The sequence below is a fragment of the Lysinibacillus odysseyi 34hs-1 = NBRC 100172 genome (assembly GCF_001591965.1).
In the GTDB taxonomy this organism is placed as follows: Bacteria; Bacillota; Bacilli; order Bacillales_A; family Planococcaceae; genus Lysinibacillus_B; species Lysinibacillus_B odysseyi.
Map to the genome: position 1 here is coordinate 57,672 of NZ_BCVX01000014.1, position 104,898 is coordinate 162,569.

Annotated in this window: 113 protein-coding genes and 1 pseudogene (1 of these 114 cut by a window edge); 11 read left to right on the forward strand and 103 right to left on the reverse strand. The window is 42.2% G+C overall.

Features of this window, described 5'->3' with window-relative positions; all coding sequences use genetic code 11:
* Both BOD01S_RS19600 and BOD01S_RS19605 read left to right on the forward strand, forming a co-directional pair.
* A protein-coding gene (locus BOD01S_RS19600) for a glycosyltransferase family 2 protein (protein WP_036152440.1) crosses the window boundary here: on the forward strand, window positions 1-445 show its final stretch. The gene continues 506 nt to the left of window position 1, outside the view; the window shows 445 of its 951 coding nt (coding positions 507-951); its start codon lies beyond the left edge, outside the window; it ends in the stop codon at window positions 443-445.
* Between the two features lie 34 nt (window positions 446-479).
* On the forward strand, window positions 480-818 hold the full coding sequence (locus BOD01S_RS19605) for a GtrA family protein (protein WP_052124752.1): 339 nt from the start codon (window positions 480-482) through the stop codon (window positions 816-818).
* A 119-nt stretch (window positions 819-937) separates the two neighbouring features.
* Here the strand turns inward: BOD01S_RS19605 and rny are convergent, their stop codons facing one another.
* The 22 genes from rny to BOD01S_RS19715 all read right to left on the reverse strand — a co-directional run bounded on the left by rny (window position 938) and on the right by BOD01S_RS19715 (window position 25,901).
* The gene (gene rny / locus BOD01S_RS19610; protein WP_036152563.1) at window positions 938-2,491 is read right to left on the reverse strand and encodes a ribonuclease Y; all 1,554 of its coding nucleotides are present in this window, start codon (window positions 2,489-2,491) and stop codon (window positions 938-940) included.
* 327 nt (window positions 2,492-2,818) lie between these two features.
* Window positions 2,819-3,886, reverse strand: coding sequence for a recombinase RecA (recA, locus tag BOD01S_RS19615; protein WP_036152437.1), 1,068 nt, complete (start codon window positions 3,884-3,886; stop codon window positions 2,819-2,821).
* Window positions 3,887-4,103: 217 nt separating this feature from the next.
* Entirely contained in the window at window positions 4,104-5,357 is a 1,254-nt protein-coding gene (locus BOD01S_RS19620; RefSeq protein WP_036152435.1) for a competence/damage-inducible protein A, read from the reverse strand.
* 12 nt (window positions 5,358-5,369) lie between these two features.
* Complete coding sequence (gene pgsA, locus BOD01S_RS19625) at window positions 5,370-5,948, reverse strand: CDP-diacylglycerol--glycerol-3-phosphate 3-phosphatidyltransferase (protein ID WP_036152432.1); 579 nt, start codon at window positions 5,946-5,948, stop codon at window positions 5,370-5,372.
* 46 nt (window positions 5,949-5,994) lie between these two features.
* Window positions 5,995-6,885: a helix-turn-helix domain-containing protein gene (locus tag BOD01S_RS19630; protein ID WP_233153171.1), complete on the reverse strand. Its 891-nt coding sequence runs from the start codon at window positions 6,883-6,885 to the stop codon at window positions 5,995-5,997.
* Between the two features lie 11 nt (window positions 6,886-6,896).
* The gene (locus tag BOD01S_RS19635) at window positions 6,897-7,685 is read right to left on the reverse strand and encodes a DUF3388 domain-containing protein (RefSeq protein ID WP_036152428.1); all 789 of its coding nucleotides are present in this window, start codon (window positions 7,683-7,685) and stop codon (window positions 6,897-6,899) included.
* Window positions 7,686-7,894: 209 nt separating this feature from the next.
* Window positions 7,895-8,149: a DUF3243 domain-containing protein gene (locus tag BOD01S_RS19640; RefSeq protein WP_036152426.1), complete on the reverse strand. Its 255-nt coding sequence runs from the start codon at window positions 8,147-8,149 to the stop codon at window positions 7,895-7,897.
* A 42-nt stretch (window positions 8,150-8,191) separates the two neighbouring features.
* On the reverse strand, window positions 8,192-8,920 hold the full coding sequence (ymfI, locus tag BOD01S_RS19645; protein ID WP_036152423.1) for an elongation factor P 5-aminopentanone reductase: 729 nt from the start codon (window positions 8,918-8,920) through the stop codon (window positions 8,192-8,194).
* The gene (gene yfmH, locus BOD01S_RS19650; RefSeq protein ID WP_036152419.1) at window positions 8,917-10,218 is read right to left on the reverse strand and encodes an EF-P 5-aminopentanol modification-associated protein YfmH; all 1,302 of its coding nucleotides are present in this window, start codon (window positions 10,216-10,218) and stop codon (window positions 8,917-8,919) included. Before yfmH ends, ymfI begins: the two co-directional genes overlap by 4 nt.
* Before the next feature lie 2 nt (window positions 10,219-10,220).
* Window positions 10,221-11,483: an EF-P 5-aminopentanol modification-associated protein YfmF gene (yfmF, locus tag BOD01S_RS19655; protein WP_036152417.1), complete on the reverse strand. Its 1,263-nt coding sequence runs from the start codon at window positions 11,481-11,483 to the stop codon at window positions 10,221-10,223.
* 214 nt (window positions 11,484-11,697) lie between these two features.
* A complete protein-coding gene (locus BOD01S_RS19660; RefSeq protein ID WP_036152414.1) occupies window positions 11,698-12,657 on the reverse strand; it encodes an ABC transporter permease in 960 nt (319 codons plus the stop codon).
* A 1-nt stretch (window position 12,658) separates the two neighbouring features.
* On the reverse strand, window positions 12,659-13,705 hold the full coding sequence (locus BOD01S_RS19665; protein ID WP_036152411.1) for an ABC transporter permease: 1,047 nt from the start codon (window positions 13,703-13,705) through the stop codon (window positions 12,659-12,661).
* A complete protein-coding gene (locus tag BOD01S_RS19670; RefSeq protein ID WP_036152409.1) occupies window positions 13,706-15,244 on the reverse strand; it encodes an ABC transporter ATP-binding protein in 1,539 nt (512 codons plus the stop codon).
* A 232-nt stretch (window positions 15,245-15,476) separates the two neighbouring features.
* Window positions 15,477-16,565 carry a BMP family lipoprotein gene (locus BOD01S_RS19675; protein ID WP_036152406.1) on the reverse strand — a complete coding sequence of 363 codons (1,089 nt, stop codon included), beginning with the start codon at window positions 16,563-16,565 and terminating at the stop codon, window positions 15,477-15,479.
* Window positions 16,566-16,615: 50 nt separating this feature from the next.
* Window positions 16,616-17,344 carry a GntR family transcriptional regulator gene (locus BOD01S_RS19680; protein ID WP_036152404.1) on the reverse strand — a complete coding sequence of 243 codons (729 nt, stop codon included), beginning with the start codon at window positions 17,342-17,344 and terminating at the stop codon, window positions 16,616-16,618.
* 196 nt (window positions 17,345-17,540) lie between these two features.
* Window positions 17,541-19,814, reverse strand: coding sequence for an FtsK/SpoIIIE family DNA translocase (locus tag BOD01S_RS19685; protein WP_036152401.1), 2,274 nt, complete (start codon window positions 19,812-19,814; stop codon window positions 17,541-17,543).
* A 172-nt stretch (window positions 19,815-19,986) separates the two neighbouring features.
* Complete coding sequence (locus BOD01S_RS19690; protein ID WP_036152399.1) at window positions 19,987-21,654, reverse strand: ribonuclease J; 1,668 nt, start codon at window positions 21,652-21,654, stop codon at window positions 19,987-19,989.
* A gap of 591 nt (window positions 21,655-22,245) precedes the next feature.
* Complete coding sequence (gene dapA, locus BOD01S_RS19695; protein ID WP_036152396.1) at window positions 22,246-23,157, reverse strand: 4-hydroxy-tetrahydrodipicolinate synthase; 912 nt, start codon at window positions 23,155-23,157, stop codon at window positions 22,246-22,248.
* A 14-nt stretch (window positions 23,158-23,171) separates the two neighbouring features.
* Window positions 23,172-24,212, reverse strand: a complete 1,041-nt coding sequence (locus BOD01S_RS19700) for an aspartate-semialdehyde dehydrogenase (RefSeq protein WP_036152394.1) — start codon at window positions 24,210-24,212, stop codon at window positions 23,172-23,174.
* An 83-nt stretch (window positions 24,213-24,295) separates the two neighbouring features.
* The gene (locus BOD01S_RS19705; RefSeq protein WP_036152391.1) at window positions 24,296-24,886 is read right to left on the reverse strand and encodes a dipicolinate synthase subunit B; all 591 of its coding nucleotides are present in this window, start codon (window positions 24,884-24,886) and stop codon (window positions 24,296-24,298) included.
* A complete protein-coding gene (locus BOD01S_RS19710; protein WP_036152388.1) occupies window positions 24,880-25,644 on the reverse strand; it encodes a hypothetical protein in 765 nt (254 codons plus the stop codon). The genes BOD01S_RS19705 and BOD01S_RS19710 overlap by 7 nt, the downstream gene beginning before the upstream one ends.
* Window positions 25,641-25,901 carry a YlmC/YmxH family sporulation protein gene (locus BOD01S_RS19715; RefSeq protein WP_036152386.1) on the reverse strand — a complete coding sequence of 87 codons (261 nt, stop codon included), beginning with the start codon at window positions 25,899-25,901 and terminating at the stop codon, window positions 25,641-25,643. The genes BOD01S_RS19710 and BOD01S_RS19715 overlap by 4 nt, the downstream gene beginning before the upstream one ends.
* 151 nt (window positions 25,902-26,052) lie before the next feature.
* Here BOD01S_RS19715 and BOD01S_RS19720 point away from each other — a divergent pair, with 151 nt between their 5' ends.
* Genes BOD01S_RS19720 through BOD01S_RS23430 form a run of 7 tightly spaced genes read left to right on the forward strand, consistent with a single transcriptional unit; the run spans window position 26,053 to window position 30,198 of the window.
* Window positions 26,053-26,427 carry a GntR family transcriptional regulator gene (locus BOD01S_RS19720; protein WP_036152383.1) on the forward strand — a complete coding sequence of 125 codons (375 nt, stop codon included), beginning with the start codon at window positions 26,053-26,055 and terminating at the stop codon, window positions 26,425-26,427.
* 2 nt (window positions 26,428-26,429) lie between these two features.
* Complete coding sequence (locus tag BOD01S_RS19725) at window positions 26,430-27,272, forward strand: ABC transporter ATP-binding protein (protein WP_036152381.1); 843 nt, start codon at window positions 26,430-26,432, stop codon at window positions 27,270-27,272.
* Entirely contained in the window at window positions 27,272-27,907 is a 636-nt protein-coding gene (locus BOD01S_RS19730) for an ABC-2 transporter permease (protein ID WP_036152379.1), read from the forward strand. The genes BOD01S_RS19725 and BOD01S_RS19730 overlap by 1 nt, the downstream gene beginning before the upstream one ends.
* A 19-nt stretch (window positions 27,908-27,926) precedes the next feature.
* A complete protein-coding gene (locus BOD01S_RS19735) occupies window positions 27,927-28,766 on the forward strand; it encodes an ABC transporter ATP-binding protein (protein WP_081977894.1) in 840 nt (279 codons plus the stop codon).
* 3 nt (window positions 28,767-28,769) lie between these two features.
* Window positions 28,770-29,396: an ABC-2 transporter permease gene (locus BOD01S_RS19740; RefSeq protein WP_036152377.1), complete on the forward strand. Its 627-nt coding sequence runs from the start codon at window positions 28,770-28,772 to the stop codon at window positions 29,394-29,396.
* A gap of 11 nt (window positions 29,397-29,407) precedes the next feature.
* Complete coding sequence (locus tag BOD01S_RS19745; RefSeq protein WP_036152375.1) at window positions 29,408-30,031, forward strand: ABC-2 transporter permease; 624 nt, start codon at window positions 29,408-29,410, stop codon at window positions 30,029-30,031.
* Window positions 30,031-30,198 carry a hypothetical protein gene (locus BOD01S_RS23430; protein WP_169745603.1) on the forward strand — a complete coding sequence of 56 codons (168 nt, stop codon included), beginning with the start codon at window positions 30,031-30,033 and terminating at the stop codon, window positions 30,196-30,198. The genes BOD01S_RS19745 and BOD01S_RS23430 overlap by 1 nt, the downstream gene beginning before the upstream one ends.
* A gap of 26 nt (window positions 30,199-30,224) precedes the next feature.
* On the opposite strand, the gene BOD01S_RS19750 is transcribed toward BOD01S_RS23430, so the two are convergent.
* From BOD01S_RS19750 to BOD01S_RS20085, 68 genes and pseudogenes are all read right to left on the reverse strand, one after another.
* Window positions 30,225-31,445: a M16 family metallopeptidase gene (locus tag BOD01S_RS19750; protein ID WP_036152372.1), complete on the reverse strand. Its 1,221-nt coding sequence runs from the start codon at window positions 31,443-31,445 to the stop codon at window positions 30,225-30,227.
* Between the two features lie 111 nt (window positions 31,446-31,556).
* Window positions 31,557-33,668, reverse strand: a complete 2,112-nt coding sequence (pnp, locus tag BOD01S_RS19755) for a polyribonucleotide nucleotidyltransferase (RefSeq protein WP_036152370.1) — start codon at window positions 33,666-33,668, stop codon at window positions 31,557-31,559.
* Window positions 33,669-33,950: 282 nt separating this feature from the next.
* The gene (gene rpsO / locus BOD01S_RS19760; protein ID WP_036152368.1) at window positions 33,951-34,220 is read right to left on the reverse strand and encodes a 30S ribosomal protein S15; all 270 of its coding nucleotides are present in this window, start codon (window positions 34,218-34,220) and stop codon (window positions 33,951-33,953) included.
* Window positions 34,221-34,354: 134 nt separating this feature from the next.
* Entirely contained in the window at window positions 34,355-35,299 is a 945-nt protein-coding gene (ribF, locus tag BOD01S_RS19765; protein WP_036152365.1) for a riboflavin biosynthesis protein RibF, read from the reverse strand.
* 11 nt (window positions 35,300-35,310) lie between these two features.
* Window positions 35,311-36,219 carry a tRNA pseudouridine(55) synthase TruB gene (gene truB, locus BOD01S_RS19770; protein WP_036152363.1) on the reverse strand — a complete coding sequence of 303 codons (909 nt, stop codon included), beginning with the start codon at window positions 36,217-36,219 and terminating at the stop codon, window positions 35,311-35,313.
* A 121-nt stretch (window positions 36,220-36,340) separates the two neighbouring features.
* Window positions 36,341-36,685 (reverse strand): 30S ribosome-binding factor RbfA, encoded by a 345-nt coding sequence (gene rbfA, locus BOD01S_RS19775; RefSeq protein WP_036152361.1) that lies wholly within the window; start codon window positions 36,683-36,685, stop codon window positions 36,341-36,343.
* 65 nt (window positions 36,686-36,750) lie between these two features.
* A complete protein-coding gene (locus BOD01S_RS19780) occupies window positions 36,751-37,029 on the reverse strand; it encodes a DUF503 domain-containing protein (RefSeq protein ID WP_036152359.1) in 279 nt (92 codons plus the stop codon).
* A complete protein-coding gene (gene infB, locus BOD01S_RS19785; protein ID WP_036152357.1) occupies window positions 37,029-39,290 on the reverse strand; it encodes a translation initiation factor IF-2 in 2,262 nt (753 codons plus the stop codon). Before infB ends, BOD01S_RS19780 begins: the two co-directional genes overlap by 1 nt.
* A gap of 14 nt (window positions 39,291-39,304) precedes the next feature.
* Window positions 39,305-39,613: a YlxQ family RNA-binding protein gene (locus BOD01S_RS19790; protein WP_036152355.1), complete on the reverse strand. Its 309-nt coding sequence runs from the start codon at window positions 39,611-39,613 to the stop codon at window positions 39,305-39,307.
* Window positions 39,610-39,888 (reverse strand): RNase P modulator RnpM, encoded by a 279-nt coding sequence (gene rnpM, locus BOD01S_RS19795; protein WP_036152354.1) that lies wholly within the window; start codon window positions 39,886-39,888, stop codon window positions 39,610-39,612. The genes BOD01S_RS19790 and rnpM overlap by 4 nt, the downstream gene beginning before the upstream one ends.
* Before the next feature lie 140 nt (window positions 39,889-40,028).
* On the reverse strand, window positions 40,029-41,156 hold the full coding sequence (gene nusA, locus BOD01S_RS19800) for a transcription termination factor NusA (protein WP_036152351.1): 1,128 nt from the start codon (window positions 41,154-41,156) through the stop codon (window positions 40,029-40,031).
* 14 nt (window positions 41,157-41,170) lie between these two features.
* Complete coding sequence (gene rimP / locus BOD01S_RS19805) at window positions 41,171-41,656, reverse strand: ribosome maturation factor RimP (protein WP_036152348.1); 486 nt, start codon at window positions 41,654-41,656, stop codon at window positions 41,171-41,173.
* A gap of 441 nt (window positions 41,657-42,097) precedes the next feature.
* A complete protein-coding gene (locus tag BOD01S_RS19810) occupies window positions 42,098-46,420 on the reverse strand; it encodes a PolC-type DNA polymerase III (protein ID WP_036152553.1) in 4,323 nt (1,440 codons plus the stop codon).
* A 66-nt stretch (window positions 46,421-46,486) separates the two neighbouring features.
* Window positions 46,487-48,193 carry a proline--tRNA ligase gene (locus BOD01S_RS19815; RefSeq protein WP_036152346.1) on the reverse strand — a complete coding sequence of 569 codons (1,707 nt, stop codon included), beginning with the start codon at window positions 48,191-48,193 and terminating at the stop codon, window positions 46,487-46,489.
* Window positions 48,194-48,342: 149 nt separating this feature from the next.
* Window positions 48,343-49,620, reverse strand: a complete 1,278-nt coding sequence (rseP, locus tag BOD01S_RS19820) for an RIP metalloprotease RseP (RefSeq protein WP_036152343.1) — start codon at window positions 49,618-49,620, stop codon at window positions 48,343-48,345.
* Window positions 49,621-49,656: 36 nt separating this feature from the next.
* Entirely contained in the window at window positions 49,657-50,802 is a 1,146-nt protein-coding gene (gene dxr, locus BOD01S_RS19825) for a 1-deoxy-D-xylulose-5-phosphate reductoisomerase (protein WP_036152341.1), read from the reverse strand.
* 17 nt (window positions 50,803-50,819) lie between these two features.
* The gene (locus BOD01S_RS19830) at window positions 50,820-51,614 is read right to left on the reverse strand and encodes a phosphatidate cytidylyltransferase (protein ID WP_036152338.1); all 795 of its coding nucleotides are present in this window, start codon (window positions 51,612-51,614) and stop codon (window positions 50,820-50,822) included.
* On the reverse strand, window positions 51,611-52,402 hold the full coding sequence (locus BOD01S_RS19835; RefSeq protein WP_036152336.1) for an isoprenyl transferase: 792 nt from the start codon (window positions 52,400-52,402) through the stop codon (window positions 51,611-51,613). The genes BOD01S_RS19830 and BOD01S_RS19835 overlap by 4 nt, the downstream gene beginning before the upstream one ends.
* A gap of 240 nt (window positions 52,403-52,642) precedes the next feature.
* Window positions 52,643-53,200 carry a ribosome recycling factor gene (frr, locus tag BOD01S_RS19840; RefSeq protein WP_036152333.1) on the reverse strand — a complete coding sequence of 186 codons (558 nt, stop codon included), beginning with the start codon at window positions 53,198-53,200 and terminating at the stop codon, window positions 52,643-52,645.
* A complete protein-coding gene (gene pyrH, locus BOD01S_RS19845; RefSeq protein WP_036152331.1) occupies window positions 53,200-53,925 on the reverse strand; it encodes a UMP kinase in 726 nt (241 codons plus the stop codon). The genes frr and pyrH overlap by 1 nt, the downstream gene beginning before the upstream one ends.
* Before the next feature lie 137 nt (window positions 53,926-54,062).
* Window positions 54,063-54,944: a translation elongation factor Ts gene (gene tsf / locus BOD01S_RS19850; RefSeq protein ID WP_036152330.1), complete on the reverse strand. Its 882-nt coding sequence runs from the start codon at window positions 54,942-54,944 to the stop codon at window positions 54,063-54,065.
* 114 nt (window positions 54,945-55,058) lie between these two features.
* Window positions 55,059-55,784, reverse strand: coding sequence for a 30S ribosomal protein S2 (rpsB, locus tag BOD01S_RS19855; protein WP_036152328.1), 726 nt, complete (start codon window positions 55,782-55,784; stop codon window positions 55,059-55,061).
* Between the two features lie 160 nt (window positions 55,785-55,944).
* Window positions 55,945-56,520: a hypothetical protein gene (locus tag BOD01S_RS19860; RefSeq protein WP_036152326.1), complete on the reverse strand. Its 576-nt coding sequence runs from the start codon at window positions 56,518-56,520 to the stop codon at window positions 55,945-55,947.
* An 8-nt stretch (window positions 56,521-56,528) separates the two neighbouring features.
* Window positions 56,529-56,837 (reverse strand): hypothetical protein, encoded by a 309-nt coding sequence (locus BOD01S_RS19865; RefSeq protein WP_036152324.1) that lies wholly within the window; start codon window positions 56,835-56,837, stop codon window positions 56,529-56,531.
* A gap of 11 nt (window positions 56,838-56,848) precedes the next feature.
* Window positions 56,849-57,616 carry a FliA/WhiG family RNA polymerase sigma factor gene (locus tag BOD01S_RS19870; RefSeq protein WP_036152323.1) on the reverse strand — a complete coding sequence of 256 codons (768 nt, stop codon included), beginning with the start codon at window positions 57,614-57,616 and terminating at the stop codon, window positions 56,849-56,851.
* A 259-nt stretch (window positions 57,617-57,875) separates the two neighbouring features.
* Complete coding sequence (locus BOD01S_RS19875; RefSeq protein WP_052124735.1) at window positions 57,876-58,250, reverse strand: hypothetical protein; 375 nt, start codon at window positions 58,248-58,250, stop codon at window positions 57,876-57,878.
* A complete protein-coding gene (locus tag BOD01S_RS19880; protein ID WP_036152321.1) occupies window positions 58,247-58,744 on the reverse strand; it encodes a chemotaxis protein CheD in 498 nt (165 codons plus the stop codon). Before BOD01S_RS19880 ends, BOD01S_RS19875 begins: the two co-directional genes overlap by 4 nt.
* 2 nt (window positions 58,745-58,746) lie before the next feature.
* Window positions 58,747-59,379 (reverse strand): chemotaxis protein CheC, encoded by a 633-nt coding sequence (locus BOD01S_RS19885; RefSeq protein ID WP_036152319.1) that lies wholly within the window; start codon window positions 59,377-59,379, stop codon window positions 58,747-58,749.
* 71 nt (window positions 59,380-59,450) lie between these two features.
* Window positions 59,451-59,897 carry a chemotaxis protein CheW gene (locus BOD01S_RS19890; protein ID WP_036152318.1) on the reverse strand — a complete coding sequence of 149 codons (447 nt, stop codon included), beginning with the start codon at window positions 59,895-59,897 and terminating at the stop codon, window positions 59,451-59,453.
* Between the two features lie 28 nt (window positions 59,898-59,925).
* Window positions 59,926-61,998, reverse strand: coding sequence for a chemotaxis protein CheA (locus tag BOD01S_RS19895; protein WP_036152316.1), 2,073 nt, complete (start codon window positions 61,996-61,998; stop codon window positions 59,926-59,928).
* Between the two features lie 15 nt (window positions 61,999-62,013).
* Entirely contained in the window at window positions 62,014-63,156 is a 1,143-nt protein-coding gene (locus BOD01S_RS19900) for a protein-glutamate methylesterase/protein-glutamine glutaminase (RefSeq protein WP_036152313.1), read from the reverse strand.
* Window positions 63,157-64,029: a MinD/ParA family protein gene (locus BOD01S_RS19905; RefSeq protein WP_036152310.1), complete on the reverse strand. Its 873-nt coding sequence runs from the start codon at window positions 64,027-64,029 to the stop codon at window positions 63,157-63,159.
* Window positions 64,026-65,180: a flagellar biosynthesis protein FlhF gene (gene flhF, locus BOD01S_RS19910; RefSeq protein ID WP_036152307.1), complete on the reverse strand. Its 1,155-nt coding sequence runs from the start codon at window positions 65,178-65,180 to the stop codon at window positions 64,026-64,028. Before flhF ends, BOD01S_RS19905 begins: the two co-directional genes overlap by 4 nt.
* Window positions 65,177-67,210: a flagellar biosynthesis protein FlhA gene (gene flhA, locus BOD01S_RS19915; protein ID WP_036152304.1), complete on the reverse strand. Its 2,034-nt coding sequence runs from the start codon at window positions 67,208-67,210 to the stop codon at window positions 65,177-65,179. The genes flhF and flhA overlap by 4 nt, the downstream gene beginning before the upstream one ends.
* Window positions 67,211-67,240: 30 nt before the next feature.
* Entirely contained in the window at window positions 67,241-68,329 is a 1,089-nt protein-coding gene (gene flhB, locus BOD01S_RS19920) for a flagellar biosynthesis protein FlhB (RefSeq protein ID WP_036152301.1), read from the reverse strand.
* 1 nt (window position 68,330) lies between these two features.
* Complete coding sequence (fliR, locus tag BOD01S_RS19925; protein WP_036152298.1) at window positions 68,331-69,107, reverse strand: flagellar biosynthetic protein FliR; 777 nt, start codon at window positions 69,105-69,107, stop codon at window positions 68,331-68,333.
* 5 nt (window positions 69,108-69,112) lie between these two features.
* Entirely contained in the window at window positions 69,113-69,382 is a 270-nt protein-coding gene (gene fliQ, locus BOD01S_RS19930) for a flagellar biosynthesis protein FliQ (protein ID WP_036152294.1), read from the reverse strand.
* Between the two features lie 14 nt (window positions 69,383-69,396).
* Complete coding sequence (gene fliP / locus BOD01S_RS19935; protein ID WP_036152291.1) at window positions 69,397-70,065, reverse strand: flagellar type III secretion system pore protein FliP; 669 nt, start codon at window positions 70,063-70,065, stop codon at window positions 69,397-69,399.
* Complete coding sequence (locus BOD01S_RS19940) at window positions 70,062-70,685, reverse strand: flagellar biosynthetic protein FliO (RefSeq protein WP_052124748.1); 624 nt, start codon at window positions 70,683-70,685, stop codon at window positions 70,062-70,064. The genes fliP and BOD01S_RS19940 overlap by 4 nt, the downstream gene beginning before the upstream one ends.
* 34 nt (window positions 70,686-70,719) lie before the next feature.
* The gene (locus BOD01S_RS19945) at window positions 70,720-71,082 is read right to left on the reverse strand and encodes a response regulator (protein WP_036152285.1); all 363 of its coding nucleotides are present in this window, start codon (window positions 71,080-71,082) and stop codon (window positions 70,720-70,722) included.
* A gap of 22 nt (window positions 71,083-71,104) precedes the next feature.
* Window positions 71,105-72,355 carry a flagellar motor switch phosphatase FliY gene (gene fliY / locus BOD01S_RS19950; RefSeq protein WP_036152281.1) on the reverse strand — a complete coding sequence of 417 codons (1,251 nt, stop codon included), beginning with the start codon at window positions 72,353-72,355 and terminating at the stop codon, window positions 71,105-71,107.
* Window positions 72,348-73,343 carry a flagellar motor switch protein FliM gene (fliM, locus tag BOD01S_RS19955; RefSeq protein WP_036152280.1) on the reverse strand — a complete coding sequence of 332 codons (996 nt, stop codon included), beginning with the start codon at window positions 73,341-73,343 and terminating at the stop codon, window positions 72,348-72,350. The genes fliY and fliM overlap by 8 nt, the downstream gene beginning before the upstream one ends.
* A gap of 33 nt (window positions 73,344-73,376) precedes the next feature.
* On the reverse strand, window positions 73,377-73,805 hold the full coding sequence (fliL, locus tag BOD01S_RS19960; RefSeq protein ID WP_036152276.1) for a flagellar basal body-associated protein FliL: 429 nt from the start codon (window positions 73,803-73,805) through the stop codon (window positions 73,377-73,379).
* On the reverse strand, window positions 73,792-74,016 hold the full coding sequence (locus tag BOD01S_RS19965; protein ID WP_036152272.1) for a flagellar FlbD family protein: 225 nt from the start codon (window positions 74,014-74,016) through the stop codon (window positions 73,792-73,794). The genes fliL and BOD01S_RS19965 overlap by 14 nt, the downstream gene beginning before the upstream one ends.
* Before the next feature lie 70 nt (window positions 74,017-74,086).
* On the reverse strand, window positions 74,087-75,070 hold the full coding sequence (gene flgG / locus BOD01S_RS19970; protein WP_036152269.1) for a flagellar basal body rod protein FlgG: 984 nt from the start codon (window positions 75,068-75,070) through the stop codon (window positions 74,087-74,089).
* A 77-nt stretch (window positions 75,071-75,147) separates the two neighbouring features.
* A complete protein-coding gene (locus BOD01S_RS19975) occupies window positions 75,148-75,519 on the reverse strand; it encodes a TIGR02530 family flagellar biosynthesis protein (RefSeq protein WP_036152549.1) in 372 nt (123 codons plus the stop codon).
* Between the two features lie 14 nt (window positions 75,520-75,533).
* Entirely contained in the window at window positions 75,534-76,208 is a 675-nt protein-coding gene (gene flgD / locus BOD01S_RS19980; RefSeq protein ID WP_036152267.1) for a flagellar hook assembly protein FlgD, read from the reverse strand.
* Between the two features lie 2 nt (window positions 76,209-76,210).
* A complete protein-coding gene (locus BOD01S_RS19985) occupies window positions 76,211-77,446 on the reverse strand; it encodes a flagellar hook-length control protein FliK (protein ID WP_036152265.1) in 1,236 nt (411 codons plus the stop codon).
* Between the two features lie 19 nt (window positions 77,447-77,465).
* Window positions 77,466-78,065, reverse strand: coding sequence for a MotE family protein (locus BOD01S_RS19990; protein WP_036152263.1), 600 nt, complete (start codon window positions 78,063-78,065; stop codon window positions 77,466-77,468).
* Window positions 78,066-78,069: 4 nt separating this feature from the next.
* Complete coding sequence (gene fliJ, locus BOD01S_RS19995; protein ID WP_036152261.1) at window positions 78,070-78,519, reverse strand: flagellar export protein FliJ; 450 nt, start codon at window positions 78,517-78,519, stop codon at window positions 78,070-78,072.
* The gene (gene fliI, locus BOD01S_RS20000; protein WP_036152259.1) at window positions 78,516-79,844 is read right to left on the reverse strand and encodes a flagellar protein export ATPase FliI; all 1,329 of its coding nucleotides are present in this window, start codon (window positions 79,842-79,844) and stop codon (window positions 78,516-78,518) included. Before fliI ends, fliJ begins: the two co-directional genes overlap by 4 nt.
* Before the next feature lie 4 nt (window positions 79,845-79,848).
* A complete protein-coding gene (gene fliH, locus BOD01S_RS20005; RefSeq protein ID WP_322786768.1) occupies window positions 79,849-80,646 on the reverse strand; it encodes a flagellar assembly protein FliH in 798 nt (265 codons plus the stop codon).
* Complete coding sequence (gene fliG, locus BOD01S_RS20010) at window positions 80,630-81,643, reverse strand: flagellar motor switch protein FliG (RefSeq protein WP_036152255.1); 1,014 nt, start codon at window positions 81,641-81,643, stop codon at window positions 80,630-80,632. The genes fliH and fliG overlap by 17 nt, the downstream gene beginning before the upstream one ends.
* A 14-nt stretch (window positions 81,644-81,657) precedes the next feature.
* The gene (gene fliF, locus BOD01S_RS20015; RefSeq protein ID WP_036152253.1) at window positions 81,658-83,256 is read right to left on the reverse strand and encodes a flagellar basal-body MS-ring/collar protein FliF; all 1,599 of its coding nucleotides are present in this window, start codon (window positions 83,254-83,256) and stop codon (window positions 81,658-81,660) included.
* Between the two features lie 60 nt (window positions 83,257-83,316).
* The gene (fliE, locus tag BOD01S_RS20020) at window positions 83,317-83,625 is read right to left on the reverse strand and encodes a flagellar hook-basal body complex protein FliE (RefSeq protein ID WP_036152252.1); all 309 of its coding nucleotides are present in this window, start codon (window positions 83,623-83,625) and stop codon (window positions 83,317-83,319) included.
* Window positions 83,626-83,643: 18 nt separating this feature from the next.
* Complete coding sequence (flgC, locus tag BOD01S_RS20025; RefSeq protein ID WP_036152250.1) at window positions 83,644-84,111, reverse strand: flagellar basal body rod protein FlgC; 468 nt, start codon at window positions 84,109-84,111, stop codon at window positions 83,644-83,646.
* A gap of 2 nt (window positions 84,112-84,113) precedes the next feature.
* Window positions 84,114-84,506: pseudogene (gene flgB, locus BOD01S_RS20030) on the reverse strand (flagellar basal body rod protein FlgB).
* Window positions 84,507-84,882: 376 nt separating this feature from the next.
* Complete coding sequence (codY, locus tag BOD01S_RS20035) at window positions 84,883-85,662, reverse strand: GTP-sensing pleiotropic transcriptional regulator CodY (protein ID WP_036152249.1); 780 nt, start codon at window positions 85,660-85,662, stop codon at window positions 84,883-84,885.
* An 87-nt stretch (window positions 85,663-85,749) separates the two neighbouring features.
* A complete protein-coding gene (hslU, locus tag BOD01S_RS20040) occupies window positions 85,750-87,135 on the reverse strand; it encodes an ATP-dependent protease ATPase subunit HslU (protein WP_036152246.1) in 1,386 nt (461 codons plus the stop codon).
* Window positions 87,136-87,678: an ATP-dependent protease subunit HslV gene (hslV, locus tag BOD01S_RS20045; RefSeq protein ID WP_036152243.1), complete on the reverse strand. Its 543-nt coding sequence runs from the start codon at window positions 87,676-87,678 to the stop codon at window positions 87,136-87,138.
* A gap of 17 nt (window positions 87,679-87,695) precedes the next feature.
* Window positions 87,696-88,595, reverse strand: coding sequence for a tyrosine recombinase XerC (gene xerC, locus BOD01S_RS20050; RefSeq protein ID WP_036152241.1), 900 nt, complete (start codon window positions 88,593-88,595; stop codon window positions 87,696-87,698).
* Between the two features lie 253 nt (window positions 88,596-88,848).
* Window positions 88,849-90,162 (reverse strand): FADH(2)-oxidizing methylenetetrahydrofolate--tRNA-(uracil(54)-C(5))-methyltransferase TrmFO, encoded by a 1,314-nt coding sequence (trmFO, locus tag BOD01S_RS20055; protein WP_036152239.1) that lies wholly within the window; start codon window positions 90,160-90,162, stop codon window positions 88,849-88,851.
* Window positions 90,163-90,174: 12 nt separating this feature from the next.
* Window positions 90,175-92,259 carry a type I DNA topoisomerase gene (topA, locus tag BOD01S_RS20060; RefSeq protein WP_036152236.1) on the reverse strand — a complete coding sequence of 695 codons (2,085 nt, stop codon included), beginning with the start codon at window positions 92,257-92,259 and terminating at the stop codon, window positions 90,175-90,177.
* A 326-nt stretch (window positions 92,260-92,585) separates the two neighbouring features.
* A complete protein-coding gene (locus BOD01S_RS20065; protein WP_036152234.1) occupies window positions 92,586-93,140 on the reverse strand; it encodes a hypothetical protein in 555 nt (184 codons plus the stop codon).
* 12 nt (window positions 93,141-93,152) lie between these two features.
* Window positions 93,153-93,698: a replication-relaxation family protein gene (locus tag BOD01S_RS20070; RefSeq protein ID WP_052124746.1), complete on the reverse strand. Its 546-nt coding sequence runs from the start codon at window positions 93,696-93,698 to the stop codon at window positions 93,153-93,155.
* Window positions 93,685-94,950 (reverse strand): FtsK/SpoIIIE domain-containing protein, encoded by a 1,266-nt coding sequence (locus BOD01S_RS20075; protein ID WP_244887333.1) that lies wholly within the window; start codon window positions 94,948-94,950, stop codon window positions 93,685-93,687. Before BOD01S_RS20075 ends, BOD01S_RS20070 begins: the two co-directional genes overlap by 14 nt.
* Before the next feature lie 207 nt (window positions 94,951-95,157).
* Window positions 95,158-95,442, reverse strand: coding sequence for a hypothetical protein (locus BOD01S_RS20080; protein ID WP_036152227.1), 285 nt, complete (start codon window positions 95,440-95,442; stop codon window positions 95,158-95,160).
* Between the two features lie 10 nt (window positions 95,443-95,452).
* Complete coding sequence (locus tag BOD01S_RS20085; protein ID WP_036152223.1) at window positions 95,453-96,334, reverse strand: helix-turn-helix domain-containing protein; 882 nt, start codon at window positions 96,332-96,334, stop codon at window positions 95,453-95,455.
* A gap of 203 nt (window positions 96,335-96,537) precedes the next feature.
* Here BOD01S_RS20085 and BOD01S_RS20090 point away from each other — a divergent pair, with 203 nt between their 5' ends.
* Window positions 96,538-96,768, forward strand: a complete 231-nt coding sequence (locus BOD01S_RS20090; protein ID WP_233153172.1) for a helix-turn-helix domain-containing protein — start codon at window positions 96,538-96,540, stop codon at window positions 96,766-96,768.
* Window positions 96,769-96,856: 88 nt separating this feature from the next.
* On the forward strand, window positions 96,857-97,621 hold the full coding sequence (locus BOD01S_RS20095; protein ID WP_052124734.1) for a hypothetical protein: 765 nt from the start codon (window positions 96,857-96,859) through the stop codon (window positions 97,619-97,621).
* Between the two features lie 41 nt (window positions 97,622-97,662).
* On the opposite strand, the gene BOD01S_RS20100 is transcribed toward BOD01S_RS20095, so the two are convergent.
* From BOD01S_RS20100 to BOD01S_RS23440, 13 genes are all read right to left on the reverse strand, one after another.
* Window positions 97,663-98,031 (reverse strand): hypothetical protein, encoded by a 369-nt coding sequence (locus BOD01S_RS20100; protein ID WP_036152221.1) that lies wholly within the window; start codon window positions 98,029-98,031, stop codon window positions 97,663-97,665.
* Window positions 98,032-98,046: 15 nt separating this feature from the next.
* The gene (locus tag BOD01S_RS20105; RefSeq protein WP_036152219.1) at window positions 98,047-98,313 is read right to left on the reverse strand and encodes a hypothetical protein; all 267 of its coding nucleotides are present in this window, start codon (window positions 98,311-98,313) and stop codon (window positions 98,047-98,049) included.
* Between the two features lie 227 nt (window positions 98,314-98,540).
* On the reverse strand, window positions 98,541-99,212 hold the full coding sequence (locus BOD01S_RS20110; RefSeq protein ID WP_036152217.1) for a M15 family metallopeptidase: 672 nt from the start codon (window positions 99,210-99,212) through the stop codon (window positions 98,541-98,543).
* Window positions 99,206-99,496, reverse strand: a complete 291-nt coding sequence (locus BOD01S_RS20115) for a phage holin (RefSeq protein ID WP_233153170.1) — start codon at window positions 99,494-99,496, stop codon at window positions 99,206-99,208. The genes BOD01S_RS20110 and BOD01S_RS20115 overlap by 7 nt, the downstream gene beginning before the upstream one ends.
* The gene (locus tag BOD01S_RS20120) at window positions 99,496-99,984 is read right to left on the reverse strand and encodes a hypothetical protein (RefSeq protein ID WP_036152215.1); all 489 of its coding nucleotides are present in this window, start codon (window positions 99,982-99,984) and stop codon (window positions 99,496-99,498) included. The genes BOD01S_RS20115 and BOD01S_RS20120 overlap by 1 nt, the downstream gene beginning before the upstream one ends.
* A gap of 62 nt (window positions 99,985-100,046) precedes the next feature.
* Window positions 100,047-100,205, reverse strand: a complete 159-nt coding sequence (locus BOD01S_RS23105) for a hypothetical protein (RefSeq protein ID WP_156117010.1) — start codon at window positions 100,203-100,205, stop codon at window positions 100,047-100,049.
* Window positions 100,206-100,255: 50 nt separating this feature from the next.
* Window positions 100,256-100,426: a hypothetical protein gene (locus BOD01S_RS23110; RefSeq protein ID WP_156117009.1), complete on the reverse strand. Its 171-nt coding sequence runs from the start codon at window positions 100,424-100,426 to the stop codon at window positions 100,256-100,258.
* Window positions 100,427-100,450: 24 nt separating this feature from the next.
* Window positions 100,451-100,741, reverse strand: a complete 291-nt coding sequence (locus tag BOD01S_RS20125) for a hypothetical protein (protein ID WP_156117008.1) — start codon at window positions 100,739-100,741, stop codon at window positions 100,451-100,453.
* Window positions 100,742-100,779: 38 nt separating this feature from the next.
* Window positions 100,780-101,775, reverse strand: coding sequence for a hypothetical protein (locus BOD01S_RS23875; protein WP_052124733.1), 996 nt, complete (start codon window positions 101,773-101,775; stop codon window positions 100,780-100,782).
* Window positions 101,775-102,671: a hypothetical protein gene (locus tag BOD01S_RS20135; protein WP_052124732.1), complete on the reverse strand. Its 897-nt coding sequence runs from the start codon at window positions 102,669-102,671 to the stop codon at window positions 101,775-101,777. The genes BOD01S_RS23875 and BOD01S_RS20135 overlap by 1 nt, the downstream gene beginning before the upstream one ends.
* Window positions 102,672-103,769 (reverse strand): siphovirus ReqiPepy6 Gp37-like family protein, encoded by a 1,098-nt coding sequence (locus BOD01S_RS20140; RefSeq protein ID WP_063180395.1) that lies wholly within the window; start codon window positions 103,767-103,769, stop codon window positions 102,672-102,674.
* A gap of 2 nt (window positions 103,770-103,771) precedes the next feature.
* Window positions 103,772-104,647 carry a phage tail domain-containing protein gene (locus BOD01S_RS20145; protein WP_036150107.1) on the reverse strand — a complete coding sequence of 292 codons (876 nt, stop codon included), beginning with the start codon at window positions 104,645-104,647 and terminating at the stop codon, window positions 103,772-103,774.
* Window positions 104,648-104,660: 13 nt separating this feature from the next.
* The coding region (locus tag BOD01S_RS23440; RefSeq protein ID WP_169804329.1) for a hypothetical protein at window positions 104,661-104,898 on the reverse strand (238 nt) is incomplete at its 5' end.

The following is a 104,898-nucleotide window of genomic DNA, read 5'->3' on the forward strand; positions in this document are numbered from 1 at the left end:
AAAGGAGTATAACCGTTTTTCCAAAGGTTTATTTTCCTGGATTGGGTTTAATGAGGCTATTATTGAGTATAAAAATATTATACGCGAAGAAGGTGCCAGCAAGTGGTCCTTCGCAAGCCTGCTGAATTATGGTATCGACGGAGTGATTTCCTTTAATAATAAACCGCTGCGCATCGCTATTTATCTTGGGCTCACTGTAACGCTTCTCGATATTTTATATGTACTTTATATGCTCATACAAATCACGATGAAGGGCATTGATGTACCGGGATATTTTACGACGATCGCGGCAATTTTACTTGTCGGCGGCCTCCAGCTGTTCTTTATGGGCATTATCGGTGAATACATCGGCCGTATCTATTATGAGGTAAAAAGGCGTCCGCCTTACATCGTTGCAAAGACAGCCAATTTTGAAAAGGAGACAGAGCGTGAAAAGATTTATTAACGGAGAGGTGCTTCGTTTTATTATTGTCGGCTTCATGAACACCGGCAATTACTATATTCTTTATCTATTATTTTTGCATATATTCGGATGGAATTATATGCTCTCCCACATTCTTGCCTTTTTAATCAGTATGGTAGGTTCCTTTTTCCTAAACTCGTATTTTACATACAAAACGAAACCAACATGGAAGAAGTTTATGCAGTTTCCGCTTACCTATGTAGTCAATATTTCGGTAACAACGGCCAGTATTTATTTATTAGTGGATGTATTAGGGCTAAACGAAACAGTATCGCCTTTGCTTGCTTCTGTCATCGCCATCCCTTTCACTTTCCTCATTTCAAAAAAAATATTAAAAAGCGGGCCATCCCATTAAGGAGGTCCGCTGCCTATTAACCATCCTTTTCTCATTGTGCCGATACTAGAGAAGGCTAGTTATCTGGTTTCCTTTTCTTGCATAAAAAATGCAGCGCTCCAAACGGAACGCTGCATTTTTTATTTCGCATACTCCACAGCCCGTGTTTCGCGAATAACTGTAACTTTAATATGTCCCGGATAATCCAACTCTTCTTCAATACGCTTCCGAATGTCTCTAGCGAGTCGATGAGAGGCAAGATCGTCAATTTTATCTGGTTGAACGATAATGCGGATTTCACGGCCTGCCTGGATGGCAAAGGATTTTTCCACTCCATCGTAGCTTTCAGAGATTTCCTCCAGCTTTTCCAGACGACGGATATAATTTTCAAGCGTTTCACTACGCGCTCCTGGGCGGGCTGCTGATAATGCGTCAGCTGCTGCAACTAAAACGGCGATAACAGAAGTCGGTTCCGTATCTCCATGGTGAGAAGCAATACTGTTAATAACAACAGGATGCTCTTTATATTTGGTAGCAAGCTCTACACCAATTTCAACATGGCTTCCTTCTACCTCGTGATCAATTGCCTTACCAATATCATGTAGTAGACCAGCACGTTTGGCTAATGTAACATCTTCACCAAGCTCTGCAGCAAGTAACCCTGCTAAATGTGCTACTTCGATGGAATGCTTCAGCACATTTTGACCATAGCTTGTCCGATACTTCATACGGCCGAGAATCTTCATTAAATCTGGATGCAGATTGTGGATACCAACCTCGAACGTAGTCTGCTCACCTGTTTCACGAATCTGCTCGTCCACTTCACGGCGAGATTTCTCTACCATTTCTTCAATGCGGGCAGGGTGGATACGTCCATCCTGTACGAGCTTCTCCAATGCCAGACGAGCTGTTTCCCGTCGAATTGGGTCAAAACCGGATAAAATAACCGCTTCCGGTGTATCATCGATAATAAGATCGATACCTGTAAGTGTTTCAAGTGTCCGAATGTTCCGACCTTCACGGCCAATAATACGGCCTTTCATTTCGTCATTCGGCAAGTTCACGACCGATACAGTCGTCTCAGCTACATGGTCTGCAGCAAAACGTTGTAACGCAAGTGATAAAATTTCGCGGGCCTTTTTATCGGATTCTTCTTTTGCGCGTGTTTCTGCCTCTTTTGTCATGACAGCAATATCCGTCGAAAGCTCATTCTCCACTTCTTTTAGAATGAAGCCTTTTGCCTCTTCGCGTGTCAACGCGGCAATACGCTCAAGTTCCGACTTTTGAGCCGCAACAAGCTCTTCCACTTTGCTTTCCATCTGTTCAATATGCTGTTGTCTCTCGGCTAGAGCTTCTTCTTTACGCTCCAGGCCTGTTTCTCTCTTGTTCAGAGCATCATCCTTGCGATCAAGATTTTCTTCTCTTTGCAATAAACGGTTCTCTTGTTTCTGAAGTTCCAAGCGACGTTCACGAATGTCATTTTCAGCTTCAGTACGAAATTTGTGAGTTTCATCTTTTGCTTCAAGCAGTGCTTCCTTTTTCAGTGCATCAGCTTCACGCTTTGCCTCTTCGACAATAGTAGCGGCCTGATGTTTTGCACCGGTCACTTTTGACTCATTCACTTGTTTCATGTAGAAATAGATAACAGCGGCACCGACGATGAATCCAAGCAAAGCGGGGATAATCATTTCCATCATGTAACCCCTCCTACTTGCTCATTATGTCTGATGTTCCAGTCGGCGAATATTAGACAATCTAATATGTGCCTATTTCATTTCAAATGTAAAAAAATTATACATGATTAATTGTATAGTTCTAACCCAGGTCTGTCAAGGATTCCCGCCATTCTAGGCATTACGGAGCCTCTATACCATTGTAATATATTTTACTATGAAATGCTGCAGAAGAATTTGCTGCCTGTTTTATTATAAATGGCTGCTCCAATAAGAGGACATAAAAAAACCATTGAGGAATAATTGTTCCCCAATGGTTTCGGTGTAGCCTATACAGTTTTTCTCTGCTTATTCTTCACCTAAATCAAGCAATAATTCCTCATCCATTTCCTCATCTTCATCATGAGCAGCAATTTCATACGTATTGCCTTTTCCAATGCCGTATTCTACACGGATTTTTTCCGCAATTTCGTCACGAACAGCAGGGTTCTCTTTTAAGAACTGCTTAGCATTTTCACGGCCTTGACCAATACGCTCATCACCATATGAATACCAAGAGCCGGATTTTTGAACGATATCTAACTCTGCACCAATATCCACGATCTCTCCTTCTTTTGAGATCCCTTCACCATACATAATATCTACTTCTGCTGTACGGAATGGCGGCGCCACTTTATTTTTAACAATTTTAATTTTCGTTTTGTTACCTACAATATCAGTACCTTGTTTGATTGCTTCCGCTCTACGTACTTCCAGACGGACAGAAGAATAGAATTTAAGCGCACGTCCACCAGGAGTTGTTTCCGGATTTCCAAACATTACCCCAATTTTTTCACGTACTTGGTTGATGAAAATCGCTAATGTTTTCGATTTATTGATAGCACCTGACAGCTTACGCAATGCTTGAGACATTAAACGCGCCTGAAGACCCATGTGGGAATCGCCCATCTCGCCTTCAATCTCAGCTTTTGGCACCAATGCTGCTACGGAGTCAATGATCAGGATATCGATCGCACCGCTTCGTACTAATGCTTCTGCGATTTCCAGTGCCTGCTCTCCTGTATCAGGCTGGGAAAGTAATAATTCATCAATATTTACGCCAAGTTTTTGAGCGTACACAGGATCTAACGCGTGCTCTGCATCGATAAATGCAGCTTGTCCACCGTTTGCCTGAATTTCTGCAATAGCGTGAAGCGCTACTGTTGTCTTACCTGATGACTCTGGTCCATAGATTTCAACAATACGGCCACGTGGGTATCCACCTACCCCAAGTGCTGCATCAAGAGCTAAAGAGCCACTTGAAGAAGTTTCGATTTGACGATCTGTTGTCTCTCCCAGTTTCATAATGGAGCCTTTACCGAATTGCTTTTCAATCTGTTTTAATGCCATATCTAGCGCGGCTTTACGTTCACTCACGAATGTTTTCCTCCTTTGAATACGAACTCTTTTCGTTATGTCTCTATTATACTTGTTGTTGAGACAAACTACAAGAAAAAAGCGAACATATTTTCGTTTTTTAGCAAAAATAAAAATTTGGGCATATATACTATACCCAAATTTAACGTTTGCCTTATTTACGGCTCCCTAATATAACATGCACTTTTTTCAAACAAAAGCACGCCTTGATTGAGCCTTAATTTTTATAACCTTTTTCTATTAGATTGCGCATTAAATAACTACAAGTAAACTTTACAGTGCGAAGACGATTTGTATTGCGTGAGCCTGATAACTGTAATAGATAAGTCAATGGAGGTTCCTGACCGATACTGATACCAATCCAGACTGTTCCAGCCGGTTCACTGCCGTGTGCGTCCGGACCTGCTGCCCCTGTTAAGCCAACCCCGATTTCTGTGCCGAACTTTTCACGAACATTAAAAGCCATTGCTGCTGCACACTCGCTGCTTACAACACTATGTTCCTTGATAATTTCAACGGAGATACCTAGCTGTTCAATTTTTGCCTGCTCCGTATAAGTAACTACTCCACCAGCAAGAGCGGTACCGACTCCTGGAATTTCTGCTAGCGTCGCTTGAAATAACCCGGCAGTCAAACTTTCAGCAGCTGCAATCGTTAAATTATTTTTAACAAGCATATCCACTAACTTTGAAGGGAGTGAATCATCATCAACCCCGTAGCAGTACTCGCCGACAATCGCTAATACTTCTTCTTTTTTCTCATTAATCATTGTCCAGGCGGCTTCTTCTGTGTCTGCTTTTGCTGTGATGCGAAGTGTTACTTCTCCGTCCGCAGCTAGTGGTGCCAAAGTAGGGTTTGTCTGCTCATCGAGAAGGTCCTGCAGACGGACTTCAAGCTCTGCCTCTCCTATCCCGTAAAAACGGAGCACATGGGAAATAATTTTTGATCCCTTCCCCAATTTTTTAGCGAGGTATGGCTTTGCCTCATGCTGAAACATTGGCTCCAGCTCTTTCGGAGGGCCCGGCAGCAAAATATACGTATATGAGCCGCGTTCTAAAAGCATCCCTGGTGCCATGCCGTTGTCGTTTACCAGCACATGACTACCTTCCAGCACTAATGCCTGCTTACGGTTATTCTCCGTCATTTCACGCCCATGCTTCGTAAAATACTCTTCTATAAATTCAAGAGCCTTCTTGTCCAGCGTAAGCTCTACCCCTAAGTGAGCAGCAATTGTTTCCTTCGTCAGATCATCTTTTGTCGGACCTAGGCCTCCGGAAAAGATAATGCAGTCTGCCCGGTTTTCCGCTACGCGGATCGCTTCTTTCAGACGTGCAGCATTATCTCCTACTACTGTATGATAATAGACATCGATTCCCAGCTCGGAAAGCTGACGGGATATAAATTTAGCATTTGTATTGGCGATCTGTCCTAAAAGTAATTCTGAACCTACTGCAATAATTTCTGCCTTCATAATTAACCTCGCTTATTTGGAGTCTAATAATACACGGCGGTTTAAATAGAAATAATCCCAGCCAGACCAAATCGTAAAGAATAGCGCTACATAAAGGGCAATATCATCAAATGGAATGCCCATCATCGTAAAAATGGTATTATGTAAAAACAGCGCTGAAATGGCTACGATTTGAGCCCAAGTTTTAATTTTGCCTAGCTGGTTTGCTGCCACTACTTCGCCTTCACCCGCCAAGATCAGGCGAAGACCTGTAACAGCAAATTCACGGGAAATAATAATAATAACGATCCATGCATCTGCCAGGTCAATTTCCACCAGCAAAATGAGCGCCGCAGAAACAAGTAGCTTGTCTGCCAAAGGATCTAAAAACTTCCCGAAGTTTGTAACCAGATTGTATTTACGTGCATAATAACCGTCCACCCAGTCAGTTACTGATGCGATAATAAAGATCAATGCACCGACGAAATGATTGACAGGCATTTCTGCACCGAACAGTTCCATCGTTCCCCAGCCAAAGTCAAACATAATTACAATCATGAAAAATGGGATTAAGCAAATACGAGAGACTGTAATCTTATTTGGAATATTCATTTATTAACACCTTTCATTTGAAACAAAGTAGTCATCTTTACGATGACTACTGAGCTTGTTGTTCTTGAGCTAATTTGAAAATAAAGTTTTGCGTTACGGCACTTGACGGAGAAGTTACTTCTTCATCATTGACAAATACTTTCGCACTTGCTGCACTACCTAATCGGATACGCACATACCCGTCGGCAGTAGCATCATACTCTACTTTTTCACCCGGATTGTACATTTTCCCAAGATTATCTACGCCTTGTGTATTACGGAAAGCGATCCAACTAGCACTGTTAATAATTTCAACGCGGATTTTTAATTGGTCCGTACCTGTTACTTCGAAGTTTACGTCTTCACCATTTACTGCTCCGGCGGAAATGGCTTGAGCTGGTTCCTCATCTACAGGCTCCTCTTCCTCAACTGGCTCTTGGCTGCCTTCAGTGTCTGTTTCACCTGAAGTGCCTTGCTCGTTTTCATCTGTCGTAGGCTTTACATACTCAATAGGCTTTGTGTCATCCTCCCCAAGATCCGGTGATTCTTGTGATTTTGCCCAATATAAAATAGAAATAACCGCAATGATGACAATAATGAATAAGCCTACAATCACCTTTGGCATCACTTCCATCGTTTTGTTGGAAGAGCGGTTTGCCAATTTGCGGCGGCTTGGACTTTGTTTGTATGACTCTACTACCTCCGCTGTTTGCGTACCGGGTACATCCTTCTTGAACTGGTCAAGCAATTCTTCAGGATCCAGCCCTACCGCCTCTGCATATTGCTTTATAAAAGCCCGTACATAGAAAGACCCTGGCATGATGGAATAGTTACCCTCTTCTATACCCACCAAATACCGTTTCTGAATCTTGGTAATCTCTTGTAAATCTTCTAAGCTATATCCTTTTGCTAATCTCGCTTCCTTTAAGCGAGCTCCTAATTCTGTCAACAATAACACCTACTTTTTATTTAAAAATTAAATCCTCCAAAATCATTTACTGACGACATCATATTATTTTTATCAATCAGTTCATACGTAATTTCCTCATCCGGATGATTACGCAGTTCTATAATATAGTCAAAGTCCTCTAACCTATATTCGGAGTGCTGAACAAAAATATCCGGATGTTCAATTACTTTAATCGTTTCCATATGCATCATCTCCCGCACTAACTGTTGATGACGTTCATCATTTGATCTGCGTGTCACCGCACCATCCAGGATAAAAATATTATTGCCGTTAAACTCATCGCCAATGAGTGCATTTCGGACCGTCTGTTTAATCATCGTGGAGGATAGGAAAATCCACCTTTTATTTGCACAAACGCTGGCCGCTACAATGGATTCCGTTTTTCCTACACGCGGCATCCCTCGGATACCAATCAGCTTGTGGCCTTCTTTTTTGAAAAGCTCAGCCATGAAGTCAACTAAAATACCTAGCTCACTGCGCACAAAACGGAATGTATTTTTCTCATCTGCATCTTTTGGAATATAGTGGCCGTGCCGAACGGCCAACCGATCCCGCAGCTTAGGAATACGAAACTTTGTAATATTGATATGATCCATAGTGGAAACTATGGATATGAAACGTTCAATTGATTCGTCTTTTTCAGCTTTTACAAGCATACCACGGCGAACTTCATCCACGCCATTAATGGTAACAATATTTACACGAAGCATCCCTAGCAGTGAGGCGATATCACCTAACAGCCCCGGTCGATTTACTTGAATTTCATACTCGAAATACCATTCGCCCATGAATGTATCCGTCCCCTCTATTTAGAAACGCCTAAAACTATTATAAGTTCCATGATAGCGGATTTTGTATGTATTGAAAAGTTCGAAAGCACTGTTTTTTACTACAATAATAAAATTAAGTTACCTGAAAGTTATCCTTCCTACTTATTCACCAGAAAATCAAAAGGGAAACCTTAAAAGGTTCCCTTTTCATTGCTTTTTATAAGCAGTTACGACACTTTATGTTCCACTAGTTTAACAACGCAGCTTGCAAGTGCTTTCTTTTCATCCGATGATGCTACTGACCATAAGTCAGCTAAGACACGCTCTTGCTCGTTTTGAGGTTCAACATTTTTAGCTAAATATTCCCCAATCTGAAGAGCTGCTTGGTCGATTATTTTTGACGAAACACCATCTTCTTTTGCATCTTCGACCTTTGCACCTAAAAAGTGTGTCCATTGCTGCCAGCTTTCAAATAAACCCATGTTTTCGCCTCCTCTCGACATTAGTATGTCCGAGACGAGCGATTATATGTACCAGCCACCATTAACATGCAAAATTTGTCCTGTTACATAATCTGCAGCACCACTCAAGTAAAAGCGTGTAAGCTGTGAGACATCTTCTACGTTCCCAAGCTGCTGGAGCGGTATTTCTAGTGCTATCTCCCGTTTTTCCTCTTCACTTAAATGGCCGTTCATTTGTGTATTAATAAAACCAGGCGCTATAGCGTTGACACGAATGCCATTATAAGCAACTTCCTGTGCGTACGCCTTCACAAAGGCATGCTGTGCCCCTTTAACAGCCGAATAGACAACTTCCCCTGCGGCTCCCACTGCTCCCCAGATGGAGCCTATAAACAGTACATAGCTTTTCGTATTGGAACGCAGCTTTTGCGAGACGACTGCAAGCAGCCTCATCGGATTTTGAACATGAACCCGCCACAGCTTTTCCATTTCTTCAACCGGTGTATCTTCCAGCAGTTGTGTATACGCATGTCCATTTGCAAATATGACCGCCTGCACAGAAAAAAGCTGGCCAGCCAACTGATCAGCGCCATTCGGATCGGCAAAATCCGCCCAAACGGGAATGAATTCCTGAGATGGATAGGCGTCTGTATAAGACGCCGCCATCTTCATAGCACGTTCTTTCCCCAAATGATAGTGAAGATAAAGCGACCATCCGTCTGCAGCCAATTCATCACATATTGCGCGGCCGATTGCACCGGATGCTCCACATATTAGGGCGAATTTCTTCATTTTTGCCGCTCATTTACAGGAAGTATTTTAAAGACAGTTTGCTGCTCCTCACCTTGAAGGGATTTGAACGCTTCTTTAATATCTTCTATCGTCAGCTTCTCAATTGTAGGTACCGCATCAAATAAATTCATGTCATTGAATTTATAACGTGTAAATTGATTTGCGATGAACTCAAGTGAATTAAGCGCCCGCAGGAAGTAGCCGATTTTTTTACGCTTGATGCGCTCCACATCTTCTTCCTTGAAAACAGAGCCGTCTTCCGCTTCAGCTAGGCGCTCTTTAATGACTTTTTCAAGTTCATCCGGTTTCGGTGTATCAGAGCCGATGAGGGCAAAGCCGTAGCCCTTTTCCAATGAAAAATCAAATGCGTATGACTCATCAATTAAGCCGTTTTCATATACATTTGTATAAAAATCTGAAGCCCGGCCGAATAGGCATTCAAGAGCAATGGACATTGCCAGCTCATGCTTTAGCATAGCATCTCCGGATAAATCTACTTCTTTTGCCTTCAGCCCGATATAGACCTTTGGCTGCTGTACATCCATGTTCATTTCCCGTTCTTTAATGGCTACCCCTGTCGGCTCTTTTTCAAAGATTCGTTTTAAAGGAGCTGGCTCTGGAAACTCTTTTTTATTTTGGTTGCCCTCAATGAATGCCATCATTTCTGTCGGATCCACTGCACCAATGACAAACAACAGCATATTCGATGGGTGATAAAATGTGTTGTAGCATGTATATAAGTGCTCTGCTGTAATTTTATCAATGGATTCAATAGTGCCGGCAATGTCGATTTTCACCGGATGATTATGGTACATATTTTCAATCGCTCCAAAGTAAAGGCGCCAATCCGGCTGGTCATCATACATCGTGATTTCCTGGCCGATAATACCTTTTTCCTTGTTTACTGTCTCTTCTGTAAAATAGGGCTGCTGCACAAAATCCAAAAGTGTCTCTGTACTTTTATAAAGATGGTTTGTGGCAGAAAACAGATAGGCGGTACGTGTAAAGGACGTAAAGGCATTTGCCTGTGCTCCGACTTCACTGAATTTCTGGAAGACATCCCCTTCTTCCTTCTCAAACATTTTATGCTCTAGAAAGTGTGCAATGCCGTCGGGTACCGTGATAGGCTCTTCTTCGCCGATTGGTACAAATGTACGGTCAATAGATCCGTATTTTGTCGTAAATGTCACAAACGTTTTGGAAAATCCCTTTTTCGGCAGAATATAGACATCCAGGCCGTTTTCTAGCTGTTTATAGTACAAAGTTTCATCTAGCTGTTGAAATTCGATTGTCTGCAAAATTAGTCCTCCTTACCGCTTAAGAAATAAACCGCTTCCTGATTGACTTGCTGGGCCATCTTTTGTACATCTTCCGCTGTAACCTCTTGCCAGCGTGCTGCCCATGTATCAACTGTAAATGCTTCGTTTAAATCTTTGTACTGGTCATAAATTTCAATCTGACCCCGCGCAGAATCCAATGCTTCCTTCAATTGGTTTGTCAGCATCGCCTTTGTCTGCGTCAATTCCAGCTCGGAAATTTCTCCGTCCTGCATCACTTTGAGCTGTTCATTGATCACATCGACAGCCTTTTTCTCATTTGACGGCTCAATGCCGGAAACGACAAATACAAGACCATACTGGGACGAATAGGAGCTTGAGGCATAATAAGCAAGGCTTTCACGCTCACGCACATTCATAAAAAGCTTCGAATGGGCATATCCCCCGAATATTCCATTGAAAATTTGCATTTTCGCAAAATCCTCATGGCCGAAATAAACCGGTGTCGAATAGCCGATATGCAGCTTTCCTTGTTTCATTTCCTGACGCTCTCTTGTGTAAGCTTCCGGCTTTGTCTCTACTTCAATCGGCGCTTGTTTTTCATGCACTTCCCGATCTCCAAAAGGCAATGCCTTCTTTAGCTTTTCTTTCATTTCCTCCACATCGATATCGCCTACTACATAAATATCGATTGTATCGTTTGCAAGCATAGAATCGTATGCCTGTTTCAAGGATGCAGGTGTTACTGCCTCCACCTGTTCAATTGTACCGTTTGCCGAAATTGAGGCAGGATGGTTTGGGCGCAGAATCTGTGTAAGGCGGTACTGGGCATAACGTGACTTATCATCAAAAATAGACTGGATGCGCTGCTTTACCATTTCCTTTTCACGCTCAACAATGGCTGGCACAAATGCATCATTTTCAAGATTTGGTTTAAAAATAGCTGTATGAAGCAATTCCAAAGCATCATTTAGCACATTGGAATCCGCTAAATAATGGTCATTGACCGTCTCTACATTCATTAAAACCGTGTGTTCATTTCCACGCTTTGATGTATCAAAATATAAAATCGTTCCGAATAAATCATCTAAATAACTGCGAAATGCTGCGGATGTCTTGAATCTTTCATTCGAGTGCTGTAGTACATTCGTTAATACCGTTCGCTCTGCTGCATCTTTTTCTGTAAGCGGACGTCTCCATTTAATCGAAAAATTGACCGTTTTGAACTGGGCCGTTTGTCGAATATGCAGGGAAACGCCTTTTGCCAATTGTGTCGTTAAAAACAAAAAAACTCCTCCTGACTACCTATTAAATACAGTTCTATTCCCTATTACTATACATGTGAATATGCGCATAATGCAAAATTATTATACGGCTTTTAGGAAAACATTCCTTCTAGTAGAAAAAGCCGCCTCGAAACGAAGCGGCTCTCAACTGACTGTAGATTATTTCATGTACATATTTTTCTTTGTTATCTTACTTGGAGGTCCATTTAGAAAATCATCGTTTCCCTTTGACATAAGGAATACCTACTGCCTTTGGAGACGTTGCTTTTCCAATAAATCCAGCTAACGCTAAAATTGTCAGGACATACGGCAGAATTTGCAGTATAACGAGTGGAATGTCTTGAATATACGGAATTGAACCTCCACCATTACTCAATGTTTGCGCTAAACCAAAGAATAGCGCTGCTCCTAATGTACCAAGCGGATTCCATTTACCAAAGATCATCGCTGCAATAGCAATGAATCCCTGCCCTGTAATTGTTGTAGCCGAGAAATCCAGGGGAATCGTCTGTGCAAACACTGCACCGCCGACGCCCGCTAATGCTCCGGAAATCATAACAGCAATGTATCTTGTTCTTGCTACATTGATACCCATCGTATCAGCAGCCATAGGATGTTCCCCTACTGAGCGGAGACGTAAACCAAATGGCATTTTGTAAAGAACAAACCAAGCACCGATCGCGACGATGAAGGCTAAAATAGAGACACTATATACGTCATGGAACAACAGCGGACCAAGGAATGGTATATCCGATAGATATGGTATTTCAAAACGACGAATCGGCGCTTCGATCATATCAGTCTGGCCTTTTTGATAAATTAGCTTAACAAGGAATACCGTCAATGCTAATGCTAATAGATTAATAGCTACCCCGATAACCGTTTGGTCGGCACGGAACGTTATGGCTGCTACTGCAATCAGCAAAGAAAAGATGGCGCCCGCTACAAGAGCAGCTAAAATCGCAATCCATATCACATTATGGCCGAATGTATCATAATATTCTAGATTAACATAAATCCCAGTGAATGCACCGATTACCATGAGCCCTTCTACCCCTAGCCCGATAACACCTGAACGTTCCGAGAACAACGCACCAATCCCTGTAAAAATTAGTGGTGTGGCGTAAAAGATGGCTGAAGGGATAATAAAATATAATACTTCTAAAAAGCTCATCTTATTTCGCCTCCTTTTTCTTACCCATTTTTTCTAAAACCACTCGAATGATGTAGCCTGAAGCTACGAAGAAGATAATTAATGCGATAATAATAGATACGATTTCTTCTGGAATTCCGGCAGCATTCGGCATATTTAAAGCACCATATTTCAGGGAGCCAAATAATGACGCACCGAATACTACTCCAAGAGGTGTATTCGCACCTAATAACGCAACAGCAATCCCGTCAAATCCAATTCCTGACATAGCGGCTTTAATAGAAGCATTTTGATATGTTCCAAGAGCTTCCATTGCCCCAGCAAGACCGGCGAATACTCCGGAAATCGTCATTGCTAGAATAATATTTTTCTTAACGCTCATCCCCGCATATTCCGAAGCATGGTGATTGAAGCCGACAGACTTTAATTCGTACCCACGTGTTGTTTTTTCCAGAATGAACCACATTAACAACACCATAAGCAGTGCCACGATAATCCCTAAGTGCAGACTTGAATTATCAGTAATATCGCGTAGCCATTGCCAGCGTAACGTAGCTGTTTCGGCTACAGTTTCTGTTTTATAGCCCCCGTCTGTAATCTGCTTGATGATGGCATTCATCACATACAGTGCCGTATAGTTCAGCATAATAGATGAAATAACTTCATGTACATTGAATCGTGCCTTTAAAAAGCCGACAAGAAATGCCCAAAAGGCACCAGCTGCCGCTGCAGCAAGCAATGCCAGTGGCAAGTGGATAATACGAGGCAGATCAACAGCATAGCCTACCCACGCTGCTGCCAGCCAGCCCATTAATAATTGCCCTTCAACACCGATATTGAATAATCCCGTACGGAATGCGAACGCAACTGCTAAACCTGCTAAAATGTACGGAGTAATTTGACGAATTGTATTACCAATTGAATAGGAATCTCCAAAAATACCTTCCCATAAAGCAATATATCCTTGTACTGGATCGTAGCCGCTGACAAGCATAACGATCGCCCCGACTATCAAACCAATGATAATGGATATAACAGGAACGAGTATATTAACTACACGACTGTTCATCTAATCGTTCCCTCCCTTTTTTGTTTGCTGAAGCTGTTCGCCGGCCATTAATAAGCCAAGCTCCTGCTCCGTTGTATCTTTCGGCAGCACTGTATCCATGATCATTCCATCATAAATAACGGCGATACGGTCTGACACGTTCATTACCTCATCCAATTCAAACGAAATTAATAGTACCGCTTTCCCTTTATCGCGCTGTTCGATCAGACGTTGGTGGATAAACTCAATCGCCCCTACATCTAAGCCGCGGGTCGGCAATGCAGCAATCAATAATTCCGGATCCCGGTCCACTTCACGTCCGATAATCGCTTTTTGCTGATTACCACCGGAAAGCGCCCGTGCAGGTGTCATTTCCCCCTGCCCTGTCCGCACATCATACTCTTCGATAATTCGGCGTGCTATTTCGTTTACCTTCTTATAATTCATAACGCCGTTTTTAGAAACCGGCTCCTGATAATAAGTTTGTAGAACGATATTATGACCAATCGGGAAATCCAATACTAATCCATGCTTATGACGGTCTTGCGGAATATGACCGATACCCGCCTCTGTAATTTTCCGGGGCTTCAGACCAGTAATATTTTTGCCGTTTAGTGTAATCGTACCGCTCTTCACTCCGCGAAGTCCTGTAATCGCCTCAATCAGCTCTGATTGACCATTCCCATCAATCCCTGCTATCCCGACAATTTCGCCTTTTCGTACTTGTAAATTAAGCCCTTTAACCTTATCGACACCGCGGTAATCTGTTACAAATAGATTTTCAATATTAAGTGACACTTCTCTAGGCTGTGGATCTTTTTTCACCGTTTTGAAAGACACTTGACGTCCGACCATTAACTCTGCAAGCTGGTTTGGATTTGTTTCGGCCGTTACCACTGTGCCGACTCCCTCGCCTTTGCGAATAATCGTTACCCGATCGGATACTTCCATAATTTCCTTCAATTTATGTGTGATGATAATGATGGACTTTCCTTCTTTAATCAATAAACGCATAATCGACATCAGCTCATCAATTTCCTGCGGTGTTAAAGAAGCAGTAGGTTCGTCAAAGATTAAGATTTCTGCTCCTCTATAAAGCGTTTTTAAAATTTCAACTCGCTGCTGCATACCGACAGAAATATCTTCAATTTTTGCATAAGGATCGACATCCAGATGATAGCGCTCAGACAGCTCCTTAATTTTTTTCGCTGCATCCTTGCTATTTACAACACCTAATTTTGTCGGCTCACTGCCTAAAATAATGTTTTCCGTCACTGTAAAGTTTTCCACTAGCATAAAATGCTGGTGAACCATCCCAATGCCGAGGTCATTCGCTACATTCGGATCCGTAATTTTCACTGACTTTCCACGTACTTTAATCAATCCGCCTTCTGGCTGGTACAATCCGAAAAGTACGTTCATCAAAGTTGATTTTCCTGCGCCGTTTTCACCAAGCAGCGCATGAATCTCTCCTTTTTTAAGTTGGAGGGTGATATTATTATTAGCTACGAAATTACCGAACTCTTTGCGGATTCCAAGCATTTCAATCACATATTCCAATCTACTCACTCCCTTAGGCCCATTTATATAAAAATAGTAAAAATAAATTAATACAAGAAAGATTTTTATACAAAAAATCTTTCATCTATTAATTTGGCGTGATACAAGAGAACCCCCTGTCTTCACACAAGTATAACGCTTACATTTCGAATTATTTGAATTATCCGGCCCCGTCAATAGAGTATAAAATCATCATAGAGGACTTCCCTCTATGATGATTTTGTAGAAATTATTATTTTGCCGGCTTTTCTGAAACTTTAATTTCGCCAGAAGCGATTTTCGCTTTATAATCTTCTACTGTTTTTAAAACATCTTCTGGGATAGCGCCGCGAGAATCAGCAAGGCCAACACCATCTTCAGCTAAACCATATACGAGTGTTTCTCCACCTGGGAAATCGCCTGCTTTTGCACGGTCTGCCACGTCTTTAACAGCAGTACCTACACCTTTTAGCATTGAAGTCAACGTTATGTTGTTTTTATCGTCAACACGGCCTTCTTCATATTGGTCAGCATCTACACCGATTACCCAAATGTTTGAATCAGGATTTTTCGCTTTACGTTCTTTTGCTTCAGAGAATACACCGTTACCTGTTGCACCAGCAGCATGGAAGATAATATCTACACCTGAAGAGTACATTGCATTAGCTGTGATTTTACCTTGCTCTGGTTTATCAAATACACCAGTGTATTTAACTTGGATTTCGATATCCGGATTTACAGCTTTTGCCCCTTCAATGAAACCAGCATGGAAGCGCTCAATTACTGGAATTTCCGCACCGCCGACAAAACCGATTTTGCCTGATTCAGACATTGACGCTGCTACTACACCCGCAAGGAAAGCACCTTCTTGCTCTTTAAACAGGATAGAAGCTACGTTTGGAGCATCTACTGTAGAGTCAATGATCGAGATCATTTTATCAGGGTTTTCACTTGCGATTTCAGAAATCGCATCATCCATCATGTAACCTACACCAAATACTAGATCGAAGTCACGACGGATTAAGTTGTTAAGATTTGAATTGTAGTCAGCGTCTGACGCAGATTGTAAGTAGTCAAACCCGCCTTCACCTTTTTTAAGGCCATTCTCAGCGCCCCACTCTTGGATTCCTTCCCAAGCAGATTGGTTAAATGATTTATCATCTACACCGCCAACGTCTGTTACCATTGCAAGTGAGAAATCGCCGCCAGCTTCTTCTTTCCCTTTATCACTAGCTGTATCGTTGTTTGAAGTATCTTTGTCGTCGTCGCTGCCACATGCTGCTAAAATAGCACCCGCCGCTACTACAGTTGAGATTAATAAACCAAATTTACGTTTTTTCATTAGTGAGTCCCCCCAAAAGAATGTTTTAATTAGCAGGAAAATACTTTGTTCTACACCCGTTTACGAACTACATGGAAACTGAATTTATCAGCCCGGAAGTAGTTCTTTGAATACAGTACTAACCGGTCATTGTCATCGTAATGAAGCTGCTTTAATACGAGCAATGCCGTTTCTGGCCCGCATTTTAAAATGGGCGAAACCGTTTCATGGTAGCCGACCGGATCAATGTATGTCACCGCGTATGCTACTCGCAGGTTCCCTGATTTCTCAAGGGCCGAAAAGATGGATAAATCTTCATTTTTTAGAAACTGTTGCGGCAAATAGCTTGACGGGACTCTATCGATACAATAGACAACCGGTTCGCCATCTGCTGTTCTTACACGTTCAATTGTGATTACATTGTCATCAATGTCGGTTTGGAATCGACTCACATCGTCTTCAGTAGGTTCTTCTTCCTTCGCACTCATAAAGATAGTCCCCGGCTCCATCCCAGCTTTTTCAATCATGGAAGATACACTCGAAAGATGCTCGATACCCGATGTAAAAACTGGTTTTGGATTTACGAATGTACCTACACCATGACGACGCACGATAACGTTTTCCTCTTCCAATAGCCGCAATGCTTCCCTTAAGGTTGCACGGCTTACCCCAAGTGATTTGGATAATTCAAATTCAGACGGAAGCTTTTCATTTTCATGATAGACTCCTTTTTCAATATCCGATTTTAAACGATCGATCACCTGCAAGTATAAATGACGATGATCAGTTTTAATTGTCACCTACACCACCACCAAAATTAGAGATCAGACATCTGATGTACAACAATTCCTACTAATTCGTTGATTAATATAACACTTTTATTCAATTATGCAAACACATTTTCAAAAAAAATTTATATAGTAAATCCTACTTTTTTTCTAATAGGCAAAAAATCGGCACAATTAAATCATACTATTTTTTCGCACTATTTTGTGATTATTCGATCATGGCCTTAGTCATAAGGACTTGTCTTGGTCTACTGCCGTCTGGCGGACTAACGACTCCCCTCATCTCCATCTGGTCCATAATACGGGCAGCTCTAGCATAGCCAACACGGAATTTACGCTGCAGCATGGATACTGAGGCGCTTTGCATTTCGACTACAAGTTGAACTGCTTCATCATATAAAGCATCTTTTTCTTCCGACATTTCCTGTAAAGGCTCATCTGTCGGGATCATCGCTTCTTCATACTGTGCCTTTTGTTGAGAAATGACATAATCTACCACATTCTGTACTTCCATATCAGATAAAAACGCCCCCTGTACACGTGTTGGCTTGGAAGCCCCAGCGGGAAGGAAGAGCATGTCCCCCCGTCCAAGCAGCCGTTCAGCCCCTCCCATATCTAATATAGTCCGGGAATCGATAGCACTTGATACAGCAAACGCTATTCGTGAAGGAATATTTGCCTTAATAATACCGGTAATGACATCCACCGAAGGTCGCTGGGTTGCTAAAATGAGATGGATACCGGCTGCACGTGCCATTTGGGCAAGACGGGTAATCGCATCCTCTACTTCTCCCGGCGCTACCATCATGAGATCCGCAAGTTCGTCCACTATCACAACAATATAAGGTAGCTTCGGCTGCTTGTCTTCATTTTCTTTATTGTGGGCGTCGACATGTTCGTTATAGCCCTCTATGTTCCGCGTGCCTGTATGCGAAAATAAGTCATAACGACGCTCCATTTCTGACACGACTTTTTGTAATGCCTGTGCTGCCTTTCGCGGGTCTGTCACAACAGGCGCCAGTAAATGTGGAATCCCGTTATATACGTTCAATTCCACCATTTTCGGGTCAATCATCATCATTTTCACTTCATGCGGAGCTGCCCGCATTAAGATTGACACGATAATACCATTAATACATACTGATTTCCCGCTCCCTGTTGACCCTGCTACAAGTAGATGCGGCATTTTATTTAATTCAGCAAGCTTTGCCTGTCCGGTAATATCGCGGCCAAATCCAATAAGAAGCTTGGCATCAGGACGGTTATTTTCCTTTGCTTCTAATACTTCGCGTAATGTCACAATAGCCACTTCGCTGTTTGGTACTTCAATACCGATTGCTGATTTCCCTGGGATGGGTGCCTCAATCCGGATATCCTTTGCTGCTAAAGCCAACGCCAAATCATCCTGCAGCCCGACAATCTTGCTTACCTTCACACCGACATCCGGCAGGATTTCATATTTTGTTACGGCAGGCCCAAGATGAACCTGCATGACCCGGGCCTTTACTCCAAAGCTATGGAATGTCTGCTCCAATTTTTTTGCATTTGCCTGAATGACGCTGTACTCTCCGCTTTGGTCATGCTCGGGGGGAGGGTTTAACAGCTGAAATGGCGGCAGCGTATAAAGAGCATTTTCGGGAGCACTTTCTACTGAAACAACCATATCCCCTGCTATTTCTGGTTCCTCCTGTGGCTGCGGTTTGGCCTTTTCCTCATTGCGCTTCATGACATTTTCCGTAAAAGCGGAAATAACAGGTTCTGAATACTCTGCCCGTTCTTCCTCTACCGTCGCCACCGTCTCCTCGGGCTCTCTATTTGCTCTTGTACGTTTTGGGCGTGCGGTGGGCTTTTTCCCTTGACGCCGCTTAAGCTTAAACTGCATGCTTGGGCCCTTTTCGATTAAAATGGGTACCAGTGCCTTACCGGTAATTAAGATAACGCCAATGAGGAGGAGGACAAATGCCGCGATCTTAGCCCCAGAAGCATCAAACAAAACATGAAACATACTAAACAGTAACGCCCCGATCATTCCTCCTCCAAGTGAAGCTCCACGATTTGTAACGCCTTCTGTCTCAATTAAAATACGCCATGTTTCACGCAGGACAGAATCGGTCAATAAGAGATTTGCCTGATGCAGCTGTTCAAAGAGCATTGAGTGGCTGAACACAGTAAAGCTTGCCAAAATACATAGCAACCCGATGACCATGCGATTTGTCAGTCGTACTCCACGTCGTCTTACCATTAGCATCCCTGCAACAAACACACAAAGAAACGGGACAAAAAAATGCAAATTTCCTAAGAAGAACATAGAGACTGTTTGTACAAGCCTCCCTACCACACCCATTTCAAAAAATGAAATCATCGCAAAAGCAATGAGTACAATGCCGATAATTTCATATGCTAACGGGTGAAGCTCTTTACTGCCTTTAGCCTTTGCTTTTGTTTGTCCCTTTGCTCTCTTTTTACCTTTCTTCTCAGCCATTCAAAACACCTTCTTTCTTTTATAAAGGACACACATTTTCCAAATTCAGTTCCGAAACTTCTTTATACCTTGTGTCCATCACCATCTGCTTCCGAAATACTTGAAGCTCTTGATGAATAAAGTAAAAAAGGATTTTCTTTCAGCTGCACGAGCGAAAGAAAATCCTTTAGTCTTAATATTCCATAATAATTGGGATGATCATTGGGCGGCGTTTCGTTTTTTGGAATAAGTAAGTATTTAGCTCGTCACGTATCTCTTGTTTAATGTTTGTCCATTCAAACGTGTCTTTATTTACATACTTTTCAATAACGGTACGCGCGATGTCTGCTGCTTCGACCATCAGCTCTTCAGACTCCCTTACATAAACGAATCCACGGGATAAAATTTCCGGACCAGAGGCAATTCTTTTTTGCGCACGGTTCAACGTAACAACTACAATAAAGATACCATCCTGGGATAATAGTTTCCGGTCCCGAAGTACAATGTTTCCAACATCTCCAACCCCGATACCGTCAATCAGGACATTTCCTGCCTGCACCCGGCCGCTCATCCGCATTTTTCCATTTTTGTATTCTACAATATCCCCTTTATCAGCGATAAAAATCTGGGATTTATGCATACCAACCGATTGGGCCAGCTTTGAGTGGGCAATCAGCATGCGATACTCTCCCTGAATCGGCACAAAATATTTAGGACGCATTAAATTCAGCATCAGCTTCAAGTCTTCCTGACTGCCGTGACCTGATACATGCACTTTTTTATCCGCTGTTAATACACGGGCGCCTGCTTTTGCGATTTGGTTCATCGTGTTATACATTTGCACTTCCATCCCTGGTGACGGTGTAAATGTAATAAGCACTGTATCTGTTTCCTTCATTTTAATATCACGGTGATGTTTACGAATAATTTTATCTAATGCATCAAGCGGTTCGCCTTGGTTACCTGTTGCGATAATAACAATCTCGTCATCCTGATATTTATGAATATCACTTACCGGAATAAATGTATCCTCTTCAATTTCCAAATAACCTAGTTTCAATCCAAGATCTACTACTTTTTCTAAGGATTTACCAACTACCGCTACTTTACGATATGATGCTTGTGCCTGTGTAAATACCTGTTGAATACGAATAAAGTTCGATGCATATACAGCAACTAAAATACGTCCTGGCGCTGCGTGGAATGTTTTAGCTAGACGCTCTGCAATCACTGTTTCACTCGTTGTATAACCTGGACGCTCGGCCTCTGTCGATTCCGATAGCAGCATAAACACGCCTTCTTCTCCAAGCTGCGCCATTTTAGCCAAATCCGGACGGAATTTACCTTGTGCAGATTGGTCGAACTTAAATTCCCCAGTATGCACAATTGCCCCTTCCGATGTATGGAATACAACTCCTAGCGAATCTGGAATCGAGTGTGTTGTATGAAAGAATGTCACATATGTTGAGCGGAAATTCATACGGCTTTTGTTTGTCACTTCAAAGAATTTTACCTGATGTGGCGCAGGAAGCTCCTTTAAATGCTCTTTTGCTAAGGCAATCGTTAATTTTGAACCATATACCGGTGCCTTAATTTTTTGCAGGATATAAGCAATTGAGCCAATTGCATCCTCGTGACCATGCGTCAAGAAAATTCCCTTAACACGTTCTTTGTTTTCTTCTAAATACGTAATATCCGGGATGACAATATCAATGCCCAGCATTTCATCCTCCGGGAACATTAACCCGCTGTCTACGACGAAAATCTCTTCATCGATTTCTACTACGTACATGGCTTTACCGACTTCTCCCACTCCTCCAAGAGGGATAATGCGGATTACTTCGTTTTTCGTTTTATTCACTTTGTTTCCTCCTATATAAAATGCATTTCCGCATACATACACCCAAAGCTGGAAAGTAGGGTAATGGCAATTTTCCATCTTTACAAGCTATTACTGTCTCTATGATTCTTTCCATACAGTACTTCTAGCTTTCTTCTCCCTTACAAATCCGCAAATAGATAGCGCAAATGCCTAGACATTACTTAAACTAATAATTCAACATTTTCTCTAACAGAAAAATTTATCCCGAACAGCAACCACTTAAACCTCATTATACGTGGACTTTCTCATAAGCACAAATCAAAAATACATCGTCTCTATGACAAGAACGCTGAAAAAGATTATAGAATGAATGCAAGGTATGCGGAAGATGAATAATTGCTTCCTTCTAAGGCGGGCACTTTTCTCTCTTGCCGCCCTTTACACATCATCGGGCGGACTTTCTTATGTATGAAAATGAAAGCTTCTACTATGTAGATTGCTTACTCCTCCCTTTTTATCTCTTATGCATTTCCCCTTATTATATAAAAGAAAAACCAGCGTCATCAATACGCTGGTTTCAAAGTGAAAGGTAGAGTATGTCCTGTTTTGTATGGATTTAGTGAAACGTTCTTATTGAATGGCCAGCTCGCGGAAGCCTTTTGCCTTTTCCTGATACGTATCCCAAATGCGGTCAAACGCTGCTTTTTCCTCAGGCAGCATTTCCATCATTGGCATGCGCACATCCAATGTATCAAAGCCGAGCTTTGTCATTGCATACTTGATTGGTGATGGATTTGGCTGTGCAAATAACGCACGTACAAGCGGCAGTAGTGCCCGGTGAATTTTTGATGCTAATACATGATTCCCTTGCTCGAATGCCTTGATCATCAGCTGCATATCATTTCCGACTACATGTGATGCCACGGAAATGACGCCGGCCCCTCCTATAGCAAGTAACGGCAGTGTCAATCCATCATCTCCGGAGTAGACAAGGAAGTCCTGATCGACATTTTCAATAACGTCACCCATTTGATCCAAGTTTCCGCTTGCCTCTTTGATGCATGTAATATTCGAAACATCCTTACTTAAGGCGATGGTTGTTTCCGCCATAATATTCGCCCCGGTACGGCCCGGTACATTATAAAGCATGACAGGCAGGGAAGTTTCTTTCGCAATCGTTTCGAAGTGGGCATACATCCCCCGCTGGTTTGGCTTGTTATAATACGGTGTTACAAGCATGATACCGTCTGCACCATTCTTCTCGGCATTATGAGTCATCATGATGGAGTAGGCTGTTTCATTATCCCCGGTTCCTGCAATGACAGGGATCCGTCCGGCTACCTTCTCCACTGTGAAGCGGACTACCTCGATTTTTTCCTCTGTTGACATGGTTGGATTCTCGGACGTTGTACCACATGCAATAATGGCATCCGTTCCGTTATCAATCAAATGATTGATAATACGCTCTAGTTCTGAATAATTAATAGTTCCATCTTTTTTAAACGGCGTAATCATCGCCGTCCCAATACGACCTAAATTCATACTCCGCACCCCTTTTATAATAAGTCATCCTCAATCATCGCTTCGGCTATTTGAATCGAGTTTAATGCCGCTCCTTTTAATAAGTTGTCAGCTACAATCCACATATGGAAGCCCTTTGGATTATCTAAATCGCGGCGAATACGGCCTACAAATATTGGATCTTCACCTTCAGCATAAATCGGCATTGGGTATTCCTGAGCTCTTATATCGTCTTGCAGAACGATGCCGGGTGCCTCTTTAAGGGATGCAAAAATATCTTCTATAGTCGCTTCCTTTTCAAGTTCAATGTAGACGGATTCTGAGTGTCCCGACACAACAGGTACCCTTACACAAGTTGCTGCAACATGCAGACCCGGAAGCCCCATAATTTTCTTCGTTTCATTTATCATTTTCATTTCTTCAAATGTATAGCCATTGTCTGTAAATTTATCAATTTGCGGGATAACATTGCGGGCAATCGGGTAATGTTTTTTATCTGATTTTGCAGGCAGGATACTTGCTTCTACATCCTTTCCTTTTTCCCATTGTGTAGATTGTATTTTTAATTCTTCAATTGCAGCAATACCAGAACCTGAAACTGCCTGATATGTAGATACCACAACTTTTGTTAAACCGAATTTTTCACGGATTGGTTGGAGTGCTGCTACCATTTGGATTGTGGAACAGTTCGGGTTCGCAATAATGCCTTTTGGAATCGTTTTTAACACATGACGATTTACTTCCGGTACAACAAGCGGGACTTCAGGGTCCATACGGAAGTGACTTGTATTATCAATGACAACCGCTCCCCGCTTCGCTGCTTCCGGAGCAAGAGCTGCTGATACTGATCCTCCAGCTGAGAAGAGAGCTATATCTATACCTTCAAAACTTTCGGGTGTAGCTTCTTCAATTGTATATGTTTGGCCATTAAATTCGATCGGCTTGCCGGCTGATCGTGCAGATGCTAAAAATTTAATAGATTTAATGGGGAAATTACGTTTGATTAAATGTTCCATCATTTTTGAGCCGACTGCGCCTGTTGCTCCGACGACAGCGACATTATAGTGTTTTGTCATTGTCTCATCTCTCCTAAAAAAAACTAGTTACATAATGTTGCATATTGTATCACAAATCAAGAATATTGTGTATGGTTATTTGACTATTTCAAAAACTGTATAAAAATCGGCTGATATTGTTTTTTATAAGTAATTGCATGATGAACAGTTTCTACCATTTTGCTGAAATCTGCAATCATAGAAGTCGGTTTGTTAATAGGATCATCTTGCCCAAACGGTATAAAGTATACATTTTTTGCATTTAAAAGTTTCATGATATTCATTCCATTTAATCCAAGTGCATCATTTGTGGAAATTCCGAGAACCACTGGACTTCCATTACGCAACGTTGCTTTTGCAGCCATAAGTACCGGTGAATCCGTTGCTGCATTGGCAAACTTACTAATGGAATTCCCCGTCATAGGTGCGATAATCATACAATCCAGCGGCTTGCTCGGTCCAAGCGGTTCTGCTTCTGCCATCGAGGAGATTACCTTTTCCCCTGCAAGTTTCTCAATTTCTTCAATCCATTGTGCTCCCGTACCAAAACGTGTTGCCGCATGCAAAACGGATGGTGTGACAATTGGTACGACGATTGCCCCAGCATCTGTTAAGTTTTTGATTTTCGGAACGACATCTTCATAAGTGCAATGGGAGGCAGTGATGCCCAACCCAATACGTTTCCCCTCTAACATTCACACCCCTCCATAATTGAGTCATAAAGAAGATTGGCAGCATCTTCTGCAAAGTATTTCCCAGGCAATGCAAGTAACGGTATATAATCCTGCCGGGTCACAAAATAACAGCATCCTGGTGCCGAAGCAAGATCATAAATCGGCATTTTAATGACATCGCTGAATGGCTGCGTCAACCATTGAGCCGGTATCGTATTTATAAGTGCAGTGGCATCCTTTATATATTCGGGCTGTAAACAAATCGTATCATACCCAAGAAGCTCCGCTTCAAGGCGTTGAGGGCGGGAACGTACGGCAATCGTCACGTTAGCATGCAAGCCGGTTAAAGCTTGCGCCAGCAGTTTCGCAACCCGGCCGAATCCAGTAACTATAAAATGCTTCCCGCGCATTGTCCATTCTTTTTGATACCAGTAAGAAATGAAGCTCTCAGCAGTTAGAGCGGCATTCTTCCATATGAACGATTCATTTTCCAAATATTGAATAACTCTTTCATTTTTCAACATGGCCCGCCACTCGTCCGTCAATCTCCCTGCGTAAAACTTTACATGCTTCGTTCCAAGCAACAGCGGGACTTCGATCTCCAGCGGCTGTATAGGCATAACAATGTGGTCTGGGCCAAAATCAAGAACAGTAGCATTTACCCCAGTATCCCAAGCTGTCGCGTTTTTATAGAAGACGGTACGGTGAGGGGCCGAAATCATTTTCGCCAGCTCCTTCATCCTTGCGTCTCCGCCGATTACCAGCCAGCGCTCCGTCATGACCGATCATGCTTTTTTGTATGAATTTTTTGAAACAGGATGCGGTCTTCACCAATTAATAAAATCTCCTCCCATGGTATAAAACCATGTTCTTGCTTCTTTTTGAGAAATGGCAAACTAACAGGAGCGGCTAATTCAAAGCCATGAATTTTTCCTGTTTTTACATCAAATAAACACTCCGACTCCGATAGAAAGCCGTATCTCATGCCGTTTTCCATTTCAATCAATTCTTTTTCCGCAAGCTCAGATAATCGCATCATTTCCCTCCTCCCAAGCGAGCTTACCATTACTATATGCATGCAATTTCCCATTGTGTGACCACAAGCATAATTCTTTTTGCTAGACATAGATTAAACCATCTGTATATACTGTGTATACACAGTTATAATTCTATTAGGAGGGGACAGTTTGATCATCAAATTAAGCAATGCGAGTGATAAACCGATTTATGAACAAATCACCGAGCAGATGAAACAGGCAATCTTAAGCGGTTCCCTTCTGCCTGGAGATGCGCTTCCTTCGATTCGTATGCTCGCAAAGGAACTAAAAATCAGCGTCATGACAACAAAGCGCGCGTATTCCGATCTCGAACGGGATGGTTTTATTGAAACAGTGGCAGGCAAGGGAAGCTTTGTTGCAGAGCGCAATCAGGATTTTTTACGCGAGGCACTGATCCGCCAGATCGAAGAGCATCTTGTTAAATCGATACAGCTTGCCAAAACAGCAAATATGGCAAAGAAAGAGCTGCTTGAGCTTTTCACATTATTATTAGAGGAGGAATAAAAATGCCAGCCATTTCTATTCGAAATCTACAAAAATCATTTCCTGCCTTTACTTTAAAAAATGTATCCTTTGACGTACAAAAGGGTACGATTATGGGATTTATAGGAGAAAATGGAGCCGGAAAGTCTACAACGATCAAATGTATTTTAAATGTGCTGAAGAAAGACAGCGGTCTCATTAAGATTTTCGGCTATGACCATACGAAAGAGGAGATGCAGATCAAAGAGGAGATAGGCGTTGTATATGATGATCTTCCTTTTCCTGAAACGCTGACAGGGAGCGAAATAGAAAAATTCATGAGCAGACTTTATAAAAATTGGGATGAGCCGCTATTTTACCAGTTGCTAAAACAATTCAAAATTAATCCTGCCAAGAAGGTAAAAGAGCTTTCACGGGGCATGAAAATGAAGCTTTCTATCGCCATTGCCCTCGCCCATCATCCAAAGCTGTTAATTTTGGATGAACCGACAAGCGGACTTGACCCGATTGTCAGGGATGAAATTCTTGATTTGTTTTTGCATTTTATGGAGGAGGAAGAGCACACTATTTTATTTTCGTCCCATATTACAAGCGATTTGGAGAAGATAGCTGATTCTATTACATTCATACATGAGGGAGAGATTGTGTTTAGCGAAAGCAAAGACGTCCTTCTATATGAATACGCTATATGGAAAGGCTCTCAACAGGAGCTAAAAGACCTGCCGGAAGACGCTATTGTCCGTATGCGACAAGGCATCTATGGTGTAGAGGCGCTTGTCCGGAAAAACCGTATCCATTCTATCTTTCCGACAACGAGGCCGACAATAGAGGAATTAATGGTGTTTTTAACAAAGGGGGACATATAATGACTGCTCTGATTATGAAAGATTTATACGCTATTAAAGGACAGATGAAGTCAGCTATCTATCTATTATTGTTCTTTATGGTGTTGGCTTTCTTCTTTGATATGGGGCCAATTGTTGTGATGTTTGCTGTATTGTTTGGTTCTTTGCAGGTAATGACATCTTTTGCCTTCGATGAAATGAGCAAATGGGATAAATACGGGCTGACCCTACCTGTCTCACGCAGAAAAATCATTGCAAGTAAATATGTATTGAGTCTGCTTTTAACAATTGGCAGTGCCGTTAGTCTTACGCCGATTATTTTGCTGTTTAACCTCTTTTTTAGAAGCTTTTCAACAGATGAGTTGTTTTCAATGCTTTGTGTAATAAGTGCTGCTGCGTTGCTGATGCTATCTGTGTCTATTCCTATATTTCTAAAGTTCGGTACACAAAAAGGAAGGTTCTTTCTCTTTGCAGTCATCTTTATCCCTGTGTTTTTTACGAGCTTTATTTCAGAAAACGTGGCACGCTTTTCCATCTCCCTGCCTTCTGTGCAGACTTTGAAGCTATTGGCATACGGGGCACCTTTTTTCATGCTGCTTCCGCTGATGCTTTCCTATCTTCTATCTATAAAAATTTACGCAAACAAAGAATTTTAACGTAAGTGGAGGTGTGATTATGAACGTATTAGAAGTTAAAAATTTGTCCAAAAAGATAGGAAAGTTTGAGCTGCAAAATATCTCATTTGAACTGCAGCAAGGAACAGTGATGGGTCTTATAGGGCAAAACGGTGCCGGTAAATCTTCTATCATTCGCTGCATTCTGAATTTACTTAAGAAAACGAGCGGTGAAATTACTATTTTCAGTAAGGATCATGTTCAATTTGAAACCGAAATCCGGGAAGATCTCGGTATTGTATTCGATGAGCTGCATATACCGGAGCAGCTGACAGCAATTGATTTGGACGGAATTTATAAAAGGGTATATGGGCGTTGGGACAGCGAATTTTTCTTCTCCCAGCTGGAGCGCTTTGATGTGCCAAAATACGATAAAGTGAAGACTATGTCCCGCGGGATGAAAATGAAGCTCGCTATCCTTCTTGCCCTTTCCCACCATCCAAAACTGCTCCTTTTGGATGAGCCGACAAGCGGTCTCGATCCAGTCGTCCGAGATGAAATGCTCGATGTACTACTTCACTTTATGGAAGATGAAACGCATTCAATCCTATTTTCTTCCCACATTACAAATGACTTGGAGAAAATCGCTGATACTATTACGTTCATTCATAAGGGTGAGGTACTGTTTACCGAAACAAAGGACTCACTCCTTTACGATTACGGTTTATGGAAAGGGAGCAATGAGCAGGCAACGGAAATTCCTACACACGCTATCGTCGGAAAGCGTCCCAGCGCATTTGGAACTGAGCTTCTGGTGAAGCGGGAATACGTTAGTCCCGCTTTTTCTCTTGAAAAACCGACAATTGAAGAAATTATGGTGTTTCATGTGAAGGGAGGATGAGGTATGCGCAATATGCTTTTACAATATTACTTTCGCAATATGGGTCCACTGCTCTTCCTCATCCCTGTAGCCGTATTTTTTTACATAGGCATTTCCCTGTTATTTGAACAATCTTCCGTTGCATTTAGCAGCGGATTGATCGCATCGGTCATTATGATTACACTAAAGTTTTTGCAGCTTTCTAAAGACAATGAAAAGATGTTTTCTGTCATGCCGATTCCTAAACATGAACTAGTGCAAACGAAATTTATCTTTTTGGCCCGCGTTACAGCTATTTATGGAACCTTGTTTTTTACACTATATCTTTTCATGAGCCGCATAGAGGAAGGTTGGACGTGGAAAGGTTGGATGTCAGCAGCCGGGATAGCCTTGTTTCTTTCCCTTTTGATTATTAACCTGCTCCTATTGATTGACCACCTGCCGAATCAAAAGGCTGCCTCTGGTCTAATGCTATTACTTCTCTTCGCGCTTATATATGCTCTTTGGATGTTGCCTTTGTATACTTCGCGAGCAGGAGACATCGTTTTGAACGGAAGTATACTTGCAATAGCATCTGGTACCATTTGTCTCATCACATGGCTAAATTACAGAGTAGTCATTTATTTTGTTACGAAATTCGATATGTCATAGGAGGAAGAGAAATGAAAGCCCTGCTCTATCTGCAACTAAAAAACAATGGTAAATCGATGCTGCTCGTTTTATCTATCGCATTCGTTATCAGCCTATTTTCCATCCGAAATGAGAATACAATGCCAGCCGTTATCTATGCTCTTATCTTTACTACAAGCTCTTTTCGCCATATGTCCTTACTAAAAGAACAAAAGATGCGCTATTTCATTCATTCGTTTCCTGTATCAAGGCAGGATATCGTCACAGCTATATACACATCTGTATTCATCCATATTATTATGATTTATGCTGTTCTTCTTCCTGCCCAAATTTACACGGAGCTTCAGCGGACAGAAGGAGATCATTTCCTCGTTCCTTTTGCAGGTTTTTTTGCTGTTAGTATTGCGAGTGCGGCTATAGAAATTTATTTAAATTTCTATGGCAAGCATTTTGAAGAGAGCATGACTGATTCCCTGCTCGGCTTGTTTGCCGCCCTATTTTTGATCCTTTTTCCACATTTCGGTTTGCTTTTGATATGGGATCACGAACCGTCTTTCTACTGGCGTCTGCTCGTTTTTCCAATAATCAGTATCATACTCTTTTATTTCTCACTCAAAAAGTCCATTCGGCTTTATGAAACAAAGGAGGTTATTTGATGAAAGCAATGTTTTGGATGGCTGCGCTTATGCAGTTCGTTGTCTTAATGAATGTAACGGTTTTTAACGGGAATTGGGGTGGCATTATGATGTGGCTGACAACCTTACTGTTTCTTGGAATATGCACCATTTATGCTTCGGAAACTATAAAAAGGAGACAAAAATAACGTGCTGCGAGAAGCAGCACGTTATTTTATTTCGGTCCAATAATCGCAATGGCCGGTTCGGCTTTTAAAATTTTCTCGATCAGTGCATCCACTGATTCCATCGTAATTGTATCAATTCGTTGTAAAATATCATCCACTGACCGATGCGTCCCGTGAACAAGCTCATTGATCCCGTTTCGATTCATATGTGCTTCCGTTCCTTCTAGGCCCAATACGAAGCTGCCCTTCAGCTGCTCCTTCGCATTTTCCAATTCCTCTTCTGTCACGCCGCCTGTCACCAAATCAAACAGGGTGTTATCGATCTGATGCTGCAGGCTGTCGAGGTTCTGCTTAGATGCACTTGCATAAATCGTAAAAGCACCTACATCGGCATAGCTCGATTGGTAGCTGAACACCGAATAAGCCAGGCCTCGCTCTTCCCGCACTTCCTGGAACAGCCGGGAGCTCATATTGCCGCCGATAATATTATTCAGCGCAATAAAGCTGTACATACTCGGATCCTTCACACCAATTGCCGGGAAGGAAATGGCAATATGCGCCTGCTCGGTATCACGGACTTTTACAATTTCACCCGCTTTGAAGGCTGGATATGTTAATTTCGTTTCCATTGCCTGTGAAGAAGGCTCAAATGTACCAAACAGCTCCTCGATTTTTGTGAGCAGGCCGTGTTCAATATTCCCAGCTACTGAAATGACAATGTTTTGCGGTGTATAATGTTTTGCCATGTAGCGGCGTATCATTTCTGCATCGAATGTTGCAAGCGTTTCGGCTGTCCCTAAAATCGGTCTGCCAAGTGCGTCTTCCGGATACATGACGCTCCATAAAATTTCATGGACGTCATCATCAGGAGCATCTTCGCTCATATAGATTTCTTCCAGCACTACTTGACGCTCCCGTTCAATCTCCTCAGGAAGAAAGGCAGAGTTAAAAAACATATCAGCCAGTATCTCAATAGCAAGCTCACCGTGATGATCTAGTACTTTGGCAAAATAGCATGTATTCTCTTTTGATGTAAAGGCATTGATTTCGCCGCCGATTCGATCGAATTCTTCTGCAATTTGTCTTGCAGAGCGCGTATGTGTTCCTTTAAAAAGCATATGCTCTATAAAATGCGTAATCCCATTCTCTTCGGGATTTTCATATCTTGATCCGGCATTTACCCATATGCCGACAGATAGTGAGCGGACATGATCAATCTGCTCTGATACAATTCTAACGCCATTTTTACATTTCGTTACCTTAACCATATTTCCCCCAATTGACCAAACAAGAGGCTGCACCGAAGTACAACCTCTCCATCTCGTCGTTATCTAACTATTTGCTTCGCCCATTTCTTAGTGGCAGCGGCAAATTAATTTTTATTCTTGCTCAGCGCGTTCTTTTTCTTCTTTAATAACCACTTTACGTGACAGGTTGACACGGCCTTGGTTATCGATTTCAATACATTTCACAAGAAGCTGATCGCCCAGCTTTAATACATCCTCTACCGCTTTCGTACGTTCTTCTTGGATTTCCGAAATATGCAGCAGGCCGTCTTTTCCTGGGAAGATTTCACAAAATGCACCGAATTTTTCGATACGCTTCACTGTCGCCATGTAGTACTCGCCGACTTTTGCTTCACGGACGATTGATTCGATAATCTCTTTCGCACGTTGATTCATTTCTTCATCTGCTGAAGAAATGTAGATTGTGCCATCTTGTTCTGTATCGATTTTTACGCCTGTTTCATCGATGATTTTGTTAATCTGTTTACCGCCAGGTCCGATAACATCACGGATTTTATCTGGATTGATTTTAATGACAACAATTTTTGGTGCATATTTAGAAAGCTTTTCACGAGGCTGTGAAAGAGTTGACATCATATGCTCTAAAATTTGCATACGGCCAATTTTCGCCTGTGTTAATGCTTCTTCTAAAATCTCACGGGATAATCCGTCAATTTTGATATCCATTTGAAGTGCTGTTACACCCTTCGCTGTACCTGCTACTTTGAAGTCCATATCACCAAGATGATCTTCCATACCTTGGATATCTGTCAATACTGTATAGTGCTCGCCTTTTTTTACAAGGCCCATTGCAATACCTGCAACCGGCGCTTTTAATGGCACACCTGCATCCATCATCGCTAATGTGGAAGCACAGATTGACGCCTGGGAAGTTGATCCGTTTGATTCAAGCACTTCTGATACACAACGAATTGCATATGGGAAATCTTTTTCATCTGGAATCACTGCTAATAATGCACGCTCACCTAGCGCACCATGACCGATTTCACGACGGCCCGGCCCACGCATTGGACCTGTTTCCCCTACAGAGAATTGCGGGAAGTTGTAATGGTGCATCCAGCGTTTTGATTCCTCTACACCTAGTCCATCAATGATCTGTACATCACCTAGCGCTCCCAATGTACAGATAGATAGAGCCTGTGTTTGACCACGTGTGAATAGACCTGAACCGTGTGTACGTGGAAGAATGCCTACTTCTGAAGAAAGCGGACGAATTTCGTCTTGCTTACGGCCATCTGGACGTACTTTATCTTCTGTAATAAGACGACGTACTTCGTCTTTTACCATTTTATCTAAAATAGCTTTTACTTGTTTTAGTGTTTCTTCATCAGCCTCTTGAGCCTCATATGATTCAACTACACGAGTTTTTACTGCTGTGATATTTTCTTCACGTTCTTGTTTATCGACTGTCTGGATTGCTTCGTTCATCTCAGCTTCGCTAGTCGCCTTGATTGCCGCTGTAAGCTCCGCATCAAGCTCATAAAGCTCTACCGGACGTTTCTCTTTTCCAACTTCTGCAACAATCTGCTCTTGCAGGGCAATTAATTTTTTGATTTCTTCATGTCCGAACATGATGGCTTCAAGCATAATTTCTTCCGGCACTTCCAGCGCACCGGCTTCTACCATGTTGATGGCATCTTTGTTCCCTGCTACAGTTAAATGAATTGTGCTTTCTGCAGCTTGGTCCACTGTCGGGTTCACAACAAATTCACCGTTGATGTAGCCAACGTGCACACCGGCAATCGGACCATCGAACGGGATATCTGAAATTGCTAAAGCAAGGGATGACCCAAACATTGCTGCCATATCTGAAGGACAATCTTGGTCATTAGACATAACCATAGAAATAACTTGTACTTCATTACGGAAGCCATCCGGGAACATTGGGCGGATTGGGCGGTCAATCAGACGGCTTGTCAATACCGCTTGTTCTGATGGACGGCCTTCACGTTTAATAAAGCCTCCAGGGATTTTACCTGCTGCGTATAATCGTTCTTCATAGTTTACTGTTAATGGGAAGAAATCTAAAGGTTTTGGAGATTTTGACATGGTAGCAGTCGCCAGTACTGCTGTTTCTCCGTAACGCACCATCGCTGCGCCATTTGCTTGTTTTGCTAACTGTCCTACTTCTATTACTAAAGGACGGCCAGCCCATTCGTATGAATAGACTTTTTTGTCGTTCATCTAATGAACCCCTTTCTACATTAAGACACACTACGTTACTTTATTATGTACCATAGTTAGTGTATCAAAAAAGCGTTTTCTATGCTAAATATTTTCAATAAATTACGTGAATTTTCGGAATGCCAATTTAGGAGATGATTGCCACGCTAAATACATAAAGAAAAAGCGGGAAAAATCCCGCTTTTTGTCATGTCAAGCTTTACGCGTCTACTCTCCGCCACGCCTGATCCAAACAGTTTGTGTGCAGGAGCTAAAATGAACACGTTCAGCCTTTCGAATAGATTAGCGACGTAATCCAAGTTTGTTGATTAGTTCACGGTAACGTTGTACGTCTGTGTTACGTAGGTATTTAAGTAAGTGACGACGACGACCTACCATTTTAAGAAGACCACGTTGTGAGTGGAAGTCTTTTTTGTGAGTTGCTAAGTGAGCATTTAAAGCGTTGATTTCAGCAGTTAATACAGCGATTTGTACTTCTGGTGAACCAGTATCGCTTTCGTGTGTGCGGTACTCAGCAATGATTTCGTTTTTGCGTTCTTTTGTGATTGCCATATGAATGGACCTCCTAAATAGTAAAAAATATCCCCGTTAGCTAAGCTATCGTTGGAGTATCGGAAAGCCGGGCTAAGGTTCGTACGATTTTTGTACTGATAAATCGTAACATATTTTGTATAGACAAGCAACTATTAAGCGTGGCTGTTTAAATATTCAATTGCCGCCTGCTTATCCTTTTCAATTTGTGCTACCAACTCATCAATTCCATTGAATTTCTTTTCACTTCGGATTCGGTGGTACCAGCCGACGACCACTTCCTCACCGTAAATATTTTTATCGAAGTTAAAGATATGTACCTCAATGGATAGCTGCTTATGATCCGGATTATTGAATGTCGGTTTATAGCCAACATTACACACGCCGTCGAACCACTCGTTCTGCACCAGAATCTTGACAGCATACACTCCTGTTGCAGGAATGAAACAGCCCTCCATATGCTGCACATTCGCCGTTGGGAAGCCAAGTGTCCGTCCACGCTTGTCACCATGCACTACGATGCCTGGTACTTCAAATGCACGCCCAAGCAGCATCCGCGCTTCTTCCATATCTCCGTCCTTCAATGCTTTACGAATGCGCGTCGAGCTAATCTTTTCAGATACATCTGTATATTTATCGACAACCGTTACACCAAACGATTCACCGCCAAGCTGACGCATCAGCTCCATATCTCCCTTGCCGAATGCACCAAAGGAATAGTCAAAGCCGGCTGTCACATGCTTAACATTCAAATCCCGAATAAAGTGTTTGACAAAGGCTTCTGGCGAAAGCTTTGCAAAATCAGATGTGAAATTTACCACGAACACCGTGTCTATATCAAGTGTAGACAGCGTATCCAGCTTCTGCTGAAGCGGTGTAATGTAAAACACCTTTTCATTGCGCCCGCCAAGCACGATGGATGGGTGCGGATCAAATGTCATAACCGCGCTTTTATAGCCCTTTTCTTTTGCTGTTGCAATAGCTGAGTTAATGACTGCCTGATGTCCTCTATGCACTCCATCAAAAAATCCAAGTGCCAGAGAATACGGCCCTTCTGTCGATTCCAGCTGATGCGGGTATTTTAAATGAATTACTTCCATAACTGCGCCTCCTACTCGATTTCAGGGAACATTTTATCAGGTTTCATCTGTCCGTGCTTTGTTGGATGCTTGATATAAACTGCGAATGTCTTCCCTTCCACCCCAAACACTAATTTATCATTTACTTCTAATAATGGATGAATCGGCAGAACTTGTCCATTAAAAATTTGCTTGCGGTTTGTGTCATCAATCTCTACATAGGGATAATCACGTAGTGCATATTCCACAGGAAGAATGAAGTCTGTATCTTGCATTTCCATTTTATCCGCTACTTGTGCCAGAGTTAAGCAATGCTCTTTTGTAAATGTTCCAGAAGACGTACGTACCAGCTCATGCATATGTGCCGGGTAACCTAGTGCCTCTCCGATTTGGACAGCAAGCGTACGGATATATGTCCCCTTGCTGCATTTGATGCGGATAGAGAATGTCACTTCTTCTCCTTCGAACATTTCTTCTTTGCTCAGCAATTCCAGCTCATAGATCGTTACTTTTCGTGTAGGACGTTCTACCGTCTGGCCGGCACGGGCATATTCATACAGTTTTTTACCATTCACCTTCACGGCTGAGAACATCGGCGGGGTTTGATCGATTTCCCCTGTCAATGCAGTAAGTGCTGAAAGAATCTCCTCACGCGAGAACGATTTGAACGTTGCATCCTGCTCTACCGTTTCCCCTTCTGCATCCTCTGTCGTTGTCGATCTTCCAACAGAGACCACTGCTTCGTAGGTTTTCCCGGCATCCGTCAAATACTCGGCAATCCGTGTTGCCTGGCCGATGCAAATCGGCAAAACACCTTCAACTCCTGGATCAAGTGTACCTGTATGACCCACTTTTTTCGTTTTCAAGATTTTTCGCAGTTTGAATACACAGTCATGGCTGGTCATTCCGCGTTCTTTCCATAATGGTAAAATGCCGTTCATTCAATTGCTCCTTTTCCATTAGAAGGACATCACTGTCAGCGTGACTAAAAAAATGTCCATTTTTACGTTGATGTTATTTTTCCTATAAGAAAACCCGCAGCAAATTGCGGCGGGTTTTTTCTTACTTGTCTTCATGTAAAGAGCGAAGCAGCTCGTCAATTTTATTTCCATATTCAACAGACGCGTCAAATTCAAAGGAAATCTCCGGTGTGCGGCGTAAGCGAATACGAGAACCGACTTCTGATCGGATAAAGCCTGATGCTTTTTCCAATGCTTTCAACGTTTCTGCACGCTCACGTTCGCTTCCTAAAGATGTGATATACACCGTTGCCTGCTGCAGGTCGCCTGTTACATCTACATCTGTGACGGTTACAAAGCCTACACGAGGATCTTTGATTTTACGAGTGATAATTTCGCCGACTTCTTTCTTCATTTGTTCAGCTACTCGGTTAGAACGTAGAGACATACATGTCACCACCTTTTGTTTAAACATTCGATATCGCTTTATCCATCTGCATGATAAAGCTGTTGTTATAAATATTCACGCCATATATCAAGCATTTCCCATTCCGGATTTGACTGCAGGTAGTGTACCGCGTGATTCATTTCACGGTCGGCCGCCTCTTTCGAAGAAGAGACGGTTACGACTGCAAGACGCGTACGCTGCCACACATCCTGATGGTCAATTTCCGCTATGGAAACATTAAACTTCTGCTTTGTGCGTGTAATCATCCGCTGTAACACGGCGCGCTTTTCTTTTAACGAATGGGCAGTTTGAATGATAAATTCAATTTCCGCATATACGATCATTATGCGCGTTTAATTTCTTCCATTACGAAGGCTTCAATAATGTCGCCTTCTTTAATGTCGTTGTAGTTTTTGATTGTAATACCACATTCGTAGCCCTTTGCCACTTCTTTTGCATCGTCCTTGAAGCGTTTTAATGAATCAAGCTCACCTTCGAATACGACAATACCTTCACGGATAATACGCACGCCTGCATCACGCTGCATTTTTCCTTCTGTAACATAAGAACCGGCAATCGTACCCACTTTGGATACTTTGATTGTTTGGCGCACTTCTGCCTGGCCGATAATTTTTTCTTCGTACTCAGGATCAAGCATACCTTTCATTGCTGCTTCAATTTCTTCAATTACTTTGTAGATGATACGGTGTAGACGAATATCTACGCCTTCCTCTTCAGCAGCACGTTTTGCGTTCGTATCCGGACGAACGTTGAAACCAATTACGATTGCATTCGATGCTGCAGCAAGTGAGATATCTGATTCTGTAATCGCTCCAGCACCAGTATGGATGATTTTTACATTGACACCTTCTACATCAATTTTCATTAAAGATGCAGCCATCGCTTCTACTGTACCTTGTACGTCAGCTTTTACGATCAGGTTCAATTCTTTTACATCACCTTGGCTCATTTGCTCGAATAAGTTATCAAGCGTTACACGCTGCTTTTCAGAACGCTGTGCTTGAATAGCTGTCATCGCACGAGATTCACCTACAGAACGCGCTGTTTTCTCGTCTTCAAATACAACGAAACGGTCCCCTGCTTGCGGTACATCATTAAGACCTGTAATTTCAACTGGTGTTGATGGGCCAGCTTCTTTTACACGACGGCCGATGTCATTAACCATTGCACGGACACGTCCGTAAGCATGGCCTACTACGATTGGATCTCCAACGCGTAATGTACCATCCTGTACTAATAAGGTTGCCACAGAACCGCGGCCTTTATCCAGCTGCGCTTCAATTACCGTACCTAATGCAGCACGGTTAGGATTTGCTTTTAGCTCAGCTACTTCCGAAACTAATAAAATCATTTCAAGAAGCTGATCGATTCCTTCACCCTTCAATGCTGAAATTGGTACGAAGATTGTATCGCCGCCCCAGTCTTCAGGAACAAGACCATGTTCTGTTAATTCCTGCATCACACGATCTGGATTTGCAGACGGTTTATCCATTTTGTTCACTGCAACGATAATCGGTACTTCTGCAGCTTTCGCATGGTTAATTGCTTCTACTGTTTGCGGCATTACACCGTCATCAGCAGCTACTACGATAATCGCCATGTCTGTTACTTTCGCACCGCGCGCACGCATCGTTGTAAATGCAGCATGCCCTGGTGTATCAAGGAAGGAAATCTTTTTCCCATTTACTTCTACTTGGTAAGCACCAATATGCTGTGTAATACCACCTGCTTCTCCCGCTGTTACCTTTGTGTTACGGATGGAATCAAGCAACGTTGTTTTACCATGGTCAACGTGACCCATGATTGTAACAACCGGCGGACGCTCTTCTAGCTCAGTTTCATTTACTTCTGCTTGTTCGAAGTGCGTTTCTAGGTCTGTAATGTCTACACGTACTTCTTCTTCTACTTCTACCCCGTAATCCGCACAGATTAACTCGATTGCATCTTTATCCAACTCTTGGTTGATTGTTGCCATTACACCAAGCATGAATAATTTTTTGATAATCTCTGAAGGCTCGCGGTGAAGTTTCTTCGCAAGCTCTGCAACGGATAAACTTTCATAGAATGTAATTTTTTCTGGTAATGGCTTTTGTACCATTTGCACCGGCTGTTGTGGCTTATGCGTACGGCGCTTTCCGCCATGGATACCTGGCTTGCGGCGTTGCTGGCCACCTTTATTATTGTTACGGTTGTTATTATTGTTGTTTCCGCCTGGGCGGTTATTATTGTTGTTTTGTGTCATATTTCTATTTTGGCTACCTTTATTCTTTTTTTCGCCCGAAGACGATGGTTGATTTGTCTGAGAAACACTACTTGCTTTTCGTTGTTGGTTTGACCCTTGTGGTCGCATTTCTTGCTTTCTGCCCTGCTCTTTCGCTTGTGCATTTGCAGGTGCTTTAGAAGGAGTTGCTGCTTTCGGTTCTGCTTTCTGCTTAAAGACAGAATCAAGTTTTGAAACAGTATCAGCTTCTAGTACAGCCATATGATTTTTCACTGGCATATTCAGCTTTCCTAACTGTTCAATTACTTCTTTACTCGTTTTATTTACCTTTTTCGCATATTCATGAACTCTAACTTTGCTCATCTGCTCACCCCCGATTATTTTTCGTTGAGTAGACTAGACATTTTCTTCGCAAACCCACTGTCTGTAATAGCTAACGCGACACGGGCTTCTTTCCCTGTGGCATGTCCGAGATCATACCGATTCCCAAGTACATGCAACTCAACGTTGTAATACTTACATTTATCTGTCAATTTTTTGCTAGTATTCGCTGAAGCATCGGATGCAAGCAATACAATTTTTGCATTGCCATGACGAATTTCTTTTATGACTAGCTCTTCTCCAGAAACCACTTTACGTGCCCTTGCTGCCAATCCCAGCAATTGCAGTACAGCTTGGTTGGTCATAGAATCGACTCCCTGCGAATCAGGTGGAGTAATTCCTCATATACCTCATCTGGAATGCTCGCCTCTAATTGACGTTCTAAAATTTGTTTCTTACGCGCTAATTCAACTGCTTCTTCTGACTTAGAGACGTAGGCACCACGGCCGGATTTTTTACCCGTCGGATCTACAGACACTTCGCCTTCCTTTGAACGGACAATACGGATCATTGCCTTTTTCGGAAGCATTTCCCCTGTAGCTATACATTTACGTAATGGAATCTTTTTATTTGTCGACATCAGAATTCACCTCTCTACAGTAACAATATACAATATGCCTTCCAGTTTTAGCGCCGGGGACCTTCTGCCAGCCTTCTCGTACAGATAAAGGATGGATTTATCCAAGACAACTGGAAAGGCACAAAAAACTGTTTACCCGATTATTCTTCGTCGTCGGCGTATAAATCGTACTCGATTTCCTCTTCATCCATTTGTGGAACAAACGTGCTTGTTTCGCTAGGATAAATGCCTAATTCACGGGCATCTGTTTCGCTCTTAATATCAATTTTCCAGCCTGTCAATTTGGCAGCGAGACGGGCATTTTGGCCACGTTTACCAATAGCAAGCGATAATTGGTAATCCGGTACAACAACCGTTGTGGATTTTTCCTCTTCATTTACCTGCACATCCAATACTTTTGAAGGGCTTAAAGCATTTGCCACGAAAACGACCGGATCCTCAGACCACTCGACGATATCGATTTTTTCCCCATTCAGCTCGTTAACGATCGTTTGGACACGTGCTCCTTTGGCACCAACACATGAACCAACTGGATCTACTTCTTCATTATGAGCATATACCGAGATTTTTGAACGATCGCCAGCTTCACGCGCAATCGACTTAATTTCCACTGTGCCGTCGAAAATTTCCGGTACCTCTTTTTCAAATAAGCGGCGTAATAACCCAGGGTGTGTACGAGAAACGATGATTTGAGGACCTTTCGTTGTACGTTCCACTTTTGTGATATAGACGCGGATATGTTCCTGTGGCTTATATTGCTCTCCTTGAATTTGCTCGTTTAATGGCAGCGCAGCTTCGACCTTTCCTAGTGACAGGTAAATGTTACGTTGGTCCTGGCGCTCGATTGTGCCAACTACGATATCGTCAACTGAATCAACATATTCCTCATAGATACGGCCACGCTCTGCTTCACGGACACGCTGCGTCACAACCTGCTTTGCAGTTTGGGCTGCAATACGGCCGAAGTTACGAGGTGTTACTTCCTGTTCCACAACATCGTCTATTTCATAAGCAGGATTGATTGCTTTTGCATCTTCTAATGAAATTTCCAGACGATCGTCCTCTACTTCTTCCACAACATTTTTACGAGAATAGACAACCATAGAACCTGTATCTAAATTCAAGTCAACCCGCACATTTTGTGCCTGGTTGAAATTGCGTTTATAAGCAGTTACCAGTGCGGCTTCAATCGCCTCGATCAATACCTCTCTCGAAATACCCTTTTGCTGCTCCAGTGCCGTTAAAGCATCTAGTAAATCACTATTCATTTTTGTTTTCACTCCTAAATTTGCTTATCTGAAAAGTCGATGGCATATCTTGCCTGCGCGACTTTTTCTTTTTCGATTTGTACATTTACTTTGCGTGTTTTAATGCGGATTTCCATGGATAAGCCTTCCTCATTATATGCGGTTAAGTATCCTTGGAATTCTTTCATGTCTTTAATCGGCTCATATGTTTTCACATAGATGTATTTGCCTACAGCTTTTTCAAAGTCTGTTTCTTTTTTAATTGGACGCTCAGCTCCGGGTGACGATACTTCTAAATAGTAGTTTTGCTCAATCGGATCTTTTTCATCCAATATAAGGCTTAATCGTTCACTTACTTGTGCGCATTGATCAATGTCAATTCCGCCTTCCGGTGTATCGACATACACACGAAGAAACCAGTTGCGGCCTTCCTTTACGAACTCAACATCTACAAGTTCCAAGTTTAACTCTGTTGTAATGGGCGTTACCAATTCTTCGATTATTGACGTAACTTTGCTCATCGTATCCTCCTTACGCCACTATTTTTCTCGTGATTAGAAAGACACATCTCGCCCTAAATAAGGCGAGATGAGGTCCTTGCTAGTGTAGGGAACAAATCTGCTCTCTACTAAAACACAAATTCCACCAGCAAGTGGTGAAATTCGGTCTCAACAGCTGTTGTTTATCATCGGAAATCTGCTTCCAGGCTCAGACAACAGAAAAGAGCGGGAGAAACCCACTCTTTTGCTGTGTACCTATCAACAAATTATTACATTTAGGATAGCATACCTTATTTCATAATGCAAATGAACATGTTCTAACTTCCAGTAGCTCATTTCCTTCTTTATGGATGTCCTAAAAACAGAGTGTAGCAAATACAGCACTTCGAAAAAGGACATCTCCTGTAAACAGTTTTAATCAGCCCTGATTCTGCAAGGCATAACTTTAGATATTCTTCTGAATTAAAACAGTGATAGCTGGTTGGCATCCGGCATGCCTTCCAGACAGCCAAGCTGATCCATATAATCAATCAATGTTTTTGATACACGTCCACGGCGCTGCAAGTCTTCCTTCGATAAGAACTCACCTTGTTCACGGGCAGCAACAATTTGCTTCGCTACGTTTGTTCCTAGACCAGGAATCGCATCAAATGGAGGGATAAGTGTATTACCTTCAATGATGAACTCACTTGCCTGCGAGCGGTATAAATCAACCTTTTGGATAGTCATGCCTCGCTCACACATTTCCAGTGCAATTTCAAGCACGGTCATCAAATTTTTCTCTTTTGTCGATGCATCAAGGCCTTTAATGGCAATTTCGTCAATTTTTTGGCGGATCATCGCTGAACCCTGTGTCATGGCGATTAAATCAAAGTCATCGGCACGAACAGTAAAGTAAGCTGCATAATACAGAATCGGATAATGAACCTTAAACCAAGCAATCCGTACTGCCATTAATACATAGGCAGCTGCATGGGCTTTCGGAAACATGTATTTGATTTTTTTACAAGAATCAATATACCACTCCGGTACTTTTTTATCCCGCATCTCTGCTTCCATTTCTTCTGTCAGGCCTTTCCCTTTACGAACCGACTCCATAATTTTGAAGGCAAACGATGGCTCAAGGCCTTGATAAATTAAATAAACCATGATGTCATCCCGACAGCCAATTACTTCTGACAGCACACATGTCCCATTTTGGATAAGCTCCTGTGCATTACCCAGCCATACATCGGTACCATGTGATAAACCTGAGATCTGCACAAGCTCACTAAATGTTGTAGGTTTTGTACTCTCCAGCATCTGACGAACAAATTTCGTACCAAACTCAGGAATACCGAGTGTCCCTGTTTTTGTGCCAATCTGCTCTTCGGTTACACCGAGCGACTCAGTTGTCGAGAAAATTTTCATCACTTCCGGATCATCAGTCGGGATTGTTTTTGGGTCAATGCCCGATAAATCCTGCAGCATACGAATGACGGTTGGATCATCGTGCCCGAGAATATCGAGCTTCAAAATATTATCGTGGATTGAGTGGAAGTCAAAGTGTGTTGTCTTCCAGTCTGCGTCCTGGGCATCTGCCGGATACTGTACCGGAGAGAAATCATAAATATCCATATAATCAGGCACAACAATAATCCCCCCAGGGTGCTGGCCTGTTGTCCGTTTTACTCCCGTACAGCCTTGCACAAGACGATCTACTTCTGCATTCCGGAATGTGAGGTTATGGTCATTCGCATATCCTTTTACATAACCGTAAGCTGTTTTTTCCGCCACCGTACCAATTGTCCCTGCACGGAATACATAATCTTCCCCGAACAGCACTTTCGTATAATTGTGGGCTTGCGGTTGATATTCACCGGAGAAATTCAAGTCAATATCCGGTACCTTATCTCCTTTAAATCCTAAAAACGTTTCAAACGGGATATCCTGACCGTCCTTTTTATACGGCGTGCCGCATTTTTCGCAATCTTTATTCGGCAGGTCATAGCCGGATGCGACTGATCCATCCGCAATGAATTCCGAATGCTTACAATTCGGACAGATATAATGTGGCGGCAGCGGATTGACCTCGGTAATTTCCATAAAGGTTGCTACAAGTGAGGACCCAACCGAACCACGGGAACCTACTAGGTAACCATCTGCTAATGATTTTTTTACGAGCTTTGCTGAAATCAAATAGATTACGCCGAACCCGTGCCCCAAAATCGACTTTAACTCTTTCTCAATTCGGGCTTGCACAATTTCCGGGAGCTCCTCACCATAGATGCGATGTGCCATTTCATACGTCAAGTTTGTTACTTCATCATCCGATCCTTCAATTTTCGGTGTATAGAGATCGTCTTTAATCGGTTTTACATCACCAATCATGTCGGCCACTTTCTGGGTATTTGTCACGACAATCTCTTTAGCAAGATCGGGGCCTAAAAATTCGAATTCCTTCAGCATTTCATCCGTTGTGCGGAAATGAACCTTTGGAAGAGGATTTCGGTTAAGCGGATTTGCGCCGCCCATCGAGCCGATTAAGATTTGACGGAATTTATGATCTGTCTCGTCCAAATAATGTACATTCCCTGTCGCACAAACAGGGATATCCAGCTTTTTACCTAGCTTAACAAGGCGTCGGATAATATCTTCTAGATTCCATTCATCATGTACGACCCCTCCATCGATTAACGGGGAGTATACCGGTTTTGGATGCACCTCAATGTAATCATAGAAGCGTGCTACCTTCTCTGCTTCCTCCGGAGTTTTGTTCATCATGACTTCGAACAATTCGCCGTTCGAGCAGCCAGAACCTACAAGCAGCCCTTGACGAAGCTTTTTCAAATCCGAGCGCCGGATACGCGGAACACGGTAAAACGTCTGTGTATGAGCGATAGAAACAAGCTTGAACAGATTTTTCAGTCCGTCATTGTCCACAGCTAAAATTGTACAATGGCTTGGCCGCCCCTGTTTATATCCATCGGCTCCGCCTACGCGGCTATTAAAATCATCATGATAAACAATTCCAAGCTCCGTCGCCTGCTTCATCAGATGAAGCAGCAGCTCACCGGTAGCTTCTGTATCATATATGGCTCGGTGATGCTGGGAAAGCTCGATATTGTATTTCTTCGTCAACGCTTTCAGGTTATGTGCCTTCTGACCGGGATTGACAAGACGGGAGAGCTCAACTGTATCGATTGCCGGATGCTCTACCCCCTCGATTCCCGCCTTTTTATATGCTACATATAAAAAACCAAGGTCAAAGGAAGCGTTATGGGCAACAACAATGGCATCACCGATAAAATCATGGAATTCCGTAATGACCTGTTCGATATCAGGCTGGCCGACAAGCATATCATCTGTAATATGTGTAAGTTCAATTATCTTTGCCGTTAATTTCCGGTGCGGATTGGCAAATCGCTCAAACCGGTCAATGACTTGTCCATCGCGGATTTTTACGGCAGCAAGCTCGATGATCGTATCATACACATTGGAAAAACCGGTTGTTTCTACGTCAAACACAACATAGGTTGCATCCTCTAATGCAATATGCTGCTCTGCATAGGCAATCGGTGCACCATCATCCACCAGATTGGCTTCCATTCCATAAATGATCTTGATGCCATTTTTCTTTCCTGCCGCATATGCATCCGGGAATGCCTGCACGACTGCGTGATCTGTAATAGCAACAGCAGGATGGCCCCATTTCGCGGCTTGCGCGACCAGCTTATCAACCGGCGTCACGGCATCCATCTGGCTCATCGGGCTGTGCATATGCAGTTCTACACGTTTCTGTCCTTCCGGCGCCAGGTCTTTACGTGACTCTTTTTTGATTTCATTAATATCGCGTGCCATCATAACAAGGTCACGGGCGAATGAATCAAACTGGATAGAGCCCCTTACACGTACCCACATCCCCTTTTTCAGCTGTTCCATCATCGCTACATCATCGTCTCCGCGAGAGAACATTTTGATGAGCATGGAATCTGTATAATCCGTCATCTTAAATTCGAGTAATGCTCGTCCGCTTTTTAAAATTTTAATTTCACTCGCGAACACAAACCCTTCTAGAATGATGGAGCCTTCCTCTTCCACAATTGAACGGATTTCTGCCACTTCAGGATTTTTAATGATCCCGCCCAATTGGAACGGACGATCCTGCATAACACCTGCCGGATTTTCAGCCTTCTCTTTTTCACGGCGTTTGAAGTCTTCAAGCGCCTGTTGGGAGAACCGCTCTTCTTCCTGTCTACGCTGTTCATAAAATGCTTCCTGCATGGCAAGCATTTCTTCACTTGGATCAACCAATTGAAAATCTATCGGAATTTGCGGAAAACCAAGTGCTTGGAACTCCTCTGTAATCCGCTCTGCATATTTGGCCTTCAGCTGCATGTGCTGGATATCCTGCTCGACATTCGCGACAATTTTATTGCCTGTCCACACCGGGACTTGCTTCACCAGCTGATTGCGCAGCGGCGGTGACATATCATCTATTGCTTCAATAACAGCTAGCCAGTAATCGTGAACAAGCTGCTCAGTCACTTGCGGTGCACGTGTTTGAATGGATAAAGATGCCTGGGCAATATGAGCAAACTTTTCCACCATTCTCAGCCGTATTAATTGATATACCTGATATGGAAGAATTTGTTCAACTGTAATACCAAACTGCCATACTCGTCTTTTCTTATGGACAGTCATTCGGGATAGCTCCCCATCTTCAAAGAATGACATATACACATCATCTGTCAATTCAAGCTGTTGGAGCAGCAATTGAAAGCGCTCTTTAGCCTCTTGAGTCACAACTTTTTCCTCCTTGGTTTGAAAAAGAAAGGAAAGCACACATTGCATGCTTCCCCCTTCCTTTTATTAGTTTATGCTGAAGAATTCATTTAGTCGGTCGATGACTTCTTCCTTCGCCCATTCAAATGTCTCACCTGATTGGCGGAATTTCACTTCTACAAGCCCTTCTGCCGCTTTCTTCCCTACTGTTACACGTACTGGTAAACCAATTAGATCAGCATCGGCAAATTTTACACCCGCACGCTCTGCACGATCATCATATAATACGTCATAACGGAACGATTTTAATAAGCCGTACAGCTCATCTGCCAGCTGTACTTGCGCTTCATCCTTTGTATTAACAGGTACAAGATGGACATCATACGGCGCTAATTGTTTCGGCCACACAAACCCCTTTTCATCTTGGAAGTTTTCAGCAATTGCTGCAAGGATACGGGACACGCCAATTCCATAGCATCCCATAATGAATGGCTGTGCCTTGCCGTTTTCATCTAGGAAGGTAGCGTTCATCTTTTCAGAATATGTTGTTCCTAGCTTGAAGATATGGCCTACTTCGATTCCTTCGGCAAATTTAATAGTCCCTTGTCCATCTGGAGATGGGTCTCCCTCTTGGATAAAACGGATATCTTCATAGGAATTAATAGCAAAGTCGCGTTCAGGATTTACATTCACAAAGTGGAAACCATCTTCATTTGCACCAGCCACACCGTTGCGGATCGATTTAATCGCATGGTCTGCTACTACTTTTACGTTTACCGGCAATTTTACCGGGCCGATGGAGCCAATAGTGCAGCCGAGCAGTTCTTTAATCTCTGCTTCTTCTGCTAATTCAACGGAATCTGCTCCTAATGCATTTTTCAGCTTAATATCGTTGATTTCATGGTCTCCGCGTGCTAAGACGACAACTAATTCGTCATCAATTTTGAATACTAAAGATTTAATGCAATGATCGGCAGGTATTTCTAGGAAGCTAGAAACCTCTTCAATTGTTTTTACATCTGGTGTCGCAGCTTTTTCTAATTCTTTCATAGCAGCATCGCCAGCCTTGTAATCTACTACCACTTCTGCCATTTCAATATTTGCTGCATAATCAGATGAATCCGAGTAAGCAATTGTATCTTCCCCAATTTCAGAAAGAACCATGAATTCATGTGTTCCTTTCCCGCCAATGGATCCTGCATCCGCTATAACAGCACGGAAGTTCAAGCCAAGACGTGTGAAAATATTGGAATACGCACGATACATATCTTCATATGTAGCATCTAAACTTTCACGTGTCGCATGGAATGAATACGCATCTTTCATAATGAATTCGCGGCCACGGAGCAAGCCAAAGCGCGGACGTTTTTCATCACGGAATTTTGTTTGGATTTGATAAAGCGTTAACGGCAATTTTTTGTACGATTTGATTTCATCGCGTACAAGTGTCGTCACTACCTCTTCATGTGTCGGCCCTAACGCAAAGTCACGGTTATGGCGGTCTTTAAAACGCATTAGTTCCGGACCGTATTTTTCCCAGCGGCCGCTCTCTTGCCACAGCTCAGCTGATTGCATAGCAGGCATTAACAATTCCTGTGCATTTACCGCTTCCAATTCTTCACGGATTACTCGTTCAATTTTTGCTAATACTTTGCGTGCCAATGGTAAGTACGAATATATACCGGATGCGTTTTGCCGAATAAATCCAGCGCGTAAAAGCACCTGATGCGATTTTACCTCTGCATCAGCCGGTACTTCACGAAGAGTTGGTATGAAAGTTAGACTTTGTTTCATAAAGTTGTTCCACCTTTTATATGTTATAACTTAAGCATAATCAAATTTAGCTTTGAACGCTACTGTTATTAACAGGAGACGCCCAAAGCTAGAAGAAAAGGACCCCGGACAAGCTGCCCGAAACCCTCTACATTCATGTGAAAAATTTATTAGAAGAAGAATCGCTGAATGTCGTTCCATGTTACGACAACCATCAGGATCATTAAAAGAACGATGCCTACAAAGTGGATAAGCCCCTCTTTTTCACGATTCACCGGTCTGCCGCGTACTGCCTCAAAGGCAAAGAACAGCAAACGTCCACCATCAAGAGCTGGCAGAGGAAGCAAGTTCATAATCCCAAGGTTAATGCTCAGGACAGCCGCCCAGTGCATTAGATTATAGATGCCGTACTTCGCCACTTCTTCCGTATTTTTATAGATGCCTACCGGACCAGACAAGTCATCAATGGAAAATTGCCCTGTTACCAGTTTACCGAGCATTTTCACAATCTGCACTGTCCAATTATACGTGTTTTCTGCAGCATTTGGGATCGCTTGGAGCGGCGCTTTTTTATATGGAGTTTCATACAGAACGCCTATTTGACCAGCCTTGGCTCCGTCCTCTGCTTTTACTGTCTTTGGCGTGATAGCCAGCGATACAGGTTGTCCTTCCCGCTCTACTGTGAATTTCAAAGGATTGCCGGGGTTTTTGCTAATTGTTTCGGACAGTTCCTGCCACGTTGTAATCGGTGTGCCATTGATTGCTTTTACATAGTCACCGTCCTGCATACCAGCTGCTTTTGCAGGGCCGTCATCCGTTACTTGTGTAATAATCGGCTCATATGTGGGAACCCCCTGGAATAAGCCAATAAGGATAAAGATAAAAAATGCTAGGATAAAGTTAAATAATGGGCCTGCAAAAATCGTCATTGCACGCTGGCCGACTGTTTTTGAATCAAACTGCCGGTCGAACGGTGCAATAACGGTCTCCTTGCCATTTTCCACTAGTACAGCTGCTCGGGATACTTGATAACGAATGAGACGCTGCTCCTCGCTCTCATCATCCTCGTCATAGCCTTCAATCCATAGCTCCTTATTCAAATCTGCACGTTCTACTTCTAAAAACACCACATTCGGGTGATGGTTATTTTGATTTAAAATAATCTTCTCTACAACATTGTCTTCATTCGTCACAAGCGCTACACGATATCCGGGCTGAAGCTCGATCGCATCGAAGTCCTCGCCTGCCATCCGCACATATCCGCCGATTGGCAGTAATCGGATTGTGTAAAGCGTCTCGCCCTTCGTCATACTGAAGATTTTTGGACCCATCCCGATCGCAAATTCCCGTACCATAATTCCCGCACGCTTCGCGAAAATAAAGTGCCCTAGCTCATGAAAGAATACGAGCGAGCCAAAAATGATTATAAATGCAATGATTGTTTGCATACTTTCCCACCTTCACGAGCAAATTCCTGTACGATTTTATTTTACCATGTTCTGTACGTTTTTTCTCGTCTCGCTGTCTACATGTAAAATTGTTTCCAAATCCGGCAGCAGAATATTTTCATGTGTATTCATTACACGTTCAATACATTCTTCAATTTGCAAGAATGTAATTTTTTCTTGAAGAAATAGCGCAACCGCAGCCTCATTCGCTGCATTCATTGCTGTCAGTATCGTACCACCTGTACGTCCTGCTTCATAGGCAAGCTTCAATGCACGGAAGCGTTCAAAATCGACCTCCTGGAAATGAAGCTTCCCGATTTCCGCTAAATTCAGTCGCTTTCCACCGACAAGAGGGATCCGGTCCGGGAAAGTCAATGCATATTGGATCGGCACACGCATGTCCGGCGTGCCGAGCTGGGCCATTACGCTTGTATCATGATATTCAACCATCGAGTGAATAATACTTTCACGGTGTAAAAGAACATCAATACGATCATATGGCATATCAAATAATACATGGGCTTCAATCACTTCAAGACCTTTATTCATCATTGTTGCTGAGTCGATTGTAATTTTTGCGCCCATTGACCAGTTTGGATGGTTGAGTGCATCCTTTACTGTTACACCTTCCAGCTCTTTTCGTGTTCGGTCACGGAACGAGCCGCCTGAAGCCGTAAGAATGAGACGCTCGATCGCTTTGGGATTTTCACCATGCATCGATTGGTAAAGTGCAGAGTGCTCACTATCAACCGGCAGCACTGGAGCATCATACTTTTTCGCCTCTGCCATAACAAGATGGCCAGCTGTAACAAGTGTCTCCTTGTTGGCAATTGCGATTGTTTTTCCCATACGAATGGCTGCTAACGTAGATTCCAGCCCCACACTTCCAAGCACCGCATTTAGCAGCACGGTTGTAGCAGGATGCGTTGCTACCTCTACTAATCCTTTTGTTCCGTATGTAAATTGTACATGCGGAAATTCTTTGGATAAAGTATATGCATCAGTCTCTTCCTGTACGGAAACAAGTTCAGGATTCAGCTGTAAAATAATTTCTCTTGTTTTCTCAATATTTCTTCCTGAAGAAAATGCAACGAGCTGGAACGCTTCCTGATTTGCAGCAATAATATCAATCGTCTGCAAACCAATGGAGCCTGTTGCACCAAGCAAACTAATCTTTTTCATAACGGAGGACTCCTTTATTAGCTAACAAAATGCAGTAAGTTCAGTAATGGTAAAACAAATAACAAACTATCGAAACGGTCTAAGATACCGCCATGGCCAGGTAAAATGGTACCTGAGTCTTTTACATCGTAATGACGCTTGATGGCAGATTCCACCAAGTCACCCATCTGCCCAAAGATTGAACTGACGATGGCAATCAAAATAAGGCCTGTCCATGAGATGGAAAACGGTGCAATAAATTGCATAATAACTGCCGCCAGAACAGCAATTACAATACCACCTACAAACCCTTCAACCGTTTTATTCGGTGAAATTTCCGGCCATAATTTTCGTTTACCGAAGCTTCTCCCAGTAAAATAAGCTCCTGAGTCTGTCGTCCATACAATAAGCAGGGCAAACACAATGTAGGCAAGCCCGGCATCGCGCGTTTCGATTAAGTAATAGAAGCCTATGCCGACATAAAGCGTACTCAATATCACAAAGGCGGCATCATCAAACGTGAAATGATTTTTCACGATGACAGAGTACACCAGCAGCAAAATGGCTGCAATAAATAACAGCTCCAGCTTTGAATAGGTTGTCCAATCCTGGACCTGGTCCGCCCAATTGCCGGGCATCAACAGGATAAATGTAGCAAGCAGGCCAAGGATGCCTGGTACCGAGAAAATCGGCAGTTTTTTCATACGCAGTATTTCATATATGCCAACAGCCGCCAGCGCATAGACTAACAGCGTAAACGGCAGTTTGCCATATATAACAAACGGGATAAAAAGGGCTGCTGCTACGACTCCCGTTATGATTCGTGTTTTCACTCTGTTCCTTCTCCTTTCAGCCCACCATACCTTCGATTTCGGCTTTGGTACACATCAACAGCCTCTTGAAGACAGGCTTCATCAAAATCAGGCCACAATGTTTCTGTAAACCAAAACTCTGTATAGGCAAGCTGCCAAAGCATAAAATTGCTCAAACGGACTTCTCCGCTCGTACGAATTAACAAATCCGGCTCAGGAAGATGAGCTGTCATTAAATAATCTGTTATCCGCTCTTCCGTAATTTCCTCCATTGTAAGGGTCCCGGCCTGTACCTCCGCCATCATTGTTTTCATCGCTCTTACTATTTCATCCCGGCTGCCGTAATTCATTGCAAAGTTCAAGATCAGTCCTGTATTGTCTTTTGTAGCTTCCATCGCTGCATCAAGTGCTTTCTGTGTATGAGCAGGCAACACAGCTTTATCACCAATCATTTGAACTCGAATGTTCAACTCCATTAATTCCGGTAAAAATGATTGCAGGAATTGACCCGGCAAGCTCATTAAAAATTCTACTTCTGTTTTTGGCCGTTTCCAGTTTTCCGTGGAAAATGCATAAAGGGTTAGTACTTGAACACCGATTTTACTCGCATAACGAGTCACTTTTTTTACGGTATTCATCCCCTCGTGATGTCCTTTTATACGTGGCATAGCACGTTTTTTTGCCCATCGACCGTTCCCGTCCATAATAATTGCAATATGTGAAGGGATACATTCATCCTTAACTAAGCCCTTTTGCTCATTCGCCGTATTCTTTTTATATGTTTTTCTGCCAAATAGCTTGTTAAACATCGTAACTCCTCCAACTGCTTCACATTAGGACCGCAAGTCTATCATATCAAAAACGGCTAGGTGTGTCCTTTTTTTCTTCAATGTTGTCTGAATCAAAATGGCACTTTGTTTATGTATGTTTTCTCGTATAACCTTTTCATCTAACGATAGAAAAGACGCCCTCGCGTTTAGGACGTCTTAATCCATGAAAAGTTCTAGACTGCTTGATACGTACTTACATACCTAGTAAAGTCTATGCAGCTACACTGATAAAATTTCTTTTTCTTTTTCTTTAGCTGTTTCGTCAACTTTTGCGATATACTCATCCGTTAATTTTTGGATATCATCACTGTAACCACGTAGATCGTCTTCCGTAATCTCACCGTTTTTCTCCAATTTTTTCAGATCGTCATTCGCATCACGGCGTACGTTACGTACTGCCACTTTCGCCTCTTCAGCTTCTTTTTTTACTACTTTTACAAGCTCTTTACGACGGTCTTCTGTTAATGCAGGAATCGCAAGGCGGATAACATTCCCATCATTTGTCGGCGTAATACCGATATCTGATTTTAGAATGGCTTTTTCGATTTCACCTAAAATTGTTTTATCATAAGGTGTGATAACAAGAAGACGTGCTTCTGGAACAGATACACCCGCAAGCTGATTAATTGGCGTTGGTGCCCCGTAGTAATCAACTGTAATACGGTCCAGCAGGGATGCACTTGCGCGGCCGGCACGGATAGATGCCAATTCACGGCTGAAAGCAGCCAATGATTTTGTCATTTTTTCTTTTGCTTGATCTAATACTTGTTTCGTCATTATGAATTCCTCCTAACAACAGTTCCAATTTTTTCGCCCATAACAGCGCGTTTAATATTGCCTTTTTCCATAAAGGAGAATACAACTAACGGAATATCATTATCCATACATAGTGTAGAAGCCGTTGAATCCATTACTTGTAATCCTTGTTGAATAACGTCTAAATAAGTGAGTGTGTCATACTTAATTGCAGAAGAATCTACTCGTGGATCTGCAGAATAAACTCCGTCTACATTATTCTTTGCCATTAAAATTGCATCTGCATTAATTTCTGCAGCACGCAATGCAGCTGTCGTATCTGTTGAGAAAAATGGGTTACCTGTACCCGCTGCGAAGATGACAACGCGTTTTTTCTCTAAATGACGCACCGCTTTACGGCGAATATACGGCTCTGCAACTTGTGTCATAACAATGGATGACTGTACACGTGTTTCAATATCCAGCTTTTCCAATGCATCTTGTAATGCTAAAGAGTTCATGACTGTTGCAAGCATCCCCATATAGTCGGCAGAGGCACGTTCCATGCCCATTTCACTACCGACTTTGCCGCGCCAGATATTACCGCCGCCTACTACGACCGCAACTTCGACACCAAGATCTACAACTTCTTTTACTTCTTCAGCAACAGATTTGATAATTTCCGGCGATAATCCAAACCCTGCATCTCCTGCCAATGCTTCGCCGCTTAATTTAATTACTACTCGCTTATAATGTGCCACACTCATAGTAAGCCTCCGTTACTCATTTATTTAAAAGGAAATAGATTGCTATTTCGCTGTTTTTCATTCAATTTCTTGAAAAATAGGGAACACAATATGTGTTCCCTATTTGTAATCACACAACTGTGTGAATCGTATTTAAATTAGTTGCCTTTTACTTGGTTCATTACTTCTTCAGCAAAGTTATCTTCACGTTTCTCGATACCTTCACCTACAGCGTAACGAGTGAAGCTAGTTACGTTACCGCCAGTTGATTTCACGAAGTCACGAACTTTTTGATCAGAGTTCTTAACGAACGTTTGATCTAATAGACATACGTCTTCGAAGTATTTGCCAAGACGGCCTTCAACCATTTTTGCAACGATGTTTTCTGGTTTGCCTTCGTTTAGGGCTTGTTCAGTTAATACTTTGCGTTCACGTTCTACTTCGTCAGCAGATACTTCTTCACGTGATACGTAAGTTGGGTTGATTGCAGCGATATGCATTGCAATGTCTTTAGCAGCTGCTTCATCAGTAGAGCCTTCTAAAGCAACTAATACACCAATTCTACCGCCCATGTGCAAGTAAGCACCAAATGCATCAGCATCTGTTTTTGTTTTAATTTCAAAGCGGCGAAGTGTGATTTTTTCCCCGATTGTTGCTACAGCTGAAGAAATTTGATCAACGATTTTTACGCCGTCTTTTTCTAATTCTAATGCAGCTTCTACAGATTCAGGTTTTGCAGCTAATAATTGCTCAGCTAAAGAAGCAACTAATGCTTGGAATTTTTCGTTTTTCGCTACGAAGTCAGTTTCAGCATTTACTTCAAGGATGATTGCTTCATTGCCTTCAGTCAGGATATAAGTTGTCCCTTCTGCAGCGATACGGTCTGCTTTTTTAGCAGCTGAAGAAAGACCTTTTTCACGTAGGAAGTCGATTGCAGCTTCTAGGTTGCCATCAGTTTCCACTAATGCTTTTTTACAGTCCATCATACCTGCGCCAGTTTTTTCGCGTAGTTCTTTTACTAATTGTGCAGTAATTGCCATTTGAGTTTCCTCCTTGAGTTTATAAATCAATATATTTAGGAGCACCGTGGGCTCTAAATCTTAAAAAAAGGTGATAAGAGGGATCATCCACTTATCACCATTTGTAGGAGTGAATTACTCAGCTGCTACTTCTTCTTCTACAGCTGGAGCTTCTGATTCACCTTGTTTTGACTCGATTAACGCATCAGCCATTTTAGCAGTTAATAATTTAACAGCACGGATAGCATCATCGTTTGCAGGGATTACGTAGTCGATTTCATCTGGATCACAGTTAGTATCAACAATACCAACGATCGGAATGTTCAATTTACGTGCTTCTGCAACAGCAATACGCTCTTTGCGAGGGTCTACTACGAACATTACGTCCGGAATAGCTGTCATATCACGGATACCGCCTAAGAATTTTACTAAACGTTCGTGTTCTTTTTTAAGTTGGATAACTTCTTTTTTAGGAAGGACTTCGAAAGTACCGTCTTCTTCCATACGCTCGATTTCTTTTAAGCGAGCAACACGTTTTTGGATTGTACCGAAGTTAGTTAACGTACCACCTAACCAGCGTTGGTTGATGTAGTAGTTGCCTGAACGTTCAGCTTCTTCTTTAATAGCTTCTTGAGCTTGTTTTTTCGTACCAACGAAAAGAACTTTACCACCATCTTGGCCAACTTGGCGCATGAAGTCGTAAGCTTCTTCTAATTTTTTAACTGTTTTTTGTAGATCGATAATGTAGATACCGTTACGTTCAACAAAAATGTATTTTTTCATTTTTGGGTTCCAACGGCGAGTTTGGTGACCGAAATGTACACCAGCTTCAAGTAATTGTTTCATTGAAATTACTGACATGAGTTTGTCCTCCTAGTATGTTTGGTTTTTTTCCTCCGCACTTTTCATCTGTAACAAGCAACCCGTACGCATACGAGCACCACTTACTACATCAAAATGCGTGTGTAATGTTAACACCGTTAGATACTATACCATACAGTTTACAGGCCGCGCAACTATTTTAAGCATGAAACTTAAGCAACAATTCAATTTCTGTTTTGCCCTTTTGCGTTATTTTTGCAATTTCCTCAATTGTTTTACCTGCTTGATACATCTCGATTACTTCCTTTTCAAAAGAAATAACCCGGTCCTGTTCCTCTGTTTCCTCAACACGTACTATCTTTTCCGGCGTTTCCTTTATGGGCTGCTGCTCAGCCGGCGGATGTTTCTGCCTGTTATAAGCATTTGCAGCAAAAGCAATAGGCACGTACGGTCTTTGCTGTGCCATCTCGGCTTCTGCCGCTGCCCCCGAAGAAATTGTTTCTTCTTCTGCCGATTGCTCTGCAGTTTCCCCAGGAATAATGCGCTGCTCTTTTCCAGCTGTTTGCTTCACTGTACTAAGCTCTTTAATCAAGCGGTCATTCTCTTCTTTCATCTCTATTAAATACAAGCCAATGGCATCGTCCAGCTCTTTTGACATGCGTTCCTGGCGCATTTCTAAGTCTTTGAACTTTGCCAGCTTGCTGTTTAAGAGGAGGATGAAGAAAAAGCTCAGCAGCTGGCAGATGAATAATACAACTAATATAATTGAAACCATTGTGTCTCCTATCCGCTATAATCGATAAAATTCCCCTTGAATGGATGGTGGGCTTTCGGCTGTTCCTGTTCCTCGTTTTTCTTCTCTCCCATTGAGGAATGCTTTCCTCCATTACCGTTTCGCTCGTCCTCTTCTGAAATAGCATCTGCATTTTCAGCCGTATTCACAGCTAACTGCTTCCGCTCAATTTCTTTTTTCAGCGCTTCGTTTGCATTCATTTGCTGATGAATGACATTTTGCTGATGCTGTTCTACTACTTTTCCCGCTTCAAATGTCTTTGGAATGGCAATTTGCAGCTCCACGGCTTTTAAACTCATGGCTACTCCCCCTATGCATTCATCATTTCAGAAGATAAAAATCTGCGTAACTTAAATAAAGCCTTTGAATGGATTTGGGAAATACGCGAAGTAGACAGGTCAAGCATTTCCCCGATCTCTGTCAAGGTCATCTCCTCTGTATAGAACAAACTCAAAACAAGCTGCTCCTTCTCATTGAGCTTTTTAATATTATCAGCCAAGTCCTCAAGCAATTCTGCACGCACCATATGCTGTTCAGGCGTTTTGGTCTGCTCGTCCCGGATGACAAAGCCTTTCCCTTCTGAATCTTCCTGGTCCTGCTGCTCATTAATGGATAGCACATTGGAGAAAAAATGTTCCTGAACTGTCTGATACACATCTTCTACCGGAAGATTCATATGTTCGGCTAATTCTTCAGGTGTTGCATGACGCATCAATTTCTGCTCCAAGTGTTCGATCTGCGCTTCCAGCTTCTTTGCTTTTTCCCTTGCCGAGCGGGGCAGCCAGTCCTCCTTCCGAAGACCGTCTATGATCGCTCCTCTAACACGGAAAGAGGCATACGTATCAAACTTCAAATCTCGATTTATATCAAATTTATTCAACGCATCAAATAGCCCCATCATTCCTAAGCTGACGAGGTCATCCCGCGACACGTTTTTCGGCAAACCAGCGCCGATTCGTTGTACATGATAGGAAACAAGAGGCTTGTATTTTTTCACCAGCAAGTCTCCTGCTTGTGGATCCCGATTGTTTATCCAGCTGTTCCAAAGCTTTAGTTCTTCACTACTCGGTTGTGTCATTCGTATCCACCTCTCTTCAACAAAACGTACCTACTGTATATTATACCAAATTTATCGCTAATTTACACACGCTTCCTAAGTACTAAATCTCGTTTTCTAAGGACAAAAATCGTAATCTCTCCCTTTTAAAAAGAGAAAGCTTTCGTACATTGGACTTGTTCTATGAAAATGTGTAGTCAGATGACAGCTAAGGTAAGAGGTAGGGTTATTTTACAAATAGGAAAACAGGGCCGAGAAATCGGCCCTGTTTTATGGTCTATTAATGATTCGGTAGCGTTTGTTCCTCCGAATGCATCATTGTCCGGACTACCTTTGCAATCTCTTCCCCATTTTCATCCTCAAACTCCATCGCCGGGTTTCGTTCAAAATCCGGAATTTGCAGTTCCTCTTTTTGTTCCTGCTTCCCTTTTGCTTTTTCGACTTGCGCTAGTGTTACCTCTTCAGGTGTAAATAGCACATAACCTAGAAGCAGGCGTACAGGATATGCGAATAAAAAGACAACAAGCGCTGTTACAAATGAACCTATAAGCGTTTTCAATGGCATCGCATATGGTTGTTGAAGTGCCAGAGCAAAGTACGCAGAAAAGCCGAGCAATGCCGCCCAGCAATTATACAAGAACGAGCCGTACATCATATTTCACTCACTCCTCTGTTTACTGTCCGGATATTCAATTTAGCTGTGGCCGGGTCAAACTCAATTGTCCGTCCGCTGTTGCCTCCTGTATCCTCTGCAACAAGCAAAATACCGTGCTTTTTGAGTTCTGTCTTTACCGCTTCGACATTTCTTGGCCCGATTCGCATCGTGTCCTTGTCGGAAGTAAATTGGAACATTTGCGCCCCGCCGGCAATCTTTGCCTTCAATCGAAATGTTTGAATACCATTATTTTTTAATAAATCAATTAATGCTTTAATACCCGTATCCGCGAATTTTGCAGCATTCAGCTCCTGCGTGCGTGCAAGGCTCGAATCAGGAAGCATAATATGCACCAAGCCTGCTATATGCTTTGTTTCATCATATAAAACGACGCCGACACAGGAACCAAGCCCTGATGTCCGAATCGTATTCGGCTGCTTCACTACATCCATCTGGGCAATCCCAACTTTGACTACTTCATTTATTCCTATCATCTTTATGCCACTCCAAGGGCCTTAAAAATAGCCTCAAAAGAATCCGGATCAGGCAGCAGGAAGAAATGCCCCCTTACGGATTCTTCATCTTCCAATTCGTCATCTAAGATGGATGTATTGATCACAATTACATGATCACTTATATGGGAAAGTTCAATTAACCCAATACTGATAATAGCGCCGAACATATCAACGCTCAGCCCGGGTACTGTCGGATAAATTTTCAAGCCAGTAAAATCTGATAGAGCAGATAGATAAGAGCCGGATAAAATATTCCCCATCTCCTGCATGGCTGATAATCCTAACTCCGGCACAGGAAGATTAGCGAAATCAAATGTTTCATCCTGAATCAATCTCCGGATAAATCTATTAGCCTGCTCAATTGGCAAAACGAAAAACATGCTTCCTTCTGCATCTCCCTCGATTCGAAGAAAAATGCCAACTACTACATTTTCTGCGCCGCCGACAAGCTCCATCATGTCATTGAATGACACCATTTCCACTTTTGGTACGCGCATATCAATCTTTTTGTTCAGCAAATCAGATAAGGCTGTTGCTGCATGGGCAGCTCCAATGTTACCGATTTCTTTTAATACATCTAAATGTAATGAAGTAATTTTTTGATGAAAGTTCATATACATCCCTACTTTAGTAGATTCATCTGACGGCTGCGTATGAATGCGCAGCCGTCAATGAAAATTAATCATTATCCTAATGGATTTAAAACTTTATCTAAATGCAGCAAAATCAATAAACGTTTATCCAATTTTGCTACGCCCGAGATGAAATCCTCTTCAGAAGAACCTACCACTTCAGGCTGCTGTTCAATTGATGCAGATTCGATATCCAATACGTCGTTGGCCGAATCTACGATGAACCCTACTTCCATATCTTCAAGCTGGATAATAATGATCCGCACTGTTTCTTCGTTTTCCAAAGCAGGCAAGCCAAAGCGCGCACGCAAATCGATAATCGGGGTTACTACTCCGCGTAGATTAATAACTCCTTTCACATAATGCGGCGTTTTAGGAACCCGCGTAATATGCATCAGCTTTTCAATTCCTCGCACATAGGAAACGGGAATCGCATATTCTTTATCGGCCAATTGAAAAACGATTACTTTTACATAAGCCTGTTCGACAGCATTTGTCATAATTTACACCTCATTTTCATCCTATTTCCTACATTAGGGCGTTGCAGTCTACAATCAACGCTACCTTACCATTGCCTAAAATTGTCGCTCCTGAAATAGCAAAAATATTTGTTAAGTAATTGCCCAATGACTTTAGGACAATCTCCTGCTGGCCGATGAATGAATCTACCACTAGACCGGCCATTTTGTCGCCTTTGCGGACGATCACTACCGAATGGAACTCGTCTTCATCCAGCTTTGTGCGCGGCACTTCAAACACTTCCTCTAGGAAGATAAGCGGTACAACTTTTCCACGGAAGTCAATTACTTTTTGGTTATGCGCATTTAAAATATCCGACTGGCGAATGATAGATGTTTCAATAATAGATGATAGAGGAATTGCATAAATTTCTTTTTCAATCTCTACTAGCATGACGGAAATAATCGACAACGTTAACGGCAGCTGGATCGAGAAGGTAGATCCTATATCTTGTGTCGACTCAATAGAAATATTACCGCCTAACGATTCAATCGTTGTTTTTACAACATCAAGACCAACGCCCCGGCCGGAGATATCTGAAATAACATCCGCTGTAGAGAAGCCCGGTGCCATAATCAGCTCGTTTACCTGTTTATTTGATAGGGAGCTGGCTGCTTCTTTTGATACAATCCCTTTCGCAATCGCCTTTGTTAGTACTTTGTTGCGGTTAATTCCCGCACCATCGTCCTCAATTTCAATAAATACATAGTTGCCGCTGTGGTATGCACGCAGCTGGACTGTGCCTTCTTCCGGCTTTCCTTGTTGGCGGCGGACTTCCGGACTTTCTATCCCATGGTCCAATGAGTTGCGGATCAGATGGACAAGCGGATCTCCAATTTCATCGATTACCGTGCGGTCAAGTTCTGTTTCCGCTCCAATAATCTCAAGGTTGATTTTTTTGTTTAAATCACGCGATAATTGCCGAACCATTTTCGGGAATCGGTTAAATACTGTTTCTACCGGTACCATACGCATTGTCAAGATGATGTTCTGCAGGTCTCCCATTGTACGGCTCATACGCTCTACTGTTTCACTTAATTCTCCGTGATTTACTTCCGCTGCAATAGAAAGCAGACGGCCGCGGTCAATCACCAGCTCCTCAAACAAATTCATGAGGACATCAAGACGCTCGATGTTGACACGGATTGTTTTGCTTGCCGCTGGTGCATGTGATTTTGCATTATTGGCAGCCGGCTTTTTCTCCGGTTCTCCTCCGGCCTGTTTTTCCTCAGAGACAGGTTCAGCCGTTTCAGGCTCGGAAGGAAGAGCTTCTTGAGGGAGAATTTCTCCCTTTGCTTCTCTAAAGACAGAAGGATCGATGGCAAGCACTTCCACCTTTTCAACTTCCGATACTTTAAGCAGCATTTTTTGCAAATCGTCTGCTGTTTCCTTCGAGATAAAGGCAACATGGAATTCACTATCAAACTGCTCTTCTTCCAGCTTATCAACGGTTGGCGAGGACTTGATGACATCCCCGTTCTTTTCAAGAATTTCAAATACCATAAATACACGTGCTGCTTTTAAGAGACAGTCTTCACGTAACGAAATAGAAATTTCGTATGTATTAAATCCTTGTTCAAGTGATTGATGAAGAATGGTCTTCTCGAAATCATCATATTCAAGCTTCCATTCAGCAGAGACGATACTCGTTGCAGCCTGCTCATTTGCTGCCAGCGGTACTGCTGTAGTACCCGTCAATTCTTCTCCGGATTCGATACGTTTCAGCATTTCCACTGTTGCTTGTACATTTCGCTTGCCGTCACCGCCGCTTGCGATATCCTGAACCATTTCTTCAAGGTGGTCTACCGATTCAAAAACGACATCCAAAATTTCTGGTGTTACGCTAATTTTTTCGTTTCGAATGGCATCAAGCACATTTTCCATTTTATGTGTTAAATCCGCTAAGTCTTCGAAGCCCATTGTGGCAGACATTCCTTTTAATGTATGAGCAGAACGGAAAATTTCACTTACAATTGCCAAATCTTGCGGATTTTTTTCTAGTTCCAACAAATGCTCGCTGCACGCCTGCAGATGTTCTTTACTTTCATCTATAAACATTTCTAAATATTGATTTACTTCCATTAAGAGAACACCCCTTTAAAGCATATATTTCATAATACTTTGTGCAATATCATCAACGTCGGCTACCTCATCAACAAGCTGCGTTTCCACGGCAGCTTTCGGCATGCCATACACGATACATGTATCCGCTGACTCTGCAATGGCCATTACGTTGCCGGTTTTTTTTAAGGCAGTCAGCCCTTTTGAACCGTCATGCCCCATTCCTGTCATAATGACAGCAATTTTATCAAACTCTTTAAATCTGCTTACATCCTCAAACAACACATCTACTGATGGACGATGCCCTGAACGCGGCGGCTCTGTTTGGTCAAGAACGATGCCGAAAGCTGTTCCTACTTTACGCAGTTTTACATGATAGCCCCCCGGTGCAATGTAGGCTACTCCATTTTGCAAAATATCGCCATGCTCTGCTTCTTTCACCCGAATGTCGCTTAATTGGTCCAGTCTGGCTGCTAATGATTTTGTGAATCCTGCAGGCATGTGCTGCACAATTAAAATAGGTGCTTGAACCTGTGCCGGAAGTTTTGTAATGACTTCCTGCAATGCACGCGGTCCTCCAGTAGAAGTACCAATCAGCACTACTTTTCTTGATGTTTTGCTCCATTCCTTTTGTTCTTGATTGAGGAATGGTTTGACAGGAGCAGCTTGCTGTGGAGCAGCTGTTCTTTCCCATCCGGTTGGTGGGGTAGGCGTTTGCACAGGAGGCACTGGGCGTTTCGTACCAATTGGCTTTTTCAGCTTTTTAATTGATACATGCGTCGCCTGCTCTACTTTACGAACAAGCTCTTCCTGAATTTTATGTAAATCTAACGAAATCGTCCCGCTCGGCTTGGCAACAAAATCAACTGCCCCATATTCCATCGCCATCATCGTTGTATCCGTTCCTTTTCTTGTTGTGCTAGAAAGCATGACAACCGGTACTGGACAAACCGCCATAATTTCCTTTAATGCTTCCAGCCCATTCATTTCAGGCATTTCGACATCCATTGTGACAACATCCGGCTTCAGCTGTTGAATTTTCCTGATTGCATCTTTCCCGTTCCGAGCCGTTCCCACTACTTCTACCCGCGGGCTTCCGACAAAAAAGTCGCTAATCAGCTTCCTCATAAAAGCAGAGTCATCAACAATCAACAGCTTGCTTTTTTTAGAGAAGACCAATCAATCACGTCCTTTCGAAAATATACTTTTCAATTTTGATAAAAATCCCCGCTCCCCAGAAGGTGCATGGATCTCTTCACGGCGATGATGAACGAATATGCTTACCATTCGATTCATCGTTTTTGATACAGGCGCCTCTGGATAACCTATAACGAATGGCACCTGTTCTCTAACTGCTCGGCGGACGATAGGATCCTCCGGCAAGGAGCCGAGGATCATTACTTCTTTCGAAAGGAACTTTTTCATCACGCTAGACAAGCGATTTAATGTGTCTTGCCCTTCTTCCTGCGTAAAAGCTCTATTACATAAGATTGAAAATTGTTTCTCACTGTCTTTTAAGTAAATATATTTCATCATAGAATAGGCATCCATGATGGCTGTCGGTTCAGCAGTAGAAATGACGATAATTTCATCAACTGCTGTTAACAGCTCCAGTGACCAATTGGCCGCACCTGCCCCCATATCAAACAAAATATAATCAAAAGTTCGTTGAAGATGCTCAAACCCTTCAATTAACCGATTAAACATGCTTTCTGACCATTCCATGAGAGAGGACATGCCTGAGCCGCCTGAAATATACCGCAAGCCATTTGGGCCTTCCTGCATTACCTCATTGATCGTGAAGTCACCATCTAAATAATCTTTCAGGCTTGTAGAAACACTTTTTCCTATCAATATGTGAATATTCCCCATACCAATATCCATGTCTAAAACGATTACTTTTTTTCCTTCTTTTGCAAGCAGTGTAGCAAAATTCATCGTAAAATTGCTTTTCCCTACACCACCCTTTCCACTGACAACGGCTATAGATCTTCCTATAGCACCCTCATTCTCAAGCATCTTCATTCTTAATTTTTCGGCTTGATCCCTCATTCACTTTCTCCTTGAAAGAACAATTCAAATAAATTTTCTAGGTCTGGTTGCTCAATATCCTCTGGTACTTCTTGTCCATTCGTATAGTAAGCAAGTCCCTTTTTATATTTAATCATTAAATTGAACATAGTGCCAATAGAATTTGTTTCATCCAGTTTTGTAAAAATAAACTTCTTAATTGGAATTTCCTTGAACTGGTCGACTATTGCTTCTACATCCTTTTCTTTTGCAGTTAAAGACAAAACGAGAAACGATTCCGCCTGGTCAGTAAAATTAATTAATCGCTGCAGATCCTCGACATATTTGGCTTCTTTATAGTTCCGTCCAGCTGTGTCAATGAAAATGATATCTAAATGATCAAGTTTATTTAATGCATTTTTATAATCTTCAGCATTGTAGACGATCTCGATAGGAGCTTGAAGCAGGCCTGCATAGGTTTTTAATTGCTCAATTGCTGCAATACGGTACGTATCTGTTGTAATAAAGCCAATTTTCTTCTTCTTTTCCAAAACAGAGCGCGCTGCCATTTTCGCAATGGTTGTCGTCTTGCCTACTCCAGTTGGCCCTAGAATATTAATATATTTTTTATCGTAGGTTAAACCACCAATTTCCACGCCCTTCAGCTGCTCCCGTAAGTAATCCTCTACCACGGCACGCATATCCTGGAAGGAAATTTCCTGACTATTGTTCTTGAAATGCTGAAAAAGCTCATCACTAATTGCTGTGATGAGCTCTTTGCTAAGCTCTTGGCGCTTCAGGAAATCAATAAATGGCAAGAGTTCATCCGGATATTGGGATTGGATTGAATGACGCTGTAATGACTGCATAATCGATTTTAAATCAGCAATTTCCTTCTTCAACTCTTCATTCATTTGGTTATCAGCCGTTTCCTGCTCTTTAGCAGGAGAAGCAGCTATCTCCTTATAAGAAGAAACAGGCGCTGCAAAATCAGGCAGCGGAGATACGGGTGGCTGTTTTTCCACCCGGTCTACTCCCGCTACTACTTCAAAACTCTTTTCCTTCACTAACCCGAAATACTTTTTCTTCGTCACCACTTTAGAGTTCAGAATAACCGCATCTTCTCCTAAGTCGGCACGAATCATTTTCATTGCTTCTGCTATTGAGGGTGCATTATATTTTTTCATTTTCATTCTACATTCACCACTCCAACACTTTGAATTTCAACTGCAGCGTCCAACTCGTTATAAGATAAAATAGGGATTTGCGGGAAATACCGCTCTGTAAGCTGTCTTAAGTACATCCGAACTCCTGGAGAGCATAAAATGAGCGGAGTCTGTTCCATAAAGGATACCCTCTCTACTTCCCTTGCAATCGCTTCTAATACAAATTGGGAATCTTGCGGATCCATCGCTAAATAATTGCCATGGTCCGTTTGCTGGATGCTATCCGCTATCATTTTTTCTACTTTCCCGGAAACGGTAATGACCTTTAAAGCGGGCTGCCCGTTTACAAATTGGGTAGTAATTTGACGTGCCAATGCCTGTCTGACGTACTCAGTTAAAATATCGGTATCACTTGTTAATTTTGCATAGTCTGCGAGTGTTTCAAAAATAATAGGCAAATTACGGATGGAGACATTTTCTCTCAGCAATTTCGCTAATACCTTTTGAATTTCCCCGATTGACAATGGCGCCGGAGTTAATTCATCGACCAAAATGGCATGTGTCTCTCGTAAATGATCGATAAGCTGTTTTGTCTCTTGGCGTCCGAGTAATTCATACGCATTTGCACGAATCATTTCCGTCAGATGGGTGGAAACTACACTCGGTGGATCTACTACTGTATAGCCAAGCATTTCCGCATCCTCTTTTACCTGCTCTGTAATCCATTTTGCAGGGAGGCCAAATGAAGGCTCAATCGTATCTATTCCTTCAATGGAATTGTCATCACCAGGACTCATAGCAAGATAATGATCGAGTAATAGTTCTCCTCTTGCCATCTCATTTCCCTTAATTTTAATCCTGTATTCATTCGGCTGAAGCTGAATGTTATCCCGTATCCGTACAACAGGAATAACGATTCCCAGCTCTAAAGCAAGCTGGCGCCGGATCATCACAACCCTGTCGAGCAGATCGCCACCCTGTGCTGCATCGACAAGAGGGATCAAGCCGTAACCAAATTCGAATTCGATTGGATCGACGCTCAGTAAATTGACAACGTTTTCCGGACTCTTCATCGTATCGGCCGCAACCTCCTGCTCCATCTCGAGAATTTCCTCGGGATCCTCTTCCTTTTTCCGGTCGATCAGGAATGCACCTAAAATTAATGAAGCTGCAATAGGAACCGTAATCCATAAAGGAATTGGTGTAAAGATGCCTAATAGCAAAATAGTAGCACCGGCTACATAAAGCAGCTTTGACTGTGCAAACAATTGATTTGTAATATCAACACCAAGATTTCCATCGGAAGCTGCACGTGTCACTACAATCCCTGTCGCTGTTGAAATAAGCAGCGCGGGAATTTGAGCAACAAGGCCATCCCCGACTGTCAAAACCGAGAATTTATTTGCTGCCTCGCCGAACGCAAGGCCCATTTGTGCCACCCCTATGATCATACCGACTAATAGGTTGATGAATACCATAATAATAGAGGCAATAGCGTCGCCTTTTACGAACTTTGTTGCCCCGTCCATCGCTCCGTAGAAGTCCGCCTCTCCGGCTACCTTTTCACGGCGCTCGCGTGCTTCCTTCTCCGAAATGATACCGGCATTCAAATCGGCATCAATACTCATTTGTTTACCAGGCATCGCATCTAACGTAAAGCGGGCGGCAACCTCTGCTACACGCTCTGCCCCTTTTGTAATAACGATGAACTGAATAATAACTAATAATAAGAAGATTACAATACCGACCAACACATTTCCGCCGGTTACAAAGTTACCGAATGTTTCAACAACATCCCCTGCATCCCCCTCTGCTAAAATGGCACGTGTTGTAGATACGGACAATGCCAGACGGAAGAGGGTCAATAGCAGGATGACTGTTGGGAATATGGAAAAATCCAATGCTTCTTTCATATTCATTGATGTCAATAACACAAGTAATGCCAATGTGATATTGATAATAATCAAGAAACTCAGCAACCAGTGTGGAAGAGGGATGACGAGCATCGCTACGATTAAAATAACCGCACCTAAAACCCCTAAATCGCGAACTTGCATTGTTGTCCCTCCTAAAAAATGTTACATGCTTTAAATTTTGCGTTTTATACGATATACATAGGCAAGAATTTCTGCCACCGCTTTGAAAAATTCCTCGGGAACCTGGTCGCCGATTTCCACCTGGTCATACATCGCACGGGCAAGCGGTCTATTCTCCACCATTACGACATCATGTTCCTTAGCGATTAATTTGATTTTTTGTGCAACAAAATCAGTCCCCTTTGCTACTACACGCGGCGCATCCATACTATTTTCATCGTACTTTAATACAATCGCATAGTGCGTAGGGTTGGTTATGACGACATCTGCATGAGGCACTTCCTGCATCATACGACGCATCGCCATTTCACGCTGACGCTGCTTAATTTTCGATTTGATGAGCGGGTCACCTTCTGAATTTTTATGCTCATCTTTAATGTCCTGCTTTGACATTTTCAAGTTTTTTTCATATTCATATTTTTCATATATATAATCCAACAGGGCAATAAATAATAACATAACTGCTGCTGCCAGTCCCATGATTCCTGTCAAGAGCGCAACAGTTGATAGAGTTTCCCACGGGCTTTGAAATGCCAGTGAAAGTACTTCCTCTAAATTCATCCAAATGACGGCGGCTGTCACAACACCGAGGAAGGAGATTTTCAGAAGTGATTTTAATAGATTAATAAGCGCACGCACCGATATAATCTTTTTAATCCCTTTTATAGGATCAATTTTCTTCAAATCGAGCTTTAGTGTTTCTGTCGTAAAAAGAAAGCCGAACTGCAAATAGTTTGCTCCAACACCTGCAACCATAGCGATTGCCATGATTGGTAAGACAATCACTGCCATCTCTTGAAGCGAATCGGTATACATCTTCATAACGGTTTCAATCGATACGGTGTCGATGAGCATATTTCGCTGAAATGCCTGAATCAGGAAAGCAAAAATTCCATCCTGCATCATAGGTGCCGCAAAAAACAAGAAAATAAACATAATCAGCAGCACAAAAGCAGCCGATACATCTTGGCTTTTTAGTACTTGTCCCTTTTTACGTGCATCCTGACGCTTTTTAGGTGTAGCCTTCTCCGTTTTTTCACCGGCAAAGAACTGCAGATTCAATGTAACAATTAATTTCATCTTATCCCCCACCTAAAACCGCCATTACATTTCTCATAGCTATTATGGCCATCTCGATAACACTTTCCATCACTTCTACCATAACAGCCATCATGATCACCAATACGATAAAACCAATTGCAATTTTTATAGGGAAGCCGACAACAAATATATTTAACTGCGGTACTGTTTTCCCAGTAATTCCTAAAGCGACTGTCACTAAAAATAAGGTTGCAACTATTGGAGCAGACATTTGAAATGCAATTGCAAAAACTGCTGCAAATAATTTCATAATCGTTTCTACAAACTTTTCATCCCCAAAATGCGGGAACAATTGATCGATAGGCATAAATTGATAGCTATAGAAAATACCATCCATAATAAGATGATGTCCGTTGATAGCTAACAGGACAAGCAAAAGCAGAAAGTTAAAAAATTGCCCCATCAAAGGGCTCTGTGCTCCAGTTTGTGGGTCGACAATATTGGCCATAGCAAAGCCCATTTGGAAGTCGATAAATCCGCCAGCGATTTGTACAGCGGAAAATACAATGTACACTGCTAGACCAAGTGTTAATCCAACAACAGCTTCTTTTATGATGAGCAATATATACTCCCCATTAATAGTGAACGCCTCAATTGAAAAGGTATAATACATCATCCAGGATAGTACTAGGGCAAAGCCTATTTTCAATTGAGGCGGAATTGTGCGGTACGAAAACAGCGGGACGGATACAAAAAATGCACCCACCCTGACAAAAATCAATAATAACACTGAAATTTTCGGTATTAATTCCGTCATCCAGCTCACCCTATATAGCGCACAAGATTATTTAAAATATCATGCGTATAGCTTGTTACTTGCGACAGCATCCAGGCACCGAAGAAGATAAGGGCCATCAATACTGCTACGATTTTCGGTACGAACGCAAGCGTCTGCTCCTGGATGGAAGTTGTCGCCTGAAAAATACTGACGAGCAGACCGGAAACCAGTGCTACCAATAATAGCGGCCCTGAAACGATGAGGACAATAAAGATGGCTCTTTCTGCAACTGAAATGACCATTTCTTGTGTCATACTTGTATCATCCCCTAACTAAAACTTTGAAGTAATGATTTTATGATTAAATACCAGCCGTCCACTAATATGAACAATAATATTTTGAACGGTAGAGAAATCATGACTGGCGGAAGCATCATCATCCCCATCGACATCAGCACCGAAGCGACAATCATGTCAATGACCAAAAAGGGAATAAAAATCATAAAGCCCATTTGAAATGCCGTTTTTATTTCACTTAAAGCATAAGCCGGTACAAGCATAGTTAAAGGAATATCCTCGATGGATGCCGGACGCTCCGCCTGATTATATTCTATAAACAGTTCTAAATCCTTCTGCCTTGTATGCTTGGCCATAAATTCTTTAAATGGTATAGAGGCCCGATCATATGCCTCTTCCAAGCCGATTTCCTCGTCAAACAGCGGCTGTAATGCCTGCTCATTCACCTTCTGGAATGTCGGTGCCATGATAAAAAAAGTTAAAAATAGCGCCAGACCGATAATGACCTGGTTCGGTGGCATCTGGTTCGTTGCCAGAGCCGTTCTTGTAAAGGAAAGTACGATAACGATACGTGCAAACGAAGTCATCAATATTAAAATGCTCGGTGCTAACGAAAGTACTGTTAATAAGATTAATAGCTTCACAGATGTAGAGACATTTGTTGGATCGCTTTCAGAAAAGATTGAGATAAATTCATTCATGTTTTATCGTTCTCCTTTTCCTTCCAGCTTTCCAATTCATCGCTGCGCTGCTGCTTAATCTGCGAGAGACGCTTGTCCAACAGCTCACTAAAATCAGCCGGCTGTTTTTCAGCAGTGCCTTTCGCTCTGAATTTGTTAAATAATTCGGCAATATAAGGTGAAGCGGTTGTATTGCCGAGCTTTTCATTATAAAGTGCCAAAATTCCTTCAATTTCTTCCGGGTCTGTAATCACTTGCAGAAGCTGAACATTCTCCCCTACTCCAACAATATAAAGTTTATTGCCGATCTGCAGGAGCTGAACAGATTTCTGCGCCCCAACGGATTGCCCCCCGAGGTTTTGTATCATGCTGTTTTGCTGGTAATTCAAATTCCGCTTATTTAAAAAGCGGAGAACAAATAGTAGTAAACCAAGGACAAAAAGTAACGCCAGGAAAATTTTTATGTATTCCCAAGCCCCCATACTAACAGATGCCGAATCACTGATTGTCGTGTCGGCATCTGTTTCATTGCTTTCTATATTGCGATCAGGATTTTCCAAATATTCATCACTGATCATGGCATAGGAAGCAGGGGCTACTTGTGTAAGTACTACAAATGGAAGCAATAATACAAAAACCATCCGTAAATAAAATGATTTTCTTACATGCATTTTATCAACCTAAAGCTTTTTGGATCGCTTCAATTACGCGGTCTGCTTGGAATGGTTTTACGATAAAGTCTTTTGCACCAGCTTGAATTGCATCGATAACCATTGCTTGTTGGCCCATTGCAGAGCACATGATTACTACAGCATTGGGGTCTGTTCCTTTAATTGCTTTAAGAGCAGCAATACCATCCATTTCCGGCATTGTAATATCCATTGTCACTAAATCCGGGCGTAATTCATTATATTTCTCTACCGCCTGGACACCATCAGCAGCTTCCCCAACTACTTCAAAGCCATTTTTTGTTAAAATATCTTTGATCATCATGCGCATGAATGCCGCGTCGTCAACAATTAAAATTCTTTTAGACATAGTAAGATTCCTCCAATTAAAACTATCTTAAATTATTCAAGCGATCTGCTTGGCTTAAAATATCTGTAATACGCACACCGAAATTCTCATCAATAACAACTACTTCACCTTTTGCAATTAAACGGTTATTTACTAGAATGTCTACCGGTTCACCGGCAAGTTTATCAAGTTCAATAATCGAGCCTCCGGACAATTCCAGAATTTCCTTTACAGAACGCTTTGTACGTCCCAGTTCTACTGCTACCTGCAGCGGAATATCCAAAAGCATGTTCAAATTGCGTGCTTCCGCCTGGGTAATATTCTGCGCTTCAAAATTGGCGAACTGCGCCTGCTGTACATTGACAGGCTGCTGTGGCGGCATTTGATACGTCGGTTGCTGATATACAGGAGCAGCCGGCTGCTGAGCATATGGCGGCTGTTGGGGTGCCTGGTTCATATATGGCTGCTCATACATCGGTTGCTGTTGTTGCATAGGAGGTGCTTGCGGCGCAGGCTGCGGTTTTGCTTCCGGTTGCGGCGGTGCCGTTGGTGCTTCCGGCGCAAGAGTTGGCGCCAGCTCCTCATCACTTTCTCCCATTAATGACTTTACTATTTTTTTACTAAAGTTTAAAGGTAATAATTGCATTAAGTTCGAATCAATTAACTCGCCGATCCGCAATCTGAATGAAATTCTCACAAGTAAATCATCGTCGGGAATATTATCGGTCCCTTCGTTTTGTGAAATATTCATCAAATCGATTGTCGGCGGAGAAATATCTACCTTCTGGTTGAACACGGTTGACATAGACGTCGCAGCCGAGCCCATCATTTGATTCATCGCTTCTTGTACGGCGCTAAGTTGAATCTCACCGAGCTCCGGCTTCGGATTCAGCCCATCTCCGCCAAGCATTAAGTCTGCAATAATGGCAGCATCCGATTGCTTGATTACCAGCAGGTTCATGCCGACTAATCCGATAGTGTACTGTACTTGAATCGCTACATACGGATGTGGAAACTCTTCTTCCAGCTTGTTGCGGTTAATCATGCTGAGACTTGGTGTTGTAATATCTACCTTCTGTCCTAGCAATGCGGATAGGGCTGTTGCCGAGCTGCCGAAAGAAATATTTCCTACTTCACCGAGGGCATCCTGTTCCATCGGGCTTAAATAGTCCTCTACTGCCAATATCTCTTCCTGCACTTCATTTTCATTTGTATCTGGTGTTAATTTGTCTTCCAATGTTTCGCCTCTTAATAGGGCTTCAATTTCCTCTTGGGAGAGCATTTCATCACTCATTGTCGTCTCCTCCTTCCAACGGGTCAATCACCTGAACAGCCATTTTCTTATTTAGCTTCCCTGGTTGAACAGTAAATTTCGGCAGCGTTCCTACTTTCAAAATAAGAGGGTCCGCTATTTTTTGGTCTAATTCAATGACATCTCCAATATTCATCATGAGGAAATCCTCGATTGAGATAGAGGTAGTGCCTAACTCGGCAACTACTGGTAAAGATGCCTGTTTCACCCGACTTTCAAGCATCTCTACTTGTTCTGGTGACATCTCCTTTGTATTTGACTGCATCCAATAACGCACTGACAAGTTCGGTACGATTGGTTCCAATACTACATGCGGCAGACAAATATTAATCATTCCGGTTGTTTCCCCGATGATTGTATTAAGGGAAATGACGACCACTGTCTCATTTGGTGAAATCATTTGCAAAAATTGCGGGTTTACTTCTAGTTCAATTAGCATCGGATCGATTTCTACAATATTTTCCCATGCCTCACGCAAGTTATCAAACGAGCGTTCGAACAGATTGGTCATAATTTTCGTTTCTATTTCCGTCAAATTATCAACGTTGCTGTAACTTGCCCCAGTACCTCCCATTAACCGATCCAACATGGAATAAGCAATGTTAGGGTTAATTTCCATCAAAATATTTCCATCTAATGGTGGTACTTCGAATACATTAATTAAGGTCATATTCGGTATAGAACGAACAAATTCCTCAAATGGGATCTGGTCTACCGAAGCAACTGTAATTTGGACATACGTTCTGAGCTGCGCCGAGAAAAATGTTGTCAGCAATCGCGCAAAGTTTTCATGTATACGAGTCAAGCTTCGAATTTGATCTTTCGAAAAACGAAGGGCCCGTTTAAAGTCATATACTTTGACTTTTTTGGCTTCATCTTCTTTTTTCATATCATCCGCTGACATTTCCCCTGTCGAAATAGCTGATAGCAACGCATCAATTTCGGATTGGGAAAGCACATCTCCTGCCATTTGCCCACCTCCTCTTTCAAGATGTTTCAATAATTATTGGATGATGAAGGAGGTCATGTATACTTTCTGTACTTCGCCCGCTTGCATCAATTCATTTACTTGGGCTTTAATCGCCTTTTCAAATAAAACCTTTCCTTGTTTACCTTGTAAATCTTCTTCTGTCATTTCGGACAGTTCCTGAATGACAATGTTATTCACTTGGAATATACGCTGTGTTAACTCTCCTGCTGCATCTTCGCTATCCGTCTGAATCTTCAGCTGCATACGCGCATAATGGCCGTCTTTTAAATTCGTTGTAATTTCAGGTATATCTACAGAAGCCAAAACAATTTCTTCTATAGAAGCTTCCTTCTCCTCCGGCTCATTATTCAGCTTTGTTAACAGCACATAAAAAATCACGCCCAATAGCAGCAGTGCCGCCAAAATAATGAGCATCACTGTCAATAGTTTATTCTTCTTCATCTTCATCACCTCTTAGATGAGGATTGGATAAAACTTGAATCTGGTGATAAAACCGTTTAATCCTTTCCCGCACTTCTTTTTCCGATTCTCTTACGATAAATTTACGCCCAGTCGTCAGCGTAATCGTAGTATCTGGAAAAGCTTCGACTGTTTCTATGTATAAAGCATTCAATGAGAATGCTTTGCCATTTAGGCGAGTGACCTCTATCATTGTAAGGGGCCGGACCTGCCTTGAGAGCCGGCCCGACCCTCCTTTGCAATGAATCTATCAAATCAATTAACTAGCGTTTTAAGTTTACAAGCTCTTGCAGAATTTCATCGGAAGTCGTAATAATACGGGAGTTCGCCTGGAATCCACGCTGTGCTACGATCATTTCTGTAAATTCCTCTGAAAGGTCGACGTTGGACATTTCAAGGGCGCCTGAACGTGTTTTACCAACCCCAAAAGCATTCCCAACACCGAATTGTGCTGCGCCAGAGTTAGCAGATACTTGGAAATAGTTACTTCCTTGTTTCGTTAACCCTTCAGCATTCGGGAATTTGGCAACCATTAACTGCCCAGCAAAATTTAAAATACCACTTGCATCTACATACGTCACTGTCCCGTCATCTGCAATTGACATCGATTGAGCATCGGTTGGGATCCAAATTCGCCCGCCGGCCATATCTTCTGTCTGTAACCCTTCGCCGGCCCATTTCACTTCTGATTGCTCAACAGCATCGTCACCTTGTAGAGGAGCATGTCCAACAACCGCTCCGTCTGGAGATACGATGCCATCTGGCAATTCAACGTCTCCGGCTCCATCCGACATCCAGCCTACCACATAGTCACCGTTTGAATTTACAAGGAACCCTTCGCTATCCATATAGAAATTACCTGCTCTTGTATAAGAAATCCCAGTAAATCCTTCAATTAGTGCTCCATCTTCTGCATCGTCCCCAGGCAGTTTACCTACTACGAAGAAGCCTTCCCCTTCCATGGCCACATCTAAAGTACGCCCAGTTGTTTGTAGTGCTCCTGTTCCATGGATTGTATCAATTGCAGCTAACTGTGAACCTAGACCAACCTGTTTCGCATTCACACCCCCGGCTCCTAAAGACGGTCCTGAAGCCCCTGCCTGTGTTTGTGAGATTAAGTCTTTGAAAATCACTCGTCCTTTTTTAAATCCGTACGTATTTACATTTGAAATATTATTCCCGATAACATCTAACTTTGTTTGGAAGTTTTTTAAACCTGAAATACCTGAGTACATTGAACGTAACATATAGTAGCGTTCTCCCTTCATATTTGAGTATACCGCGTCAATCGGTCGGCGGTATGAGGCATCCTTAACGGTCCTGCCTAAAGTACAATTGTTCCATCAATATTTGTAAATAATTGCGATTTGGCTTCTTGGCGGTCCATTGCCGTGATCACTGTCGCATTTTTCGCACTGATAATCAGTGCGGCCTGATCGAGTAACACTAACGGCTGCTTAACACCCTTATCCCGGGCTTCCAGTACACGATTTGCAACATGCCGCCACTCATCTTCTGAAATCTCAATATTCCGCTCCTGCATCCGTTCAGAAGCATGCCTGCTGATCTTTAACTCCTGCTGTTTTGCCTGCTGTAAATGTTCTAAAAACGATGCTTTAGGCTGCGTTTCTTTCACAGGCTGCTTCGGCGTCAATGTAGGATGGAACGGTACATGCTGAATAGTAATTTTATTCACCATTCATTCCTCCTTTATTTACCAGCTGCCAGTTCGAATTGGTCCTTTGTCAAACGTGTGCCATTATTTAAAATGTATTCGATAACTCCATTATTTGTTGTAATGGCTTCTATAATTGCCTCAATGGATTCATCTGCCGATTGGTAGGAAATTGTTTGGCCGATTAATTGACTAGCCTGTGCAAATGGATTTTCCTCTGCTTGTCCCGGCGTTGCCGCTTCTTTTCCTTCTAAAATAGAAGAAATATTTCCGGCTGTAATCTCTTTACCGCTGTCTAATACAAACAATGGGGCCCCATCTTTAAATTTCACTTCGACTATCTTCCCGGTTCCTTCGTTCACAATCGGTTTCCCGTCATTATCTAACTTGTCAGTAACTTCATGCCATTTTACTTCTTTTCCGGCAAATGTTGTATAGGACATTAATTGTGTTTGCTTTTGTGAATCCAGCAAGTTCTCCATTGCTTTTGTCATATTCTGCATCTGTTCCAATGAAGAAAACTGCGCCATTTGAGAGATAAATTCCCGGTCATCCATTGGATTTGTTGGATCCTGATTTTGGAGCTGGGTAATTAGAATCTTCAGAAACGCATCTTTTCCTAGTGTGCTGTTATCTGCTTCTGTCGTGTACTTATACTTTGATGTGTTTAAGTAGTAATCATTTGTTATACCATTTGATGTTGTGGCCATCGTTACACCTCCTCATTGAAAACTTGTTCTGCTAAAAATTCCTCAAATGACTGCTGCTCTTCCTCTTCCTTTTTCTGTTCTTCCGGCTCTTCTTGCTGCTGACGGAAGAAATTATTAAAGAAGTTTTGATCTTTACTGCGTTCTGCATCCTGTAACGACTGAGCTATGTCCAGGCGCTCCATTTGAATGTTTTGCGCTGCAAAGGCTGTTTTTAGCTGATGAAGATTTGAATCCAGTAATTCTTTTCCTGTCGAAGTCGTAGCGAGCAGACGTGCCTGCATAACGCCATCCTTTTGCATTACTTCAATACGTATCTGCCCGAGATTTTCCGGGAACAGCTTCAGTACTAAACGCATCGTTCCTTGATTATTAGACAGCTGGCTGCGGTTAATCAAATTCTGAATTTCTTTTGCAAGTGCCTCAGATTGTGCTGATCGCTCCGCTGGCAGAGTAATCGTCACCGTTTTTGCTGTTACCGCTGTTTGTTGGTGTGGAGCTTGGGCGTTTACGCTATCTGTTTCATGCTTTCCCTGTGTTTGGCTCGCAGCCTGTTGTACCACTTGCTGAAAGACAATTGGTTTTGTTGATTCCTGCTGTGGCTGTTGCACTTGAAGTTGGGCTACAAGTGACTGCAGTGTATTTTTTGTTTCGCTTAATTGAAATTCCTGCTGATAGACTGTATCTGTTCTCATTCCAATCATTTGGGCTAATTTTAGAAACTCTGCCACTTTAGCAGCTTCTTTCGGTGTTACTGGGCTGTTCTCTCCCTGTAGGATAGATATAATCTCTCCTAGCAGTGCCGGTGCTTGTTCCAGGATTGCCCATACGTCACCTAGCGGCTTTTCGTCTTTTAACAATTGCTGAATAAGTGATTCTAGTTGTTCTGGTGTCATTTCCAACATCGCTGATAGATTTTCAATATTCAGCGTATCCTCTACCGGCATCCATTGACCTTCCACCTGAGTGAACATCATACTTTCATCATATTGGATACCAAGCTGGTCAAATAAATCTTGTAAAGTAGGAGATTCCAGTGTTTCTACCACGTTCTCCGCTGTTTCCTCAGCGGTTGCTACTTGTTCTTCCCCTGCCTTCACAGTTTTTGTCTGTTCTGTTGAAACAGTTTCATTCAACACCTTGTTAAAGGATGGTGTATTCTTTGCCTGGGTAGTTGACGCTTGGGCCGGCTTTGTTATCTGTGTACGCGGCTGTGCCATTTGCAGTAATGCAATATCCATTTTTTTATTTCACCTCCTTTTATTGCTGAGATAATAATTCTGTATAGCGTGCTGCATCCGCCGGGCTCATCTTTGCAAAAATAGCAGATAGTGTAGCAGACTTCATATTGGACATGATGCGCAGTGCTTCTGCATCACTCATCTCCGTTAAAATTGGTGCTGCCGTTTTGGCAGACATATTTTCAAACGTTTTTAAAATTTCCTGAAACTCCAATTGATTTTCCTCTTGTGTACGCTTTAACTGTTCTATTTCATACTGGAGTTTTTCCTTTTCAGCCTCAAGCTCTTCATTTGCTTGTTTTGTCGAGTCCATTTCACTTTGCAGCTGATCGATTTCAGCTTCCTTTTCCTGAATCTCTGCCTGTAATTTAACAACTTTTTCTTCGCTCAATGACGTATTCTCTGCTCCCTTTTCCTCTGAAGCAATGAATGGAATTTTCTCTTTCAAGCCATCTGCTATTTTAAATACATTTGTATTTGTAAATGTAGCAATGATCAGTAGGATTGCTAGTGTAAATACAAGTGGAATGATGAACCAGAAAAATAGCTTTTGGAAAAATCCAGGGCTATTCTGTTCTTCTTCCAGCTCTTCGTATTTATCGACGTCGTTCTTTGCCATGACATCACCTAATTTCTCTCTTGTTATACGCGAGGGAAGAAATTTCGTCTAAAAGAATCGTTTCAAGACGAAGCTGTTCTTCCTTATAAACTTCAAAATCTCTTTCTCTCATTTTTTCAAACTTACGCACTTCCAAGTTTTTTTCTACTAATTTTTGTTCCTGCCAATTCATTTTGGCACGTGCTTGCACTACCTTTTGCTGTACATCGTTTATTGTTTTTTCCATGCTGTTGATAAAACGCGCATAATGACTGATTTCATCAATAGATGAACCTGTAACGAGACGCTCCTGCTGAAATGCAAGTAAATCTTCTTTTTTCTTCAGCAGCTCATAAAGCTTTGTAGCAATCTCTTCGAAAGATCGCACGGCTTCCTTGTAGGCCATTTCCGTCTCATTTTTTTCTTGTTCACGGACGTTTAAAATGTTTTCAAAACGGTAAATATATTGTGTCATGTATTTGCTCCACCATTCGATAATGCAATTATTTCATTGACTGTCTGCTCTAGTGACACTTTATCCATAAAGCCTTGCTTTAAAAACTTGGTAATGAGCGGCTCATAATGGATTGCCTCATCGATTTCTTTAGAAGTACCCCGTTTATACGCTCCGATGTTGATTAAATCTTCGGATTTTGAGTACGTATAATAGAGTTCGCGCAAGCGCGATGCTGCCGCTACATGCTCCGGTGACGTAATGTGATTCATCAGACGGCTTACACTCTTTAGAACATTAATAGCGGGATACTGCCCTTTATTCGCCAAAACACGGTCAAGGACAATATGTCCATCCAATATCCCCCGCACAGCATCGGCAATCGGCTCATTCATATCATCTCCATCTACAAGGACAGTATAAAAGGCTGTAATCGTACCGTGCAGATTAGTTCCGGTCCGTTCAAGCAACGTAGGTAAAATAGCGAAAACAGACGGTGTGTACCCGCGTGTTGCAGGTGGTTCTCCGACAGCTAATCCTATTTCCCGCTGTGCCATTGCCACTCGGGTAACAGAATCCATCATCAGCATGACATTCAGTCCCCGGTCTCTAAAATATTCCGCTATGGCTGTCGCTGTAAATGCTGCCTTTATCCGCATAAGCGCCGGCTGATCACTTGTCGCTGCAATGACAATGGAGCGGCTCAGCCCTTCCGGCCCGAGATCACGTTCTATGAACTCCCGTACTTCACGCCCACGTTCCCCTACTAGTGCAATGACATTTAAATCTGCCTTTGTATTACGGGCAATCATCCCAAGCAATGTACTCTTCCCTACCCCAGAACCAGCAAATATACCGACACGTTGTCCACTGCCTACAGTTAACATCCCATCAATTGCCTTAACGCCTACTTCCAGCCGATCTGTAATAGGCGGACGTGTCATAGGATTAGGCGGCTCTTTTTCGGTTGGCACAGAGACAAGCCCTCGCGGTAAGGCATAACCATCATACGGCTCTCCCATCGAATCCAGCACTTTTCCGATCAACTCGGGGCCAACTTTAACTTCCAGCGGTTTACCTGTTCCTTCTACTAAGCAGCCAATGGAAATTTCACGCAAAGAAGAGTACGGCATGAGGATCACAATTTCATCTTTGAAGCCGACTACTTCGGCTAAAATAATTTGATGGCCATTTACCGGCGAATTCACATGAATTTTGCATACATCCCCGATGGAACTGTCCGGCCCTTGGGATTCGATCATCAAGCCGACAACCCGTGTTACTTTACCAAATTTTTTAAGCGTCGGTATATTTGGAATATGTTCGATTAAATGGGCAGCTTGCATGTAATCATTCCTTACTATCTAAAATTTCCCTAAGCTTCAGTCGAAGTTCATTTAATTGTGTATCAATGGAAACGACGATACGTCCGTGACTTGTTTCAATATAACTTTCCGCGTTTGCCAAATCTTCATTAACAAAAATAAGAAAAGGAACATCCGGCGGGAACATTTCTGCCAGCTCATCCCGGTTTTTCGAAATTACCCCGTAGTATTCAGGAGAGACGTAAATTTTAATCTCCTTCATTTCACGGGCCTCCTTAAGGGCCCGTCTTACGATGGAGACAAACGTTTCTTCCTCCCTTGCAAGTACCGTATTCATAATGCGTTCAGCTGATGTAATACCAAGCTCTAGAATAACCGACTCCTGCGTTTCTAGATATTTCTGTGCATTTGCCTGTGCATTGGTCATGACTTCATTTGCTGTGCGAAGTGTTTGCTGCATATCGGCATTTGCCTTTTGTACTCCTTCTTCATATCCTTGGGCAAAGCCCTCATCATATGCTTGCTGCTGCAAGTGCAGCTTTTCTTCCTCCCATTGCTGCTTTGATGCTTCCATCATCTGAAGCTGCTGCTGTTGGAAGTTGGCAAATTGCTGTTTCTCCATCTCTATCTGCTGTCTCGCCTCCGCTAACAGCCGGTCACGCTCAAAAAGGATTTCCTCGCGTGTAATCGCTAGTTCCTGTTCGGCCTGTCCTAGTTCATTTGCAGAATGAGGCTGAAAAAATTGAAATGGCTGGATTTTAATTTCTTTGTCGTCTGTCTGCTGTGCCTGTGTTTTCCGGATGATTCTAGACAATGACGTCATCTCCTCCACCACGAGCAATAATGATTTCTCCAGCATCCTCTAAACGGCGGATAACTCCTACAATGCGGGATTGCGCTTCTTCTACATCACGTAGTCGAACAGGTCCCATAATCTCCATTTCCTCCCGAAACGTTTCAGCCATACGCTGTGACATATTTCGGAAGATAATTTCCTTTACCTCTTCACTAGATACCTTCATTGATAGAAGTAAATCCTCATTTTCACAATCCCGAATGACACGTTGAATCGAACGATTATCCAGTGTGACGATATCTTCGAATACAAACATACGTTTCTTGATTTCTTCTGCCAGCTCCGGATCTTGAATTTCGAGAGCATCCAAAATCGTTTTTTCTGTCTGCCGGTCTACTCCGTTCAATACTTCTACAACTGCATCAACGCCACCTGTTTCCGTGTAGTCCTGTGTGACTGTCGACGAAAGCTTACGCTCTAGAACGGACTCGATTTCACTAATTACTTCTGGTGATGTTGAATCCATTACAGCAATCCGTTTTGCAATATCTGCTTGTACTTCTTGCGGCAGAGAAGATAAAATAATCCCTGCCTGCCCCGGCTCTAAATAAGACAAAATCAGCGCAATTGTTTGCGGATGCTCATTTTGGATAAAATTGAAAATCTGCGATGGATCCGCCTTGCGAGCAAAGTCAAAAGGACGTACTTGCAAGGAGGATGTCAGGCGGTTTAGGATAGCCTGTGCCTGATCTGCACCGAGCGCCTTTTCTAAAACCGTTTTCGCATACCCGATTCCGCCTTGTGTGATATAATCCTGAGCTAACGCAATATTGTGGAATTCCTCGATAATGTTTTCTTTTACATTTGATTCCACTTTTTTCACACCTGAAATTTCAAGTGTTAAGCGTTCGATTTCCTCTTCGTTTAAATGCTTATAAACAGAAGCCGAAACTTCTGGCCCCAGAGAAATCAATAATAAAGCGGCCTTTTGCTTTCCTGATAATTCTTTGTCTTTCTTAGACACAGCCGAACCTCCTATTAATCCTCAGCGATCCAGCTACGCAGCAGCTTTGCAAAATCTTCAGGCTTATCTTTGGCCATTTTTTCAAGCTGTTTACGGCGCACAGTCGCTTCAGTCTCTTTTTCTTCTGATATATCTTCTACCTCTATTAATTCTTGCTGCTGTTCCATGATACTCAGCTCTTCCTCTTCACGTTTACGTCTTCTCAAACGTAGAATGAAGAATACGAGTAAGCCGATAGCTGCTAATAGAATACCGCCGACTACCCATGCCCACCACGGAATAACCGAGGCCGGTTCTGTTTCTGTTGTTGCTTTACCATAAAACGGTTGGACAGAAACTACTACTTTATCACTGATGTCTTCTTCTGTTAGATCGCCTGCTGCCTCTTTATCAAGTGTTGTACGGACAATAGTTGATAAGATTTGTTCAATATCCTCTTGCACGGAAGCATCTAATGAAGCAGTATTGTCTTCCCCAGGCGGCTCTACCATTACCTGGATGCCCAAGTCACGGATTTTATAAGGACTTTCCTGAATTTCGCGGCGAATGCGGTTTACATCATTATTGATTGTTTCCTCAACCCGCTCATAATCACCGTTCTCTGTTGTACCTTCCTGGTAATCTGTGAAATTATCTGTTACATTCTCAGCTTCTGGTACACCAGCAGCAGCCGCGCCGTTTCCTGTATATGTTTCAGTAATACGTTGTGCGCTGATGGCAATACCTTCGATGTTTTCCTCATCAACCGGCTTTACTAAATTCTCTTCCCTATTTTCCTGTTTAAAATCAATATCCGTTGTAACAGATACAACAACTTTGTCCTGACCTATCATCGTACCGAGCATGTTCTGCACTTGTCGCTGGATATCACGTTCTACTGCTTTCTTGACAGCCATTTGGCCTTCCACAGTTGCAGTTGTACCGCCTCCGTTTTGAATGGAGTCCAAATCATAATACTCAGCATATTGGTTGGAAATCTCAATATTTTCTGTACTTAAATTCGGTATACTTTTTGAAACAAGATTATAGAGCGTCTGTATTTGATCATTTGTAAACTTGTGGCCCGGTTCTGTATTTAAAATAATTGCCACGCTTGATTCCTCAGCAGAATCCTTTAGGAAAACTCCCTCTTCCGGCATCGAAATCATTACTTTCGCATCCTTGACGCCTTCAATCTGCTTAATTAAATTGGCAACCTCCGTTTGTGTAGCTGCCAGCTTAATCACGTTGAACTCATTATCCGTCATACCGAATCCGGCATTTTCTGTAAAAAATGAATTACTGATGGCTCCCGTTTCCGGATAGCCTTGTGAAGCAAGTGACACTTTCAGCTGATCTACTTGTTCTTCCGGCACTAGAATGGTAGTTCCTCCATTTGCCAGTTCATAAGTCGTTCCCTGCGCCGTCAATACATCTGCAATCTGCCCCGCCTCAGTAGTAGATAAGCCTGTAAACAATTGCGCCATTGTCGTTCTAGTAGAGAAGTAGGTAAGTACACCAGCTATTGCAATAATTGCTATAATGGTACCGATCAGCGCGCCTTTTTGGTTTCTTGTCCGGCTCGACCAAAATTTTGTCGAATCCGTTTTTACTTTTGTTAATCGTTCATTCATTATGAATCCTCCGGTTATAGTGAATGCTCCAACAATTTACGATTCGCTTTCACCTTTGGATTATACAGACATTCTCATAATCTCTTGGTAGGCTTCAATTACCTTATTACGAACTTCCATTGTTGCATTTAATGTAATACTTGCTTTTTGGGAAGCAATCATTACTTCATGTAATTCAACGTCTCCACCATTAATTAATTTTTCGGTCATTGCATCTGATTGGATTTGCTGAGCATTTACGTTTGCCAGCGCATCCTTTAATGTATTGGCGAATGTTTGCTGCGCTTGAGAAGATGTTACTGGTACCGAGACTTTTGTTGCTTCATTCACCAGGGGTGTTGTCATCATTGAGACAGAATTAATTGCCATTGTCTATCCTCCTATACCTTATCCTTTACCAATTTCCAGTGCCTTTGTCAGCATTGCCTTGTTGGCATTAAACATTGTTATATTTGCTTCATATGAACGAGAAGCTGAAATGAGATCAACCATTTCCGTGAGTAAATCTACATTGGATGTCTGTACATATCCTTCTTCATTTGCATCAGGATGTGTTGGATCATAGACAAGTTTGAATGGCGTTTCGGTGTTTTCTTTAATTTCCTTCACTTTTACCCCGTTGCCAACTGCTGTATTTGAAGATTTGCCCATTGCTGCATGAAGAAAACTGCCAAAGCGTCCCTCTTGCTGTTCTGTCAAGACAACAGATTTTTTACGGTATGGCTCCCACTGGCCATTTACTTGGCGAGCTCGTGTTGTATCGACATTTGCTATATTAGAGGAAATAACATCCATACGAAGTCTCTGCGTAGTCAATGCAGAAGCTGTCGTATTCATACTATGGAATATTGCCACCGTTATTTACCTCCTTTAATGACATTATTTAATGTACTGAGTTTTCCGCCTACCCGATCGATCAGTGCATTATAATAAATTTGATTTTCCGCAAGACTCGCCTGTTCAGCATCCATATTTACCCCGTTGCCGTTCGGCCGAGCTCAAAAATTGTCGTAGCTGTATAAACCTGGTGTCGACTGCTTGATTTCAAAATCATAGTGCCGTGCATCTGTTTTATAAGAAGCAAGCGGCTCCTTTTGTACATTCTCAAAAATTTGTTTGAAGCTTACCTCTTTCGCCTTATAGTTCGGCGTGTCCACATTTGCTATATTTTGCGCGATTGCCTTATTTTTTAAGGTTGCATAGGAAAGCCCTTTTTCTAAACTGCTAATTGTCCCACCAAACAAGTCCAAAACTTTCACCTCAATAATAATAAACAGAATATTTTTTCATGAAATCTTATCCAACTTAACCAATAATACAATTGTAATGAAGAAGTAATATAGTGTCTATTGACTTTCGTCACTTTTTAGTAGGCCATAAAACCTATTTTTCTTCACACTTCGTTCAAAAACGACAAAATCCCTCTAGTTTTTAAGTTATTTGATATCCTTTGAAACTCCTATAAATTCGACGGAGAAGCATACAAAAGACACGAATAGAAAGGATTACTAAAGTGTTATTTTTTTCCTCAAGTTATTTTACTGATACTATGTTTAAAAAGCAACAAAAAAAACGCAGATAAAGCGAACATTCGACTTTATCTGCGTTTTCGAAACACACAAACCTTTATTTCATCTTGATTTCAGCTAATGCAGTCAGGAACTTATCGTTTAGTACTTTGATATAAGTTCCTTTCATTCCTAAAGAACGTGACTCAATTACACCAGCAGATTCCAGCTTACGTAAAGCATTTACAATGACAGAACGTGTAATACCGACACGGTCTGCAATTTTAGAAGCTACCAATAGGCCTTCATTCCCATCAAGTTCTTCGAAAATATGCTCAATTGCCTCCAATTCTGAATAAGACAGTGAATTGATTGCCATTTGTACAACTGCTTTCGAACGTGCTTCTTCTTCGATCTCCTCCGCCTTTTCACGCAGGATTTCCATACCTACTACAGTAGCCCCGTACTCGGCAAGGATTAGATCATCATCTTCAAATTGGTCATTAATACGAGCTAAAATTAATGTTCCTAGACGTTCACCACCGCCGATAATCGGCACAATCGTTGTTAAACCTGATGCAAATAAATCTTTATTTTCTACAGGGAACGCTGTATATTCGCTTTCAATTCTAATGTTCGGTGAAGTTTCCGTAATGTTGAACAAGCCCTTCGTATAGACTTCCGGGAATTGGCGTTCTTCAAACATTTTCTTCATGCGATCATTTTCAATTTGCTGATGGATCGATAATCCTAACAGTTTCCCTTTACGGCTGACGATAAAGACATTGCTATCGATAATATCCCCCAATGTGTCCGCCATTTCCTTGAAGTTTACCGGTTTACCCGCTGATGCCTGAAGCATCGCATTAATTTTACGTGTTTTTGTTAATAAATCCATTATATATATCCTCCTACTTTTACTAAACAGTCAATTCACTAAATATTCTAAAGCTTTTTACAATTTAAAGAAACTATTTTGACCTTTTTATAAAATAAACTGTGTCAAATCTTTGTTTTTTACTATATCACCTAGTTTTTGATCTATATAACTTGGGGTAATTTCAATATGGGCCGGTGCAATCTCGGATGCTTCGAAAGATAATTCCTCCAAAAGACGCTCTAAAATTGTATGCAGGCGTCGTGCCCCGATATTGTCTGTTTCCTGGTTTACTTCTGTAGCAATCTCTGCAATACGCTCAATCGCGTCATCAGTAAAATCAATGGTAACTCCTTCTGTCTCCAACAATGATTTGTACTGCAGGATCAGCGATTGATCTGGTTCCCGTAAAATTCGTACAAAGTCTTCCTTTGTTAATTTTTCAAGCTCTACCCGGATTGGGAAACGACCTTGGAGCTCTGGAATTAAATCACTCGGTTTGGATACATGGAATGCCCCTGCTGCAATAAACAGCATGTAATCCGTTTTTACCGTGCCATACTTCGTTGTCACAGTAGATCCTTCTACAATGGGAAGAATATCCCGCTGCACACCTTCCCGTGATACTTCGGCAGAGGAAGAGCCTTTGCTGGCGATTTTATCGATTTCATCAATAAATATAATCCCCGCCTGTTCTGCACGCAAAATGGCTTCTTGGGCAAGCTCATCAGGATCAATCAGCTTATTTGCTTCTTCCATTATCAGTAGACGCCGGGCATCCTTTACTTTTACCTTACGTTTTTTTGTCTTTTTAGGCATTAGGCTTGAAAGCATATCCTGCATGCCGGCATTATGCTCCATTCCCGGCATCATATCAAACATAGATGGAGCCTGTTCTGTCACTTCAATCGTTACCCACTGCTCTTCGAGTTTTCCTGCCTTTAGATCCTCCGCTATCTGCACTCTGCGCGAACGGACTTCCGCTTCTTCCTGAGGAGAAGTTTGCTGTTGATCTTCCTGCTGCCCTCCAAATAACATAGCAAAAGGATTTTGAGGCATTTTCCCTTTAAACTTTGAAGGTACAAGAAGTTTCACCAATGCCTCATTCGCCATTTTTTCTGCCTGTTCCTGCACATCCTCTGTCATCTCTTCCTTCACTAGACGACGGGAAGCTTCCACTAGATCACGAACCATGGATTCTACGTCACGTCCGACATAGCCAACTTCCGTAAACTTTGTCGCTTCCACCTTTATAAAGGGTGCATTTGTCAGCTTTGCAATCCGGCGGGCAATTTCCGTTTTCCCTACACCTGTTGGTCCGATCATCAAAATATTTTTTGGAATGACTTCAGTTTTGATTTCTTCAGGTAATAACGAACGGCGGTAACGGTTACGCAGGGCAATTGCTACTGCACGCTTAGCTTCATTCTGACCGACTATATAACGATTTAAACTTTCCGTAATTTGTCTTGGCGTTAAATTTACATTTTTCATTTACAGCGCCTCCACGATAATATTATGGTTTGTATAAACGCAAATATCAGCAGCCGTTTTTAAAGCAGCCTCGGCAATTTCTTTTGCAGATAAATGATCTCCGGCATGTGTTTTCAATGCACGGCCAGCTGATAGAGCATAGTTTCCACCTGATCCAATGGCCAAAATGCCATCATCCGGTTCAATCACTTCCCCGGTACCCGATACTAGCAAAAGTGTATCCTGATCCATTACAAGCAACATTGCTTCTAATTGGCGCAGCATTTTATCACCTCGCCACTGCTTTGCGACTTCTACAGATGCACGCATAAGATTGCCATTATACTCATTTAGCTTCGCTTCAAACATTTCAAAAAGTGTGAAGGCATCTGCTACAGAGCCAGCAAAGCCAGCCAAAACCTTCCCATTAAACAGACGTCTGACCTTTCTCGCTGTATGCTTCATTACTACTGCATTGCCCAATGTTACCTGTCCATCACCAGCCATTGCACAGCTCCCGTTATGATGGATAGCAAAAATCGTTGTCGCATGAATTTGTCCCATGTCCGTTCCTCCTTCAATTACGCTCTTGGATGGGTGTTCATATAAGTATTTCGAAGATGTTCTTTCGTCACATGCGTATACACCTGTGTAGAGGAAAGGTGCGCATGTCCCAGCAATTCCTGAACCGTACGCAAATCTGCACCATTATTCAACAAATGCGTTGCAAAAGTATGACGCAGCATATGCGGATAAATTTTCGAATGAAGAGAAGCTTCCTCCATCATCTCACTTAAAATATGACGCACACCTCGTGCTGTAAGTTCACCGCCGCGCATATTCACAAACAGGCGCTGATGATCTTTATTCTTCATGAGCTTTGGCCGTACTTCCTCCATATAACGAGTTAATGCATCATGGGCGTATTGGCCGAATGGCACGATTCTTTCTTTTCTTCCCTTACCCATTACCCTAAGAATAGAATACGCAAAATCAATCTGATTCACTTCCACCGAGACGCATTCGCTGACACGGATGCCTGTTGCATACAGCAATTCCAAAATGGCCATATTACGAATTGATTTTTCATCCTCACCGCTGGAAGCCGCAAATAGCTGCTGCAATTCCTCCTCATAAAAAAAGCTCGGAAGTCTTTCCTCTTTTTTAGGATGATATAGTGAGCGAAATGGTGCGTCATCTAAATCAACTTCACGGTTTAAGTAGCGGAAAAACGACCTGATTGATGAGATTTTTCTGGAAATCGATGTTCTTGCCATATTCTCTTCATAAAGCTTTGTTACGTACAGTCTCGCATGGAGATACTCTACTTCCGTTAAACAATATACGCCTTCCTGTTCTAGGAAATGTAAAAATTGTGTAATATCAGCTTCATACTCACGCACTGTATGGACAGAAAAGTTTTTTTCCAGCTGTACGTATTTAATAAAATGCATTAATGCCTCTGTCGGATTATTCAACATGGGGATGCCTCCAAAGCAATAGTGTGGTTCTGCCCGAACAGTCAGGATCAGCTATGTAACCTTAAATAAAAAGACATACATCCTGACACTATACCCATCCATCAAAATGTGCAAGAGAAATATGCGTAATATATTAAAATTTCCATCTTTCGTTCACAATTTGACGATTCTTTATCCAATTAAAAGCAATTTAACCATTCAGACATTATAAAAAGCCTCTCAAATTATAACAACTTCAAGAGGCCTTTTGCAATTATATTGTTTGTGAATTCACAAAATTTTGAATTTTCTCCAATGCGCGTCCAGCATGGCGTTCCGCACGTTCTACTTTTGATTTTATTCTTTCACCCAAATCAGGGAATAAACCGAAATTCACGTTCATTGGCTGGAAGTTTTTCGAATCTGCTTCTGTAATATAGCGTGCCATTGAGCCGAGTGCCGTCTCGTGTGGGAACCGTAATAGTTCTTCACCTTTTGCTAGACGTGCGGCATTAATACCTGCAATCAATCCGCTGCCGGCCGACTCCACATATCCTTCTACACCTGTCATTTGCCCCGCAAAGAAAATTTGTGGGTTTGAACGAAGCTGATATGTGCTGTTCAATACACGTGGTGAATTGATGAATGTATTGCGGTGCATAACTCCATAACGGACGATCTCTAGATTTTCAAGCCCCGGGATCATAGAAAATACACGTTTTTGCTCCGGCCATTTCAAATGTGTTTGGAACCCTACAATATTGTAAAGCGTTCCCGCTGCATCATCCTGCCGCAACTGAACAACCGCATATGGACGTTTGTCTGTTTTCGGGTCTTCCAGTCCTACTGGTTTCATTGGCCCGAACAGCATTGTCTTTTCTCCACGTGCTGCCATTACCTCGATTGGCATACAGCCTTCGAAGTACTTTTCCTTTTCGAATTCTTTCAATGGTGCACATTCTGCTGTAATCAGCGCTTCTCGGAATGCATCAAACTCTTCCTTTGTCATCGGGCAGTTTAAATAGGCAGCTTCACCTTTATCATACCGGGATTTTAAATATACTTTATCCATGTTGATGCTATCCTTTTCAAGGATCGGTGCTGCTGCATCATAAAAGTATAAATATTCTTCACCAGTCAGTTCTTTAATTTTGTTTGCCAGCGCTTCTGATGTTAACGGTCCTGTGGCAATCACGGTAATTCCCTCGGGAATCTCTGTTACCTCTTCGTGGATTACTTCCACAAGCGGGTGATTTTTCACAGCCTCTGTCACATAGCCGGCAAACTCATGGCGGTCTACAGCTAATGCACCGCCGGCAGGTACTGAGCATTGGTCCGCTGCCTTCATAATTACCGAATCTAAAATACGCATTTCTTCTTTAATAACCCCTACAGCATTTGTCAGGTTATTGGCACGAAGCGAGTTGGAGCAAACTAGCTCTGCAAATTTATCCGTATGATGTGCAGGTGTCTGCTTTACAGGGCGCATTTCATACAGTCGTACTTTTACGCCGCGCTTCGCGATTTGCCACGCTGCCTCGCTCCCTGCAAGGCCGGCACCAATTACATTTACAATTTGTTCTGTCATTTTTTTACCTCTTTATTCTGACGGTGTTTCCTCGTAGTCACAGTCGCTGTTTGTACATTGGATTTGAACACCTTTTTTCAACTTCTTCTCTACTAATAATGCACTACATTTTGGACAAGGTCTACTAATCGGCTTATCCCATGAAACGAATTCGCAATCCGGATAGCGATCACATCCATAAAAGACACGCTTCGTCTTGCTTTTCCGTTCTACGATCTCGCCCTCTTTACAAGATGGGCATTTTACGCCAATTGGTTTGACGATTGCCTTAGTATTACGGCAGTCTGGGAAGTTGGAGCATGCCATAAATTTCCCGTAACGGCCCAGCTTGAAGACCATAGGTGAACCGCAGTTTTCACAGTCTTCTCCTGCCGGTTCATCTTTAATTTCAATTTTCTCCATCTCTTCTTCTGCATGACGTAAATGCGGTTCGAAGTCTTTATAAAAAGCATCAATGACTTCTACCCATTTTGTAATGCCTTCTTCAACGCCATCAAGATCTTGTTCCATTTGCGCTGTAAATTCAATATTAATAATTTCAGGGAAAAACTCGAGCATCGCCTGATGAACGATTTCACCCAGCTCCGTCGGTACAAAACGTTTGGCATCCAGCTGTACATAGCCACGCTTTTGGATTGTATCCAGTGTAGGTGCGTATGTTGATGGACGGCCTATCCCCAGCTCTTCCAAGGTTTTAACAAGGCGGGCCTCCGAATAACGCGGCGGCGGCTGTGTGAAGTGTTGTTTCGGCTCAATATTCACGGTCTTCACCTGATCGCCTATTTCCATTTCAGGCAGCAGTTTTGTTGCCTCTTCTGTTTGGTCATCTGTTCCCTCAATATAAAGTTTCATAAAGCCCGGGAATTTCACCTGGGAGCCGTTAGCACGGAACTGGACATCATTATTTTTTAGGTCGACTGTTACTGTATCTAAAACAGCCGGTGACATTTGGCTTGCGACAAAGCGGTCCCAGATTAAACGATATAACCGTAATTGGTCGCGACTGAGTACTGCCTTCAATTCCTCGGGGCTGCGCATAACACTTGTCGGACGGATCGCTTCATGGGCATCTTGTGCATTTGCTTGCTTTTTCACTTGTTTCGCTTCACCGGCGACATAATCCTTCCCATACTTTCCTTCGATATAGCTGACTGCTTCCGCTTTTGCCGTATCAGAAATACGTGTTGAATCTGTACGCATATATGTGATTAAACCAACTGTACCTTCTTTTTTACCGATATCGATCCCTTCGTACAGTTGTTGTGCAAGCATCATTGTTTTCTTTGCTCTGAAGTTAAGCTTTCTTGCTGCCTCTTGCTGAAGTGAAGATGTAGTAAATGCAGGAGCTGCATTTCGTTTACGTTCTTTTTTTACGACATTTGTTACTTCGAATGTGTCACCCTTTAACTTGGATAAAACAGCCTTTACTTCTGCTTCATTCGTCAGTTTTACCTTTTCCCCACCTGTACCATAGAACAGAGAGTCAAATTGTTTTTTACCTTTTTCAAACAGACCTTCGATTGACCAGTATTCTTCCGGTACAAAGCTTTTGATCTCATTCTCACGGTCAATAATCAACCGAAGTGCCACGGATTGTACACGTCCTGCCGACAGCCCCTTCTTCACTTTTTTCCATAAGATCGGGCTGATATTATAGCCGACAAGCCGGTCTAAAATACGCCGCGCCTGCTGGGCATCGACTAAATCCATATCGATCGGGCGAGGGTGCTTAAAACTTTCTAAAATTGCATCCTTCGTAATTTCATTAAATACAACACGGCAATCCGAATTTATATCAATATTTAATGCGGTTGCAAGGTGCCATGCAATCGCTTCTCCCTCACGGTCAGGGTCGGATGCTAGATAAATTTTTTTCGCTTTTTTTGCCGCTGATTTTAACTCCTGTAATACAGGGCCTTTTCCACGGATTGTTATATATTTAGGCTGATAATTATTTTCCGTATCAATACCTGTCTGACTGCGCGGTAAATCACGTACATGGCCGATCGACGCTTTTACTTTATACTTTTTCCCTAAATAACGTTCGATTGTTTTTGCCTTTGCAGGTGATTCCACTATTACTAAATAATCTGCCATCATTCTTTCCCCCTTATAGAGGTTACTCGTTGTTTTTTACAAAGCAATTCCTGTTGCAAAATGTATAACAGATTTACATAGAATGCAACTTTTTTTCAATTTTTCATTTGAAACATTTGTAATTCTTCAATGATTTGATACCCGTTCCATATAGGAATAGCTGGGGTTTTTAAAGTATATTTATTAATAGAAGAAACTCATGTTAATTAGTATTTTAACTTATTACGTTTCAAATCATTTTATACTATTTCAGTTTCAATCGGCACGTTTTCGGCACGTTTATATTTAAGGCCACCCATTATGGAGTGGCCTTTTCTATGATATTCTCACACCGCTTCGCCGACTGTTCTCAATATCTCCAGGAACAAAGGAGAGAGTTGAATAAGTACATAACCAAGCCCGGCATTCATAATCATTGACCAACCTTTTTCGCTGTTTCCAATCATAAACCAAAAACAAGCACCCACCATGATTACGCTGGCTATAGGAAAACTAATTGCAACCAGTATGTCGATCACTGGATTAAGTATGGTTGCAAGCACTTCCAACGACGTGTCTGCAATAACGCCCGTCTGAATCATACCATCCACAGTTGAAGATGGATCAGACATAACCGGTACATCCGGCACAGGCTGAACTGATTGAATCGGTTGATATACAGCCGGTACCACCTCATTGATTGTGGAAGGCCCAGCACTGAATTTATTGTATGCAAACAATCCTGCAGCGCCTGCAACCGGTACAGCCCCCATAATCATAACGTCTTTACGGGTAGCATAGTTCGATTCCTCGCGCATTTTGTCTAATGCTTCGAACCGTTCAGTGTAATCTGTATATTCCTCGGTCGGTACCACACGCATTTTATCCCTCTTAAATAACATCCTTCTTCCCCCTTATCGAATATCGTCCATCGTATAGACTTGGCATTTTAGCCCTTCGCAAGTTGTCTCTATCTGTCGCCTACGTAGCTCAGTCGTGGTCAACCATACAACAGTTGGGTAATAACCTAATTGCTTTACAACGCCCGGCATGAGCTCCTTATAACGTTTAATCTTTTCGCGATTTTCTTTCATGGTCTGCAAATTATCGACTTCTAAAAAGTGTCGGAAACCATTTCGACTAAACATGCCGTCCACAATTACAGTGTTGGTTCCATCTGAAATCTTGACTTCGTTCTTCCAATCCATCGGACATTTATAATGCAGCCAAAATTCATTACGCATGACAGTATGCTGCACACGACTTGTTCTGCGTCGGATCTTATCGCAGCCGACATATTCCCGGCCGTTTTTATTTAGATAATAAATTGTTTCGTAACCATTTCTAATGGCGGAAAGATAATCGGATAGATCGTTGAGGATGCGATTAGTATTTCGTTTTTTACCAAGTGAAAAGTATCTGCTGATTTGGTCGCGTGTAAGGAAATCAAACTTCTTCAAAAGTAACAGTATCTGTTCGTCTCGACTCGATAGCTGTTTCTTCAACGCGCTCCCCTTTCTCGGCAATATGAGGCTGAATAGTATCGTGGATAATATCTGAGGTAATTAGTGGTGTTTGTAGGATGTCTCGTTTATCGGCTGTTTGGTAGATAGCACGGCCTTTAATCATGGGTAATGTCTCTGCCCCTTCTGCATCCAGGACAACGCGTGAAGCAACTGCTGACTGTACCCTAAAGCATAGCTTTGCGTCAGCATTTTGTTTTACCTGGCGTGGAATCACATCGCCTACTGGGTACTGTGTGGCAACTACTAAACGGAATCCAAGGCCTGCCCCTAATCGTGCAATTTGACTCATGATTGTTTGGCATTCCTGTTTTAAAAGTTTTTCTTCCCTCGTTACTGCCTCTGAAGCATTAAGCTCCCCTACTTCGTCGATAATGACAAAATAACGTTCTTTTATGCCTGCTTGCTGTACGTTCTTCTTGCCCAGCCGTTTCAACAGCTGCTGAATATCGCGCATCTTATCATAGGCCTGCTGTAAACTGTGGAGGGCTTCATCCGGTTCGTATGCGATTGATAATGTCTGCTTGATATTTTCATAGTCACACAATTCGACACCACCTTTTAAATCAATAAGGAAGAAATTTGCATACTCCGGCTGTGATTGAATAAGGCTGTTTATTAAGCCGTTAATAAAATTACTTTTGCCGTATCGGGTAGCGCCGCCAAGTACTAAATGGGGAATCTTTTCAAAATCGTGATACTTAAATTCGTTAAGCGCTCGAGTCAATCCGACTGGCACCTTCCACCCTTCTCCACTAATGAACGCTACCTCTTTTGCTAAAGGCTTATCATACACGCGCACAATTAGCAGGCCGTCATATGACAATTCGATTTCCTTTTGCTCGGTGAGCTTTGCCTTCCACAGTTCTTGAAGCTGCAGCAGAATATCCCCGTCAAAATTTAATTGTCGTAAATCAGCAAATGTAATACGTTTTCTTCTATTATTAAGTCCGTCCTCTAAAATCTTTTGCCGAGCTTCATAATCGTTAAAGGAACGCCCCAAAGGAATACGATATTTGTACTCCCAGCCCCAGTCATATTGCTTTTTCTTAATCAGCTGCGTTGTCAGAGTGTCCTTTCCATCTTTCACGTTGAGTCCAGACAATGACATAATGCGTTGAATCTTGCCGCTGTCATTTGTGGATAATCCTTTCTTGGCTGAATAAGCTTTCCAAGCCATTCCACCCATTAGCGAAGTTGTTAAAATTTCGAACAGCACTTTTCCATCCCTTCTAAATTTCATGGCCGCCACGGTTCTCTTACAATAGTAAGAGTTGCAGTAAATGAGCAGTTTCCAAACGATGTGTAAACGTTGATATAATAACGATTCCCTACTGCCCACTTACATGCCCGGGTAGCAATCAATCGGGTACAACATCGGGCATGCAGCTGGCCGTTATAATACGACCAATTCTGCAGCATACATCCAATGTTTTTCGCCGTACACCTCAACCAAGTACAGAGTTTTATCCCGTAATAGCTTGCTATCGATGACGGTACCCACTTTGTTGATAACGTGTGGATAATAGTACTTGAAGTAATTTGTTGCTTCATCGTCACAGTAATCAATATTGATCTTCACTGGTTCACCTACTTGGATAGGAACCTGTATTGTGGAAGGCTCCAGAAACTCAAAGATATTCGTCTGGCCGATTAATTCCATGTGCTCAAAATGTGTCATATTCACCCTCCTACCATTCCAGCCAATTCTCTATTGGCGTATAGTCGTTTATTTCATAAGTGCTTTCACGTTCACTCAACCAATCGTAAAACGGTACCGGGCGCTCTTTATGCTGTTCGTCCTCCACAGTTATAGAAGTAGCAGCTGGACGTTTTATACGCTCTATAGCTTTTCCATAAGCGCCTACGAATATCGCTCGTAATGTACCCGTAACCGTTAACGTACCGTTGGCGATATCCCGAGCAATATTTACAATGACATCCTTTGCTTGATGGAAAGCCGGAGCATTATCAATCTGTGATGCCAATACCATTTTGTGTAGCTCATCTTTGAGTTGATCTGCTAATGGTAATGAGTACATGAAATCGTAAAGTATCTGCTGCCATTCATTCATCCATTCCTTACGAGCTTCCTTTTCAGCATGAGTGTTATTATATATTTCCTGTAAAGAGCTTGTTTTTAAAAGACTAAAAGAGCTAAATGATTGGTTCTCTGTGGAAGGCTCACAATCGTTGTCGTTATTGACTTCCTGCGCTGTCTCCCGTTGTATCAAAGTCGATGTGTCATCATAAGGTAAAAGCTTATAAATGCTTGCTCCTTTGATACCGTTCATCTTTGTCTGCTTCACTTTTTCAATGATGTTCAACTCAGTTAGCTTCTTAATTGCTCTCATTACTGTGCTACGAGATGTGCCCGTTGCTTCAGCGATTGTTTCAGCTTTCAAGTGACTAGCGCCTGGATAAGCGAGTGATCGGCTAGCAAGTGCAAAAACGATAGCTCGCTCTGATTCCGTTAAGCTGTAGTAATGCTGCTGGATATGCTGCTCAACTGCAACGTCCATGTCGTCTACAGATTTAAATGTTGCGTATGCTGCCAAGTATTCGAATGCCATTTGTTTCACCTCCATTCATTATTCATTCATTCGTGAATTAACTTACCTTTTAAATAAATTTATTCATCCAAAAGCTATACAAATTCACTTGTTGAGTATATAATATAACTAATAAATTAATTTGTAAAGAATTAAATTTCACTTTTCAGTGAATTATTTTTCTTCCAAGGTGAAAATGAGATAAAATGGAGGTGTAAACATTGATGAAAGTGAGCGAAAACGTAATGGGCGTAGCTAAAAAAATCAAAATGTTAGTTGTGGCAAATGAAATTACAATGAAGGATTTAGCAGAACGATTAGGCACTTCCCAGCCGAATTTGTCTAATAAGTTGAAACGGGATAATTTCAGTGAAAAAGAATTGGAAGAGATTGCTGCTGTTTGCAACGCAAAGGTCGAAATAAACTTTATAACAGAGGACGGAACGAAGATTTAAGCAGACGACAAATAAGGGTTGTCTGTTTTTTATTGTGTACTTTCTTGGTTTAATTTTCTAAAATGGAAAACATAAGGGAGGTTATACAATGAAGAAGTTATTTTACATCGGTGCATTATCGGCCCTGTTGTTAGCTGCATGTGGGGGATCTGACAAAGAGGCAGCAGTAACAGTCACGCCGGATGAATTTAACAAATTAGAAAAAGGTATGAGTTTAGAGGAAGTAAGTAAAATTATAGGGGATGCATCAGAAAATCTTGATGAAAAGGAAAACGATGATCTATTGTTAACCTTGGACTATGATGGGAAAAACGGAGTAGAAAAAGATTCCTCTGTACATCTTATTTTTTACGATGGAAAATTGGATACTATCATAGAAAACGGTTTAATAAGCAAAGAAGAGGAACCGGCGACTACAGAACCAGAAGATCAAGAAGAAGGACCTTCTGAAGATCAAACTGCCACTATAGAAGCTTTTCAATCAAATGATTTTATGAAGTTTGCTAATGCTTTCTATGATTTGACTGGACCTGAACGTTCTGAGGTCTACAGCTCCACTGTGGAAGGCGCTACCGTTACTTGGACAGGCACAATCGCTGATTTAGAAACAATCAAAGACAGCATTGTCGTAATGGGTAAAATGGATGCTTATAACGGTGCCGACTGGACCACTTTAGGTAACGAAAACGCTGATTTGATTCCTTATGTGATTATCGTTGAAATGAGCGACCCGTCTGTTAAATCCGAACTTAAAAAAGGTGATCCGATTACAGTGAAGGGCGAAATTGGAGCCCGTGGCGATAAGGAAGCCCAATTTAACTGGAAATTATACAAAGGCGAAGTTGTTAAATAAATATAAAATGGCCCTCCACAATTAATCTGTGGAAGGCTTTTTTATCGCATATCCTCTGGTGTTCTATACGGCATCCCCAGCAGCCGCTTCATTTCTTCCATGCACCAGTTCCTGAGAGCGATGTTTGAGTATCTATAATGATGTGTCTCTCCTCTCACCAATATAGCGTACTCCGTAAACATACCATCGTTGGAGCTGGAGGCGATCTTACAGCCGTCTTTGGAGAGGTCCTTTTTAACCTTCACGATATCAGAAAACACTTCTTTAGATTTTACCTCGTACCACTCTTCCATAACGGGTGCCATTTTTAAGCCGGTCAACCGCGCCTTGTCATATTCCAATGTTTTAAGGGTAAGCTCCAGAATGATTAAATTATGTACAATCGATTTTAACTCAAAGATATGTCGCATTGAATTACCCTCCAGTCATTCTGCATCCATTATGGTACGAAGCTTCTGCAGCTGGTAAATTACTGCATCCAGGCTTTCAGTTTTATGAAATATCAGGGATATTGGAGCATCATTGATTTTCATTATAGTTTCATCTGTATAAATGTGGGCTCCTATTGGTAACTGTTCGTTCTCTACAAATTGCACAACTCCGGGAATACAACCCTTTTTGCCGCCTATCTTTACCTGAATATCTCCGGTTCCAAATACCACTTGTATGTTTTCATCTGCTTTTATTGGCATTTATATCCCTCATTTATTTTCTTGTTATGATTAATAATAGAACGGACGTTCCTGTATTACAATAGGAGAAATAAAAAATCCTCAAGTAAGTTGTCCGGGATGACGTGTACTTGAGGATTCAAGGAGCAGGAGTATACCTGCCTATATATACTTCTATATTGCCATTCTTTTTCCTTCTATAAAGGTAAAAAGCCCGCTACCTACTTTTTCAGGTAACGGGCTTCATTTTATTTATTACGGCGTTGATTAATGGTAATGTACAGACCCAACAAACGGTCAGATGTCATTGTACCATTCTGTAAATCCTTCAAATGTGAAGATTGGATGATACCCTCTTTAACCGCTGCAGCAATAAAGTTTTCTGTTTCTGTACGCATTGCCGGTGAACCCGGATTCCATGTTTGTGGCATCTTGATTGCCTCCTTTTTAGGTTTGTCTTCCACAATTAATTGCACTTTCAACTTGCTGTTTGACGGTACGATGACCTGTCCCTCTAACTTGTAACCTTTCGGTATTGCCCAATTTGCTTTCACTTCAAAGTGTGGACGGTCAATATTGCTTTTCCAGTCTCCACCCCATGTAATACCTAACTTACGGGCAATAGCTCCTACCTTATTAAGGGTCAAAATATCATATAAAGATGATGGATGGCTACAGGCAATGTCCCATGCTAAACGGCTGCTATGGTTACTGTTGAGCGTCCATGTAACAATCAAACCTGGACGGGTACGCCCTTGTTGGTAAAGGTATTTTTGACGCTCTGGACTGCGATAAGTCTCAGTGATAAAAATATTTCGAATGCCGGCTTTATAACACTCTTGAAACAACAACCTACAGGCTGTCTGGGCATTTGATTTAAGCTCAGACAAGTCCCGGCATGTTTGAGTAATACTTACCATTTGCTATCATCCTTTTTAGGCTCGTCATATCGCATAGCTCGATTACTGTCACTAATCCCTCTTGTCGTCGGGTCAATTAAAAAAGTCGCTACAGACACGATAACTGTAACGACTACGTATGGGTTTAATATGGCTTGTTTAGCAACAGCTCCTACCATCGACCAAGATGTCAGATCATCGGCGTTGATACCGAAGTACACGCCGACTGGGGCGACTATTGCCAATATTAAAGCGACATAGAAATAAGGGTTTTTAAATCGTACTTTCCAGTTAATTTTCATCATTATTGCCCTCCTACCATTCTTAAAATGGATTCAATTATTAAATAAAAAATACCGCCAGAGACGACAACCTTACCGAGTAACTCCCACCTTTTTTCGGCATTGGATTTTTTTAAAGCATGCTCGGATAGGCTTATTTCATGGACACGCTTACGGTCAGCTTCTTTGCTATCATCGCGCGCTTTAATAAGTTCCCATTGCTTCGACATCGTGTCACGGAAAAACTCTTGCTGAGTCTGGCTGCTCTGTAAAATTGTTGACTTCAACTCTGTATTTTGCAGAACTACATTGCTCATTTGAGACGAAAGTAAATCTAATTTTTCAGTTTGCTTTTTATCATTCTCTTCTAACTTTCTAAAGTTAGTTTTCAGTTCATCGATACTTTTCTCATGGGCTTCAATGATTTGCTCATGTGTATCAATAGCCTCCCCGTGTTTTTTTACGGTTTCGAACATGGATGGATCACCACCAGTTTTAATTTGCGTTGGCATCCTCACTCCCCCAATTCATTGCAATATAAAAGCCCTCCACAGTTGATTGTGGAAGGCAAAGATTATTCTTTCACTGTTTTGTCGATATACCAAACAATGAACTTATATCCGATATACGGAATTAGCAAAACTAGTATAAAAACAAACGGTGCAACACCATATTTAACTGTGATAACAATTAAGGATATAATCATTAACACCCAGAATAAATAATCGAGCATATTATCCTCCTTGTTTTAGACATAAAAAATAACGCTAGCTTATGCTGCGTTTACTCTACCGGTTGTTCTTGTTGTGCATTCATCATATCCATTAATTCTTGATATTGCTCGATTGTAATACGATTGTATGATACATATAAATCCAATAACGTCGCCATTTGAGTTGGATTGTAGTTCCCACTTGCGATTACTTTCTTTGCGTTTATATACGTGATATTCATATTTATTCCCCTCCGGTTAAATTATTATTTTGGTTGTGCTGCCAAGATCTCAATTAAAAACGATGTATAGTCTACTTGCAGTTGAGTATAAGCCACTGTCATTTCAATAACCTCTAACCTTTGTTCAATTGTCCGTTCTTCAGTTGGTTGCTCAACAGAAGGTGGTTCTACTGTATCCGATGGCTCAGTGAATTTTCCGCTTGCTGCATCGTAAACATACCCTTCTTTCACAACACCCTTATAGTTAGTTATATCCACAATGACGATGGGTGGAGCAAGTTCTGGATACTTATCGTAGTAACTAATATTCATCACTATTCTATTTAAAACGATAGCTACTTTAAACACACTTATCACCCCCATTCGATGAGTAGTAGACCGGGTTTACCTTGAGTGCCATCCTGACCCTTCTCTCCACTTTGACCGGGTATTCCTTGAATGTTAGTGCCGGTTCCCCCTGCCCCACCTTTGCCGCCAACCCCACCTAAACCTGTGAGGTCGTGAGAGAGCGAATGAAATAACCGTAGGTAGTTATTGATCAATGTTCTTTCGGCTGACGTGTTGTTTATAACAGGTTTGGGATTACCGCCTACTCCGCCTGCTCCCCCTCCGCTAACACCGTTGCCTCCATCATTACCACCCCCGTTTGAAGTGAGATGACAAGCATACATATTTGGTAGTAAATTTATTGTTCTTTCATAAGAAACTCCGTTTAATGTCATTGTTGTGTTACCTGTATCTAAACTTCCTCGTCCACCAATTCCAATTTGACCAGGAACATTGCTAGTTCCTGTAAATATTGAGTTTGTACCTCCTCTTGCTTCCGTTGTTGGCACATTACCCCCAATACCGCCCATAAACGTAAGGTATGTTCCGAAAGATGTTGGTTTTCCATTCGAACCTTTTTGAGGTAATTGGCCGGGATTTCCAGTCGAACCAACAACTCCAACTCCTCCATTACCTCCTGGGCTGCCCGCCCCTCCTTCTCCAATAGTTACAGTTATTTCGGTTTCATTCGACGGGATAGAAACAGGGATTCTAAAACCAAAGTAACCATGTCCTCCATTACCCCCGGCTCCTCCACCGCCTCCGGCTCCTCCATATTGATTACTCTGGCTACCACCTCCGGCACCACCTCCGCCGCCCCCAGCTCCTCCGCCGCCTGCTCCAAAACCAGTAATATAAAATCTTGATACACCTTGCGGCACCTTAAACGTATAGACACCTGCTTCAGTAAAAATAGCATGGCCTGCTTTTTGGCTAACTTTAGATGGCAATCCTTCAACAATACCTTTAACGTCTTCAATTTGTTCGTACGTAGGTAAATTTACAATAATATCTTCTGCCATTATTCAACAACCTCCCTCATTACACTGGACATACAATTCAGCACCGGATTGTATACCCAACCATGCATGTATACTTTCCCATTAAATAAAATTTTATGAGGCAATGAAGCGTCCTTATGATCCTCAATCATGTTAAATAGATTCCCGGCAGCATCTTCGCTCAATTTGTTTTTTATCGTCTCAAACCATGTATCAAAACCATTTTTACGCCCTTCTAGCCATGTATAATAAAGTTGCTCCTCTGCTTGTCGCCACGCTGTAAAATCGTTTTCCTGTGCATCAATCCATTGCTCTAACGCTGTCGTTACATTTGTCTGCCAAGTTAAAAATTCTCCGGCCTTTGTAACAGAATAATTATCAAACCATGATTGATACTGATTAAAAATGGTTGTGGTATCAACTTGATCAACCACACCATGCATAAGGCCACATAGTGCTCTATTTAGACGTTGGTCAGTAATGGCTCCTTGTGTAAGAGTAAGAGCTCCTTTTGCTACGTAAATATCAGCAAGCGCCAATTCATAAGCGTCCGCGTCCCGTTTTAAAGGTGGAGCTACGGGAGAAGCAGATAAAGTACCCGACTTAACACTTACACTCATTTTTCGCTCGATATAATCACATCTAACTACAATACGATCAATACGATTTAATGTTGTATCAGCTTTATTCAGTTCATAGATGTAATCCTCATCGTTAACGAGATACCGACCATTAATCCATGCTTTACCAGGGCGAACAATAATTCTCATTGAATCTCCTGCAGCAAATATCTGCAAGCAATCAGATGGATTGACAAAAATACCATTGCCGATGAATGTCGCAAAATACTGCGCGAAGTCCTCCGCCTTATAACGTCGGTCTCCATAAATTGAATTGAATATACCGAATTTCATCATTTATTTCACCATCCTTTTTAATGCCTGTGGGAGAGTAGGAACAGATTTCCCTACCGTCACATAAATTGATTTTCCATCCTCTTTAAAGACTTCATCTGCTTGCATCACCCGACTGTTCATGAGCACATTCAGCTCGTCGTCCTTGATTGTGATAATATCTCCAAGAAAGAAGTCTTCGTTGTATTTCGTATTTTCCTTCGTTACATCCAGTTCACAGTCAAAGCCGATGAACTCTGTGTATTCGCTTTTCTTTTCTTCACCCCTAGCTACCAATAAGGAAGTGTATTCTGATGCCGGTATACTTACCTGCGTACCATTTACATCCCGAGTGTCCGAGATGTCTCTGGCATCCACAAACAGCTCCCTGCGCTGTAGTCCTTGATTAGTCCCTCCGATAATAGCCGTTTTACGTGCAGGCCCCTCTCCGGCTCCAGCGATAAGGACCGTGTTTTTAAAGTCGTTATCCGCTTCTTCATAGGTACGTTTCAGCAAATTGCTTCGGCTTTTCGAAAGGATGATACGTGGATTGACAAGCTGGTTAATCGTTCGATTTGTTCCTTCATAGAAGTCGTATTGCAAGGTCCGTCCATTGAAAAGGCAGCGTACACCGATATCATGTGTTCCACAGAGATTTTCACAGACTGTATATACATCCTTATCGGTAATTTGTTGCTGGATGGCGGAGCCGATATTTTTGGCAGCCGCTAATTGCACCTGAGATATCTTTCTTGATGCATCTGCCGGGTTAATCATTGTCGATATAATTGCCTGACGCATAATCATTTCAGGCGTAGCATTGAAATCATATTGCCCCCATAAAATACGTCGGTCTGTCCAACGAAAGAGCGAGAAGCATTTGACTACGAGCTGATCTACGCCGTCACCATCATTGAATCCTCGATAATACACATACATAGCTTCGTTATCATCCTGCCGGAAAATAATATTTCCTTTCTTAAGGAGTTCAATGTTCTTCGGCGTGACATCCACATGCAATTCTGCTTCACTGCCTGGCCCATACTTTTTCCTCCACAGGAGATAAGAAAAGTTTCCGATAAAGCCTAAACGTTCAAATTTATCGTTACATACATATAACATGCTTACACCCCCACAAACTGAGGCGTAAAGTAAATGGCTACCTCTAGGTTTGATACAAATTGTGCTGCATCATAGCGAATCAAATTATCACCGACATCCACACTGAGTTGAATATCCGAATCGTAAGACAGGTAATTGAAATAATTTATCTCTACACCATTTCGTTCTAGGATGGCATACTCATTCCCACGCTTCGTATTAACCGTGACAATATCGCCACCTTGTAAAGTGGCTTCGATTTTAACAATCCGCCCAGTATCCACTACTTCAATATAGGGCTCCACCACACTTCCAATCGCTTTGAACTGAATACGTAATGGCGACGTTGTATCACTGTCATTAAACACATTCACTACATTGTTAGGCTCCCGGTATCCCATTTCAATACCGTCACCCTCTGCATCGATTTCCAATTCAAACTCAAATGCCGGTACCCACATGGCGATTTCAAACTTTTGCTCCTCGGTATACCACCAAGGATTCGGGCATAAGAACGATATCATGAATTCCGGGATAATATGGCGACTGATTACAGGTGTTTTCTCAACCTTGCAATCGATATAGCGAACAATGTCACCATTGGTATATTTCAACGTGAATGAATGTTTCGGATTAAAGAACCGAATCATCTGCTGCCGGTTGATATCCTTGTCCAGTCGGATACGGCCCTCAATGACAATATTCCGCTCTCGCACACTGGAACCTTTGATATTGGTTCCATCTTCGTTATAATTTTTGACATTGTAGAACTCATTTTCCAATGCTCCTAAACCATCAGCCTTGTCCAGATAAAAAGGGCTAGACACGGATATTTCGAATGTCTGCCCTCGATGATTATCGAATATTAATTTTTCTCGTCGCTGGAAAGACTCAATCATGCTCTAGCCCCCTTTATAGCTGTAGTCCCATTTCTTTTAAGGCATTCCGTGAGAGTCTTGCCGTTTCATACGGATCTAACGGTCTTGGACTTGTAATGGAGAAATGGTAGTGATTTTCAGTATTTGTTGTAGATGTGGAAGACGATGTATTATACTGCGCTGTTCCAAATGCTACAGACTTTTCAGCGCTGCTTGCAAGCGAACCATATACATTGTTCATTGCCGCCTGCAATCGACCACTGGACTGTTCC

Coding starts and splice junctions, on each gene's coding strand:
- trmFO (WP_036152239.1), bottom strand. CDS start 90,162: ATGACAGAACAAATTGTAAATGTAATTGGTGCCGGCCTTGCAGGGAGC.
- BOD01S_RS20145 (WP_036150107.1), bottom strand. CDS start 104,647: ATGATTGAGTCTTTCCAGCGACGAGAAAAATTAATATTCGATAATCAT.
- BOD01S_RS19710 (WP_036152388.1), bottom strand. CDS start 25,644: ATGACGGAGCGCTGGCTGGTAATCGGCGGAGACGCAAGGATGAAGGAG.
- BOD01S_RS19750 (WP_036152372.1), bottom strand. CDS start 31,445: ATGGTTAAGGTAACGAAATGTAAAAATGGCGTTAGAATTGTATCAGAG.
- rny (WP_036152563.1), bottom strand. CDS start 2,491: ATGGAAATGATTATCCCCGCTTTGCTTGGATTCATCGTCGGTGCCGCT.
- fliL (WP_036152276.1), bottom strand. CDS start 73,805: ATGAAGAAGAATAAACTATTGACAGTGATGCTCATTATTTTGGCGGCA.
- BOD01S_RS19635 (WP_036152428.1), bottom strand. CDS start 7,685: ATGGGCGAATGGTATTTCGAGTATGAAATTCAAGTAAATCGACCGGGG.
- BOD01S_RS19835 (WP_036152336.1), bottom strand. CDS start 52,402: ATGTTTAACAAGCTATTTGGCAGAAAAACATATAAAAAGAATACGGCG.
- tsf (WP_036152330.1), bottom strand. CDS start 54,944: ATGGCAATTACTGCACAATTAGTAAAAGAACTACGCGAAAAAACTGGC.
- flhB (WP_036152301.1), bottom strand. CDS start 68,329: ATGAAATTAATTGTTACATTGAATCTGCAGTTCTTTGCCGGTGAAAAA.
- BOD01S_RS20110 (WP_036152217.1), bottom strand. CDS start 99,212: ATGGTAAGTATTACTCAAACATGCCGGGACTTGTCTGAGCTTAAATCA.
- BOD01S_RS19885 (WP_036152319.1), bottom strand. CDS start 59,379: ATGAACTTTCATCAAAAAATTACTTCATTACATTTAGATGTATTAAAA.
- BOD01S_RS19725 (WP_036152381.1), top strand. CDS start 26,430: ATGCCAGCCATTTCTATTCGAAATCTACAAAAATCATTTCCTGCCTTT.
- BOD01S_RS19895 (WP_036152316.1), bottom strand. CDS start 61,998: ATGGAAGTAAATCAATATTTAGAAATGTTTATAGATGAAAGTAAAGAA.
- BOD01S_RS19870 (WP_036152323.1), bottom strand. CDS start 57,616: ATGACACAACCGAGTAGTGAAGAACTAAAGCTTTGGAACAGCTGGATA.
- BOD01S_RS19715 (WP_036152386.1), bottom strand. CDS start 25,901: ATGCGATTATCTGAGCTTGCGGAAAAAGAATTGATTGAAATGGAAAAC.
- fliI (WP_036152259.1), bottom strand. CDS start 79,844: ATGCAAGCTGCCCATTTAATCGAACATATTCCAAATATACCGACGCTT.
- flhA (WP_036152304.1), bottom strand. CDS start 67,210: ATGCAAGTTCGCGATTTAGGGGTTTTAGGTGCGGTTATTTTAATCGTA.
- BOD01S_RS23105 (WP_156117010.1), bottom strand. CDS start 100,205: ATGCTCGATTATTTATTCTGGGTGTTAATGATTATATCCTTAATTGTT.
- BOD01S_RS19730 (WP_036152379.1), top strand. CDS start 27,272: ATGACTGCTCTGATTATGAAAGATTTATACGCTATTAAAGGACAGATG.
- BOD01S_RS19945 (WP_036152285.1), bottom strand. CDS start 71,082: ATGTCTAAAAGAATTTTAATTGTTGACGACGCGGCATTCATGCGCATG.
- BOD01S_RS19660 (WP_036152414.1), bottom strand. CDS start 12,657: ATGAGCTTTTTAGAAGTATTATATTTTATTATCCCTTCAGCCATCTTT.
- BOD01S_RS19605 (WP_052124752.1), top strand. CDS start 480: ATGAACACCGGCAATTACTATATTCTTTATCTATTATTTTTGCATATA.
- BOD01S_RS19685 (WP_036152401.1), bottom strand. CDS start 19,814: ATGGCTGAGAAGAAAGGTAAAAAGAGAGCAAAGGGACAAACAAAAGCA.
- fliR (WP_036152298.1), bottom strand. CDS start 69,107: ATGACGGAATTAATACCGAAAATTTCAGTGTTATTATTGATTTTTGTC.
- BOD01S_RS19940 (WP_052124748.1), bottom strand. CDS start 70,685: ATGGTTTTTGTATTATTGCTTCCATTTGTAGTACTTACACAAGTAGCC.
- BOD01S_RS20120 (WP_036152215.1), bottom strand. CDS start 99,984: ATGCCAACGCAAATTAAAACTGGTGGTGATCCATCCATGTTCGAAACC.
- BOD01S_RS23430 (WP_169745603.1), top strand. CDS start 30,031: ATGAAAGCAATGTTTTGGATGGCTGCGCTTATGCAGTTCGTTGTCTTA.
- BOD01S_RS19700 (WP_036152394.1), bottom strand. CDS start 24,212: ATGACAAAACACTATAATGTCGCTGTCGTCGGAGCAACAGGCGCAGTC.
- BOD01S_RS19860 (WP_036152326.1), bottom strand. CDS start 56,520: ATGGTTTCAATTATATTAGTTGTATTATTCATCTGCCAGCTGCTGAGC.
- flhF (WP_036152307.1), bottom strand. CDS start 65,180: ATGAAAATGAAAAAATATAATGCACCCTCAATAGCAGAAGCAATGAAA.
- flgG (WP_036152269.1), bottom strand. CDS start 75,070: ATGTTACGTTCAATGTACTCAGGTATTTCAGGTTTAAAAAACTTCCAA.
- flgD (WP_036152267.1), bottom strand. CDS start 76,208: ATGGCCACAACATCAAATGGTATAACAAATGATTACTACTTAAACACA.
- infB (WP_036152357.1), bottom strand. CDS start 39,290: ATGAGCAAAGTTAGAGTTCATGAATATGCGAAAAAGGTAAATAAAACG.
- xerC (WP_036152241.1), bottom strand. CDS start 88,595: ATGTTGAATAATCCGACAGAGGCATTAATGCATTTTATTAAATACGTA.
- rseP (WP_036152343.1), bottom strand. CDS start 49,620: ATGCAAACAATCATTGCATTTATAATCATTTTTGGCTCGCTCGTATTC.
- fliM (WP_036152280.1), bottom strand. CDS start 73,343: ATGGCAGGAGATGTGCTTTCCCAATCCGAAATTGATGCGTTGCTATCA.
- fliP (WP_036152291.1), bottom strand. CDS start 70,065: ATGAATGAATTTATCTCAATCTTTTCTGAAAGCGATCCAACAAATGTC.
- rpsO (WP_036152368.1), bottom strand. CDS start 34,220: ATGGCAATCACAAAAGAACGCAAAAACGAAATCATTGCTGAGTACCGC.
- fliY (WP_036152281.1), bottom strand. CDS start 72,355: ATGAGTGATGAAATGCTCTCCCAAGAGGAAATTGAAGCCCTATTAAGA.
- topA (WP_036152236.1), bottom strand. CDS start 92,259: ATGGCAGATTATTTAGTAATAGTGGAATCACCTGCAAAGGCAAAAACA.
- rbfA (WP_036152361.1), bottom strand. CDS start 36,685: ATGTCTCTACGTTCTAACCGAGTAGCTGAACAAATGAAGAAAGAAGTC.
- BOD01S_RS20115 (WP_233153170.1), bottom strand. CDS start 99,496: ATGATGAAAATTAACTGGAAAGTACGATTTAAAAACCCTTATTTCTAT.
- BOD01S_RS19780 (WP_036152359.1), bottom strand. CDS start 37,029: ATGATCGTATATGCGGAAATTGAATTTATCATTCAAACTGCCCATTCG.
- BOD01S_RS19620 (WP_036152435.1), bottom strand. CDS start 5,357: ATGAAGGCAGAAATTATTGCAGTAGGTTCAGAATTACTTTTAGGACAG.
- BOD01S_RS19665 (WP_036152411.1), bottom strand. CDS start 13,705: ATGAACAGTCGTGTAGTTAATATACTCGTTCCTGTTATATCCATTATC.
- BOD01S_RS23110 (WP_156117009.1), bottom strand. CDS start 100,426: ATGAATATCACGTATATAAACGCAAAGAAAGTAATCGCAAGTGGGAAC.
- fliF (WP_036152253.1), bottom strand. CDS start 83,256: ATGAATGAACGATTAACAAAAGTAAAAACGGATTCGACAAAATTTTGG.
- BOD01S_RS19865 (WP_036152324.1), bottom strand. CDS start 56,837: ATGAGTTTAAAAGCCGTGGAGCTGCAAATTGCCATTCCAAAGACATTT.
- BOD01S_RS20095 (WP_052124734.1), top strand. CDS start 96,857: ATGAAGAAGTTATTTTACATCGGTGCATTATCGGCCCTGTTGTTAGCT.
- BOD01S_RS19640 (WP_036152426.1), bottom strand. CDS start 8,149: ATGGGTTTATTTGAAAGCTGGCAGCAATGGACACACTTTTTAGGTGCA.
- BOD01S_RS19880 (WP_036152321.1), bottom strand. CDS start 58,744: ATGATAGGAATAAATGAAGTAGTCAAAGTTGGGATTGCCCAGATGGAT.
- BOD01S_RS19745 (WP_036152375.1), top strand. CDS start 29,408: ATGAAAGCCCTGCTCTATCTGCAACTAAAAAACAATGGTAAATCGATG.
- BOD01S_RS23875 (WP_052124733.1), bottom strand. CDS start 101,775: ATGGCAGAAGATATTATTGTAAATTTACCTACGTACGAACAAATTGAA.
- BOD01S_RS19890 (WP_036152318.1), bottom strand. CDS start 59,897: ATGACAAATGCTGTCGAACAGGCTTATGTAAAAGTAATCGTTTTTCAA.
- frr (WP_036152333.1), bottom strand. CDS start 53,200: ATGACGAAACAAGTATTAGATCAAGCAAAAGAAAAAATGACAAAATCA.
- BOD01S_RS19965 (WP_036152272.1), bottom strand. CDS start 74,016: ATGATAGAGGTCACTCGCCTAAATGGCAAAGCATTCTCATTGAATGCT.
- dapA (WP_036152396.1), bottom strand. CDS start 23,157: ATGAATTTAGGTCGTATTGGGACGGCGATGATTACGCCGTTTAAAAAA.
- BOD01S_RS20135 (WP_052124732.1), bottom strand. CDS start 102,671: ATGATGAAATTCGGTATATTCAATTCAATTTATGGAGACCGACGTTAT.
- BOD01S_RS20065 (WP_036152234.1), bottom strand. CDS start 93,140: ATGTTATTTAAGAGGGATAAAATGCGTGTGGTACCGACCGAGGAATAT.
- BOD01S_RS20100 (WP_036152221.1), bottom strand. CDS start 98,031: ATGCGACATATCTTTGAGTTAAAATCGATTGTACATAATTTAATCATT.
- BOD01S_RS19790 (WP_036152355.1), bottom strand. CDS start 39,613: ATGACCAACCAAGCTGTACTGCAATTGCTGGGATTGGCAGCAAGGGCA.
- BOD01S_RS19740 (WP_036152377.1), top strand. CDS start 28,770: ATGCGCAATATGCTTTTACAATATTACTTTCGCAATATGGGTCCACTG.
- hslV (WP_036152243.1), bottom strand. CDS start 87,678: ATGGGACAAATTCATGCGACAACGATTTTTGCTATCCATCATAACGGG.
- fliQ (WP_036152294.1), bottom strand. CDS start 69,382: ATGACACAAGAAATGGTCATTTCAGTTGCAGAAAGAGCCATCTTTATT.
- BOD01S_RS20075 (WP_244887333.1), bottom strand. CDS start 94,950: ATGGGTGGAATGGCTTGGAAAGCTTATTCAGCCAAGAAAGGATTATCC.
- nusA (WP_036152351.1), bottom strand. CDS start 41,156: ATGAATAGTGATTTACTAGATGCTTTAACGGCACTGGAGCAGCAAAAG.
- pnp (WP_036152370.1), bottom strand. CDS start 33,668: ATGAACGACAAAAAAGTCTATTCATACGAATGGGCTGGCCGTCCTTTA.
- rpsB (WP_036152328.1), bottom strand. CDS start 55,784: ATGTCAGTAATTTCAATGAAACAATTACTTGAAGCTGGTGTACATTTC.
- rnpM (WP_036152354.1), bottom strand. CDS start 39,888: ATGTCGACAAATAAAAAGATTCCATTACGTAAATGTATAGCTACAGGG.
- ribF (WP_036152365.1), bottom strand. CDS start 35,299: ATGGAAGTAATTCATTTAAAATACCCGCATCAGCTGGAATCGACAGAA.
- BOD01S_RS20080 (WP_036152227.1), bottom strand. CDS start 95,442: ATGACACATTTTGAGCACATGGAATTAATCGGCCAGACGAATATCTTT.
- BOD01S_RS19675 (WP_036152406.1), bottom strand. CDS start 16,565: ATGAAAAAACGTAAATTTGGTTTATTAATCTCAACTGTAGTAGCGGCG.
- BOD01S_RS20085 (WP_036152223.1), bottom strand. CDS start 96,334: ATGGCATTCGAATACTTGGCAGCATACGCAACATTTAAATCTGTAGAC.
- pyrH (WP_036152331.1), bottom strand. CDS start 53,925: ATGAGTGTGGCACATTATAAGCGAGTAGTAATTAAATTAAGCGGCGAA.
- BOD01S_RS20140 (WP_063180395.1), bottom strand. CDS start 103,769: ATGTTATATGTATGTAACGATAAATTTGAACGTTTAGGCTTTATCGGA.
- ymfI (WP_036152423.1), bottom strand. CDS start 8,920: ATGAAGAAATTCGCCCTAATATGTGGAGCATCCGGTGCAATCGGCCGC.
- BOD01S_RS19815 (WP_036152346.1), bottom strand. CDS start 48,193: ATGAAACAAAGTCTAACTTTCATACCAACTCTTCGTGAAGTACCGGCT.
- rimP (WP_036152348.1), bottom strand. CDS start 41,656: ATGAGCAAAGTTACGTCAATAATCGAAGAATTGGTAACGCCCATTACA.
- BOD01S_RS19990 (WP_036152263.1), bottom strand. CDS start 78,065: ATGGCAAAGAACGACGTCGATAAATACGAAGAGCTGGAAGAAGAACAG.
- BOD01S_RS20090 (WP_233153172.1), top strand. CDS start 96,538: ATGAAAGTGAGCGAAAACGTAATGGGCGTAGCTAAAAAAATCAAAATG.
- fliH (WP_322786768.1), bottom strand. CDS start 80,646: ATGACGTCATTGTCTAGAATCATCCGGAAAACACAGGCACAGCAGACA.
- BOD01S_RS19875 (WP_052124735.1), bottom strand. CDS start 58,250: ATGATGTACGGCTCGTTCTTGTATAATTGCTGGGCGGCATTGCTCGGC.
- pgsA (WP_036152432.1), bottom strand. CDS start 5,948: ATGAATATTCCAAATAAGATTACAGTCTCTCGTATTTGCTTAATCCCA.
- fliJ (WP_036152261.1), bottom strand. CDS start 78,519: ATGACACAATATATTTACCGTTTTGAAAACATTTTAAACGTCCGTGAA.
- BOD01S_RS19705 (WP_036152391.1), bottom strand. CDS start 24,886: ATGTTAGAGGGGAAACGTATTGGGTTGGGCATCACTGCCTCCCATTGC.
- truB (WP_036152363.1), bottom strand. CDS start 36,219: ATGAACGGCATTTTACCATTATGGAAAGAACGCGGAATGACCAGCCAT.
- BOD01S_RS19985 (WP_036152265.1), bottom strand. CDS start 77,446: ATGGATATTGCATTACTGCAAATGGCACAGCCGCGTACACAGATAACA.
- dxr (WP_036152341.1), bottom strand. CDS start 50,802: ATGAAAAAGATTAGTTTGCTTGGTGCAACAGGCTCCATTGGTTTGCAG.
- codY (WP_036152249.1), bottom strand. CDS start 85,662: ATGGATTTATTAACAAAAACACGTAAAATTAATGCGATGCTTCAGGCA.
- hslU (WP_036152246.1), bottom strand. CDS start 87,135: ATGAAAAATGTAAATTTAACGCCAAGACAAATTACGGAAAGTTTAAAT.
- fliE (WP_036152252.1), bottom strand. CDS start 83,625: ATGGCAATTAATTCTGTCTCAATGATGACAACACCCCTGGTGAATGAA.
- BOD01S_RS20105 (WP_036152219.1), bottom strand. CDS start 98,313: ATGCCAATAAAAGCAGATGAAAACATACAAGTGGTATTTGGAACCGGA.
- BOD01S_RS19735 (WP_081977894.1), top strand. CDS start 27,927: ATGAACGTATTAGAAGTTAAAAATTTGTCCAAAAAGATAGGAAAGTTT.
- BOD01S_RS19905 (WP_036152310.1), bottom strand. CDS start 64,029: ATGAGGGATCAAGCCGAAAAATTAAGAATGAAGATGCTTGAGAATGAG.